The 112,710-nt window shown below is 67.8% G+C and carries 99 protein-coding genes, 1 tRNA gene and 1 pseudogene (2 of these 101 only partly in view); 42 read left to right on the top strand and 59 right to left on the bottom strand.

Annotated features, from left to right (window positions below):
- The 8 genes from ACFOJE_RS07225 to ACFOJE_RS07190 all read right to left on the bottom strand — a co-directional run.
- Positions 1–938: the 5' portion of a glucan biosynthesis protein D gene (locus tag ACFOJE_RS07225; RefSeq protein ID WP_377813634.1), read on the bottom strand. The gene continues 697 nt to the left of window position 1, outside the view; only the first 938 of its 1,635 coding nucleotides appear in the window; it begins with the start codon at positions 936–938; its stop codon lies beyond the left edge, outside the window.
- A gap of 265 nt (positions 939–1,203) precedes the next feature.
- A tRNA-Ile gene (locus ACFOJE_RS07220) sits at positions 1,204–1,280 on the bottom strand.
- Between the two features lie 114 nt (positions 1,281–1,394).
- Entirely contained in the window at positions 1,395–1,688 is a 294-nt protein-coding gene (cowN, locus tag ACFOJE_RS07215) for a N(2)-fixation sustaining protein CowN (RefSeq protein WP_377813633.1), read from the bottom strand.
- 65 nt (positions 1,689–1,753) lie between these two features.
- The gene (locus ACFOJE_RS07210; RefSeq protein ID WP_377813632.1) at positions 1,754–2,428 is read right to left on the bottom strand and encodes a Crp/Fnr family transcriptional regulator; all 675 of its coding nucleotides are present in this window, start codon (positions 2,426–2,428) and stop codon (positions 1,754–1,756) included.
- Positions 2,429–2,534: 106 nt separating this feature from the next.
- Positions 2,535–4,391 (bottom strand): RNA polymerase sigma factor RpoD, encoded by a 1,857-nt coding sequence (gene rpoD / locus ACFOJE_RS07205; RefSeq protein WP_377813631.1) that lies wholly within the window; start codon positions 4,389–4,391, stop codon positions 2,535–2,537.
- Positions 4,392–4,459: 68 nt separating this feature from the next.
- The gene (dnaG, locus tag ACFOJE_RS07200; RefSeq protein WP_377813629.1) at positions 4,460–6,424 is read right to left on the bottom strand and encodes a DNA primase; all 1,965 of its coding nucleotides are present in this window, start codon (positions 6,422–6,424) and stop codon (positions 4,460–4,462) included.
- Positions 6,425–6,530: 106 nt separating this feature from the next.
- Complete coding sequence (gene rpsU / locus ACFOJE_RS07195) at positions 6,531–6,746, bottom strand: 30S ribosomal protein S21 (RefSeq protein WP_003085057.1); 216 nt, start codon at positions 6,744–6,746, stop codon at positions 6,531–6,533.
- Between the two features lie 241 nt (positions 6,747–6,987).
- Positions 6,988–7,431, bottom strand: coding sequence for a GNAT family N-acetyltransferase (locus tag ACFOJE_RS07190; RefSeq protein ID WP_377813628.1), 444 nt, complete (start codon positions 7,429–7,431; stop codon positions 6,988–6,990).
- A gap of 235 nt (positions 7,432–7,666) precedes the next feature.
- Between ACFOJE_RS07190 and tkt the strand changes: the two genes are divergently transcribed.
- The 5 genes from tkt to ACFOJE_RS07165 all read left to right on the top strand — a co-directional run bounded on the left by tkt (position 7,667) and on the right by ACFOJE_RS07165 (position 13,712).
- Complete coding sequence (gene tkt, locus ACFOJE_RS07185) at positions 7,667–9,664, top strand: transketolase (RefSeq protein WP_377813627.1); 1,998 nt, start codon at positions 7,667–7,669, stop codon at positions 9,662–9,664.
- Positions 9,665–9,769: 105 nt separating this feature from the next.
- Positions 9,770–10,819 carry an erythrose-4-phosphate dehydrogenase gene (gene epd, locus ACFOJE_RS07180; RefSeq protein ID WP_377813625.1) on the top strand — a complete coding sequence of 350 codons (1,050 nt, stop codon included), beginning with the start codon at positions 9,770–9,772 and terminating at the stop codon, positions 10,817–10,819.
- A gap of 12 nt (positions 10,820–10,831) precedes the next feature.
- Positions 10,832–11,992, top strand: coding sequence for a phosphoglycerate kinase (locus ACFOJE_RS07175; RefSeq protein ID WP_377813624.1), 1,161 nt, complete (start codon positions 10,832–10,834; stop codon positions 11,990–11,992).
- A 143-nt stretch (positions 11,993–12,135) separates the two neighbouring features.
- Positions 12,136–13,200 (top strand): class II fructose-bisphosphate aldolase, encoded by a 1,065-nt coding sequence (gene fba / locus ACFOJE_RS07170; protein WP_377813623.1) that lies wholly within the window; start codon positions 12,136–12,138, stop codon positions 13,198–13,200.
- A gap of 59 nt (positions 13,201–13,259) precedes the next feature.
- Positions 13,260–13,712: a hypothetical protein gene (locus tag ACFOJE_RS07165; protein WP_377813622.1), complete on the top strand. Its 453-nt coding sequence runs from the start codon at positions 13,260–13,262 to the stop codon at positions 13,710–13,712.
- Between the two features lie 65 nt (positions 13,713–13,777).
- Here ACFOJE_RS07165 and ACFOJE_RS07160 read toward each other — a convergent pair whose 3' ends face one another.
- Complete coding sequence (locus ACFOJE_RS07160; protein ID WP_377813621.1) at positions 13,778–14,041, bottom strand: DUF2790 domain-containing protein; 264 nt, start codon at positions 14,039–14,041, stop codon at positions 13,778–13,780.
- 463 nt (positions 14,042–14,504) lie between these two features.
- On the opposite strand from ACFOJE_RS07160, the gene ACFOJE_RS07155 reads away from it, so the two are divergent.
- Together ACFOJE_RS07155 and ACFOJE_RS07150 are read left to right on the top strand one after the other, a co-directional pair.
- Positions 14,505–14,783: a DUF3509 domain-containing protein gene (locus ACFOJE_RS07155; protein ID WP_377813619.1), complete on the top strand. Its 279-nt coding sequence runs from the start codon at positions 14,505–14,507 to the stop codon at positions 14,781–14,783.
- A gap of 168 nt (positions 14,784–14,951) precedes the next feature.
- Complete coding sequence (locus ACFOJE_RS07150; RefSeq protein WP_377813618.1) at positions 14,952–15,878, top strand: DUF808 domain-containing protein; 927 nt, start codon at positions 14,952–14,954, stop codon at positions 15,876–15,878.
- Positions 15,879–15,890: 12 nt separating this feature from the next.
- On the opposite strand, the gene ACFOJE_RS07145 is transcribed toward ACFOJE_RS07150, so the two are convergent.
- The 4 genes and pseudogenes from ACFOJE_RS07145 to yccS all read right to left on the bottom strand — a co-directional run.
- Positions 15,891–16,373 carry a GreA/GreB family elongation factor gene (locus ACFOJE_RS07145; RefSeq protein WP_377813616.1) on the bottom strand — a complete coding sequence of 161 codons (483 nt, stop codon included), beginning with the start codon at positions 16,371–16,373 and terminating at the stop codon, positions 15,891–15,893.
- A 126-nt stretch (positions 16,374–16,499) separates the two neighbouring features.
- Complete coding sequence (locus ACFOJE_RS07140; protein ID WP_377813614.1) at positions 16,500–17,903, bottom strand: cytochrome B6; 1,404 nt, start codon at positions 17,901–17,903, stop codon at positions 16,500–16,502.
- A gap of 120 nt (positions 17,904–18,023) precedes the next feature.
- Positions 18,024–18,707, bottom strand: coding sequence for a hypothetical protein (locus ACFOJE_RS07135; RefSeq protein ID WP_377813613.1), 684 nt, complete (start codon positions 18,705–18,707; stop codon positions 18,024–18,026).
- Between the two features lie 179 nt (positions 18,708–18,886).
- Positions 18,887–21,058 (bottom strand): annotated as a pseudogene (gene yccS / locus ACFOJE_RS07130) (YccS family putative transporter); the annotation flags it as partial.
- Between the two features lie 241 nt (positions 21,059–21,299).
- On the opposite strand from yccS, the gene ACFOJE_RS07125 reads away from it, so the two are divergent.
- A complete protein-coding gene (locus ACFOJE_RS07125; protein ID WP_377813612.1) occupies positions 21,300–22,706 on the top strand; it encodes an NfeD family protein in 1,407 nt (468 codons plus the stop codon).
- Positions 22,707–22,716: 10 nt separating this feature from the next.
- Positions 22,717–23,475 carry a slipin family protein gene (locus ACFOJE_RS07120; RefSeq protein ID WP_377813611.1) on the top strand — a complete coding sequence of 253 codons (759 nt, stop codon included), beginning with the start codon at positions 22,717–22,719 and terminating at the stop codon, positions 23,473–23,475.
- 4 nt (positions 23,476–23,479) lie between these two features.
- On the opposite strand, the gene ACFOJE_RS07115 is transcribed toward ACFOJE_RS07120, so the two are convergent.
- Positions 23,480–24,220 (bottom strand): OBAP family protein, encoded by a 741-nt coding sequence (locus ACFOJE_RS07115; RefSeq protein WP_377813610.1) that lies wholly within the window; start codon positions 24,218–24,220, stop codon positions 23,480–23,482.
- A 110-nt stretch (positions 24,221–24,330) separates the two neighbouring features.
- Here ACFOJE_RS07115 and ald point away from each other — a divergent pair, with 110 nt between their 5' ends.
- On the top strand, positions 24,331–25,452 hold the full coding sequence (ald, locus tag ACFOJE_RS07110; protein ID WP_377813608.1) for an alanine dehydrogenase: 1,122 nt from the start codon (positions 24,331–24,333) through the stop codon (positions 25,450–25,452).
- Positions 25,453–25,468: 16 nt separating this feature from the next.
- On the opposite strand, the gene ACFOJE_RS07105 is transcribed toward ald, so the two are convergent.
- Positions 25,469–27,370: a diguanylate cyclase domain-containing protein gene (locus ACFOJE_RS07105; RefSeq protein ID WP_377813607.1), complete on the bottom strand. Its 1,902-nt coding sequence runs from the start codon at positions 27,368–27,370 to the stop codon at positions 25,469–25,471.
- A 340-nt stretch (positions 27,371–27,710) separates the two neighbouring features.
- Here ACFOJE_RS07105 and ACFOJE_RS07100 point away from each other — a divergent pair, with 340 nt between their 5' ends.
- Complete coding sequence (locus tag ACFOJE_RS07100) at positions 27,711–28,397, top strand: glutathione S-transferase family protein (RefSeq protein ID WP_377813606.1); 687 nt, start codon at positions 27,711–27,713, stop codon at positions 28,395–28,397.
- Here ACFOJE_RS07100 and dbpA read toward each other — a convergent pair.
- Together dbpA and mdtD are read right to left on the bottom strand one after the other, a co-directional pair.
- Positions 28,394–29,773, bottom strand: coding sequence for an ATP-dependent RNA helicase DbpA (gene dbpA / locus ACFOJE_RS07095; RefSeq protein WP_377813605.1), 1,380 nt, complete (start codon positions 29,771–29,773; stop codon positions 28,394–28,396). The two genes, ACFOJE_RS07100 and dbpA, sit on opposite strands and share 4 nt — an antisense overlap.
- 99 nt (positions 29,774–29,872) lie before the next feature.
- On the bottom strand, positions 29,873–31,306 hold the full coding sequence (mdtD, locus tag ACFOJE_RS07090) for a multidrug transporter subunit MdtD (protein WP_377813604.1): 1,434 nt from the start codon (positions 31,304–31,306) through the stop codon (positions 29,873–29,875).
- Positions 31,307–31,762: 456 nt separating this feature from the next.
- Here mdtD and ACFOJE_RS07085 point away from each other — a divergent pair, with 456 nt between their 5' ends.
- From ACFOJE_RS07085 to ACFOJE_RS07075, 3 genes are all read left to right on the top strand, one after another.
- Entirely contained in the window at positions 31,763–32,062 is a 300-nt protein-coding gene (locus ACFOJE_RS07085; RefSeq protein ID WP_377813602.1) for a hypothetical protein, read from the top strand.
- 83 nt (positions 32,063–32,145) lie between these two features.
- On the top strand, positions 32,146–32,838 hold the full coding sequence (locus ACFOJE_RS07080; protein ID WP_377813882.1) for a TraX family protein: 693 nt from the start codon (positions 32,146–32,148) through the stop codon (positions 32,836–32,838).
- Between the two features lie 220 nt (positions 32,839–33,058).
- A complete protein-coding gene (locus ACFOJE_RS07075) occupies positions 33,059–33,538 on the top strand; it encodes a hypothetical protein (RefSeq protein WP_377813601.1) in 480 nt (159 codons plus the stop codon).
- 10 nt (positions 33,539–33,548) lie between these two features.
- Here the strand turns inward: ACFOJE_RS07075 and ACFOJE_RS07070 are convergent, their stop codons facing one another.
- The 4 genes from ACFOJE_RS07070 to ACFOJE_RS07055 all read right to left on the bottom strand — a co-directional run bounded on the left by ACFOJE_RS07070 (position 33,549) and on the right by ACFOJE_RS07055 (position 39,472).
- On the bottom strand, positions 33,549–34,448 hold the full coding sequence (locus ACFOJE_RS07070) for an acyltransferase (protein WP_377813600.1): 900 nt from the start codon (positions 34,446–34,448) through the stop codon (positions 33,549–33,551).
- A 65-nt stretch (positions 34,449–34,513) separates the two neighbouring features.
- A complete protein-coding gene (locus tag ACFOJE_RS07065) occupies positions 34,514–35,221 on the bottom strand; it encodes a 3'-5' exonuclease (RefSeq protein ID WP_377813598.1) in 708 nt (235 codons plus the stop codon).
- Between the two features lie 2 nt (positions 35,222–35,223).
- Complete coding sequence (locus ACFOJE_RS07060) at positions 35,224–37,155, bottom strand: putative nucleotidyltransferase substrate binding domain-containing protein (RefSeq protein WP_377813596.1); 1,932 nt, start codon at positions 37,153–37,155, stop codon at positions 35,224–35,226.
- Between the two features lie 139 nt (positions 37,156–37,294).
- Positions 37,295–39,472 carry a malate synthase G gene (locus ACFOJE_RS07055; protein WP_377813595.1) on the bottom strand — a complete coding sequence of 726 codons (2,178 nt, stop codon included), beginning with the start codon at positions 39,470–39,472 and terminating at the stop codon, positions 37,295–37,297.
- 300 nt (positions 39,473–39,772) lie between these two features.
- Here ACFOJE_RS07055 and ACFOJE_RS07050 point away from each other — a divergent pair, with 300 nt between their 5' ends.
- The gene (locus ACFOJE_RS07050) at positions 39,773–40,294 is read left to right on the top strand and encodes a glycine cleavage system protein R (RefSeq protein WP_377813593.1); all 522 of its coding nucleotides are present in this window, start codon (positions 39,773–39,775) and stop codon (positions 40,292–40,294) included.
- A 223-nt stretch (positions 40,295–40,517) separates the two neighbouring features.
- On the opposite strand, the gene rarD is transcribed toward ACFOJE_RS07050, so the two are convergent.
- The 8 genes from rarD to ACFOJE_RS07010 form a co-directional block, all read right to left on the bottom strand.
- Positions 40,518–41,405 carry an EamA family transporter RarD gene (gene rarD / locus ACFOJE_RS07045; RefSeq protein ID WP_377813591.1) on the bottom strand — a complete coding sequence of 296 codons (888 nt, stop codon included), beginning with the start codon at positions 41,403–41,405 and terminating at the stop codon, positions 40,518–40,520.
- 77 nt (positions 41,406–41,482) lie between these two features.
- Positions 41,483–41,830, bottom strand: coding sequence for a copper-binding protein (locus ACFOJE_RS07040; protein ID WP_377813589.1), 348 nt, complete (start codon positions 41,828–41,830; stop codon positions 41,483–41,485).
- The gene (locus ACFOJE_RS07035; protein ID WP_377813588.1) at positions 41,748–44,981 is read right to left on the bottom strand and encodes an efflux RND transporter permease subunit; all 3,234 of its coding nucleotides are present in this window, start codon (positions 44,979–44,981) and stop codon (positions 41,748–41,750) included. Before ACFOJE_RS07035 ends, ACFOJE_RS07040 begins: the two co-directional genes overlap by 83 nt.
- The gene (locus ACFOJE_RS07030) at positions 44,978–46,531 is read right to left on the bottom strand and encodes an efflux RND transporter periplasmic adaptor subunit (RefSeq protein WP_377813587.1); all 1,554 of its coding nucleotides are present in this window, start codon (positions 46,529–46,531) and stop codon (positions 44,978–44,980) included. The genes ACFOJE_RS07035 and ACFOJE_RS07030 overlap by 4 nt, the downstream gene beginning before the upstream one ends.
- Entirely contained in the window at positions 46,528–47,781 is a 1,254-nt protein-coding gene (locus tag ACFOJE_RS07025; protein WP_377813586.1) for a TolC family protein, read from the bottom strand. Before ACFOJE_RS07025 ends, ACFOJE_RS07030 begins: the two co-directional genes overlap by 4 nt.
- 98 nt (positions 47,782–47,879) lie before the next feature.
- Entirely contained in the window at positions 47,880–48,236 is a 357-nt protein-coding gene (locus ACFOJE_RS07020) for a hypothetical protein (protein WP_377813584.1), read from the bottom strand.
- 51 nt (positions 48,237–48,287) lie between these two features.
- Entirely contained in the window at positions 48,288–49,262 is a 975-nt protein-coding gene (locus tag ACFOJE_RS07015; protein ID WP_377813582.1) for a serine/threonine protein kinase, read from the bottom strand.
- Between the two features lie 87 nt (positions 49,263–49,349).
- Entirely contained in the window at positions 49,350–50,087 is a 738-nt protein-coding gene (locus ACFOJE_RS07010) for a ComF family protein (RefSeq protein ID WP_377813581.1), read from the bottom strand.
- 113 nt (positions 50,088–50,200) lie between these two features.
- Between ACFOJE_RS07010 and bioB the strand changes: the two genes are divergently transcribed.
- From bioB to bioD, 5 genes are all read left to right on the top strand, one after another.
- On the top strand, positions 50,201–51,256 hold the full coding sequence (bioB, locus tag ACFOJE_RS07005; protein ID WP_377813579.1) for a biotin synthase BioB: 1,056 nt from the start codon (positions 50,201–50,203) through the stop codon (positions 51,254–51,256).
- A gap of 101 nt (positions 51,257–51,357) precedes the next feature.
- Positions 51,358–52,533, top strand: coding sequence for an 8-amino-7-oxononanoate synthase (bioF, locus tag ACFOJE_RS07000; protein ID WP_377813578.1), 1,176 nt, complete (start codon positions 51,358–51,360; stop codon positions 52,531–52,533).
- A complete protein-coding gene (locus tag ACFOJE_RS06995; RefSeq protein ID WP_377813577.1) occupies positions 52,526–53,251 on the top strand; it encodes an alpha/beta fold hydrolase in 726 nt (241 codons plus the stop codon). Before bioF ends, ACFOJE_RS06995 begins: the two co-directional genes overlap by 8 nt.
- Positions 53,244–54,038: a malonyl-ACP O-methyltransferase BioC gene (gene bioC, locus ACFOJE_RS06990; protein WP_377813576.1), complete on the top strand. Its 795-nt coding sequence runs from the start codon at positions 53,244–53,246 to the stop codon at positions 54,036–54,038. The genes ACFOJE_RS06995 and bioC overlap by 8 nt, the downstream gene beginning before the upstream one ends.
- A gap of 181 nt (positions 54,039–54,219) precedes the next feature.
- Positions 54,220–54,909 (top strand): dethiobiotin synthase, encoded by a 690-nt coding sequence (bioD, locus tag ACFOJE_RS06985; protein ID WP_377813575.1) that lies wholly within the window; start codon positions 54,220–54,222, stop codon positions 54,907–54,909.
- On the opposite strand, the gene ACFOJE_RS06980 is transcribed toward bioD, so the two are convergent.
- Positions 54,899–56,068 (bottom strand): zinc-dependent alcohol dehydrogenase, encoded by a 1,170-nt coding sequence (locus tag ACFOJE_RS06980; protein ID WP_377813574.1) that lies wholly within the window; start codon positions 56,066–56,068, stop codon positions 54,899–54,901. The two genes, bioD and ACFOJE_RS06980, sit on opposite strands and share 11 nt — an antisense overlap.
- Entirely contained in the window at positions 56,068–56,868 is an 801-nt protein-coding gene (locus ACFOJE_RS06975) for an SRPBCC family protein (protein WP_377813572.1), read from the bottom strand. Before ACFOJE_RS06975 ends, ACFOJE_RS06980 begins: the two co-directional genes overlap by 1 nt.
- A 281-nt stretch (positions 56,869–57,149) precedes the next feature.
- Between ACFOJE_RS06975 and ACFOJE_RS06970 the strand changes: the two genes are divergently transcribed.
- Positions 57,150–58,955 (top strand): acyl-CoA dehydrogenase C-terminal domain-containing protein, encoded by a 1,806-nt coding sequence (locus ACFOJE_RS06970; protein ID WP_377813571.1) that lies wholly within the window; start codon positions 57,150–57,152, stop codon positions 58,953–58,955.
- 152 nt (positions 58,956–59,107) lie between these two features.
- On the opposite strand, the gene ahpC is transcribed toward ACFOJE_RS06970, so the two are convergent.
- The 6 genes from ahpC to glnA all read right to left on the bottom strand — a co-directional run bounded on the left by ahpC (position 59,108) and on the right by glnA (position 65,350).
- On the bottom strand, positions 59,108–59,671 hold the full coding sequence (ahpC, locus tag ACFOJE_RS06965; RefSeq protein ID WP_377813569.1) for an alkyl hydroperoxide reductase subunit C: 564 nt from the start codon (positions 59,669–59,671) through the stop codon (positions 59,108–59,110).
- A 235-nt stretch (positions 59,672–59,906) separates the two neighbouring features.
- Positions 59,907–61,343: a nitrogen regulation protein NR(I) gene (gene ntrC, locus ACFOJE_RS06960; protein ID WP_377813568.1), complete on the bottom strand. Its 1,437-nt coding sequence runs from the start codon at positions 61,341–61,343 to the stop codon at positions 59,907–59,909.
- Positions 61,340–62,425: a nitrogen regulation protein NR(II) gene (gene glnL / locus ACFOJE_RS06955; protein WP_377813567.1), complete on the bottom strand. Its 1,086-nt coding sequence runs from the start codon at positions 62,423–62,425 to the stop codon at positions 61,340–61,342. Before glnL ends, ntrC begins: the two co-directional genes overlap by 4 nt.
- A gap of 186 nt (positions 62,426–62,611) precedes the next feature.
- On the bottom strand, positions 62,612–63,232 hold the full coding sequence (locus ACFOJE_RS06950; RefSeq protein WP_377813566.1) for a DUF4124 domain-containing protein: 621 nt from the start codon (positions 63,230–63,232) through the stop codon (positions 62,612–62,614).
- 4 nt (positions 63,233–63,236) lie between these two features.
- Complete coding sequence (locus tag ACFOJE_RS06945) at positions 63,237–63,755, bottom strand: DUF4124 domain-containing protein (RefSeq protein ID WP_377813564.1); 519 nt, start codon at positions 63,753–63,755, stop codon at positions 63,237–63,239.
- Positions 63,756–63,946: 191 nt separating this feature from the next.
- Complete coding sequence (glnA, locus tag ACFOJE_RS06940) at positions 63,947–65,350, bottom strand: type I glutamate--ammonia ligase (protein WP_377813563.1); 1,404 nt, start codon at positions 65,348–65,350, stop codon at positions 63,947–63,949.
- A 323-nt stretch (positions 65,351–65,673) separates the two neighbouring features.
- On the opposite strand from glnA, the gene thiI reads away from it, so the two are divergent.
- From thiI to ACFOJE_RS06920, 4 genes are all read left to right on the top strand, one after another.
- The gene (gene thiI / locus ACFOJE_RS06935; protein WP_377813562.1) at positions 65,674–67,128 is read left to right on the top strand and encodes a tRNA uracil 4-sulfurtransferase ThiI; all 1,455 of its coding nucleotides are present in this window, start codon (positions 65,674–65,676) and stop codon (positions 67,126–67,128) included.
- Positions 67,129–67,280: 152 nt separating this feature from the next.
- Entirely contained in the window at positions 67,281–69,101 is a 1,821-nt protein-coding gene (gene typA / locus ACFOJE_RS06930; RefSeq protein ID WP_377813561.1) for a translational GTPase TypA, read from the top strand.
- A gap of 1,157 nt (positions 69,102–70,258) precedes the next feature.
- Positions 70,259–72,433 (top strand): bifunctional diguanylate cyclase/phosphodiesterase, encoded by a 2,175-nt coding sequence (locus ACFOJE_RS06925; RefSeq protein ID WP_377813560.1) that lies wholly within the window; start codon positions 70,259–70,261, stop codon positions 72,431–72,433.
- 210 nt (positions 72,434–72,643) lie between these two features.
- The gene (locus ACFOJE_RS06920; protein WP_377813559.1) at positions 72,644–74,566 is read left to right on the top strand and encodes an autotransporter domain-containing protein; all 1,923 of its coding nucleotides are present in this window, start codon (positions 72,644–72,646) and stop codon (positions 74,564–74,566) included.
- A 43-nt stretch (positions 74,567–74,609) separates the two neighbouring features.
- On the opposite strand, the gene gloA is transcribed toward ACFOJE_RS06920, so the two are convergent.
- Positions 74,610–75,140: a lactoylglutathione lyase gene (gloA, locus tag ACFOJE_RS06915; protein WP_377813558.1), complete on the bottom strand. Its 531-nt coding sequence runs from the start codon at positions 75,138–75,140 to the stop codon at positions 74,610–74,612.
- A gap of 74 nt (positions 75,141–75,214) precedes the next feature.
- The gene (locus tag ACFOJE_RS06910; RefSeq protein ID WP_377813557.1) at positions 75,215–75,625 is read right to left on the bottom strand and encodes a YkgJ family cysteine cluster protein; all 411 of its coding nucleotides are present in this window, start codon (positions 75,623–75,625) and stop codon (positions 75,215–75,217) included.
- 147 nt (positions 75,626–75,772) lie between these two features.
- On the opposite strand from ACFOJE_RS06910, the gene ACFOJE_RS06905 reads away from it, so the two are divergent.
- The 7 genes from ACFOJE_RS06905 (at position 75,773) to ACFOJE_RS06875 (ending at position 83,389) form a co-directional block, all read left to right on the top strand.
- On the top strand, positions 75,773–78,220 hold the full coding sequence (locus ACFOJE_RS06905; RefSeq protein WP_377813556.1) for a glycogen/starch/alpha-glucan phosphorylase: 2,448 nt from the start codon (positions 75,773–75,775) through the stop codon (positions 78,218–78,220).
- Positions 78,221–78,349: 129 nt separating this feature from the next.
- The gene (locus ACFOJE_RS06900; RefSeq protein ID WP_377813555.1) at positions 78,350–79,360 is read left to right on the top strand and encodes a class 1 fructose-bisphosphatase; all 1,011 of its coding nucleotides are present in this window, start codon (positions 78,350–78,352) and stop codon (positions 79,358–79,360) included.
- Positions 79,361–79,366: 6 nt separating this feature from the next.
- Positions 79,367–79,963, top strand: a complete 597-nt coding sequence (locus ACFOJE_RS06895) for a DUF924 family protein (protein ID WP_377813554.1) — start codon at positions 79,367–79,369, stop codon at positions 79,961–79,963.
- 119 nt (positions 79,964–80,082) lie between these two features.
- Positions 80,083–82,110: a methyl-accepting chemotaxis protein gene (locus tag ACFOJE_RS06890; protein WP_377813553.1), complete on the top strand. Its 2,028-nt coding sequence runs from the start codon at positions 80,083–80,085 to the stop codon at positions 82,108–82,110.
- Between the two features lie 93 nt (positions 82,111–82,203).
- Positions 82,204–82,455, top strand: a complete 252-nt coding sequence (bamE, locus tag ACFOJE_RS06885; protein WP_377813551.1) for an outer membrane protein assembly factor BamE domain-containing protein — start codon at positions 82,204–82,206, stop codon at positions 82,453–82,455.
- 26 nt (positions 82,456–82,481) lie between these two features.
- Positions 82,482–83,027 (top strand): lipocalin family protein, encoded by a 546-nt coding sequence (locus ACFOJE_RS06880; RefSeq protein ID WP_377813550.1) that lies wholly within the window; start codon positions 82,482–82,484, stop codon positions 83,025–83,027.
- Positions 83,028–83,047: 20 nt separating this feature from the next.
- Complete coding sequence (locus ACFOJE_RS06875; protein ID WP_377813881.1) at positions 83,048–83,389, top strand: cupin domain-containing protein; 342 nt, start codon at positions 83,048–83,050, stop codon at positions 83,387–83,389.
- A gap of 4 nt (positions 83,390–83,393) precedes the next feature.
- Here the strand turns inward: ACFOJE_RS06875 and ACFOJE_RS06870 are convergent, their stop codons facing one another.
- Together ACFOJE_RS06870 and ACFOJE_RS06865 are read right to left on the bottom strand one after the other, a co-directional pair.
- Positions 83,394–83,837 (bottom strand): acyl-CoA thioesterase, encoded by a 444-nt coding sequence (locus ACFOJE_RS06870; RefSeq protein WP_377813548.1) that lies wholly within the window; start codon positions 83,835–83,837, stop codon positions 83,394–83,396.
- Between the two features lie 35 nt (positions 83,838–83,872).
- Complete coding sequence (locus ACFOJE_RS06865) at positions 83,873–86,575, bottom strand: cation-translocating P-type ATPase (protein ID WP_377813547.1); 2,703 nt, start codon at positions 86,573–86,575, stop codon at positions 83,873–83,875.
- 180 nt (positions 86,576–86,755) lie between these two features.
- Between ACFOJE_RS06865 and pip the strand changes: the two genes are divergently transcribed.
- Positions 86,756–87,721, top strand: a complete 966-nt coding sequence (gene pip / locus ACFOJE_RS06860) for a prolyl aminopeptidase (protein ID WP_377813546.1) — start codon at positions 86,756–86,758, stop codon at positions 87,719–87,721.
- Complete coding sequence (gene dtd / locus ACFOJE_RS06855) at positions 87,721–88,158, top strand: D-aminoacyl-tRNA deacylase (protein WP_377813545.1); 438 nt, start codon at positions 87,721–87,723, stop codon at positions 88,156–88,158. Before pip ends, dtd begins: the two co-directional genes overlap by 1 nt.
- On the opposite strand, the gene ACFOJE_RS06850 is transcribed toward dtd, so the two are convergent.
- Both ACFOJE_RS06850 and ACFOJE_RS06845 read right to left on the bottom strand, forming a co-directional pair.
- Complete coding sequence (locus ACFOJE_RS06850; RefSeq protein ID WP_377813544.1) at positions 88,136–88,579, bottom strand: UPF0158 family protein; 444 nt, start codon at positions 88,577–88,579, stop codon at positions 88,136–88,138. The two genes, dtd and ACFOJE_RS06850, sit on opposite strands and share 23 nt — an antisense overlap.
- Before the next feature lie 65 nt (positions 88,580–88,644).
- Positions 88,645–89,145, bottom strand: a complete 501-nt coding sequence (locus ACFOJE_RS06845) for an LEA type 2 family protein (protein ID WP_377813543.1) — start codon at positions 89,143–89,145, stop codon at positions 88,645–88,647.
- A gap of 143 nt (positions 89,146–89,288) precedes the next feature.
- Between ACFOJE_RS06845 and ACFOJE_RS06840 the strand changes: the two genes are divergently transcribed.
- Positions 89,289–90,278, top strand: coding sequence for a TerC family protein (locus tag ACFOJE_RS06840; RefSeq protein WP_377813542.1), 990 nt, complete (start codon positions 89,289–89,291; stop codon positions 90,276–90,278).
- A gap of 8 nt (positions 90,279–90,286) precedes the next feature.
- Here the strand turns inward: ACFOJE_RS06840 and ACFOJE_RS06835 are convergent, their stop codons facing one another.
- The 15 genes from ACFOJE_RS06835 to ACFOJE_RS06765 all read right to left on the bottom strand — a co-directional run bounded on the left by ACFOJE_RS06835 (position 90,287) and on the right by ACFOJE_RS06765 (position 103,972).
- Complete coding sequence (locus tag ACFOJE_RS06835) at positions 90,287–90,994, bottom strand: 16S rRNA (uracil(1498)-N(3))-methyltransferase (protein ID WP_377813541.1); 708 nt, start codon at positions 90,992–90,994, stop codon at positions 90,287–90,289.
- Positions 90,991–91,800, bottom strand: a complete 810-nt coding sequence (gene tatC, locus ACFOJE_RS06830) for a twin-arginine translocase subunit TatC (protein WP_377813540.1) — start codon at positions 91,798–91,800, stop codon at positions 90,991–90,993. Before tatC ends, ACFOJE_RS06835 begins: the two co-directional genes overlap by 4 nt.
- Entirely contained in the window at positions 91,797–92,228 is a 432-nt protein-coding gene (gene tatB / locus ACFOJE_RS06825) for a Sec-independent protein translocase protein TatB (RefSeq protein WP_377813539.1), read from the bottom strand. Before tatB ends, tatC begins: the two co-directional genes overlap by 4 nt.
- A gap of 9 nt (positions 92,229–92,237) precedes the next feature.
- A complete protein-coding gene (locus ACFOJE_RS06820) occupies positions 92,238–92,483 on the bottom strand; it encodes a twin-arginine translocase TatA/TatE family subunit (RefSeq protein ID WP_377813538.1) in 246 nt (81 codons plus the stop codon).
- A gap of 24 nt (positions 92,484–92,507) precedes the next feature.
- The gene (locus ACFOJE_RS06815; protein WP_377813537.1) at positions 92,508–92,846 is read right to left on the bottom strand and encodes a phosphoribosyl-ATP diphosphatase; all 339 of its coding nucleotides are present in this window, start codon (positions 92,844–92,846) and stop codon (positions 92,508–92,510) included.
- Positions 92,839–93,240 carry a phosphoribosyl-AMP cyclohydrolase gene (gene hisI, locus ACFOJE_RS06810; RefSeq protein ID WP_377813536.1) on the bottom strand — a complete coding sequence of 134 codons (402 nt, stop codon included), beginning with the start codon at positions 93,238–93,240 and terminating at the stop codon, positions 92,839–92,841. Before hisI ends, ACFOJE_RS06815 begins: the two co-directional genes overlap by 8 nt.
- Before the next feature lie 91 nt (positions 93,241–93,331).
- On the bottom strand, positions 93,332–94,942 hold the full coding sequence (ubiB, locus tag ACFOJE_RS06805; RefSeq protein ID WP_377813535.1) for a ubiquinone biosynthesis regulatory protein kinase UbiB: 1,611 nt from the start codon (positions 94,940–94,942) through the stop codon (positions 93,332–93,334).
- Complete coding sequence (locus ACFOJE_RS06800; protein ID WP_377813534.1) at positions 94,939–95,562, bottom strand: ubiquinone biosynthesis accessory factor UbiJ; 624 nt, start codon at positions 95,560–95,562, stop codon at positions 94,939–94,941. The genes ubiB and ACFOJE_RS06800 overlap by 4 nt, the downstream gene beginning before the upstream one ends.
- Positions 95,562–96,332, bottom strand: a complete 771-nt coding sequence (gene ubiE, locus ACFOJE_RS06795; protein ID WP_377813533.1) for a bifunctional demethylmenaquinone methyltransferase/2-methoxy-6-polyprenyl-1,4-benzoquinol methylase UbiE — start codon at positions 96,330–96,332, stop codon at positions 95,562–95,564. The genes ACFOJE_RS06800 and ubiE overlap by 1 nt, the downstream gene beginning before the upstream one ends.
- Positions 96,333–96,463: 131 nt before the next feature.
- The gene (locus ACFOJE_RS06790) at positions 96,464–96,838 is read right to left on the bottom strand and encodes a gamma-butyrobetaine hydroxylase-like domain-containing protein (RefSeq protein WP_377813532.1); all 375 of its coding nucleotides are present in this window, start codon (positions 96,836–96,838) and stop codon (positions 96,464–96,466) included.
- A gap of 80 nt (positions 96,839–96,918) precedes the next feature.
- Positions 96,919–98,256 carry an ATP-dependent protease ATPase subunit HslU gene (gene hslU / locus ACFOJE_RS06785; protein ID WP_377813531.1) on the bottom strand — a complete coding sequence of 446 codons (1,338 nt, stop codon included), beginning with the start codon at positions 98,254–98,256 and terminating at the stop codon, positions 96,919–96,921.
- 107 nt (positions 98,257–98,363) lie between these two features.
- The gene (gene hslV / locus ACFOJE_RS06780) at positions 98,364–98,891 is read right to left on the bottom strand and encodes an ATP-dependent protease subunit HslV (protein ID WP_377813530.1); all 528 of its coding nucleotides are present in this window, start codon (positions 98,889–98,891) and stop codon (positions 98,364–98,366) included.
- A 207-nt stretch (positions 98,892–99,098) separates the two neighbouring features.
- Positions 99,099–99,845 carry an SPOR domain-containing protein gene (locus ACFOJE_RS06775; protein WP_377813529.1) on the bottom strand — a complete coding sequence of 249 codons (747 nt, stop codon included), beginning with the start codon at positions 99,843–99,845 and terminating at the stop codon, positions 99,099–99,101.
- An 18-nt stretch (positions 99,846–99,863) separates the two neighbouring features.
- Positions 99,864–101,603 (bottom strand): arginine--tRNA ligase, encoded by a 1,740-nt coding sequence (gene argS, locus ACFOJE_RS06770; protein ID WP_377813528.1) that lies wholly within the window; start codon positions 101,601–101,603, stop codon positions 99,864–99,866.
- Between the two features lie 149 nt (positions 101,604–101,752).
- Positions 101,753–103,972 (bottom strand): primosomal protein N', encoded by a 2,220-nt coding sequence (locus ACFOJE_RS06765; RefSeq protein WP_377813527.1) that lies wholly within the window; start codon positions 103,970–103,972, stop codon positions 101,753–101,755.
- A 218-nt stretch (positions 103,973–104,190) separates the two neighbouring features.
- Here ACFOJE_RS06765 and rpmE point away from each other — a divergent pair, with 218 nt between their 5' ends.
- The 4 genes from rpmE (at position 104,191) to ACFOJE_RS06745 (ending at position 108,040) form a co-directional block, all read left to right on the top strand.
- Complete coding sequence (gene rpmE / locus ACFOJE_RS06760) at positions 104,191–104,403, top strand: 50S ribosomal protein L31 (protein WP_377813526.1); 213 nt, start codon at positions 104,191–104,193, stop codon at positions 104,401–104,403.
- A 23-nt stretch (positions 104,404–104,426) separates the two neighbouring features.
- Positions 104,427–105,227, top strand: coding sequence for a thermonuclease family protein (locus tag ACFOJE_RS06755; RefSeq protein WP_377813525.1), 801 nt, complete (start codon positions 104,427–104,429; stop codon positions 105,225–105,227).
- Complete coding sequence (locus ACFOJE_RS06750) at positions 105,224–106,654, top strand: M48 family metalloprotease (RefSeq protein ID WP_377813524.1); 1,431 nt, start codon at positions 105,224–105,226, stop codon at positions 106,652–106,654. The genes ACFOJE_RS06755 and ACFOJE_RS06750 overlap by 4 nt, the downstream gene beginning before the upstream one ends.
- A gap of 117 nt (positions 106,655–106,771) precedes the next feature.
- Positions 106,772–108,040, top strand: a complete 1,269-nt coding sequence (locus ACFOJE_RS06745) for a malic enzyme-like NAD(P)-binding protein (RefSeq protein ID WP_377813523.1) — start codon at positions 106,772–106,774, stop codon at positions 108,038–108,040.
- A 55-nt stretch (positions 108,041–108,095) separates the two neighbouring features.
- Here the strand turns inward: ACFOJE_RS06745 and ACFOJE_RS06740 are convergent, their stop codons facing one another.
- Complete coding sequence (locus tag ACFOJE_RS06740) at positions 108,096–110,540, bottom strand: penicillin-binding protein 1A (RefSeq protein ID WP_377813522.1); 2,445 nt, start codon at positions 110,538–110,540, stop codon at positions 108,096–108,098.
- 179 nt (positions 110,541–110,719) lie between these two features.
- On the opposite strand from ACFOJE_RS06740, the gene ACFOJE_RS06735 reads away from it, so the two are divergent.
- The 3 genes in view from ACFOJE_RS06735 to pilO are tightly spaced (each overlapping or abutting the next) and all read left to right on the top strand, a layout consistent with a single transcriptional unit that may run on beyond the window.
- Positions 110,720–111,784 (top strand): pilus assembly protein PilM, encoded by a 1,065-nt coding sequence (locus ACFOJE_RS06735; protein ID WP_377813521.1) that lies wholly within the window; start codon positions 110,720–110,722, stop codon positions 111,782–111,784.
- Positions 111,785–112,429, top strand: a complete 645-nt coding sequence (locus ACFOJE_RS06730; protein ID WP_377813520.1) for a PilN domain-containing protein — start codon at positions 111,785–111,787, stop codon at positions 112,427–112,429.
- Positions 112,426–112,710 carry the beginning of a type 4a pilus biogenesis protein PilO gene (gene pilO / locus ACFOJE_RS06725; protein WP_377813519.1) on the top strand. 339 nt of this gene lie beyond the right edge of the window, so 285 of the gene's 624 nt are visible here — the first part of the coding sequence; its start codon is at positions 112,426–112,428; the stop codon falls past the right edge of the window. The genes ACFOJE_RS06730 and pilO overlap by 4 nt, the downstream gene beginning before the upstream one ends.

The raw sequence follows: 112,710 nt of genomic DNA, 5'->3' as shown, positions 1-112,710 counted from the left end.
TTGTTCAGCGGACGGCAGATCCATTCGCCGTTGCCGCGCCACATGGCCAAGCGGTCGGAGTCGTGCAGGTTCGGGTGGATCGAGTCGCACATGCGCCGCTCGTGGCTGCCGCAGCTGAACATGCTGGTCATGGGGCAGATGCCCAGTTGCTTGATCGCCTTGCGGGCGTTGACATGGGCGTCGATGTCCATGACCACCTGTTCGTCCTGGCAGTCGATGTCGAAGCGATAGGCGCCGGTGGCGCTCGGCGAGTCGAGAAGCGCATAGACGGTGAAACGCCGGCTGTCCGGCGCGGGCCGCTCGAACCAGAACCGGGTGAAGTTGGGAAACTCCTCCGGGTGGTCGGTGAAGGTGTCGATGGCCAGGCCGCGGGCCGACAGGCCGTACTGCCTGTTGCCGTCGATCGCGCGGAAGTAGCTGGCGCCGAGGAAGGACACCAGGTCGTAGCGGTGCGGGTCGGGATGCGGGAACACCCGGAAGCCGGCGAAGCCCAGATCGCCCTTGAGCTGGCTGGTGTCGACGCCGGTGTTCTGGTAGCCGAACAGTTCGGGACGGAAGTGGATTTCCCGGGCCATCCCGGCCTTCGGATCGACGCTGTACATCCGGACGGGCTGCTTGAAGCCCATGCCCACATGGAAGAAGCGTACCTCCAGCCGACCATCCTGGTCGTGCCAGAGCGAATGTGCGGGATCGTAGTGGATCCGGTTGAAATCCAGCGGCGACATGTTCGCCAGCGTCGGCGGCAACACCTGGCTACCGTCCGCATAGGGGCTGCGGGCAAGCTGGCGGGCCTCGGTCTGCAACCGTTCGAAGGAAAAAGGCTTGCCCTCGCCATCGGCAGTAGCGGCAAGAGCGCGTGCGGCGAACAGGCTGGCGGAAGGCAGACCGGTATAGGCGGCCAGGGCGAGGGAGGCTTTGAGGAGGTCTCTACGCTGCATGAAGAACCTTGAGATGGCACTATCGTTCAGGGGGAGGACTGTAGCGTGCAGAGGCTCTCTTGTGGGGGCGGAGAGGAATTTTTCTTGCGGGCGCGAGGATCTCCAACGTCCGCGGGAGCGCCCGGTCGGGCACTTTTCGGCCTGGGGTGCGTTGGCGGTGCGACGGTCTTCATCGCACGAAACCATCTCCTCGATCCGCGACGATCATCCACTGGCAAAAACGAAAAGCCCCCGCCTCTTGCGGGGCGGGGGCTTCAATTGCGTGTGGTGGGCCCGCAGGGACTCGAACCCTGGACCAAAGGATTATGAGTCCTCTGCTCTAACCGACTGAGCTACAGGCCCCCAGAAGGCCGGCGGATTATACCGGCGGGTTTCTGTCTGTGCTAGGCGATGCGAGCGGAAAAGGCGGGATGCCCGCCATGAAGCCCCGGGCTCCAGGTTCCCAGGTGCGTGTTCTCAGCAGCAGTCGTCTTCGACCCGCTCCAGCAGGGCCAGAGCTTCCTGGTCGTGGTGGCGGGCGAAGATTTCGTAGACGACGTTCACCTGGGCATGCAGCAGCAGGCGGGCGTCGCTCTCGGTGCCGTCGCGGGAGCCGATCTTGTCGCGGAAATAGTTGCAGATCGGGCAGTCGCCCGGGTCCTGCTGCAGGTAGTGCTGGATGCGCGCGTAGATGGCGCGGATGCAGCGATCGCAGTCGATGTAGGGCAGGGATGCTTCGCCGCAGATGCTGCGATAGGTCGTCGTGGTCATGGATGCTCCTCCTGCGAGCGGATATCGGAAGCGTCCATGCTAGGAGGAGGTACAAGGAGCGTCTGTCAGCCGTCCGACACCTTGGCGGGCCCTTGGCTGCGGGCGTGCAGGCGTTCGGCGTCGTGGATGTCGAAGGCGCCGTTACCGGCACGGCTGAGAATGCCTTCGCGGGCCATCCGGTTGATCAGCGAAGAGACGGTCTGGCGGGTCGTGCCGAGCAGGCGGGCGATGTCCTCGGTGCGCAGATCCAGTTCCAGGCGCAGGCCTCCCTGGTGGGGGCGGCCCTTGCGCATCAGCATGCCGTCCAGGAATCGCGCCAGGCGGCCTTCGACGTCGCGGAAGGCCAGGTCCTCGATGACGCGCATGCTGTTGGCCAGGGTGCCGCCGAGTACGCGGATGATCGCCGGGAAGGCCCCCGGCAGCGATCTCAGGGTGGCCATCATGCGCGAGGTATCGCCCATCAGCACTTCGCTCGGGCGCACAGTCTGGACGTAGGCCAGGCTGTGGGTGCTGTAGATGTCGCCGGCCTCGAGGAAGGTGAGGGTGTACTCCTTGTCCTCAAAGGCGAGGAACACCCGGATGCGTCCACTGCATACGATGAACACGCTGTCGCGTTCGCCGTTCGGGCTGCCGAGCAGCTCGTTCTCGACCAACTGGCGCTGGTGGAAGCCCTGCAGCAGGGCGGCCTGTGTAAGTGCGTCGAGGCGTTCGAGCAGGTTGCCGGGATCGAGTCCTTTCATGGGGAGTGCATCGCGAAGGGAGCTGTACGAGAGCGCAGTATAGGGGCGTCTTTCGTCCGGCCGACAGTGGAAAGCAAAACCCCCGGCGGGGCCGGGGGGTTTGTCGTCACTCGTCGAGGAAGGAGCGCAGGTGCTCGCTTCGCGAGGGGTGGCGCAGTTTGCGCAGGGCCTTGGCCTCGATCTGGCGGATACGCTCGCGGGTGACGTCGAACTGCTTGCCGACCTCCTCGAGGGTGTGGTCGGTATTCATGTCGATGCCGAAGCGCATGCGCAGGACCTTGGCTTCCCGTGCGGTGAGGCCGGCGAGGACGTCGCGGGTGGCTTCCTTGAGGCTTTCCACGGTCGCCACGTCGATCGGCGACTGCATGGTGGAGTCCTCGATGAAGTCGCCCAGATGCGAGTCTTCGTCGTCGCCGATCGGGGTTTCCATGGAGATCGGCTCCTTGGCGATCTTCAGGACCTTGCGGATCTTGTCCTCGGGCATTTCCATGCGCTCGCCCAGTTCTTCCGGGGTCGGCTCGCGGCCCATCTCCTGCAGCATCTGGCGGGAGATGCGGTTGAGCTTGTTGATCGTCTCGATCATGTGCACCGGAATGCGGATGGTGCGCGCCTGGTCGGCGATTGAGCGGGTGATCGCCTGGCGGATCCACCAGGTGGCGTAGGTCGAGAACTTGTAGCCGCGGCGGTATTCGAACTTGTCCACCGCCTTCATCAGGCCGATGTTGCCTTCCTGGATCAGGTCGAGGAACTGCAGGCCTCGGTTGGTGTACTTCTTGGCGATGGAGATGACCAGGCGCAGGTTGGCCTCGACCATTTCCTTCTTGGCGCGGCGGGCTTTGGCCTCGCCGATGGACATGCGGCGGTTGATGTCCTTGATCTCGGCGATGCTGAGGTCGACCTCCTTCTCGAGGTCGATCAGCACCTGTTGGTTCTGCTTGATCTCGTCCGCCAGCTTGCCCAGGGCTTCGGCGTATTTGGCCTTGCCCTTGGAGATGAAGTCCACCCAGTCCAGGTCGACTTCGTTGCCGGGGAACTGGCGCAGGAAGTCGGCACGCGGCATGCGGGCGTCGCGCACGCACAGCTGCATGATGGCGCGTTCCTGCTGGCGCACGCGGTTGAGGGTGCCGCGAACGCGCTCGACCAGGGCGTCGTACTGCTTGGGCACCAGCTTGATCGGCATGAACAGGATGGCCAGGACTGCCAGTTCCTCGATGGCTTCGGCGCTGCCGCGGCCATACTGCTGGAGGGCCTGCTTGGTTTTCTCCAGCTGCTCGGCGACGGCGCCGAAGCGCTGACGGGCGACCTCCGGATCGGGACCGCCATCGCCTTCTTCCTCTTCCGCCTCTTCGCTGCTGGCCTCTTCTTCCTCGTCCTCGGGCTCTTCGACGGCAGCGGCGGTCTTGCTCTTGATCTCGACCGGCACCTCTTCCTCGGCGGGCGCGGAGCCGTCATCCGGGTCGATGTAGCCGCTGAGGATGTCGGACAGGCGGCCGCCTTCGCTGGTGACGCGCTGATACTCGTCGAGGATGTTGTCCACGGTGCCGGGGAAGTGGGCGATGGCACCCATCACCTCGCGGATGCCTTCCTCGATGCGTTTGGCGATCTCGATCTCGCCCTCGCGGGTGAGCAGCTCCACGGTGCCCATTTCGCGCATGTACATGCGCACTGGGTCGGTGGTCCGGCCGATATCGGTTTCCACGGCGGCCAACGCGGCGGCGGCTTCTTCGGCGGCTGCTTCGTCGGTGTCGGCTTCGGCCAACAACAGGGCATCCGCATCCGGAGCGCTCTCGAATACGTTGATCCCCATGTCGTTGATCATGCGGATGATGTCTTCCACCTGTTCCGGATCGGAAATATCCTCCGGCAGGTGGTCGTTGACCTCTGCATACGTCAGGTAGCCCTGTTCACGGCCACGAGCGATCAACTCTTTGATGCGAGACTGCTGTTGAGCTTTTACGGACATAACACCCTATCCACTGAAGGTTCTGGCGGGCTGAAAATCAAGCTGAGCATTATAGCTGAAACCTGACCTCACGCGCCAGTTGAGGTCGGGGGGACGGGGGCGGCTCTCCGGCTGAGCAGGTCGCGCAGCTGATCTTTCTCCTCCGTGCTCAGTTCGCCCTGTCGGGCCTTGCTGAGCAGGCGCTCGAGGCTGCGCTCGCGCTGACGTGCCGCTAACGTAGTTATAGTGTCGAAAAACTGTTGTTCAAGGTTGTCGGTCGAAATCAGCCATTCCTTTTCCGCCAGAGCGCGCAGCAGCCGACCCTGCTCGGTGCCGTGCCAACGGGCGATCAGTTGCAGCGGGCTGAGATTCGGATTCTTCTGCAGGGCTTCCAGCAGGGCGACCAGCAGCTGGGCATAAGTGTCGTCTTCGCTGGCGAAATGGCTGGCGTCCTCGACCTTCTGAGCCAGTTGCGGATGATGCAGCAGCGTGCGCAGTGCGCTCAGGTTCGGCGGCTCGACGCTGACCGCCGTGCGCGGGGTGCGCGGCTGGAAGTCGCCGCGCCCCTTGCTCTTCCATTTCCTGCCATCTTTCTTCCATTGGCCCTTGTTCTGGGGCTGGCGTTCGAAGGGCGCGGTCGGCTCGTGGTCGGCGAATCCGGAGTAGTCTGCATAGCCATGGTCCGGCGCGGCATCGTAATAGGCCTCTTCCGGGTAGGGCGGAGGGGCGTCCTGGGTGATGGCGGCGCCCGGTGCGTGGGGGCGACTCAGTGCCTCGCCGCTGAGACCGGTGATTTCGCCGAGGCGCTGGCGCATCAGGGCGCGCAGGTTGGCGCCGGGGATCTTCTCGATCAGTGGGGCAGCCAGGGTCGCCAGGTGCGCCTTGCCTTCCAGCGAGCGCGGATCGGCTTCCCGGCCAAGCTGCTCGAAGAAGTAGTCGGCCAGCGGCTGGGCCTGCTGTTCGAGGCGGGCCCTGAAGGCGTCGCTGCCTTCGGCGCGCACCAAACTGTCCGGGTCCTCGCCTTCGGGCAGAAACAGGAAGCGCGCCCGGCGGCCGTCCTGCAGGTTCGGCAGGGTGGCTTCGAGGGCGCGCCAGGCGGCCTTGCGTCCGGCGGCGTCGCCGTCGAAGCAGAACAGCACGCTCGGCACCAGGCGGAACAGGCGTTTCAGGTGTTCCTCGCTGGTGGCGGTGCCGAGGGTGGCGACGGCGTTGCGCAGCCCCTGCTGGGTCAGGGCGATGACGTCCATGTAGCCCTCGACCACGATGATCTCGTCGAGGTCGCGGTTGCTCTTGCGCGCCTCGTAAAGGCCGTAGAGTTCCTGGCCCTTGTGGAACACCGGGGTTTCCGGGGAGTTGAGGTACTTGGGCTTGTCGTCGCCGAGCACCCGGCCGCCGAAGGCGATGACCCGGCCGCGGCTGTCGCGGATGGGGAAGACCACTCGGTCGCGGAAGCGGTCGTAGCGCTTGCCGGTCTCGGCGTTCTCGATCAGCAGGCCTGCCTCGATCATCGCCTTCTGCTGCAGGGCGTCGCCGCTCAGGTGCTTGAGCAGGTTGTCCCAGCCGGGCGGGGCGAAGCCGAGGGCGAAGTCGCGGGCGATGGTGCCGGACAGTCCGCGACCCTTGAGGTAGTCGACGGCCGCCTTGCGCGCCGGATGGCTCTTCAGGGCCTGGCGATAGAATTCGGCGGCCGCCTCCAGCAGCGGATAGAGCGGCGAGTCGACGCTCTGGCGCGGTCTGGTGCTGCGGCTGCCTTCTTCGTGGGGGACTTCCAGGCCGGCGCGTTTGGCCAGTTCCTCGACCGCTTGGGGGAAGTCCAGGTGGTCGTGATCCATGATGAAGCCCAGGGCGTTGCCGCCGGCACCGCAGCCGAAACAGTAATAGAACTGCTTGTCCGGGCTGACGGTGAAGGAGGGGGTCTTTTCCTTGTGGAACGGGCAGCAGGCGCTGTAGTTCTTGCCGCTCTTCTTCAGCTGGACGCGCGAGCCGACCACGTCGACGATGTCGGTGCGGTTCAGCAGGTCGTCGATGAAGCCTTGGGGGATCAGTCCGGCCATTGGGGGTCCGCTGGGGTCGGTGCGTTGGCGTCGATCAAGTGGTCAGAAACGCCAAAAGCCCGGTTTTTAGCCGGGCTTCGGTGAAGCGTGCGAGGGGTGCTGTAACTTAGTACAGGCGCTCGCGGCGACGCTGCTCGCGCTGCACTTTCTTGGCGTGGCGCTTCACGGCGGCGGCGGCTTTGCGCTTGCGCTCGGCAGTGGGCTTCTCGTAGAACTCGCGGCTGCGAACTTCGGCCAGAACGCCGGCTTTTTCGCAGGAGCGCTTGAAGCGACGCAGGGCTACGTCGAAGGGTTCGTTCTCTTTAACTTTGACGGCGGGCATCCAGGGCTACCTTAAACAATTGACCGGTGTTTGAGCGCGCGCTCCTGGCATTCGGCACCGGAGAACGTCTCTTTTCAAGGGTGCGGATATTACCGATTTGTCGCACGAATGCAAAGCCCCGAAGCGCTCCCCATGCGGCGCTCCCGCGTTGCGGATGGGGCGCCCCGGGTTTCGCGAGTGCTCGCCGGGCCAATGTAGCAGCGGGTTCGGCGCATGCCGGGCGCCCGCTCTCGGCATGCGCTCAGAGCGGTAGGCGCAGGGGAATCATCGACGAACGGGCGAAGCCCTGGCGGGCATAGAAGCGCTGGGCATCGGCATTGTCGGCATCGGTCAACAGAGTGATGCGTCGGCAGCCCCGGGACTTGGCAGTGGCGATCGCGGCTTCCAGCAACTGAGTGCCGAGACCGCGGTCGCGGGCAGCGGTATCCACCACCATGTCTTCCAGCAGGGCCACCGGCGCCCCTAGCGCAGTGGAAACCGTATACAGCAGGTTGACCATGCCGATGATTCGGCCGAACTCGCAGGCGACCAGGATCTCGCCCGTGGTGGCGTTCCGGATGATCTCGCTCAGCCCCCTCTCCTGGGCGGCACGGTCGGGGCTGAACTCGGCCTCCTGGGCGAACAGCTGATCGAGCAGGCTGCATAGCGCCGGGATGTCGGCGAGGACTGCGGTGCGGATGTCCATGGGCGATTCCGATGGTTGGGGGAGGCAGTATGCGCCATGTTCTTAGCGTATTGGTGGCGATCTGCCCGGTGCCGACAAGCCGCTGCCGACGAAATGACCGGGGCTTTGTCCATTGGAAAGGCGGCGGCCGGTGAATGGCCGCCTGCTCGCGTCTTTTTCTGTCGTTGCCGCGCGCCCCTCGCGTGGGCGAAAATAGGCGTCTTTGTTCGATTCAGCCCCCGCAGGAGATTCAGCGATGCCCAGCCGTCGTGAGCGAGCCAATGCCATCCGTGCCCTCAGCATGGATGCCGTGCAGAAAGCCAACAGCGGCCACCCTGGCGCCCCCATGGGGATGGCGGACATCGCCGAAGTGCTGTGGCGCGACTACCTCCGGCACAACCCGGCCAACCCGCAATGGGCGGATCGCGACCGCTTCGTGCTGTCCAACGGTCACGGCTCGATGCTCATCTATTCGCTGCTGCACCTGACCGGCTACGACCTGTCCATCGACGACCTGAAGAGCTTCCGCCAGCTCGGCAGCCGCACCCCGGGGCACCCGGAATACGGCTACACCCCTGGCGTCGAGACCACCACCGGTCCGCTCGGTCAGGGCATTGCCAACGCGGTCGGCTTCGCCGTGGCGGAGAAGGTGCTGGCGGCGCAGTTCAACCGTCCCGGCCACACCATCGTCGATCACAACACCTACGTGTTCCTCGGCGACGGCTGCATGATGGAAGGCATTTCCCATGAAGTCTGCTCCCTGGCCGGCACCCTGGGGCTGTCCAAGCTGATCGCCTTCTACGACGACAACGGCATCTCCATCGACGGTGAGGTCGAGGGCTGGTTCACCGACGACACGCCGAAGCGCTTCGAGGCCTACGGCTGGCAGGTGATCCGCAACGTCGACGGCCACGATGCCGACGAGATCAAGACTGCCATCGAGACGGCACGCAAGAGCGACCAGCCGACCCTGATCTGCTGCAAGACCATCATCGGCTTCGGCTCGCCGAACAAGCAGGGCAAGGAAGAGTGCCACGGCGCCGCGCTGGGTGCCGACGAGATCGCGCTGACCCGCGCCGCCCTGGGCTGGAATCACGCGCCGTTCGAAATCCCCGCCGAGATCTATGCCGAGTGGGACGCCAAGGCCGCCGGTAGCGCCCGCGAGGCCGATTGGAACCAGCGTTTCGCCGCCTACCAGGCCGCTTATCCGGAACTGGCCGCCGAGTTCCAGCGGCGCATGAAGGGCGATCTGCCGGCCGATTTCGGCACGAAGGCCGCCGCCTACATCGCCGAGATCGCCGAGAAGGGCGAGACCATCGCCAGCCGCAAGGCCAGCCAGAACGCCCTCAACGCCTTCGGGCCGCTGCTGCCCGAGTTCCTCGGCGGCTCGGCCGACCTCGCCGGCTCCAACCTGACCCTGTGGAAGGGCTGCAAGGCGGTCAAGGCCGGGGATGCCTCCGGCAACTACCTGCACTACGGCGTGCGCGAGTTCGGCATGAGCGCGATCATGAACGGCATCGCCCTGCATGGCGGCTTCATCCCCTACGGCGCCACCTTCCTGGTGTTCATGGAGTACGCCTGCAACGCCGTGCGCATGGCGGCCCTGATGAAGCAGCGGGTGGTCTTCGTCTACACCCACGACTCCATCGGCCTCGGCGAGGACGGCCCGACCCACCAGCCGGTCGAGCAGCTGGCCAGCCTGCGCTGCACGCCGAACCTGGATGCCTGGCGCCCGTGCGACGCGGTGGAGTCGGCGATCGCCTGGAAGTGCGCCGTCGAGCGTACCGACGGTCCGAGCGCGCTGGTCTTCAGCCGGCAGAACCTGCCGCACCAGGTGCGCGATGCCCGCCAACTGGCCGATGTCGCCCGCGGCGGTTATGTGCTCAAGGACTGCGCCGGCGAGCCGGAACTGATCCTCATCGCCACCGGCTCCGAGGTCGGGCTGGCCGTCCAGGCCTGCGACAAGCTGAGCGGGCAAGGGCGCAAGGTGCGCGTAGTCTCCATGCCCTCCAGCGACGTGTTCGACCGCCAGGATGCCGCCTACAAGCAGTCGGTGCTGCCGGTCGAGGTCGGCGCGCGGATCGCCATCGAGGCCGCCCATGCCGACTTCTGGTACAAGTACGTGGGGCTCGACGGCCGAGTGATCGGCATGACCAGCTACGGCGAGTCCGGTCCGGCCGCGGCGCTGTTCGAGCACTTCGGTTTCACCCTGGACAACGTGCTGGCCACGGCCGAGGAACTGCTGGAAGACTGACCTGTCGCAGCGACGGATGGCGCCGGCGCCATCCGCCCACAGGCTTCCGTCGGGTGGCAGCGCCGGCCCAGGCGCCACCCGTCCGCAGAACGAACAAGAGCGCCCATGCCCAACAGTCCCTTCCGCGTCGCCCTGAACGGCTACGGCCGCATCGGTCGCTGCGTCCTGCGCGCCTTCCACGAGCGAGGCGCGCGGGACGGCTTAGAGATCGTCGCCCTGAACGATCTGGCCGACCAGGCCAGCGTCGAATACCTGACCCGCTTCGACTCCACCCATGGCCGCTTCCCCGGCGAGGTGCGGGTGGAAGGAGACTGCCTCTATCTCAACGGCAGCAGCGTCAGGGTGCTGCGCCAGCGCGTGCCGGAAGGCGTCGACTGGGCCGCGCTCGGCATCGACCTGGTGCTGGAGTGCTCCGGCGCTTACCACACCCGCGCCGACGGCGAGCGTTTCCTGGCCGCCGGCGCGCCGCGGGTGCTGTTCTCCCAGCCGATGGCCAGCGAGGCCGATGTCGACGCCACCATCGTCTATGGCGTCAATCAGGCGCGCCTCTCCGGTTGCGAGAGGCTGGTGTCGAACGCCTCCTGCACCACCAACTGCAGCGTGCCGCTGTTGAAACTTTTGAACGAGGCAGTGGGTCTGGAGTACGTCTCCATCACCACCATCCATTCCGCGATGAACGACCAGCCGGTTATCGACGCCTATCACCACGAGGATCTGCGCCGCACGCGCTCGGCCTTCCAGTCGGTGATCCCGGTGTCCACCGGGCTGGCGCGGGGGATCGAGCGTCTGCTGCCGGAGTTCGCCGGGCGCATCCAGGCCAAGGCCGTCCGCGTGCCCACTGTGAACGTTTCCTGCCTGGACATCACCTTGCAGACGTCGCGCGACACCTCCGCCGCGGAAATCAACCAGGTGCTGCGCCGGGCTGCCGAACATGGCCCGCTCAAGGGGCTGCTGGACTACACCGAGCTGCCCCATGCCAGCTGCGATTTCAACCATGACCCCCATTCGGCCATCGTCGATGGCAGCCAGACCCGCGTTTCCGGCCCCCGGCTGGTCAACCTGCTGGCCTGGTTCGACAACGAATGGGGTTTTGCCAACCGCATGCTCGACGTCGCCAGCCATTTTCTGCGCGCCGCCGAAGCCGACCTCCAGTAAGGACTGTTCTCCATGACCGTGTTGAAGATGACCGACCTCGACCTCCAGGGTAAGCGCGTGCTGATCCGCGAAGACCTCAACGTGCCGGTGAAGGACGGCGTGGTGACGAGCGATGCGCGTATCCAGGCCTCCCTGCCGACGATCCGGCTAGCCCTGGAGAAGGGCGCCGCGGTGATGGTCTGCTCGCACCTGGGCCGTCCGACCGAAGGCGAATACACCGAGGAGAACAGTCTCAAGCCGGTCGCCGAGTACCTGTCCAAAGCCCTCGGCCGCCAAGTGCCGCTGGTCAAGGACTACCTGGGCGGCGTCGATGTGCAGCCGGGCCAAATCGTGCTGTTCGAGAACGTGCGCTTCAACAAGGGCGAGAAGAAGAACGCCGACGAGCTGGCGCAGAAGTACGCCGCGCTGTGCGACGTGTTCGTCATGGACGCCTTCGGCACCGCCCACCGCGCCGAGGGCTCGACCCACGGCGTCGCTAAGTTCGCCAAGGTCGCCTGCGCCGGCCCGCTGCTGGCCGCCGAGCTGGAAGCCCTGGGCAAGGCCCTCGACAAGCCGGCCCGTCCGATGGTCGCCATCGTCGCCGGCTCCAAGGTGTCCACCAAGCTCGACGTGCTCAACTCGCTGGCCGAGATCTGCGACCAGCTGATCGTCGGCGGCGGCATCGCCAACACCTTCCTGGCCGCGGCCGGCTACAAGGTCGGCAAGTCGCTGTACGAGGCCGATCTGGTCGACACCGCCAAGGCCATCGCCGCCAAGGTCGCCGTGCCGCTGCCGGTCGACGTGGTGGTCGCCAAGGAATTCGCCGAAACCGCCGAGGCCACCGTCAAGGCCGTCAGCGAGGTGGCCGACGACGACATGATCCTTGACATCGGCCCGCAGACCGCGACGATGTTCGGCGAGATGCTCAAGGCCTCGCAGACCATCCTGTGGAACGGTCCGGTCGGCGTGTTCGAGTTCGACCAGTTCGGCAACGGCACCAAGGTGCTGGCCCAGGCCATCGCCGCCAGCCCGGCGTTCTCCATCGCCGGCGGCGGCGATACCCTGGCGGCCATCGACAAGTACGGTGTGGCCGAGCAGATCTCCTACATTTCCACTGGCGGCGGCGCCTTCCTCGAGTTCGTCGAGGGCAAGGTCCTGCCGGCCGTGGCGGTGCTGGAAGAGTGCGCCAAGTGATGCCGTAGGGTGGTCAACGGCGTAGCCTTGCCCACCCTACGCCAGAGCGGGTATCCGCCAGCAATCCCCGAACACTTGAATCCGGCCTGTCGTCGCGGCAGGCTGGACCCCGATCATAAGATCCTTACTGGGAGCTACTGTAGATGGCACTTATCAGCATGCGTCAGCTGCTGGATCACGCCGCCGAATTCGGCTACGGCGTGCCGGCCTTCAACGTCAACAACCTCGAGCAGATGCGCGCCATCATGGAAGCGGCCGACAAGACCGACTCCCCGGTGATCGTCCAGGCTTCCGCCGGTGCCCGCAAGTACGCCGGCGCCCCCTTCCTGCGCCATCTGATCCTCGCCGCCATCGAAGAATTCCCGCACATTCCAGTGTGCATGCACCAGGATCACGGCACCAGCCCTGACGTCTGCCAGCGCTCCATCCAGCTGGGCTTCAGCTCTGTGATGATGGACGGCTCGCTGCGCGAAGACGGCAAGACCCCGGCCGACTACGACTACAACGTGCGCGTCACCCAGCAGACCGTGGCCATGGCCCACGCCTGCGGCGTGTCGGTGGAAGGCGAGCTGGGCTGCCTGGGCAGCCTGGAAACCGGCACCGCAGGCGAGGAAGACGGCATCGGCGCCGAGGGCACCCTCGACCACAGCCAGATGCTCACCGATCCGGAAGAAGCCGCGGCCTTCGTCAAGGCCACCCAGGTCGACGCCCTGGCCATCGCCATCGGCACCAGCCACGGCGCCTACAAGTTCACCAAGCCGCCGACCGGCGACGTGCTGGCCATCGAGCGCATCAAGGAAATCCACAAGCGCATCCCCAACACCCACCTGGTGATGCACGGTTCCTCCTCGGTGCCGCAAGAGTGGCTGGCGATCATCAACCAGTACGGTGGCGACATCAAAGAAACCTACGGCGTGCCGGTCGAGGAGATCGTCGAAGGCATCAAGCACGGCGTGCGCAAGGTCAACATCGACACCGACCTGCGCCTGGCCTCCACCGGCGCCATGCGCCGCATGATGGCCGAGCAGCCGAGCGAGTTCGATCCACGCAAGTTCTTCGCCAAGACCATCGAAGCCATGCGCGACATCTGCATCGCCCGTTACGAAGCCTTCGGCACCGCCGGCAACGCCTCCAAGATCAAGCCGATCTCCCTGGAAGGTATGTGCCAGCGCTACGCCAAGGGCGAGCTGACCGCCAAGGTCAACTGATCCGGCGCGTCCCCTCGAAAGCCCCGCCTAGGCGGGGCTTTCGTCTTTCGGAGAGTACCGTGAGCTCGCGACTTCCCGTGGTCTTCCTCGCCATCGGCCTGCTGGCCGGCTGCGTCAGTCGTCCCTCCGGCGAGCCGCCGACCGCCGTCGCGCCCGCTGTCCGCTCCGGCGCGGCGGAGGACCCGCAGACCTGCCAGAACAGCATCGACTGCTCGCTCAAGTCCGCCCGCACCTTGCTGTTCGTCTACGACTACGCCTACCTGAGCAGGCTCCGGCCCGAGCGCCAGGGCAGCCTGATCTTCACCCCCGGCGATGCGGCCCGCGGGGAATGGCCGGCCATCCGCATCCGCCTGCCGGAAGCCGACAGCCGTTTCCGCTTCGACAGCGTCTGCCTGCGCCGGCAATGCCGCTACACCCATGCCGAGCTGCGGGCCATCTATCGCCGCTACCTGGCCGGCGAACCCTGCGTCCTGCCCGGCGATCCGCGGCGCGACTGCAGGCTCAAGCCCTGATCCGTCGCCGCTGGAAAAGAAAAAGCCCCTGCGGACAGGGGCTTGGGCGGTTTACTGCCGGGGCGTCACGGCGTGCAGCCGTTCCCCATCACCAGGTATTCGACGGTATGCCGATGGCCCTGGTGGTCTTCGTAGGTCATTTGCCGGGGGACGACCGCGCAGACGGCGGGAATGGGGGTCTGGTCGATCACCCGGGCGATGTCCAGCTTGCTCGAATAGCTGTAGTGCTCGAGGGCGGGTTGGGACTGGGCGTCCGCGGCTTCGGCGGTTTCGGTGGCGAGAGCGAAGCCCGAGGTGGCGGCCATCATCAGAGCCAGTAACACTTTCATTCTGTCGGTACCGAGATTTGCAAACTTTGCGAGCCCCAGTTGTTTCGTACTTCTACTGAAGCGACCGCGAAACATCCGGAGGTCGTTTGCTTAAGCCTCGTAAGATGGTGTTTCGCTTTCCCTTTTCAGGTGCGAGCAAGTTTACGAGCGCTTTTATTGAGGAAAAACCGGCTTTGAGATCAAGATCTTTGAACTGTCAGTAAACAGTCTGTAATAAACATATGCTAAGCGGCTATTCCGGCCTTCCTGGCGGTCGCTCGCCCAGGCAGGTTCCCATGACGGAAAAGGAGCCGACGGATGGCGCCGACAGGGCAATTTGCACGTTCCGTTCGGCGGGCATCTTGCATTTTGCATGGCCTCTGCCGGGAGATTCCGACGCAACCCGTTGATCCGCCGGCCATCTTCGGTTGGCATGAAGGCTGCTGAACAGCAGGCCCACGGGTCAACCAGCGGAGTCGTTGCCATGAAGCAGGTAGAGGACATCCTCAGCACTGCGTTTCCCGAGTTCGACGTCGTCACCCAGCACCGTCCGGATGGCAGCCTGCTGCTCAGCCTGCAGCAGGGCGGACGCCCGGTGCTCCGCCGGGCGCTGTCCTACGGGCAGGTGCAGAGCCGGCTGCAGCTCGACTGGGTGATCGGTTCGGTGCGCCGCGATCTGGCCATAGAGGCCGGCCAGGCTCCGGCGATCGCGGCGCTGCAAAGCCAGAGCCGCATCCGGCTGCCCCGCTACGAATACCGCTGAACCTCCGGGCGGGAGGCCCGCAGGCCGTTCCGCCCGCGCTCTTGTCGACTGGATCACAATCGGCCCGGAAGCCGGCGGCATGGCTTTGCTCCGGCTCGGCGACCTGTTTTACTGGCCTGCCCGGCCGGGCACGGCGACTGTCTGGCTATCCACTACAAGGAGTTTCCCATGGCCGGCAGCAGCCTGCTCACCCTGATCGACGATATCGCCACCCTGCTCGACGACGTGTCCGTGATGACCAAGCTCGCGGCGAAGAAGACCGCCGGGGTGCTCGGCGACGACCTCGCCCTCAACGCCCAGCAGGTCACCGGCGTGCAGGCCGAGCGCGAGCTGCCGGTGGTCTGGGCGGTGGCCAAGGGTTCGCTGCTGAACAAGCTGATCCTGGTGCCGGCGGCGCTGCTCATCAGCGCCTTCGTGCCCTGGCTGGTCACTCCGCTGCTGATGCTCGGCGGCGCCTTCCTCTGCTACGAGGGCTTCGAGAAGCTGGTGCACAAACTGATCCACAGCCGGGCCGAGAACCAGGCCGAGCACGGCCAGCTGACCGCGGCGCTGACCGACCCGAACATCAATCTGGCCGCTTTCGAGCGGGACAAGATCAAGGGTGCGGTGCGCACCGACTTCATTCTCTCGGCGGAGATCATCGCCATCACCCTCGGCACCGTGACCGGTGCGGCTCTGGCTACCCAGCTCATCGTGCTGGCGGGCGTCTCGCTGGTCGTCACCCTCGGTGTCTACGGGCTGGTCGCCGGCATCGTCAAGCTCGACGACCTCGGGCTGTACCTGGAGCGCCAGCCGAGCGTGCTGCAGAACCGGCTCGGCCAGTGGGTCCTGGCCGCCGCGCCCTGGCTGATGAAGGCCTTGTCGGTGATCGGCACCGCGGCCATGTTCCTGGTCGGCGGCGGCATCCTGGTGCACGGCCTGCCGGTCCTCGGCCACCTGCTGCACGGTCTGGAGGTCGATGCCGGCAACCTGCCGACCCTGGGCACCGTCCTCAACGCCCTGACCCCGACGCTGATCAACGCCGGCGTCGGCATCATCGCTGGCGGTCTGGTGCTGGTCGGCGTGAGCCTGGTGAAGAAGATCCTCGGCCGCTGATTCCTTCCCTCCTCAAGCGACGTCCAGCACCTGGTAGCGCTGGCACGCCGCACCCAGCTGCAGCTCGATCTCGTCGCCCGCGTCCCGGCCCAGCAGGCGCTGGCCGAGCGGCGAGTGCGGGGTGATGACCATGAACGATCCGCCCTCGTCGGCGATGCGCAGGCCCGCGGCATCCGGGCCGAGGAACAGGGTCTGCTCGCCGCCCCGGTCGTCGCCCAGGCGCACCAGCGCGCTCAGCTCGATGCCCCGCGCGGCGTCGAACGGGCGCAGCCGGAGCGCCCGGTAGCGCTGCAGGGCCAGGCGGAACTCCTCGACCCGCCGCGCCTGTCCCGCGGCCAGGTAGGAGGCCTCCAGGCCGCGGGTGTCGTACTTGTTCTCGGCGACGCTTTCCTCGTGGGTCGCTGCTTCGTGGGCGGCCTGCGCGGCGCGCGAGGCCAGGTCGAGGTCTTGCTCCAGGCGGGCGAGGATCAGCGTGAGGGCTCGGTCTTTGGTCATGGGCGGATATCGGTGCGACGGTGGGCGGGAGATTATTCCCGTGCCGGCCGGCGGACGACAGCCCGCCGTGCCGGAAAGCGCTGGCGCCGCGGGCGGCACGGTCCGCCCGCAGTCCTGCCGGAGGCGCTACAGGGTGCGCAGGAAGGCCAGCAGATCGGCCTTCTCCTCCTGGCTCAGGCCGCGCTGCAGGACCAGGTTGAAGAACTCCACGGTGTCGTCCAGGGTCAGCAGACGACCGTCGTGCAGGTAGGGCGGGGAGTCCTTGATGCCGCGCAGGGGGAAGGTCTTGATCGGGCCGTCGGCCTTGGCCAGGCGACCGTTGATCGTCTGCGGCTCGAAGAAGCGCTCCGTGCGCAGGTTGTGCATCAGGTTGTCGGTGTAGTAGGGCGGCGCGTGGCAGCCGGCGCAGCCGCCCTTGCCGTGGAAGACCTGCTCGCCGCGCAGCTCCTGCTCGCTGGCCTTGGCCGGGTCGAGCCGGCCCTCGACGTCCAGCTTGGGCGCCGGCGGGAAGTCCAGGATGTTCTGGAACTCGCCCATGAAGTGCACCTGGCTGCCGCGCTCCAGGACGTTCACCCCCTTCTTGGTGGCGATCACCGGATCGCCGTCGAAGTAGGCGGCGCGCTGCTCGAACTCGGTGAAGTCCTCCACCGACTTCAGCGCCCGCTGCGAACCGAACAGGCGCTGGATGTTCACTCCGCGCAGCGGCGGGGTGTCCAGGCGGTGGCGCAGCTCCTGCGGGCGGATGTCGCCGACCAGGTGGGTGGCGCCGTTGCTGTGGCCGTTGGCGTGGCAGTCGAAGCAGGCCACGCCGCGGTGCGGATGCTCGCTGCGGCGGTCCTCGGTGGCGTTGAACTGCTGCTGCGGGAAGGGCGTGAGCAACAGGCGCAGGCCTTCCAGCTGCTTCGGATTGAGGATGCCGTTGAACAGCTCGTTGAAGTTCATCAGCGTCACCAGCTTGCCCTGGGACACGTCGCCCAGGTCGGGCCGGGTGGTGAGGTAGATCGGCGCGGGGAATTCCGGCAGGAAGCGGTCGGGCAGGTCGAAGTCCAGGTCGAAGCGGGTCAGGTCGCGCTGTTCCTGGCGGTTGATCTCGTCGATGGCGAACTTCGGGAAGAGCATGCCGCCTTCGCCGTGCTTGGGATGGGGCAGCGGCAGGAAGCCGGCCGGGAACAGCTTGCGCTGGCGGATCTGGTCGGGGCCGAGGCCGGCCAGTTCGTGCCAGCTGGTGCCCATGGGCAGCTTGACCCGCACGCCGCCCTGCACCGGCTTGCCGCGGCTCATGGTGACGCCTTCGACGGGGCGGTCGGCGAGGTCGTAGCGCTGCTCCAGCAACGCCTTCTGGGTCTGCATGACCTTGTCCTTCTCGCCTGCCAGACGCTGCATGACGCTGTGGAAATCCTCGGTGATCGCCACCGGAAGGTAGCTGGTCGGTTTCTCCTCCTGGGCGGCGCCGGCGGCGCCGCCCAGGGCCAGGGTCAGGACGAGCGGCAGCGCCCGGCCCAGTTGCCCCGCTGGGGCTGATCGACTCATGGATACCTCCACGGGATGCGTTCGTGGGAAAGGAACTGCATGTGGCGAGGTTAGGTATAGACGAGGCGGGCGCCGAGGGAGGACCCGCTCGGGTGCCCGGCTGCACGCCGGGCGCCCGAGTCAGCCGGCGGCCAGGAGCGGCTGCCTAGTCTGCTCCGCCCCGGCGGCGGTGGCGGGGGCGCTCGATCGCCGGCTGGCGGTGTCCTCGATCAGCAGCCGATGGGCGGTCTGCGCGTGGTAGCTGCACCAGGCGGCGATGCCCAGCCACTTGCAGCCTTCCTCAACCAGGAGCGCCGCCCCGTGCGAGGCGAAGTGGCCGAGGTCCGCGGCCAGCGACAGGGCGAACAAGCCCAGCGCCAGGACGAGGAAGAGGCAGCCGGTGCGCAGGATCAGCCGGCGGAAGGCGACGAGGAAGGCCAGCTGGGACAGCGCCAGTGTCGCGAGCACGAGTTTTTCCGGCACGCTAAGATAGTCGGGGGCCAGGCGTTCGTGGATCTGGAACAGGTCGTCGAACATCAGGTACAGCGACAGCAGGGCGGCCGCCAGCAGGAAGCGGGCGCTTTCGCCGTTCCTGCGCTCGAGGGAGAACAGCGCGAACAGGCTGATCGCGGCGCTGGCGCACCAGAGCAGGATGCCCAGATCGGACAGCATGCCCGACAGCGGATGGAGGCCGGCGATGGACGACACGTCCATGACGAACTGTTCGACGCCGGCCAGGCCGAGGGCGTCGGCGATGCCGACCCCCGCGAGCAGGACGATGGGGAGGGCGAAGGTGATGACCAGCGGTCTCGTGGTGCTCTTCATGCTTTTCAATCCTTTGAACGGGCATGTCGTTGTCCCGGCCGCCGTCCGGCAGCCGGAGTGCTTCCAGGCGGGAAGAGCATGAGCCAGTCGTCACCGGTTTGTCATCAGCCCGACCGGCTGTTCGTAACCTTTTTCTGTTCGTCCGTTTCCGTCGTCCGCGCCGGGGGAACGGCCTCGTCGCGGCTCTCGCCCAGCAATTGCGCGACCAGCCGGCGCAGCGGGCCGAGCTGGCGGCCGATCAGCGCCAGCTGGGTCTGCACCACGCGCAGCGGGTCGTCCTCCTGCTCGTCGGGCAGTTGCTCCAGGGACCGGGTCAGGCTTTCCTCGGCCTCGCTGCGGACCGCCAGCGGACGCTTCTCGTCCAGGCTGCGGGCGATTTCCTCGAGGCTGTCGGCCAGTTGCGCGGCGGCGCCGTCGATCAGTTGCCGGCGGGTCTCCTCGGGCAGCGCCTGGCGGTGCGCGCCGAGGGCGGAAAGATAGCCGAGCAGGGTGTGCGAGAGCACCAGAAAGCGGAAGCCGGTGTCCGCCTCGCGGCGGAAATGGCCGGGCTCCATCAGCATGTTGGACAGGGTCGAGGACAGCGCCGCATCGGCGTTGTGGGCGTTGCGCCGGGCCAGCCGGTAGGCCAGGTCGTCGCGCTTGCCGCTGCTGTACTGCTGCATCAGCTGGCGCAGGTAGCGGGCGTTGCAAGTCAGGTTGGCGGCCAGCACCCGGTTCAGCTGGCGGCCCTGCCAGTCGGGCAGGATCAGCAGCACCGCGAGGCCGGCGATCAGGCTGCCGATCAGGGTGTCCACCAGCCGCGGCCAGATCAGCCCGTAGCCGTCGCCGACCTGGTTGAAGCAGGACAGCACCAGCAGGGTGATGGCGATGGTCGCCAGGGTGTAGTGGCGGGCCCGGGAGGCGAAGAAGACGACCCCGGCGGCCACCGCGAAGAGCGACTGCACCAGCGGGTTGGGGAACAGGTCGAACAGCGCCCAGCCGGCCACCAGGCCGAGCACGGTGCCGACGATGCGTTGGCTCAGGCGGCGGCGGGTGGCGCCGAAGTTGGGCTGGCAGACGAACACTGTGGTCAGCAGGACCCAGTAGCCCTGGCTCGGGTGGATGGCGTGCAGCACGCCGTAGCCGGCGGTCAGGGCGACGGCCAGGCGCAGGGCGTGGCGGAACGGCCGGGAGGTCGGCGTCAGCTGCTGGCGGATGCGCATCCAGGCGTCCTTCAGCGACTGCGGCTCGCGGTCGAGCAGGCTGCTGTCCTGGGCATCGGCCAGGGCGTCGGGGTTGCTGGCGTCGCGCAGCAGGCGGTCGAGGGTGGCGAGGTTGCCGGCCAGCGCCCGCAGCGAGCGCAGCAGGCCGCGCCAGGCCGGGTTGCTCTGCAGGTGCAGGTGCGCCAGCGAGGCCTGCAGGTCGTCCAGGGCCTGGGCCTGGTTGCTGTAGTCGAACGGCTGGCGCAGCTCGATGGCCCGGGCCAGGGCCTGGCAGGCCTTGCCCTGCTGGCGCAGCAGGAGGCGGCAGCGGAACAGCACGTCGCTGTGGAAGAAGGCCTCCACCAGCTCGTTGTAGGGGTAGTGCGAGGAGCTGGCGCGCTCGTGGATGTCCTGGGCGAGGAAGTACAGCTTCAGGTAGCGGCTCACCTTCGGCCCCGGGCGGCCGTTGCCGACCCTATGCAGGATGATCTCCTTGGTCGCGTTGAGCGCCGCCACCACCCGGCCGTTCTGCTGCGCCAAGGCCAGCCGGCGGCCTTCCACGTCGAGTTGGCGCAGCGGCTCGAACAGCCCGGCCTTGATCTTCAGATACTGGCCCAGCTCGCGGAACAGGCGGGCCAGGCTCTGCTGGACCGGCTGGTGGGTGAACAGCGCCTGCCAGAGCACCGAGAGCAGGCCGTACCAGGCGGCGCCGGAGAGCAGCAGCAGCGGTTCGCGCCAGATGTCCGGGTTTGACTCGCCGCGCTGGTCCACGGTGATCATGGTGTAGATCGACAGGATCAGGGTGCCCGAGGCGATGGTGGCGTAGCGCTCGCCCAGCGCTCCGAGCATGGTTAGGCTGAAGCTGGACAGGGGCAGGGCGACGGCGAACAGCCAGGGATAGGGGAATATCAGCTCGACGGCGAAGGACGCCGCGGCGAAGCACGCCAGGATCACCAGCAGGGCCAGCAGGCGGCCCTGCCAGCTGTCGTCGGTCTCCGCCAGGGCGCTGGCGATGATGCCGAGGAACAGCGGGATCAGCAGGTCCATGCGGCCCTGCAGCCAGCACAGCGTCATGCTGCCGGCGAGGGCGATGAACACCCGCAGGCTGTAGCCGAACGTGTCGTGGGCCCAGAGCTGGCGCAGGGACTGGCGCAGGGAGGTCGAATGCATGGGGTCGGCCTGGTGGTGAGGGCTGGCTATTGTAGACATCGGGGGGAAGGCGGGGGAGGCCCCGAGCCGTACGGTTTCTCGTCGGTCTTGGCAGCTGTCTCCGGCGCTGCTGGCAAGCACTTTCCCCAGGACGCGCCCGGCCCTCACCGCGTGATGACGCACCGGCACCCGTCCAGAGGCTTCGAGCCGAGCCCCTCGTCTATCCTTTTCCTATCGACCCTCCTCGCCAACCGGAAACCCCATGCCCGTTTCCGTCCGCCTCCTCCGCCGGGCTCTGGCGCTGGCCTTGCTGCTGGCCGCGCTGCCGGCCGTCGCCGCTGTGCCGCCGGTGTCGGTCCTGTCGGTGGACGGTCCGATCGGCCCGGCCAGCGCCGACTACCTGATCCGCGGCTTGGCCCGGGCGCAGAAGGAGGGCGCCCAGCTGGTGGTGATCGAGATCGACACCCCGGGCGGCCTGGACACCTCGATGCGCTCGATCATCAAGGCGATCCTCGCCAGCCCCCTGCCGGTGGCCAGCTACGTCTCGCCCAGCGGCGCGCGGGCGGCCAGCGCCGGCACCTACATCCTCTACGCCAGCCATATCGCCGCCATGGCGCCGGGCACCAATCTGGGTGCCGCCACCCCGGTGCAGATCGGCGGGCTGCCCGGTGCGCCGCCGGAGCAGCCGCGCGAACCCCCGGAAAGGGAAAAAGGCAGACATCCGGGCGCGCCGGAGCCGGAGCGCCCGGCCGCCCCCGAGTCAGCCGATGCCCTGGGCCGCAAGCAGGTCAACGACGCCGCCGCCTACATCCGCGGCCTGGCCCAGCTGCGCGGGCGCAACGCCGAGTGGGCCGAGCGGGCGGTGCGCGAGGCGGTCAGCCTGCCGGCCCAGGAGGCCCTGAGGCTGAAGGTGATCGACCACCTGGCCGTCGACCTGCCCGACCTGCTGCACCAGCTCGACGGCAAGCGCTTCGCCGTGGCCGAGGGCATGGCCAGGCTGGAGACCACCGGCGCGACCCTGGTCCGCCACGAGCCGGACTGGCGCACCCGCTTCCTCGCGGTGATCACCGACCCCAGCGTGGCGCTGATGCTGATGATGCTCGGCGTCTACGGGCTGATCTTCGAGTTCACCACCCCCGGCTTCGGCGTCGGCGGCGTGCTCGGCGGCATCTGTCTGATCCTCGCCCTCTACGCCCTGCAGCTGCTGCCGGTGAACTACGCCGGGGTTGGCCTGATCCTGCTCGGCATTGCCTTCATGGTGGCCGAGGCCTTCGTACCCAGCTTCGGCGTGCTCGGCATCGGCGGGGTGGCGGCCTTCGTCATCGGCGCGGTGATCCTGATCGACACCGAGGTGCCCGGCTTCGGCATCCCGCTGCCGCTGATCCTGACCCTGGGCGTGGCCAGCGCCGCGCTGATCGTCTTCATCGTCGGCATGGCCCTGAAGACGCGCCGGCGCGCCCTGCAGTGCGGCGACGCCGGGCTGGTCGGCAGCGAGACGCCGGTGCTCGCGGTGGAGCGCGACGACCCGCACGCCGGCTGGGTGCAGCTGCAGGGCGAGCGCTGGCAGGTGCGCTGCGCGCTGCCCCTCGAGCCCGGCCGGATGGTGCGGGTGGTGGCGCGCCGGGGGCTGCTGCTGGAGGTCGCGGCGGCCGGGCAACTCACCCCATAAGGAGATCGAAATGGGCTTCGAACTGAGCTTCGGTTTCATCCTCGCGCTGCTGATCGCGCTGTTCATGTCGGCCTTCCGCATCCTGCGCGAATACGAGCGTGCCGTGGTGTTCCAGCTCGGCCGCTTCTGGAAGGTCAAGGGGCCGGGGCTGATCATCCTGATTCCGGGCATCCAGCAGATGGTGCGGGTCGACCTGCGGACCATCGTGCTCGACGTGCCGACCCAGGACGTGATCTCCCGCGACAACGTCTCGGTGAAGGTCAACGCGGTGATCTACTACCGGGTGCTGGACGCGCAGAAGGCGATCATCCAGGTCGAGGACTACCACATGGCGACCAGCCAGCTGGCGCAGACCACCCTGCGCGCGGTGCTCGGCAAGCACGAGCTGGACGACATGCTGGCCGAGCGCGAGCGGCTCAACGCCGACATCCAGCAGGTGCTCGACGCGCAGACCGACGCCTGGGGGATCAAGGTGGCCAATGTGGAGATCAAGCACGTCGACCTGGACGAGTCTATGGTCCGCGCCATCGCCCGGCAGGCCGAGGCCGAGCGCGAGCGGCGGGCCAAGGTGATCCACGCCGAGGGCGAGCTGCAGGCCTCGGAGAAGCTGATGCAGGCCGCCCAGATGCTGGCCCGCGAGTCCGGCGCCATGCAGCTGCGCTACCTGCAGACCCTGGGCACCATCGCCGGCGACAAGAGCTCGACCATCGTCTTCCCGCTGCCGATCGAGCTGCTGCATGCCCTCAAGGAGCCGGGCGAGCGCGGCTGAAGGCTCAGTGGCCGCCCGCCTCGGGACCGTGCTCGCCCGGCCCCGAGCCCCGCTCGAGCTGGATCACTTCGCCCTTCTCCCAGGCGTCGGCCTGCGGATCGACCGCCGGTGCCGGGATGTCCCGGCGCTGGCGGCGGATCGCGGCGCTGTCGAGGTCCAGACGCCGGTCGCGGGCTTCGAGCAGGCGCGGGTCGAGCTGGCCGTCGGCGGTGAAGCCCATCATCAGCGCCGGGATGCCGAGGGGCAGGGAGCGGTCCCGGTCGGTATGCCAGGTGTGCCAGGTCTTGCCGTAGGTGCCGACGATCTGCGCCATCAGCGCCTTCTCCGCCGGCCCGGGCAGGCCGGGCGCCACCAGGGCGGCGGACTTCACCTCGTAGACGTGGCTGTGCCAGAGATTCTTCTCCTCGGCCGGCAGGCCCTCGAACAGCCGCGCGCTGATGATGTACTCGATGCCCATCAGCCTGGCGTCCTCGCCGTCGCCGTCGTAGATCAGCGCCTGCATCAGGTCCTCGCTGAGTCGGGTGACGTAATGGTGCGCCTCCACCTGGCGGCCCGGAGCGCCGTTGTAGAAGTGGAAACCGTCCAGGTAGGCGCCGACGGCCGAGAGCGGGGTGCGCCGCTGCAGCAGCTTCGCACCGGCCTCCAGAACCTCGCTGGTGGCGCTCTTCGGCGCGCCGGGCGCCTCAGCGGCGTCGGCCTCGGCCAGCAGGATGGCGGTCAGCAGCCCTGCGCTCAGTCTTCTCATCGATTCGCCCTCGTCGGCCCGTTTCGCTAGAGAGTGCCGGCCGCCGGACGAGTTCGGGGCGGAGCGACGGGCTAGACTTCCCCTATCGACTGCTTCGGGCGGAGACAGCCATGCGCATCGGCGTACCCAGGGAGCTGAAGAACCGCGAGTACCGGGTCGGCCTGACCCCGCAATCGGTGGCCGAGCTGACCGGCCTCGGCCATCAGGTCTGGGTCGAGACCCTGGCCGGGGCCGCCATCGGCTTCGCCGACGAGGACTACCAGGCCGCCGGCGCGCGGATCGCCGAGGACGGCGCGGCGGTGTACGCGGCGGCCGAGCTGATCGTCAAGGTCAAGGAGCCGCTGGCCGACGAGCGCGCCTGCCTGGACGCCGGGCACTGTCTGTTCGCCTACCTGCACCTGGCCCCGGATCGGGCGCAGACCGAGGAGCTGATGGCCTCCGGCGCCACCTGCATCGCCTACGAGACGGTCACCGACGGGCTCGGCCGCCTGCCGCTGCTGGCGCCCATGTCCGAGGTGGCCGGGCGCATGGCGATCCAGGCCGGCGCCCATTGCCTGGAGAGGAGCCAGGGCGGGCGTGGCGTGCTGCTCGGCGGGGTGCCGGGGGTGCCGGCGGGACGGGTGACCATCCTCGGCGCCGGGGTGGTCGGCAGCCAGGCGCTGGCCATGGCCGTGGGCCTCGGCGCCGAGGTCACGGTGCTGGACAAGAGCGTCGATGCCCTGCGCCGGCTGGACGAGCGCTACGGCAACCGCATCGCCACCCGCTACGCCTGCGGCGCGACGCTGCGCGAGCAGGTGCTGGCGGCGGACCTGGTGATCGGCGCGGTGCTCGTCCCCGGCGCGGCGGCGCCGCGGCTGATCAGCGCGGAGATGGTCAGCCGGATGAAGCCCGGCGCGGTGCTGGTGGACGTCGCCATCGACCAGGGCGGCTGCGCCGAGACCTCGCGGCCGACCACCCACAGCCTGCCGACCTACCTGGTCGACGAGGTGGTGCACTACTGCGTGACCAACATGCCCGGTGCCGTGCCGCGCACCTCGACCCTAGCGCTGAACAACGCCACCCTGCCGTTCGTCGTCGCCCTGGCGGAGAAGGGCGTGCGCCGCGCCCTGGAGGAAGACCCGCACCTGCGCGACGGTCTCAGCGTCGCCCGCGGCCAGCTCACCTGCGCCCGCGTCGCCGCCGCCCACGGCCTGCCGCACCGGCCGGCGGAGGAGGTGTTGCAGGCGTTGTGAGGGCCGAGCGGGCCGCTCAGGCCAGTCCGGCCTGGGGCACGCCGGGCGTGCCGGACTGGCGCAGGTGGATGCGGCTGCGGCCGTCGGCCTTGGCCAGGTACATGGCCTGGTCGGCCTCGTGCAGCAGACTCTCGTAGCTTTGGCCGTTGCAGATGCTGATGCCGATGCTGGCGCTCAGGCTGAGGCGCAGCTCCCCCAGCTGCATGGGCTGGCCGAGCGAGTGCAGGATGCGCTCGGCCAGGGCCAGGGCCTGCTCGGCGTTGTCGATGGCCTCGCAGATCAGCACGAACTCGTCGCCGCCCAGGCGCGCTACCAGGTCGGTGGCCCGCGCGCTGGCCTGCAGGCGGGCAGCCACCTGGGTCAGCAGCAGATCGCCGATGGCATGGCCGTGGCGGTCGTTGACCGCCTTGAAGCCGTCCAGGTCGAGCAGGATCAGCGCCAGCAGCTCCTGGCGCTGGTGCGCCTGCTGCCAGGCCTGGGCCAGGCGCAGGTTGAGGCCGGCGCGGTTGGCCACGCCGGTCAGCGGGTCCTGCAGGGCCAGCTGGCTGAGCCGGGCGTTGGCCTCGGCCAGGGCGGCGGTGCGCTCGGCGACCCGCTGCTCGAGCAGGCGCTCCTGTTCCTGTTGCAGCTCGCGCGGCTCCGCGACGCCGCCTGCGACGGCCCCCCGCCGCTCCCGCGGGATGCGCCGGCGCCTGAGGCGGGCGGCCATGCCGCAGGACAGCAGGAGCATCTCCAGCGCCGCGCCGAGCTGGATGCCGTGGACGGTGAGCAGGCTGGGCGGCAGCAGGGCGAAGCTGTGCAGCACCAGAAGCAGGGCGCCGAGCATCAGCGGCAGCTCGGCGACTACGAAGATCCGCGCCGCCGGCGAGCCGGGTAGGCCGCGCAGGCCGCAGGCCAGCAGCAGGAGGATGCCGGCACCGGCGCTGACGGCGAGAACCGGCAGCGCCTCGCCGAGGGGCAGCAGCAGCGTCCCCAGGGCCACGCCCAGCTGCGCCGCCGCCGCCAGGCGCAGGGCGCGGTGCCAGCGCGGCAGGGCGGCGCGGGTGCCGAGGAAGTCGCGGGCGAACAGGGTCGCCGCGGCCATCGCCAGGGCCAGGGACAGCGGCAAGGCGCGGTTGCCGAACTCGCCGCCGGCGCTCCACAGGTATTCGGCGCCCAGCCCGCCGTAGGCGAGCATGGCGCAGCCGAGGCTGGCGACGAACAGCGCGTAGAGCAGCAGGCTGCGCTCGCGCACGGCGAGGAACAGCATCAGGTTGTAGCCGGCCAGGGCCATCCAGAGGCCGCAGTAGGCGCTCTGCAGCATCAGGCCGAGGCGACTGTGGCGGGCGAAGGCCTCCACCTGCCAGATCCGCGCGTCCAGGCTCAGGTTGCCGGAGGATTGCGCGCGGAAGTACAGCACCCGCTGCTCGCCGGGCTCCAGGCGCACGCGGAAGGCCGGCGAGAGGTGCTCGCTGCTGCGTTGCCCGGCGGGGACGCTGTCGCCGCCGATCTGCCGCTGCAGGCTGCCGTTGCGCTCGCTGAACAGCTCGATGCGGTCCAGCGGCGCGTAGCCGAACTCGATCTGCCAGGCTCGCGCCCGCTCGGCCCGCGACTGCAGCTCCAGGCGCAGCCAGACCGCATCGCGGCTGAAGCCCAGGTTGAGGTCGGGAGCCGGCGCGAACGGCTGCTCGGCGGCCATCGCCTGTTCGGGCGTCAGCCGCCCGCCGGGGTCGCGCAGCAGTTGCAGGTGGGGGCGCAGGTCGAGCCCCTGCTCGCTGCCGTCCAGGGCCAGTGGTGGGGCGTCGGCCTGGGCGCCGAAGGCCAGCCCCAGGCCCAGCAGCAGGGCGCAGAGCGCTTTGCGCCGTCTGCCGGATAGCCATCGTGGTAAGGATCTTGCCGCGCTGCTCCGGGGCTGGCCCCGCAGATGTGCCTGAGACATGAATTGGCGTGCTTCCCTGTAGGCAGCGGGTCCGCGCCCCCGGGCCGGGGCTGCCGCCGCTCGATGAGCAAACTGCCAGGATTTCTTGCCCTGTTCGTTCTTCGGGACCGTCGTCGCTGCCCATGTGCTGGCGACGTGTCCCGAGCGAATGAATAGTGAAGATCGCCGCCGCGGATTTCGCCAAGCGCAGCGGCGCGTTTTCCCGCCGTCCGGTCGGGCGGCCGGTCGCCTGCTTGGGCGGATCGCCAGTACGGCGGCTTTTCCGGCGTGCACTGGTCATGGCCGGCGAAACCTGTTCTGCTTGATTTCCCGAAACGGACCGTTCAGAGGATGGAACGAGATGCGCGAACTCTTCGAGCTGCGGGGCCGCGAGCCCGAACTGCTGTTTTCCCCCTACTGCTGGCGGGTGCGCCTGGCGCTGGCGCACAAGGGGCTGGATTTCGTCGGCCGGCCGCTGCGCTTCACCGACAAGGCCGAGCTGGCCTTTTCCGGCCAGCAATTGGTGCCGGTGCTGCGCGACGGCGAGACGGTGGTGCACGACAGCCTGGCGATCCTGCGCTACCTGGACGAGCGCTATCCGGAGCGGCCGCTGATCGGCGACGAGCTCGCCGCCAGCCGGCTGCTGCTGATCGAGCGCTTCGCCCAGTTCAGCCTGCCCCTGGCGCTGCTGCGCCTGCTGGTCCTGCGCATCCACGCGTCGCTGGACCCGGTCGACCAGGCCTATTTCCGCCAGAGCCGCGAGCAGCGCTTCGGCATGTCGCTGGAGGAATTCGCCGACGCCGGTGCCGGGCGGGAGCAGTTCGAGCAGGCCCTGAAGCCGCTGGAGGCGCTGCTGGCCAGGCAGCCCTGGCTGGACGGCGCGGCACCGGGCGGGGCCGACTTCCTGATCGGCGGCTTCTTCTTCTGGGCCTGGTGCCTGGGTGAGCAGCCCTGGGCCGAGGACTCGGCCGTCGGCGTCTGGTTCCGCCGCCTGCTCGCCGGCTACGAGGCGCACAAGGGGCCGGTGTACCGGGCCGTCAGGCCCTAAAGGGCGCGCACCTTCAGCGAACGGCCCTTGATCTTGCCGTCGTTCAGGCGCTTCAGCGCCTGTTTGGCGATGCCGCGCTCGACCGCGACGAAGGCCTGGAAGTCGAAGATGGCGATCTTGCCGACCTGGGCGCCGGGGATGCCGGCCTCGCCGGTCAGCGCGCCGAGGATGTCGCCGGGGCGCAGCTTGTCCTTGCGCCCGGCGGCGATGCACAGGGTGGTCATCGGCGGCAGCAGCGGCTCGCTGCTCCCGGCCTTCAGGCCATCCAGCTCGCACCAGTTCAGCGGCGCGCCCTGCAGCTCCTCGACGGCCCGGGCGCGGACGGCCTCGGCCGGCGCCACCAGCGACAGCGCCAGGCCCTTCTCGCCGGCCCGGCCGCTGCGGCCGATGCGGTGCACGTGCACCTGCGGATCGCGGGCCAGTTCCACGTTGATCACCGCCTCCAGCCCGGCGATGTCCAGGCCGCGTGCCGCCACGTCGGTGGCCACCAGCACGGACAGGCTGCGGTTGGCGAACGTCGTCAGCACCTGATCGCGGTCGCGCTGCTCCAGCTCGCCGTGCAGCGCCGCGGCGGAAATGCCGCGGGCAGTCAGCTCGGCGACCAGCTCCTGGCACTGCTGGCGGGTGTGGCAGAAGGCGACGCAGGACTGCGGGCGGAAATGCAGCAGCAGGCGCGCCACGCTCTCGAAGCGCTGGCGCGGGTCGATCTCGTAGAAGCGCTGCTCGATCTGGCTGTCGTCGTGCAGCGACTCCACCTCCACCCGCTGCGGGTTCTTCAGGAAGGTCGCCGCCAGTTGCTCGATGCCGGCCGGGTAGGTGGCGGAGAACAGCAGGGTCTGCCGCCTGGCCGGGGTCTGGCCGATGATCTCGGCAATGCTGTCGTAGAAGCCCATGTCGAGCATGCGGTCGGCCTCGTCGAGGACCAGGGTGTTCAGCCCGGAGAGCGTGAGGGTGCCCTTCTTCAGGTGCTCCTGCACCCGTCCCGGAGTGCCGACGACGACGTGGGCGCCGTGCTCCAGCGAGCCGATCTGCGGGCCGAAGGGCACACCGCCGCAGAGGGAGAGGATCTTGACGTTGCCTTCGGCACGGGCCAGCCGGCGCAGCTCCTTGGCCACCTGGTCGGCCAGCTCGCGGGTCGGGCACAGCACCAGCGCCTGGCAGCCGAAGAAGCGCGGATTCAGGGGCGCCAGCAGGCCGATGCCGAAGGCCGCGGTCTTGCCGCTGCCGGTCTTGGCCTGGGCGATCAGGTCGCTGCCGGCGAGGATCGGCGGCAGGCTCCGCGCCTGGATCGGCGTCATCGCCGCATAGCCGAGGGCCTCCAGATTGGCCAGCATGGCGGCGGAGAGGGGCAGGGTGGAGAACGCGGTGGTGGTCACGGGAGCGGCCTGACGGAAACGGGACGGGCGCGCAGTGTAGCAGGGCGCCGGGGCGCGGATGGATTCCGCCGGACCGGCCGATCCTGCTCCCGGCGGCCGCTACTTGCCGTTCGCCGGGGGGAGTTCCGTGCCGCCCTCCCGGGCGTTGCGTCCGGCTTGCGGGGAGAGCTGCATGAACAGCAGCGCGCCGATCATCGACAGCAGGCCGACGCACAGGTAGGTGGCCTGGAAGGCGGCGAGCACGGAGAGGCCGCCGTGCAGGGTGCTGCCGGCGCTGAAGCCGCCGAGCAGGGCGGCGGCGCTGGCCACGCCGAAGCTCATGGACAGCTGCACCACCACCGAGAGCAGGCTGTTGCCGCCGCTGGCGTTGTTTTCGTCGAGATCGATCAGGGCGACGGTGTTCATCGCGGTGAACTGCAGGGAGTTCACCGCGCCGAGCAGGGCCAGCAGGCCCAGCAGCAGCGCGTAGGGGGTATCGCCGTCGACCAGCCCCATGCCGGCCAGCAGCAGGCCGAGCACCAGGGTGTTGCCGACCAGGATGCGGCGGTAGCCCAGGCGCTGGATCAGCGGGGTGACCACCGGCTTCACCGCCATCGCGCCGAGCGCCTGGGGAATCATGCTCATCCCCGCCTGGGCCGGCGAATAGCCCAGCGCCACCTGCAGCAGCAGGGGCGTGAGGAAGGGCAGGGCGCCGCTGCCGATGCGGGTGAACAGGTTGCCGAGGATGCCGATGGCGAAGGTGCGGGTATGGAACAGGCTGGTGGGGAACAGCGGCTGGGCGATGATCCCGGCGCGCAGCCAGTAGGCCGACAGGCAGCCCATGCCGGCGAACAGCAGCAGCATCACCCGATCGTGGGGCAGCTTCAGTTCGCCCAGCCCTTCCAGGGCGATGCTGAGCAGCAGCATGGCGGCGCCGAACAGGAGGAAGCCGGGGACGTCGAAGGGCGTGCGCGGGCCGCGCAGATCGGGCATCAGGCTCAGCGCGGCGAGGCAGCCGAGCAGGCCGACCGGCAGGTTGATCAGGAAGATCCAGTGCCAACTGGCGTACTCCACCAACCAGCCGCCGAGGGTCGGGCCGATCAGCGGGCCGATCAGCGCCGGCATGGTGATGAAGCTGAGCACCCGCACCAGATCCTTGCGCGGATAGGCGCGCAGCACCACCAGGCGGCCGACCGGCATCATCAGGGCGCCGCCGCAGCCCTGCAGCACGCGCGCCGCCACCAGCTCGACCAGGGTTTCGGAGAGCGCGCAGACCAGCGAGCCGAAGGTGAACAGCAGCACCGCGCCGAGGAACACCCGGCGGGTGCCGAAGCGGTCGGCGATCCAGCCGGAGGCCGGCATCAGCACCGCCACGCTGAGCATGTAGGCGATCACCACCGACTGCATGCGCAGCGGGTCTTCGGCCAGATCGTGGGCCATGGCCGGCAGCGCGGTGTTGAGGATGGTGCCGTCGAGCATCTGCATGAACAGCGCGGAGGCGACGATCCAGGGCAGCAGACGGGCGGTGCGAGGGTCGAGCGTGGGGCTGGGCATGGCGCGTCCTGGCAAAAGGCCCAGTGTAGAGGCTGGCGCTCCGCCGGTGGAGCCCGGGTCGGGGAAATGCTGCTTTCGGAGGGTTGTGGATATCCAGCCCGGATCTGATCAAAATTTGCACGATCGTCCCGGGGCGGCGTGCCGCCTGGGCCCGCAGCCGGGGCCGCACAGGTTATGCACAGGAGTCTGCACAGTAGATGTGCACAAGGCTCTTTATCCACCGTGAACGCTGGTCAAAAAATGCTCTATAGGCTGCGGGCGGCGCGCTTTCTGGGCTTTGGGCGGGTGTGGACAGTTTGTCCACAGGGGTGTCCACGTTCGCTGTGAGTAATGGGAGGCAGACGCCGATGCGGGTTGTCCGGTCGTTCCTTGTACAAGCGGTGGTGCTCTTCTACCTTCACTGAGGGATGCCGACGGCCTGCCTGCCAGGCCATTCATTCGCACAGGAGTTCACCGATGCGTTACCTGCCCCTCTCCGTTCTCCTCCTGCCGTTGCTCGCCGCCGCGCCGGCGCATTCCGCCGACTGGCCGGCCGGAGCCAAGGCCGATTTCGTCCGGGAGTGCCTGAACGGCGCCAAGGCCCGCTATAAGGAGGCGGCGGCGCAGGACTACTGCGCGTGCGCGGCGGATAAGGTCAGCGCCGGACTCAGCGAGTCCGAGATGACGCAGCTGCACAAGCAGAAGCAGATTTCCCCGGAGCTCCAGCAGCGGGTGGCCAGACTTTCCGGCGCCTGCCTGTCTCAGCTCAATCAGTGAGGCCGGAGGCCTGGCGTGTCGTTCCCGCTACCGGCGCCGGCCGCTCCGTCGCGTGGGAAGGGCAGCGCGACGCGGCGCTCGACCTGCTCAAGTGGCTGGCGCTGCTCGGCATGCTGCTCGACCACCTTCGGCATGTCTGGCAGCAGGCGATCTGGGTGTTCGTGCCCGGGAGGACGGCGTTTCCCTTCTTCTGCCTGATCGTCGCCGCCAACCTGGCCAGGCGACGGCGCCAGCCGCAGCGGCGGTCTGCGCAAATGCGCTATCTCGGCTGGCTGCTGCTGTTCGCCCTGCTCTCGGAATGGCCGTACCGGCTGCTGGTGGAGTACCCGGCCAGCGTCAACGTGCTGCCGACCCTGGCCCTGGGCCTGCTGCTGGCCAATGCCGGGCTGCAGCCGTACCTGCCGGAGCGCCTGCTCGGGCTGGCCGCCCTGGCGCTGGCCCTGTGGTTCGACGAGGAACTGATGTTCGGCGCCTTCGGCGTGCTGTTGCCGGCCGCCTTCGTCTTCGCCCTCGACCGCCGTCCTCGGGCCTGGCTGGTACCGGCGGGCGTGGCGGTGGCGGCCAACGCCGATGGCTTCTCGGCGGTGCGGATGTTCGGGCCGCTGTTCGTCGCCCTGGTGTACGGCGCCTGTTTCGCTGCGCCGCTGTTCGGCCTCTGGCTGCTGCGCCGCTCCCCGGCCTTTCCCGTGGCGCCGCTGCGGCGCTGGGCCTACGCCTTCTATCCGGGGCATTTCCTGATGCTGTACGGCCTGCGCGAGTGGCTGTTCGGTTCCTGATGTGACTCGGTGGTCGGCATTTACCGGTTCCTCCGGTCGGGGCTTCGCTGCCGCACCCGTACGGGTCTGGCGTGGCGAAGCAAGAACTTCGCGAAGCAGGGTGGGAGGCCCTTCGCACTTGTTCAGGAAACCGTCAAAGCCGACGCTACTTCGCGCTTCCCTCGAGTTCGCGGGCCGTAGGATACTGGTCGCCCATCCGATGACTGGCAGAGAGCAATTGTTGTCCGATCATTGCCGTGCTGACGCCGCCGGGAGCGTTTCCACACCGTTCATTCTGGCCGAAGGCGAGGACGATCCGTTCGGCGCGGAGCTGGCCGTGGTCCGCCAGGTCCCCCTGCAGTCGGCCTGGTTCGCCGAGGCCAACGAGGGCCTTCGCCAGCTGGAGGAGTTGGCCCAGCGCAGCGGCGCCAACTGCCTGACCGAGCTGAGGCGACTCAGCCGGGTCTTCCGTGCCTCCCGGCGCGAGGCCACCTTCCACTCCTGGGCCGGCTACGCCGGGATCTACGCGCCGAAGGACGCAGCGGCCGATCCCGCCGTCGTCGCCCGTGCCAAGCAGGTCTGCGCGGCCCTGCAGCTGGACAGCGCCGATCTAGACGAGTACCGGCAGAAGCAGGAAAAGGGCCGCGGCTTCCTGGTCTACCTGAGCGCCGCCTTCCTGCTCGGCGGGCTGGCCCTGCTGGGCTGGTTGCTCGCCGCCTAGTCGGGCAAGCCTAGCCGCGCTCTGCCAGTTCGGCGCGCAGACGGGCGATGCGCGCGTCCTTCTCCGCCCACAGGCGCGACACCCAGTCCTGCAGGTGCTGGCGGAATTCCGGGTCGTTCTGGTAATCGCCCTGCCACAAACTCGGGTCCAGGGCGTGGCTGCGGATGTCGACGATCACCCGCGGCAGCTGTCCGCTGAGCAGTTGCCAGAAGCCGGGGATGCGTCGGCCCGGATAGACCACGGTCACGTCCAGCAGCGCGTCCAGCTGCCCGCCGAGGGCGGCGAGGACGAAGGCCACGCCGCCTGTCTTGGGCCGCAGCAGGTAGCGGTAGGGCGAGGACTGCTGGGCCTGCTTGGCCGGGGTGAAGCGGGTGCCTTCCAGGTAGTTGACGATGGTCACCGGGATGTCGCGGAAGCGCTCGCAGGCGCGCCGGGTGCTCCTGAGATCGTCGCCGCGCTTTTCCGGATGCTTCTCCAGATAGGCCCGGGTATGGCGCCGCATCAGCGGGTAGTCCAGGGCCCAGAAGGCCAGGCCGAGCAGGGGCAGCCAGACCAGCTCGCGCTTGACGAAGAAGCGGAAGAAGGGCGTCTTGCGGTTGAGCGCCACCAGCAGCGCGGGGATATCCACCCAGCTCTGGTGGTTGCACACCAGCAGGTAGGAAGTGTCGCGGCGCAGCGCCTCGCCGCCGCGGACATCCCAGACGGTGGGCAGCAGCGCGGCGTAGACGCGCCGGGTCAGTTCGCCCCAGGTCTCGGCGCAGCCCATCAGCCCGTGCGAGCAGAGCCGGCGCAGACGCCGGCCGGGCAGCAGCAGCTTGAGCAGGGCCAGCGGCAGCATCGGGACCAGCATCGCCAGGGTGACCAGAGTCAGCAGCGCGAGCGCACTGAGGGCGGTGAGCAACGGGCGCATGGGGAATCCTCGGTGGACTGGGCCGGATGATAAGCGATTCCCGATGACCGGCGGACGGGCGTGGGCTAGAACGAAAGCCCCTGCTGGTTCCGGCGCCAGGCCGCCAGCCTCCGCTCGAGGCCGGTCAGGCTGTCGATGCCCTGGCGGCGCGCCTGGCTGAACATGATCAGCGCCAGCTCCGCGGTGACCAGGGCGTCAGCGCTGGCATGGTGGCGCTGCAGGACCTGCAGGCCGAAGTGCTGCACCCAGTCGTCCAGCCCGCCGTGAAGGATGCCCGCCTCGGGATTGAGCAGCGGCGCCATCTCGGCCACGTCGAGGAAGGGATTCGCCAGCCGGTAGCCGAGGGTCTGGCGCAGGGCGCGGGTCAGCATCTGCCGGTCGAAGCCGGCGTGGAAGGCCAGCAGCGGACTATTGCCGAGCCACTCGAGGAACTCCAGCTGGGCCTCGACCGGCTCGCGGCCGGCGGCGAGCGTGCCGGGGGAGAGGCCGTGGATCAGCACGCTGGCGCCAAGCCCGGGATCGCAGTGCTGCAGGGTGCACTCGAACTGGTCGGCCAGATCGATGCCGCCGTCGCTGATGGCCACCGCGCCGATCGACAGCAACTGGTCGTTCTGCAGGTCGAAGCCGCTGGTCTCCAGGTCGATCACCACGCAGCGGTCCCGGCCCGGCGGCCGTTCGGACAGCGCGACCGGGGCCGGCAGGCGCTCCAGCCGCGCCTGCTGCTCGGACGACAGTTGCGGGCCGCGGCGCCGCAGCCAGGCCAACGCGCGCATCATCAAAGCCGGTAGCGCAGCGCCAGGCTGCTCTGCAGGCGCAGGGCCTGGCGCAGGGACTCGCGCAGGATGCGCCGGTCCAGGTGGTTGAGGTCGTCCGGGTCCAGGCGGTTGCTGTAGGGCCGGCCCTGGCGCTCCTGCTGCTGGTGCAGCTGCAGGCGGATCAGCTGGATGAACTGGTAGGCCTCCTCGTAGGCGGCGCCGTCGCGGGGCTCGATCACCTCCCGGACCACCAGCTGGCGCAGGCGTTCGAGGGTGTTGCAGTCCTCGACGCCGTGGGCCAGGGCGAGCAGGCGGGCGCCGTCGACGAAGGGCGTCAGGCCCTGCTCCTTGAGGTCTAGGGTGTCCTTCTCGGCACCGCTCCTGGCCACCACGAAATCGCGGATGCGCCCCAGCGGCGGCTTGCGGCGCAGGGCGTTGTCCGCCATCAGACGCTGGAACATCGGCGTGTCGGCGATTCGTTCGAGCAATTCCTGGCGCAGCTGGCGGCAGCCTTCCTTCGGTCCCCAGACCACGCGCATGTCGAAATAGATGGTGGAGGCCAGCAGGTTCTCCGCGGTGGCCGACTGGATGAAGCCGGCGAAGCGCCGCGACCACTCGCTGCGGGACAGGCACAGGGCGGGGTTGCCGGCCATCACCTGGCCCGGGCAGAGGACGAAGCCGCAGTGCGCCAGGTCCTGGTTGATGCGCTGGGCCAGGGGCAGCAGGCGGTTGCGGATCTGCTCCGCCTCGGCGGCGTTCGCGGCCTCGAAGAGGATGCCGTTGTCCTGGTCGCTGTGCAGGGCCTGCTCGCGCCGCCCCTCGCTGCCGAAGCACAGCCAGCTGAAGGTCACGCCGGGATCGCCCAGCTCGGCGATCGCCAGCTCGATGACGCGGATCACCGTGTGGTCGTTGAGCAGGCTGATCAACCGGGTGATCTGCGTCGAGCTGGCGCCGTGGGCGAGCATCCGCTCGACCAGCTGGCGGATGTCGCGGCGCAGGGCGACCAGCGTGTCCAGCCGCTCGGCGTGGCGGATGCTGTGGGCGAGATGGACCAGATCGACCCGCTGCAGGGAGAACAGGTCGCGCTCGGAGAGCACGCCGGTGAGGCGCCCGTCCTCGACCAGGCAGATGTGCGCGATGTGCCGTTCGGTCATCGCCAGCACGGCGTCGAAGGCGCTGGCGGTCGGCGGCAGGTGGAAGGGCCGCGGGGTCATCCGCGTGGCGATCGGCTCGGCCAGGGCCTCGCCGCCGCCGGCGGAAATGGTCCGGGCCAGATCGCGCAGGGTGAAGATGCCCAGCGGCCGGTGGCCTTCGTCGACGATCACCACGCTGCCGACCCGCTGCTCGTGCAGCAGCCGCACGGCCAGCTGCAGCGGCAGCTCGGGATTGCAGACCACCGGCTGGCGCGCCGCCAGCTCGCGCAGCGGGGTGTCCAGCGAGTACTGAGCGCCGAGGGTCTCCGCGGCGCGCAGGCGGACCTGCTGGTTGACTTGGTCGAGCAGGCTGCTGACCCCGCGCAGGGCGAAGTCGCGGAAGGCGTCGGAGAGGGCGAACAGACGGGCGAAGGCGGCCTTCTCCAGCAGCAGGCAGAAGGTGTCTTCGGCGGCCAGGTGCTCGGTGCGGGTGGCCCGTTCGCCGATCAGCGCGGCCAGCGGGAAGCATTCGCCGCTGGCGATCTCGAAGGCGGTCACGCGCCCGCTGCCCAGGGGCCGTTCGCCGTGCACCCGGCCCTGCTTGACGATGTAGAAGTGCTCCACCGGGCCGTCGGCGGGTTTGAGGATGGATTCGCCGGCGGCGTAGAAGCGCAGCCGGCAGTGCTCGACCAGATACGCCAGGTGCGGCGGCTCCATCTGGTTGAACGGGGGGAATTTCTGCAGGAACTCCATGAGCCCGTGAACGTTCTGCAGTACTGCCGACTTGCCCGCCTGAGCGAATTCATCCGCCTTGTTCATGGCTATTGGTCCGGTCTTGTTATCGCTTATGAGGGTCAATGATTGGCCGTGACCGCGGGGCGTCCCATTGGACCTAAGTCTAGGCGGGATATGGAAATAAAAACGCCCCGACTGGCGGGGCGTCTGCTACCGGCTGAGCTTACAGGCCGTTCTTGGCCTTGAACTCGCGACGGCGACGGTGCAGCACCGGCTCGGTGTAGCCGTTGGGCTGCTTGGTGCCTTCGAGGCACAGCTCGAGGGCCGCCTGGAAGGCGATGTTGTCGTCGAAGTTCGGTGCCATCGGACGGTACAGCGGGTCCTTGGCATTCTGGCGGTCCACCACCAGGGCCATGCGCTTGAAGGTCTCGAGCACCTGCTCCTTGCTGCACACACCGTGGCGCAGCCAGTTGGCGATGTGCTGGCTGGAGATGCGCAGGGTGGCGCGGTCTTCCATCAGGCCGATGTCGTTGATGTCCGGCACCTTGGAGCAGCCGACGCCCTGGTCGATCCAGCGCACCACGTAACCGAGGATGCCCTGGGCGTTGTTGTCCAGCTCCTGCTGGATCTCCTCGGCCGACCAGTTGGCGTTCGGCGCCAGCGGGATGGTCAGGATGTCGTCCAGCGAAGCGCGCTCGCGCTTGGCCAGCTCCTGCTGGCGGGCGAACACGTCGACCTTGTGGTAGTGCAGGGCGTGCAGGACGGCGGCGGTCGGCGACGGCACCCAGGCGGTGTTGGCGCCGGCCAGCGGGTGGACGATCTTCTGCTCGAGCATGCCGGCCATCAGGTCCGGCATGGCCCACATGCCCTTGCCGATCTGCGCGCGACCGGACAGGCCGCAGGCCAGGCCGACGTCGACGTTCCAGTTCTCGTAGGCCTTGATCCAGGCGGCGTTCTTCATCTCGCCCTTGCGGATCATCGGGCCGGCTTCCATGGAGGTGTGCAGCTCGTCGCCGGTGCGGTCGAGGAAGCCGGTGTTGATGAACACCACGCGCTCGCGGGCGGCCTTGATGCACGCCTTGAGGTTGACGGTGGTACGGCGCTCCTCGTCCATGATGCCGACCTTCAGGGTGTTGCGCGGCAGGCTCAGGACTTCTTCGATGCGGCCGAACAGCTCGTTGGTGAAGGCGGCTTCTTCCGGACCGTGCATCTTCGGCTTGACGATGTACACGGAGCCGGTGCGGCTGTTCTTGCGGCTGGTGTTGCCCTTGAGGTTGTGGATGGCGATCAGGCTGGTGACCAGACCGTCCATGATGCCTTCCGGCACTTCGTAGCCGTCCTGGTCGAGGATGGCGTCGTTGGTCATCAGGTGGCCGACGTTGCGCACGAACAGCAGGGAACGGCCGTGCAGCGACAGGGTGCCGCCGCCCACCGCGGTGTACTCGCGGTCCGGGTTCATGGTGCGGGTGAAGGTGCTGCCGCCCTTGGCGACCTGCTCGGCCAGATCGCCCTTCATCAGGCCCAGCCAGTTCTTGTAGGCGACGACCTTGTCGTCGGCGTCGACCGCGGCGACCGAGTCCTCGCAGTCCATGATGGTGGTCAGGGCGGCTTCCATCAGCACGTCCTTCACCCCGGCGGCGTCGGTCTTGCCGATCAGGCTGTCGCGGTCGATCTGGATCTCGAAGTGGTTGCCGTTGTGCTTGAGCAGCACGGCCTTCGGCGCGGCTGCCTCGCCCTGGAAGCCGATCAGCTGGGCCGGGTTCTGCAGGCCGGTGGTGCCGCCGCTCTTCAGGCTGACGACCAGCTTGCCGCCGTCGATGGCGTAGCCGGTGGCGTCGACGTGGCTGGCGCCGGCCAGCGGTGCGGCCTCGTCAAGGAAGGCGCGGGCGAAGGCGATGACCTTGGCGCCGCGCACCGGGTTGTAGCCGGTGCCTTTCTCGGCGCCGCCTTCTTCCGGCAGGGCGTCGGTGCCGTACAGGGCGTCGTACAGCGAGCCCCAGCGGGCGTTGGCGGCGTTCAGGGCGAAGCGCGCGTTCATGATCGGCACCACCAGCTGCGGGCCGGCCATGCGGGCGATCTCGTCGTCCACGTTCTCGGTGGTGGCGTGGAAGTCCTCGACCTCCGGCAGCAGGTAGCCGATTTCCTGCAGGAAGGCCTTGTAGGCGGCGGCGTCGTGCGGCTTGGCGGCATGGGACTGGTGCCAGTTGTCGATTCGTGCCTGCAGATCGTCGCGCTTGGCCAGCAGGGCGCGGTTCTTCGGCCCCAGCTCATGGATGATGGCGGAGGCGCCAGCCCAGAAGGCCAGGGCGTCGACACCGGTGCCGGGGATGGCTTCGTCGTTGACGAAGTCGTACAGGACTTTGGCGACCTGCAGGCCACCGACTTGAACGCGCTCGGTCATTATTTGCCTCTTTTTCTGTGTGCTCTGGATAGCGCTTCGGACGGGGGGAACGGTCCTTTGTAGTCCGATGCGCGACATACTACATAAATTCTGCAACAAGGTCCCAGCCTAAGACAAAAGTTGCTGGCCGGGATGCGGATCGGCGCCCGCCAGGGCCGCCGAACTGTCGCACAAAAGTGTCCGATTCTGAACGGCGAGTCAGGAGTTCGTCGCGCCCCCGGCGTTCGCCCGGCGAGCGCCTATACTCCACCTCCTGAACGCAAGCCCCTCGGGACGGCCCCGCATTGGAGGGAGTCGAGCATGGATCATCTGGTATTGACCGTCATTGCTCCGGATCAGCCGGGGCTGGTGGAGAAACTCGCGCAGTGCGTCGCCGAGCACGGCGGCAACTGGCTGGAGAGCCGCATGTCGCGCATGGCCGGACAGTTCGCCGGGATCGTCCGGGTCGACGTGCCCGCCGAGGCCCATGGCGAACTCGGCAGCGCCCTCGAGGCGCTGGAGAGCCAGGGCATCCGCCTGCTGCTGGCGCCGAGCGGCGCCGAGCCGGAGCCCGAATGGCGGCCGATCCTGCTCGATGTGGTCGGCAACGACCGCCCCGGCATCGTTCGCGACATCACCCGCCTGCTGGCCGAGCATGGCGTCAACCTGGAGAGCCTGGACACCGAGGTGGTGCCGGCGCCGATGAGCAGCGAGCCGCTGTTCCACGCCCAGGCGGAACTCGCCGTGCCCCTCGACCTGGATCTGGACGTGCTGCAGGAGCGCCTGGAAAACCTCGCCGACGAGCTGATGGTGGAGCTCAACCTGCGCAGCGAGGAAACCTGAAGCGAGTATCCACGGATCGCGTGCACAGCGCTGTGGATAACCTGGGGAGCCCGACGGGCGCCGCAGAGCGGCCGCGGCTTGGCGAAAATTGCTCGAAAAATGAACAGCTTGGCGGCTTTGTGCACACAGGGGGTGAATGCCTCTGTGGATAAGCTTGGGAGCATCCGCTGCAGCCCGTATGGTACGGGCGCTCCAGAAGATTGATCAGAAAACGTACAGCCTTTCAGCGGCTTCTGCGCAGATTCAGCCAGATATCCACACTGTAGATCGCCAGGCCGATCCAGATGCACAGGAAGGCCAGCAGCCGGTCCGCCTCCAGGGGCTCGCCGTAGACGAACATCGCCAGCAGCAGCACCAGGGTCGGCGCGATGTACTGCAGGAAGCCAAGGGTGGCGTAGGGCAGGTGGCGGGCGGCGGCGTTGAAGCAGAGCAGCGGGGTCAGGGTGACGGGGCCGGTGCCGATCAGCCAGAGCAGCATACTGCCGCTCCACCCGGCGCTTCCGGCGTCCGTCGCCTGCGGGCCGAACAGCAGCCAGGCGAGGGCCAGCGGCGCCAGCAGCCAGGTTTCCACCACCAGGCCGGGCAGGGCGGCGACCGGCGCCTTCTTGCGGATCAGCCCGTAGAAGCCGAAGGTCAGCGGCAGCACCAGCGAGACCCACGGCAGGCTACCTGCCTGCCAGACCTGCTGCAGCACGCCCAGGGCGGCGCAGCCCACCGCCAGCCACTGCAGCGGACGCAGGCGTTCGCCGAGCAGCAGCAGGCCGAGCAGCACGTTGAGCAGCGGGTTGATGTAGTAGCCCAGGCTGGCCTCGAGCATGCGCCCGTTGTTCACCGCCCAGACGTAGAGCAGCCAGTTGCTGGCGATCAGCAGCCCGCTGCCGGCGAGCACGGCGAGGCGCCGGGGATGCTCGCGCAGCTCCCGCCACCAGCCCGGATGCCGCCAGAACTGCAGCAGCAAAAGGCCGCACAGCGCCGACCAGAGAACCCGGTGAACCAGGATCTGCGGCGCGGGAACGGCGGCGAGCAGCTTGAAGTAGAGGGGGAACAGGCCCCAGATGACGTAGGCGCTGAGGCCCAGCAGATACCCGCGGCGCGGATCGGCGGCGTGCATGAGGCTTCCTTGGTCGTCGAGCAGGGCGGCGCATTCTAGACGGCCGCCCCGCGCTTGTCCCGCCGCCGGCCAGCCGCTCAGGGCGCCGGGCGGATGGAGAGGATGCGGGCGTTCATGCCCTCGGCGTGGAACTCGAACTCGACCCGGTCGCCGACCTTCAGGCCCTGGAGCTGTTCCGGCGTCGCCGCGAAGTCCATGGTCATCGCCGGCCAGTGCAGGCTCGGCACCGCGCCGTGGGCGAGGGTGACGCGGCCCTTGACGGTGTCGATGGCCCTGACCGTGCCGCTGGCCCTGGCGCTCGGCGCCGCCTCGGCGGCCGGCCCGGCGTGCGTCCCGGGCCGCTCAGGGGACATGGACATCGGTTCGGCGGCCAGTGCGGTCTGGCCGAGGATCAGCGTCAGGCTGGCGATCAGCATGGGTTTCATCGGGGTTCTCCTTCGGTGGGGATATCGTTGCGGGGCGCGGGCGGCGCATCAGCCGGTAGGCGGCGGGCAGCACGAACAGCGACAGCAGGGGCGCGCTGAGCATGCCGCCGACCATGGGCGCGGCGATCCGGCGCATGATCTCGCTGCCGGTGCCGCTGCCCCAGAGGATCGGCAGCAGGCCGGCGACGATCACCGTCACCGTCATCGCCTTGGGCCGCACCCGCTGCACCGCGCCCTCGTGGATGGCCGCCAGCAGATCGCCGTCGCCGTTGCGCCCGGCCACCTGGTGCGCGTGCCAGGCCTGGCGCAGGTAGAGCAGCATGATCACGCCGAACTCGGCCGCCACCCCGGCCAGGGCGATGAAGCCGACGCCCGCGGCCACCGAGAAGTCGAAGCCCAGCAGGTAGAGGAACCAGACCCCGCCGGTGAGGGCGAAGGGTAGGGTGAGCATGATCAGCAGGGCCTCGTCGGCGCGCTGGAAGGTCAGGTAGAGCAGGACGAAGATGATCAGCAGGGTCGCCGGCACCACCACCTTGAGGCGCGCGTTGGCGCGTTCGAGGTATTCGAACTGGCCGGAGTAGCTGAGGCTCATGCCGGCCGGCAGGCGCACCCGCTCATCGACCGCGTGGCGCAGGTCGGCCACCACCGAGGCGATGTCGCGGCCGCGCACGTCGATGTAGACCCAGCCGTTGAGCCGGGCGTTCTCGCTCTTGAGCATCGGCGGGCCGTCCTCGACGCGGATTCGCGCGACGCTGCCCAGGGTGATCTGGCTGCCCAGCGGGGTGAGGATCGGCAACTGCGCCAGGGCTTCGGGCGAGTCGCGCCACTCGCGCGGATAGCGCACGTTGATCGGATAGCGCGCCAGCCCTTCCACCGTCTCGCCGATCTTCTCCCCGCCGATGGCGCCGGCGACGATGGCCTGCACGTCGGCGATGTTCAGGCCGAAGCGCGCCGCGGCCCGGCGGTCGATGTCGACGTCCAGGTAGCGGCCGCCGGTCAGGCGCTCGGCCAGTGCCGAGCCGACCCCGGGCACGCTCCGCGCCAGCGCCTCCACCTCGCGGGCGACCAGCTCGATCTCGGCCAGGTCGCTGCCGGCCACCTTGACCCCGAGCGGGCTCTTGATGCCGGTGGCGAGCATGTCCAGGCGGTTGCGGATCGGCGGGATCCAGATGTTGGTCAGGCCCGGCACCCGCACCACCCGGTCCAGCTCATCCACCAGCTTCTCCGCGGTCATGCCGGGGCGCCACTGCTCGCGCGGCTTGAACTGGATGGTGGTCTCGAACATCTCCAGCGGCGCCGGGTCGGTGGCGCTGTCGGCGCGCCCGGCCTTGCCGAAGACGTGCGCCACCTCGGGCACGCTCCTGATCAGTCGGTCGCTCTGCTGCAGCAGCTGCGCGGCCTTCTGCGCCGAGAGCCCGGGCAGGGCGGAGGGCATGTAGAGCAGGTCGCCCTCGTCCATCGCCGGCAGGAACTCGCCGCCCAGGCGCCCGATCGGCCAGAGCGTGCTGGCCAGGACCAGCAGGGAGGCCGCCAGGGTCAGCCTGGGGTGGCGCAGCACCGCCTCCAGGGCCGGCTCGTAGAGGCGGATCAGCCAGCGGTTCAGCGGGTTGCGCCGCTCGTCCGGCAGGCGTCCGCGGATCCAGTAGCCCATCAGCACCGGCACCAGGGTCACCGACAGCCCGGCGGCGGCGGCCATGGCGTAGCTCTTGGTGAAGGCCAGCGGGGCGAACAGCCGACCCTCCTGGGCCTGCAGGGTGAACACCGGGACGAACGACAGGGTGACGATCAGCAGGCAGAAGAACAGCGCCGGGCCGACTTCCTGGGCCGCCTCGGCCATCACCCGCCAGTGCTCCTCGCCCGCCAGCTCGCGGCCCGGATGCCGGTGGCGCCAGGCCTCGGCCTTCTTGTGGGCGTTCTCGATCATCACCACCGCGGCGTCGACCATGGCGCCGATGGCGATGGCGATGCCGCTGAGGGACATGATGTTGGCGTTGATGCCCTGCGCTCGCATGGCGGCGAAGGCGATCAGCACGCCGATAGGCAGCGAGACGATGGCCACCAGGGAGGAGCGCAGGTGCCAGAGGAACAGGGCGCAGACCAGGGCGACGACGAGGAATTCCTCGATCAGCTTGTGTTCGAGGTTGTCCACGGCCCGGTCGATGAGCTGGCTGCGGTCGTAGGTGGTGACGATCTCCACCCCGGCCGGCAGGCTCTTCTTCAGCGTTTCCAGCCGGGCGTGCAGGGCCGCCAGGGTTTCCCGGGCGTTCTTGCCGCTGCGCAGGATCACCACGCCGCCGACCGCCTCGCCCTCGCCGTCCAGCTCGGCGATACCGCGGCGCATCTCCGGGCCGAGCTGGATGTCCGCCACCTCGCCGAGGGTCACCGGCACGCCGCCCTCGCCCAGGCGCAGCGGGATGGCGCGGAAGTCGTCGAGGCTGGCGAGGTAGCCGGAGGCGCGCACCATGAACTCGGTCTCGGCCATCTCCACCACGGCGCCGCCGACTTCCTGGTTGGCCTTGCCGATGGCGTCCGTCACCTGCGCCTGGGTGATCCCCAGGCTGGCCATGCGGATCGGGTCGAGCTGGACCTGGTACTGGCGGACCATGCCGCCGATGCTCGCCACCTCGGCGACGTTGGGCAGGGTCTTCAGTTCGTACTTGAGGAACCAGTCCTGCAGCGAGCGCAGCTGCGCCAGGTCGTGGCGGCCGCTGCGGTCGACCAGGGCATACTGGTAGATCCAGCCGAGGCCGGTGGCGTCCGGCCCCAGGGAGGAGCGGGCGGCGGCCGGCAGGCGGCTCTGCACCTGGCTCAGGTACTCCAGCACCCGCGAGCGCGCCCAGTAGAGGTCGGTGCCGTCCTCGAACAGCACGTAGACGTAGCTGTCGCCGAAGAAGGAGTAGCCGCGCACCGTCTGCGCCCCGGGCACCGAGAGCATGGTGGTGGTCAGCGGATAGGTGACCTGGTTCTCGACGATCTGCGGCGCCTGCCCCGGGTAGCTGGTGCGCACGATCACCTGCACGTCGGAGAGGTCCGGCAGCGCGTCGATCGGCGTGCTGCGCAGCGCCCAGATGCCGGCGGCGGTGACGAACAGGCTGGCCAGCAGCACCAGGAAGCGGTTGCCCAGCGACCAGCGGATCAGGGCGGCGATCATGGCCGGTCCTCCCGCTCGATACGGCGGATCTGCAGGCCGCCGTCGGTCTCGGCGACGGCGAAGCGCACGGCGTCGTTCTTCTTCAGCCCCTGCAGCAGCGCCGGGTCGGCGGCCTCGAAGGTCATGGTCATGCCGGGCATGCCGAGGGTCGGGAAGGGACCGTGGGCGATGGTCGCGGCGTTGCCCTCCAGAGCCAGGATGCGGCCCCGGGATTCGTGCAGGGCGGCGTGGTCCTGGCCGCCGTGGTCGTGCGCCGGATGCTCGCGTTCGTCCGCGGGGACGGCGGGCGCGGGCGTGTGTCCGCGCTCATGCCCCGCGGGGGCGGGTTCGGCCGGGAGGACTATGCCTTTCAGGCTGGCCTCGGAGTCGAGCAGGAACTGGCCGGAGGCGACCACCTGCTGGCCTTCCTCCAGCCCCTGCAGGACGGCGATGCGGCCGTCGCCCTCCCGGCCCAGGCGGACTTCCACCGGACGGTAGCGGCCGCCGGGCTCGGCGAGCATCACCAGGGCGCGCTTGCCGGTGCGGATCACCGCCTCGCTCGGCACCTGCAGCACCGGCTCGCCGCCAGAGGCGAACTGCGCGTAGGCGGTCAGGCCCGGGTGCAGACGGCCGTCGCGGTTGGGCAGCTCGATGCGCACGCGCAGGGTGCGGGTGGCCGCGTCGGCGGCCGGCAGCACCGCGGCCACGCTGCCTTCCAGGCTCTCTCCCGGCAGCGCCGGCAGGCGCGCGGCGACCTTCTGGCCGGCGCGGATCTCCCCGCCCTGGGCCTCCGGCACCGCCACTTCCAGCCAGACCGTGTCCAGGCCGTTGATCCGCGCGAGCGGGGCGCCGGCGGCCAGGGTCATGCCCTCGCGCACGTTCAGCTCGTCCAGGGCGCCGCCGATCGGACTGACGACGGTCTGCACCGGCCGTACCTCGCCGCCGCGCTCGACCTGGCGGATCAGCTCGGCCGGCATTCCGGCCACCCGCAGGCGTCGGCGCGCGGCCTCCAGCAGCTCGGCGTTGCCGCTGCGGCGCAGGGCGAGGAATTCCTCCTGCAGCGCGGTCCATTCGGGAACCAGCAGGTCCGCCAGAGGCGCGCCCTTCGGCAGCACGTCGCCGGGGGCGCGCCGGTAGACGCGCTCGACGAAGCCGCCGGCGCGGGTCTGCACCAGCGCCACGTCGCGGCCGTTGAACTGCAGCACGCCGGCCGCCTCCAGGCTGCTCGCCAGCGTGCCGCGGGTCACGCTCGCCAGGCGCAGGCCGAGGTTCTGCGCCACTCCGGCGTCGATGCTGACCGCCGCGGGGCCGTCGCCGGCCTCGTCGGCGTAGCGCGGCACCAGTTCCATGTCCATGTAGGGCGACTTGCCCGGCTTGTCGAAGTGTTGCTGTGGCATCATCGGGTCGTACCAGTACAGTACCCGGCGCTGCGCCGGACGGGACTCGGCAGCCGTTCCGGCGGCCGGCTGCGGGGCGGCCTGGCGCGACTGCGCCAGCCAGTAGCCGCCGGTCGTGCCAACGGCGGCGGCGAAGGCGGCGATCAGCGCGCCGGTCACGAGAGTGCGTTTCATAGGCTGTCCCCATAGGCGAAATGCAGGCGGGCGCCGGCGATCGCCTCGAGGCCCTCCAGATCGATCTGTTTCAGGCGGGCTTCGAGGAGTTCACGGCGCGCCGCCAGCACGTCGTTCAGGCCGCCCTTGCCGCTGCGGTAGCCGGCCATGCTCAGCTCCACCTTCTCCCGCGCCAGCGGCAGCAGGCTGTCCTGGTAGCGCTGGCGGGCGCGGCTCAGGCGCTGCTGCTCGGCCAGGTCGAAGGCCAGCAGCTCGGCGTGCTCGCGCTCCATGGCTTCGCGCTCGGCCTGCAGCTGGTCGTATTCGGCGTGGCGGGCGGCGATGGTCGGGTTCTGGCGCGAGCCGGGGAACACCGGCAGGTCGACGGTCAGCTTGAGGTTGACCATGTCGCCGAACTGCTGGCCGCGGCGCAGGTAGTCGACTTCCCAGCTCCAGTCGGGCCGCTTCTGCGCGACCGCTTCGTCGATGCGGGCCTTGGCTTCGTCGAGCTTGGGGCCGTAGGCCAGCAGCTCGGGATGGCTCTGCAGATGGCCGCTGTAGGTGTGTGGGTCCGCCCGCCAGGCCGGCAGATGGCCGTCCAGGGGCTCGTCCGCCGCCGCGCCGATCCAGCGCCGCAGCGAGGCGCGGGCCTGGGCGCGCTGCTGCTCCAGCTCGTCGCGCCGCTCGGCCAGCAGCGCGGCTTCCTGGCGCGGCGCCACGGCGTCCGCCGCCTGGCCCTGACCGCCGGCGATCTGTGCCTTGACGGTCCGGTCCAGCAGGCGGTTCTCCGCCAGCAGTTCGTCGAACAGGGCCAGCTTGCGCTCGACGGTATGGGCGGCGATCCAGGCCTGGGCGGTCTGCGCGCGCACCTTGAGCAGCTCGACGTGGCGCTCCGCCGCGGCCCGGTCAATGCCGGCGCTGGCGGCCTCGGCGCGGGCGCGGCGCTTGGCGCGGTTGGGCACTTCCTGCATCAGGCCGTACATCTGCATGGTCATGGAGTCGTCGGTCAGACTCCAGCGGTTCTGCTTCTCGATGGGCAGGCTCTGCACGCCGAGCACCAGCTTGGGATCGGGCAGGGCGTCCGCCGGGATGGCGGCGTTGCGGGCGGCCTCGACCCTGGCTGACTGGGCCTGTAGCGACGGCGCCTCGCTCGCGGCCAGGCGCAGGGCGTCGTCGAGGGTCAGGGCGAGGGCGGCGCTCGGGCCGGCCAGCACGCACGCCGCGAGGAGGGCCGCCAGCGGCCGACCTGCGGGAATTCGCGGGGAAATCATGGTCACGCTTCCTGTGAGTCCGGCGCGCCCGCGCACGGGCACGCGCATGCCGTTCCGCGCCGCGGGGGGCGGGGAACGCGTTCAGCTCGGGACAGGAATCAGCCGCGCGGCGGGCGCCAGACGTCGGCGTTGGCGGCGGAGGGCAGGAAGGCCGGGACGAAGCCCGGTTGCGGCGGCAGGGGGGCGACCACCGGCGGCTTGAGCACGGCGACCTGCAGGAGGCTGCCGACCTTGCAGACGTGGCCGTCGTCGCAGAGCCCGCCCTTGTGCGGGGCGGGGTGATCGTTCTCGGCAACGTGCTCGTGGCAATCCATGTCCATGGCGGCCATCGCGCTCGCCCCGTGCGCCTGCATCAGCGGACAGGCTTGCGCCGGCAGCCCGCCGCCCGCCATCCCGTACAGGGGCAGCGCGAGGCTGAGCAGGAACAGCAGGCAAATGCGCAGACGACGTTTCATGGGAGTCAGTCTAACCCTGCCGCGGCGGGCGGACAATCGGCTCGCGAGACCTCAGAACAGCCGCAGCGGCTCCTCGTCCAGCGCCGCCAGCTGCTCGCGCAGGGTGAGGATCTGTTCGCCCCAGTAACGCTCGCTGCCGAACCAGGGGAAGCTCTGGGGGAACGCCGGGTCGTCCCAGCGCCGTGCCAGCCAGGCGCTGTAGTGGATCAGGCGCAGGGCGCGCAGGCCCTCGATCAGCGCTAGCTGGCGCGGGTCGAAGTCGTGGAACTCGCGGTAGCCGTCCATCAGTTCGGCGAGCTGGGCCAGGCGTTCCTGGCGGTCGCCGGCGAGCATCATCCACAGGTCCTGCACCGCCGGGCCCATGCGGCAGTCGTCCAGGTCGACGATGTGGAAGACCTCGTCGCGGCACAGCAGGTTGCCCGGATGGCAGTCGCCGTGGATGCGGATCGCCCGGTACGGCGTGGCGGCGAACAGGGCGTCGAGCCGGCGCAGTAGGTCGCGTGCCACCGATTCGTAGGCCGGCAGCAGGCTTTTCGGCACGAAGCCGCCGTCGAGCAGGGTGGCCAGGGAGTCGTGGCCGAAGCCGGCCACCGTCAGTGCCTCGCGGTGCAGGAACGGCCGGCTGGCGCCCACCGCGTGCAGTCGGCCGAGCAGGCCGCCGAGGCGGTACAGCTGGTCCAGGTCGCCCGGCTCCGGCGCCCGGCCGCCGCGGCGGGGGAAGAGGGCGAAGCGGAAGCCGGCGTGCTCGAACAGGGTCTCGCCAGCCTGCGACAGCGGCGCCACCACCGGCACCTCGTGCTCGGACAGCTCCAGGGTGAAGGCGTGTTCCTCGCGGATCGCCGCATCGCTCCAGCGCTGTGGCCGGTAGAACTTGGCGATCAGGGGCTCGCCGCCCTCGATGCCGACCTGGTAGACGCGGTTCTCGTAGCTGTTCAGCGCCAGCACGCGGGCGTCGCTGAGGTGGCCGAGGCTCTCGACGGCATCCAGCACCAGATCGGGGGTAAGGGTATCGAAGGGGTGAGACATGGGCGACTCCATTGAGCGGGTCGGACAGTCTAGCGGAGAGCTGGGTCTGATTAGACCGCGCAGTGGCGGGATTTCGCCTGACGAGGCTCAGCCTTCGCCCGGCTTCGGCGTGCGTGCCAGGCAGTAGACGTCCACCCGCGCCGCGCCGGCCCGGCGCAGCAGGCGGGCGAGGGCCTCGGCGGTGGCGCCGGTGGTCAGCACGTCGTCCACCAGGGCCAGGTGCCGGCCCGCTACCCGCGGCGGCTCGGCGAGGGCGAAAGCCCGGCGCAGGTTGCGCCGGCGCGCGTCCGCGTCCAACTGCTGCTGGGCCGGGGTGTCCAGCGGGCGTCGCAGCAGCTCTTCGTCCACCGGTAGGCGCAGCGGGCTGGCCAGCCAGCGGGCGAGCATGGCCGCCTGGTTGAAGCCGCGCCGGCGCAGGCGTCCGTCGGCCAGGGGCACCGGCAGCAGGCAGTCCGGGCGCGGCAGGCCCTCGGCGAAGGCGTGCTGCAGATGGCCGGCGAGCAGCTCGCCGAGCAGGTGTCCCAGCGGCCACTTGGCCTGATGCTTGAAGCGGGTGATCAGCGTGTCGACGGGAAAGGCGTAGCGCCAGGGCGCCTCCACCCGGGCGAAGGCCGGCGGGTGCTTCTGGCAGGAGCCGCAGATCAGCCCGGCGGCGGGCAGCGGCAGGGCGCAGATCGCGCAGTGCGGGCCGAGCCAGGGCAGTTCGGTCTCGCAGGAAGGGCACAGGGGCAGGCGGGACTCGGCTCGCTCATCGCAGAGCAGGCAGAATTGCTCGCTTTTTAACCAGTTGTAAACCTGCCGAATGAGTCCGGGTTGACAGCGCATCGGGCTTCCCTAACATATGGCTAACATCCGTTGTCGCGCCACTCTAGCAGGCTGCGACCCACTCCAGCAGCCGAGCCGCCCGGCATTTCCGGGCCATCCGCAAGGAAGACTCCATGAGCGCCACCACCGCCACCGCCCTGCGCCACGACTGGACCCTCGCCGAGGTCCGGGCCCTGTTCGAACTGCCGTTCAACGACCTGCTGTTCCAGGCGCAGACGGTGCACCGCCAGCACTTCGACCCCAACCGCGTGCAGGTCTCGACCCTGCTGTCGATCAAGACCGGCGCCTGTCCGGAGGACTGCAAGTACTGCCCGCAGTCCGGCCACTACAACACCGGCCTGGACAAGGAAAAGCTGATGGAGGTGGAGAAGGTCCTCAAGGCCGCCGCCGAGGCCAAGGCCATCGGCTCCACCCGCTTCTGCATGGGCGCGGCCTGGAAGCACCCGACCGCCAAGGACATGCCCTACGTGCTGCAGATGGTCCAGGGGGTCAAGGCCCTGGGCCTGGAAACCTGCATGACCCTCGGCACCCTGAGCCGCGAGCAGACCCAGGCGCTGGCCGAGGCCGGCCTCGACTACTACAACCACAACCTGGACACCTCGCCGGAGTTCTACGGCAACATCATCACCACCCGCACCTACGCCGAGCGCCTGGAAACCCTGGCCCACGTGCGCGAGGCGGGGATGAAGATCTGCTCCGGCGGCATCCTCGGCATGGGCGAGTCCCTCGACGACCGCGCCGGCCTGCTGATCCAGCTGGCCAACCTGCCGGAGCACCCGGAGAGCGTGCCGATCAACATGCTGGTCAAGGTCGAGGGCACCCCGCTGGAGAACGCCGAGGAGGTCGACCCCTTCGACTTCATCCGCACCCTGGCGGTGGCGCGCATCCTGATGCCGAAATCCCACGTGCGCCTGTCCGCCGGCCGCCAGCAGATGAACGACCAGATGCAGGCCCTGGCCTTCTTCGCCGGCGCCAACTCGATCTTCTACGGCGAGAAGCTGCTGACCACCGGCAACCCGGAGGCGGAGCGCGACATGCGCCTGTTCCAGCGCCTGGGCATCAAGCCCGAGGAGCGCGAGGAGCACGCCGACGAGGTGCACCAGGCGGCCATCGAGCAGGCCCTGGCCGAACAGCGCGACGCCAAGCTGTTCTACAACGCCGCCGTCTGACCCTCCGCCTGTGGGAGCGGATTCATCCGCGATCGTCGGCACATGCCGGATCGCCGATGGGGCCGCTCCTGGCCCCCTCCCTTGCCTGGTGACGAGCCACGATGTCCTTCGATCTCGCTTCCCGCCTCGCGGCACGCCGCGCCGAGCACCTCTACCGCCACCGTCCGCTGCTGGAGAGCCCGCAGGGGCCGGAGGTGGTGGTCGACGGCACGCCGCTGCTGGCCTTCTGTTCCAACGACTACCTCGGCCTGGCCAGCCACCCCGAGGTGATCCGCGCCCTGCAACAGGGGGCGGAGAAGTGGGGCGTCGGTGGCGGCGCCTCGCACCTGGTCATCGGTCACAGCACGCCGCACCACGAGCTCGAAGAGGCGCTGGCCGAATTCACCGGCCGGCCGCGGGCGCTGCTGTTCTCCACCGGCTACATGGCCAACCTGGCGGCGGTGACGGCGCTGGTGGGGCAGGGCGACGCGGTGCTGGAAGACCGCCTCAACCATGCCTCCCTGCTCGACGCCGGGCTGCTCTCCGGGGCGCGCTTCTCGCGCTACCTGCACAACGACCCGGCGAGCCTGGCCGGCCGGCTGGACAAGGCCGAGGGCAACACCCTGGTGGTCACCGACGGGGTGTTCAGCATGGACGGCGACCTGGCCGACCTGCCGGCGCTCTGCGCACAGGCGAAGCGGAAGGGCGCCTGGGTGATGGTCGACGACGCCCACGGCTTCGGCCCGCTGGGCGCGCACGGCGGCGGCATCGTCGAGCACTACGGCCTGGGGCTGGACGAGGTGCCGGTGCTGGTTGGCACCCTGGGCAAGGCCTTCGGCACCGCCGGGGCCTTCGTCGCCGGCAGCGAGGAGCTGATCGAGACTTTGATCCAGTTCGCCCGTCCCTACATCTACACCACCAGCCAGCCGCCGGCGGTGGCCTGCGCGACGCTCAGGAGCCTGCAGCTGCTGCGCACCGAGGACTGGCGCCGCGAGCATCTGAACAATCTGATCGCCCGCTTCCGCCGGGGCGCCGCCGAGATCGGCCTGACCCTGATGGACAGTCCGACGCCGATCCAGCCTATTCTGATCGGTGACAGCGAACGCGCCCTGCGCCTCTCCGCTCTGCTCAAGGCGCGCGGTATCCTGGTCGGCGCCATCCGCCCGCCGACCGTGCCCGCCGGCAGCGCGCGGCTGCGGGTGACCTTCTCCGCCGCCCACAGCGAGGCGCAGCTCGAGCGCCTGCTGCAAGCCCTGGCCGAATGCTGGCCGACAGTCATGGAGGATAGCCATGCGTGAGTCCCTGATTCTCCTGCCCGGCTGGGGCATGGGCCCGGCCGCTCTGCAGCCGCTGGCCCTGGCCCTCGGCGAGCACGACCTGAGCGTCGAGCTGGCCGAGCTGCCGGCGTTGACCCTGAACGATCCCGAAGCCTGGCTGGACGAGCTGGACGCGCGTCTGCCGCACGACTGCTGGTTCGGCGGCTGGTCGCTCGGCGGCATGCTCGCCGTCGCCCTGGCGGCGCGGCGCGGCGCGCGCTGCCGCGGCGTCGTGACCCTGGCCAGCAACGCCTGCTGCGTCGCCCGCGAGGACTGGCCGCAGGCCATGCCGGTGGAGACCTTCGCTGCCTTCCGCGACGGCTTCGCCAGAAGCGACATCGCCACCCTGAAACGCTTCACCCTGCTCTGCGCCCAGGGCTGCGGCGACGCCCGCGGGCAGGCGCGCCAGCTCGGCCAGGGCGTGCCGGCGCTGGACCCGGCGCAGCTGATGGCCGGCCTCGACGTGCTCGCCGCGCTGGACAACCGCGCCGCCCTGGCCGGCTTCGCCGGTCCGCAGCTGCACCTGCTGGCCGAGCTGGACGCCGTGGTGCCGGCCGAAGCCGCCGAGCGGCTGCTGGCGCTGCTGCCGGCCGGCGAGGTCGACGTGATCGAGCAGACCGGCCACGCCTTCGTCCTCGAACAGCCCGAGGCGCTGGCGGCGATGATCGCCGAGTTCATCCGCGAGGCCGGCGATGTCTGAACTGCCGGACAAGCGCCAGGTCGCCGCCTCCTTCTCCCGCGCCGCGGCCAGCTACGACGGCGTGGCTGAGTTGCAGCGGGCGGTCGGCGGCGAGCTGCTGGCGCGTCTGCCGGCCGATCTGGCGCCGCGGCGCTGGCTCGATCTGGGCTGCGGCACCGGACATTTCAGCCGGGCGCTGGCCGGGCGCTTCCCGGCCGCCTGCGGGCTGGCCGTGGACATCGCCGAGGGCATGCTCCGCCACGCGCGGCCGCTGGGCGGCGCCCGCCAGTTCGTCGCCGGCGACGCGGAATGCCTGCCGCTGCGCGACGGCTGCTGCGAGCTGGTCTTCTCCAGCCTGGCCCTGCAGTGGTGCGCCGACTTCGCTGCGGTGCTGGCCGAGGCCCGGCGCGTGCTGGCGCCGGGCGGCGTGCTGGCCTTCAGCAGCCTGTGCGTCGGCACCCTGCAGGAGCTGCGCGACAGCTGGCAGGCGGTGGATGGATTCACCCACGTCAACCGCTTCCGCCGTTTCGAGGACTACCAGGCGCTGTGCGCCGCCAGCGGCCTGGAGCCGCTGGAACTGAGCCGGCAGATGCGGGTGCTGCACTACCCCGACCTGCGCCTGCTGACCCGCGAACTCAAGGCCCTCGGCGCGCACAATCTCAACCCGGGGCGCCCCGGCGGCCTGACCGGCCGCGCGCGCATCCAGGCGCTGATCGGGGCCTACGAACGCTTCCGCGAGCCCGCAGGACTGCCGGCCACCTACCAGGTGATCTACGGCGTGCTGCGCCGTCCCGTTTCCGGCGGATGACGGCGCCGCTCCGTCCATCATGAGCCTGTAGGAGCGAATTCATTCGCGATGCTCTTGTACTGCCGGGATCGCAGATGAATCTGCTCCCACGCAAGGGGGCGTGTATGAGCGGATTCATCCCCGATAACCCTGGTGCCGCCTGGCGCGCAGGGCTACCCATTCGACCCGAGAGGAGCCTGTCGTGACTGCCGCCTTCTTCATCGCCGGGACCGACACCGATGTCGGCAAGACCACCGTCGCCTGCGGCCTGCTGCACGCGGCGCGCGGGCACGGGCTGTCCACCGCCGCGATCAAGCCGGTGGCCTCCGGCTGCCAGCGGACCGCCGCGGGGCTGCGCAACGGCGATGCCCTGGCCCTGCTCGGCGAGTGTTCGCCGGCGCTGGCCTATGCCGAGGTCAACCCGTTCGCCTTCGAGCCGGCCATCGCCCCGCACCTGGCGGCGCGGGAGGCGGGCGTGAGCCTCGCGGTGGCGGATCTGTTGCCGCCGGCGCGCAAGGTGCTGGCGCGGCGGGCCGACTTCACTCTGGTAGAGGGTGCCGGCGGCTGGCGCGTGCCGCTGTCCGGCGGGGAGAGCCTGTCCGACCTGGCCGTGGCCCTCGGCCTGCCGGTGATCCTGGTGGTCGGCGTGCGTCTCGGCTGCATCAACCACGCCCTGCTGACGGCCGAGGCCATCGCCCGCGACGGCCTGCCGCTGGCCGGCTGGGTGGCCAACCTGATCGACCCGCACACCTCGCGGCTCGCCGACAACCTCGCCACCCTCGCCGAGCGCCTGCCGGCACCCTGCCTGGGGCAGGTTCCGCGCCTGAGCGAAGCCGCACCAGCGGCGGTGGCGGCGCATCTGGATCTCGCGCCCCTGGGCCTCAGGGCATGAACACCACGCGCAGGCATTCCTGCTCCTTGTTCTTGAACAGGCGGTAGCCTTCCGGGCCCTGTTCCAGGCTCATCGGGTGGGTCAGCAGGTAGCCCGGGTCCAGCTCCCCGGCTTGGATGTGCTGGAACAGCCGCTCGACGTAGCGCTGGCCGGGCTGCATCCCCGAGCGCAGGGTCAGCGACTTGTTGAAGATCGCGCCCATGGGGAACTTGTCCAGCAGGCCGCCGAACTGTCCGAGCACCGATACCGTGCCGTTCTTCCGGCAGCAGTAGATGGCCTGGCGCAGGGCCTCGCCGCGCTCGCTGTGCAGGCGCAGCTGCTGCTTGGCCTTGTCGTAGGCGTACTCGATGCCGGTGCCGTGGGCCTCCAGGCCGACGCACTCGATGCAGCGGTCCGGGCCGCGCCCGCCGGTCAGTTCGAGCAGGGCCGCGTGCACGTCGGTGGTCTCGTAGTTGATCGGGATGGCGCCGGCCTTGTGCTCGGCCGCGGCCAGGCGGTCGGCGAAGCGGTCGATGGCGAACACCTGCTCGGCGCCGAGCAGGTAGGCGCTCTTGATCGCCATCTGGCCGACGGCGCCACAACCCCACACCGCCACGCTGTCGCCGAGGCGGATGTCGGCCTGGTCGGCGCCGAAGAAGCCGGTCGGCACGGCGTCGGAGACGAACACCGCCTGCTCGTCGCCGACCCCTTCCGGCACCTTGAACAGGTTGGTCTCGGCGTAGGGCACGCGCACGTAGGTGGCATGGCTGCCGGCGTAGCCGCCGAAGGCGTGGCCGGCGCCGAACAGGCCGTTGCAGGTGTAGCCGTAGGCCAGTTCGGTCTGCGGGCTGTCCGGGTTGGAGTTGTCGCAGCAGTTGAAACTGCCGGCCTTGCAGTAGCTGCACTGGCCGCAGCCGAGGCTGGGGATGGCCACCACCCGGTCGCCCCGGGCCAGGCCCCTGACTGCCGGGCCGGTCTCCACCACCTCGCCAAGGAATTCGTGGCCGATGATGTCGCCGGCGTGCATGGTCGGCACGTAGCCGTCGAGCAGGTGCAGGTCCGAGCCGCACACCGAGGACATGATCACCTTGAGGATCGCATCCCGCGGATTGACGATGGACGGATCGGGGACCGTTTCCACCCGCAGGACGTGGGGCGCTTGCCAGGTCAGGGCACGCATCACTGGCGTCCTCCCAGGTCGGGACGGCCCGGCTCGGCCGGCGCCGGCATGACCGGCGGGCGCTGCGCACCGCCGCTGCGGCCGCTGGCGATCTCCCCGGTTTCCATCAGTTGCTTGAGGCGGCGCAGGTCCTGCAGGGTCTTGAACGCCGGCAGGCGGTCGAGCAGCCCGCCGAGGGCGTGGCCGAGGCCGCCGGCCGGCGGCTCGTAGGCGATCAGCGCCTGGATCTCGGTGCTCCGGCCGTCCGGCGCGTTCCGGAAGGTCACCCAGCCGCGGTTGCGCAGCGGCGCGTCCGCTTCCGACTCCCAGGCCAGGCGCTCGCCGGGGACGTCCTCGGTGAGCCGGCTGGTCCACTCCAGCGTCCGGCCCAGCGGCAGCCGGGCCAGCCAGCGCGAGCGGTCGCCGCTCAGCACCTCGACCCGTTCGATGCAGGTCATGAAGGTCGGCAGGTTGCTGAAGTCGCGCCAGTAGCGGTACAGCTCTTCCCGCGGGCGGTCGATGGTGATGCTCCGCGCCACGGCCCGCGCGCTGCGCCAGTGGCTGTCCTCGATCAGCTGCTCCTCCAGGGGGCTGGGCCGCATGGCCGCCTTCAGCCGGCTGCGGCCGCTCAGTCCGCGCGCGAGGGCCAGTCCGCCGAGCAGCACCTGCAGCCAGCCGCCTAGGCCGCCGCGGTGCAGGCCGTTGCCGAGCAGCAGCCCGCCGCCGGCCAGGGAGGCGGCCCGCTCCAGTCCCTGGATGTCGGGCTGGTTCAGGCGCTCCGCGGGAATGCGTTGGGATGCGAGTGGGGGATTGCAGTTCATGGAGCCTCCCGGGCAGTCGAGTCCTTTTAAGCTGACTGCCTGCCGGGACGGTCGTTCCACTGGCGGGGATAAAGCGCCGTGCCTGCGGGAAACAGCTTCCTGTGGCCGCCTGGGCGCTCGCCGGCGGGCGGGGAGGTCCGCCGTCCTTGCGTGCCGGTCCGCCGCGTTCGGCGAAGGTGGGCGCCTTGCGTCCCGCGTCGCTGCGGTCGATGCTGTAAGAAAGGCCCGCTTCGATGGCCAGGGTCGCTGGAGTTCCCGGATCAACCCGCCGAGGTACCGCTATGCCCGACTACAAGGCCCCCCTGCGCGATCTGCGCTTCGTGCGCGAAGAACTGCTCGGCTACGCCGCCCACTACCAAAGCCTGCCGGCCTGCCGGGATGCCACGCCGGACGTGGTCGAGGCCATCCTGGAGGAGGGTGCGCGCTTCTGCGAGGAGGTGCTCGCCCCGCTCAACCGGGTGGGCGACCGCGAGGGCTGCCGCTGGAGCGAGGCCGGGGTGACGACCCCGAGCGGTTTCCGCGAGGCCTACCGGCGCTACGTCGAGGGCGGCTGGTCGAGTCTGGCCCATGCCCCGGAATACGGCGGCCAGGGCCTGCCGGAATCCCTGGGGATGGCCGTGACCGAGATGGTCGGCAGCGCCAACTGGGCCTGGGGCATGTACCCGGGGCTGTCCCAGGGGGCGATGAACACCCTGTCTGCCCACGGCACGGCCGAGCAGAAGGCCACCTATCTGACCCGCCTGATCAGCGGCGAATGGACCGGCACCATGTGTCTCACCGAACCGCACTGCGGCACCGACCTGGGCCTCCTGCGCACCCGCGCCGAGCCGCGGGACGACGGCAGCTACCGGATCAGCGGCAGCAAGATGTTCATCTCCGCCGGCGAGCACGATCTGGCGGAGAACATCGTGCACATCGTCCTCGCCCGCCTGCCCGACGCGCCGCCCGGCACCCGGGGCATCTCGCTGTTCATCGTGCCCAAGTTCCTGCCCGGCGAGGGCGGCGGGCTCGGCCGGCGCAACGGGGTGCGCTGCGGCTCCATCGAGGAGAAGATGGGCATCCACGGCAACGCCACCTGCGTGCTGAACTTCGACGACGCTACCGGCTTCCTGATCGGCCCGCCGCACAAGGGGCTCGCCTGCATGTTCACCTTCATGAACACCGCGCGCCTGGGCACCGCGCTGCAGGGCCTGGCCCATGCCGAGGCGGCCTTCCAGGGCGCCGTCCGCTACGCCCGCGAGCGCCTGCAGATGCGCGCCCTGAGCGGACCCAAGGCGCCCGAGCTGCCGGCCGACCCGATCATCGTCCATCCCGACGTGAGGCGCCTGCTGCTGACCATCAAGGCCTTCGCCGAAGGCAACCGGGCGCTGCTGTATTTTGCCGCCCAGCAGGTGGACATCGCCCGCTACGGCGAGGACGAGCAGCAGAGGCAGACGGCGGAGGCGCTGCTGGCCTTCCTCACGCCGATCGCCAAGGCGTTCATGACCGAGACCGGCTTCGAAGCGGCCAGCCACGGCCTGCAGGTCTTCGGCGGACACGGCTACATTCGCGAGTGGGGCATGGAGCAGAACCTGCGCGACAGTCGCATCGCCATGCTCTACGAGGGCACCACCGGGGTGCAGGCGCTCGACCTGCTCGGGCGCAAGGTGCTGATGACCCAGGGCGAGGCGCTCAAGGGCTTCACCCGGATCGTGCACCGCTTCTGCCAGGCTCACCGGGCGAACGCGGCGCTCAGGGAGTTCGTCGAGCCGTTGGCGCAGCTGAACCGGGAGTGGGGCGAACTGACCCTGCAGATCGGCATGAAGGCTCTGCAGGACCGCGAGGAGGTCGGCGCCGCGGCGGTGGATTACCTGATGTACTCGGGCTATGCCTGCCTGGCCTACTTCTGGGCCGACATGGCGCGGCTGGCCGCCGAGAAGCTGGCCGCCGGCAGCGGGGAGGCGGCCTTCTACCGGGCCAAGCTGCAGACCGCGCGCTTCTATTACGCCCGCGTCCTGCCGCGCACCCGCGGCCATGTGGCGGCCATGCTCTCCGGCGCCGGCAACCTGATGGAGATGGCGGCGGAGGAGTTCGACCTTGGGGCTTGAGGGGCGACAATCCCGGTACAGAGCCGGGGGCCCGGTTTCGGGCGAGCGGATCGGTGAAATGCGGGCAAAAAAACGCCCGGGCGGATGAGGCCCGGGCGCTCTGGCGCTAGACAGGGCTGGGGTTCAGCTGCCCAGCGCCGGGGACGGCATGATCAGATCTTGCCGACCAGGTCCAGGGACGGGGTCAGAGTGGCTTCGCCTTCCTTCCACTTGGCCGGGCAGACTTCGCCCGGGTGGGCGGCGACGTACTGGGCAGCCTTGACCTTGCGCAGCAGCTCGTTGGCGTCGCGGCCGATGTTGCCGGCGTTCAGCTCGACGACCTGGATCTTGCCGTTCGGGTCGATGACGAAGGTGCCGCGCTCGGCCAGACCGGCTTCCTCGATCAGCACTTCGAAGTTGCGGGAGATCTGCAGGGTCGGGTCGCCAACCATCACGTACTGGATTTTCTTGACGGTTTCGGAGCTGTCGTGCCAGGCCTTGTGAGTGAAGTGAGTGTCGGTGGAGACGGCGTAGATCTCGACGCCCAGCTTCTGGAATTCGGCGTAGTTGTCGGCCAGGTCGCCCAGTTCGGTCGGGCAGATGAAGGTGAAGTCGGCCGGATAGAAGAAGAACACGGACCACTTGCCCTTCAGGTCGGCATCGCTGACCTCGACGAACTTGCCGTTGTGGAAGGCGGTGGCTTTGAACGGCTTGACTTCGGTATTGATCAGAGACATCTGCTAACTCCTTTTGGGGGTTGGGATAAGACTGGAGCGATGCTACTCGCTCTCCATTCCAATCTATAATTGATTGAGGGCATGGATTCGATAGTCCGTCTCAATCATCGGGTTTCGATGGGCCCGACCGCCTTATATGCGGTCCGATCCTCACGATACAACCCTTGGATGTCGGAAAGTTTTTTTCAGGCGGGAGGGGCCGGCCGAGAGTCCCGGCCCCTGGGCGGGTGCGGATTCAGCCTTCCTCGCTCTCGTCCTCGTCGTTGCCGCCGACGTTCATGCCCAGCTCCTTGATCTTGCGCGTCAGGGTGTTGCGTCCCCAGCCGAGCAGGATGGCGGCATCGCGGCGACGCCCGGCGGTGTGCTTGAGCACGCTCTCGATCATGACCCGTTCGAAGGCTGGGACCGCGGTGTCCAGCAGGTTCGACTGGCCGCGGGCCAGCGCCTGGTCGGCCCACAGGCGCAGGGCCTGTTCCCAATTGCTGACCGGTGCGTTGTCCTGGGCCTGGCTGAGCAGCTCCGGCGGCAGGTCGTCGACCAACACCTCACGGCCGGAAGCCATCACGGTGATCCAGCGGCAGGTGTTCTCCAGCTGGCGCACGTTGCCCGGCCAGGGCAGATTGCGCAGGTATTCCTCGGTTTCCGGCTTGAGCGTCTTGGGCTCCACCGCCAGCTCCTGGGCCGCGCGGTTGAGGAAGTGGCGGGCGAGGGCGGGGATGTCCTCGCGCCGATCGGACAGGCGCGGAATGTGGATGCGGATGACGTTGAGGCGGTGGAACAGGTCCTCGCGGAACTTGCCGGCCTGCACCAGGTTTTCCAGGTTCTGGTGGGTGGCGGCGATGATCCGCACGTCCACCTTGACCGGCGTGTGCCCGCCGACCCGGTAGAACTCGCCGTCGGCTAGTACGCGCAGCAGACGGGTCTGGGTGTCCGCCGGCATGTCGCCGATCTCGTCGAGGAACAGGGTGCCGCCGTCGGCCTGCTCGAAGCGCCCGCGCCGCTGCGCGGCGGCGCCGGTGAAGGCACCCTTCTCGTGGCCGAACAGTTCGGACTCCATCAGATCCTTGGGAATCGCCGCCATGTTCAGCGCGATGAACGGCGCCGCCGCCCGCGGGCTGTGGCGATGCAGCGCGTGGGCGACCAGCTCCTTGCCGGTGCCCGATTCGCCGTTGATCAGCACGGTGATGTTGGAGTGCGAGAGGCGGCCGATGGCGCGGAACACCTCCTGCATCGCCGGCGCCTCGCCGATGATTTCCGGCGTCCTCGACTCGGCGGCCGGGACCTCGAGGTTCTGCTGCTCGCGGGCGTGCAGGTTGGCGCGCTTGATCAGCGACACTGCTTCGTCGACGTCGAAAGGCTTGGGCAGGTATTCGAAGGCACCGCCCTGATAGGACGCCACCGCGCTGTCCAGATCGGAATGCGCGGTCATGATGATCACCGGCAGGCGCGGGCAGCGCTCGCGGATCTGCGCCAGCAGATCGAGGCCGCTGGTGCCGGGCATGCGGATATCGGAAATGATCACGTCCGGCTGCTGGCGGGACAGACGGCTGAGCACGCCGTCGGCGCTGTCGAAACTCTGGGTGGTCATGCCTTCCTGCTGCAGGGCCTTTTCCAGCACCCAGCGGATGGAACGGTCGTCGTCGACGATCCAGACGTTTTCGCTTCGATTCATGAAGAAGCAGCTCCTGACTCCAGCGGCAGGAAGATCGAGAAGGCGGTGTGGCCGGGATGGCTCTCGCACTCGATCAGGCCCTGGTGCTGGCTGATGATGGTTTGGGTAATGGCCAGCCCCAGGCCGGTACCGTCCGGGCGACCGCTGACCATGGGATAGAACATGGTTTCCTGCAGGTCGGCGGGAATGCCGGGGCCGTTGTCGATGATTTCCAGCTTGCACACCAGACGATGCCGGGTGTGCCCGATGGTGAACTGGCGGATGGTCCGGGTACGCAGGGTGATGCGGCCGAGTCGCTGGTCGTTCTGGCCGTTCAGCGCCTGCATGGCGTTACGCACGATGTTGAGCACCGCCTGGATCATCTGTTCGCGGTCGATGAGCAATTCGGGAATGCTGGGGTCGTAGTCTCGCACCAAAATGATGCGTCCCTCGCTTTCCGCATCGACCAGATTGCAGACCCGCTCCACCACCTCGTGGATGTTGGTCATGGACAGGGAGGGCAGCTTGTTGGAGCCGAGCATGCGATCCACCAGATTGCGCAGGCGATCCGCCTCTTCGATGATCACATTGGTGTAATCCTTCAGCGACTCGTCCGGCAGCTCGCGGGACAGCAGCTGCGCCGCGCCGCGGATGCCGCCGAGGGGATTCTTGATTTCGTGGGCCAGTCCGCGCACCAGCAGCTTGGTGGTCTCCTGCTTGGACAGCTGGGCCTCTTCCTTGGTGATCCGCATCAGGCGGTCGCGCGGGTGAACCTCCAGCAGCAGCAGGGTTTCGCCGCGGTTGATGATCGGCGTCACCGCATAGTCGACCGTCAGGGACTGGCCGGCCAGGGAGGTCAGCTGGGCCTCGCGTTTGGTGAAGGGATGTGCATGCGCCACCGCGTGGCGCAGGGAGGTGAGGGCCTCGGGCGACTCGGTGAAGAGTTCGCTGATGAATTGCCCGTGACTGCGTTGGCCGCTGACCGCCAGCAACATTTCCGCTGCCGGGTTCATGTACTCGAGGCGCAGCTCGCCGTCGAGCAGGATGGTCGCGGTGGTGAGATTGTCCAGCAGCAGTCGGTGCAGGGCGTCGTTGCTAGTCATGATTGGCGTTCTACCCAGGGCTCCGGCGTTGGGCAGTAAAATGCAAGAAATAAACCACGTTTCCAAAGCGGCGCATTTTTCTGCTCCGCTCTAACAGGGTAGCCCGATGATATGGCGGTGTGTGTCCCATTATGGAACCGATAATGGGAATGGGAATTGGCGTATGCGCCAATATGGTGCGCGGTATCAGATGAAGGGGACGTAGGGAATGTCGCTTTTCTCCGCCGGCTTGTCGCTAAGCGGACATTCCGGGCGGACGCCGTAATCGTTCTGTTGGCAGGGGCGGACCAGCCGCTTCTGCGCCAGTGACGGTCGTTTGACATGCACCTCCTGCTCGGGCGAGCGCTCCAGGGGGTGGCCGTTGGCGTCGAGGATCTCCACGGCCAGCCGATGGGTGCCCCGATCCAGGTTGGTCAGCGAGAACAACGGGGCGGAGCCGGCCTGGTCGGCTGGCTGGCCGTCGAGCAGCAGGCGGTAACGGTGCCCGGGCTGCAGGGCGGGCTCGCTCTCGGCCGTTACCGTCAGGTTGCCTTCCCCGTTGCGCAGGGTGAAGTCCGGTTCCGGGCTGGCGATTCGCAGCCAGCGATAGCCGGCCGTCGTCTCCTTGGGCGGCTGGACCTGCTTGGGGACCGGTGGCGGCGGGGCCTGCATGCCGTTGGTGGGATGCAGTTCGAGACTCTTCGCCTGGGGCTGGTTCTGTGGCGGCCGGTCGGTGAAGACCCGGTTGCCCTGCCCGTCGACGTAGCTGTAGATCTCCGCGGCGGCCGGAAGGGCGAGCAGGCAAAGGCTGAGCAGCAGGTGGCGCATGGGGCTAGCGGTGCGGGCTGCGCAGATGGGCGCGCTGCACGGTGAAGGTGATCGGGGCGCTCCGCTGGATGGACTGTCCCTTTTCCATCACCTCGACCGCCAGGCTGTGCTCACCGCGGTCCACGTTGTTCACTTGCAGCAGCGGTGCCTTGCTGGCATCGCCGTAGGGCTGGCCGTCCAGCAGCAGGCGCAGGCTATGTCCGGGGTGCAGGCGCGGCTCGATCAGGACCCCGACGCTGAAGGTGCCATTATTGGCGCGCACGGCTTCGTCCCCGGAAATTCCAGTCAGCTCCAGGCGCGAATAGCGCTCCCGCTCCGGCTCTTCCTGCTTGAGCGGTTGCGTCTGGGTGGGCGGTTGCGGCGCAACGGTATTGGTCGGCGACACTTCGACCTTCTGCACCGGCACGCCTTCCGGCGGCTGGTTGCTGAAGACCGGGTTGCCTTTGGCGTCGAGGTACTTGTAGATCTCCGCGCTGGCCGGCAGAGCCAGGGACAGCAGCAGGCTGAGAATCACGAGGCGCATGCTTGGGCTCCTGCGGTGGGGGTGTTCATAGCGTTGCACCGGCTGTCCTGCCTGGCAAGGGCGAGGCCGCCGGGCTGTGCGCTCGTGCATGGAAGCCGTTTCGCCATGGGGCGAGCGATATCCCTTCGGGTTTTCTCCGCCGGAAAAAAGAGAGGCCTCCCGAAGGAGGCCTCTCTGTATCGCCGGCTGGCTTAGACGCTGTAGTACAGGTCGTATTCCAGCGGGTGCACGAAGGTGCGCACCTTGATTTCCTCGGCGGCCTTCAGTTCGATGAAGGAATCCAGGAATTCATCGGTGAACACGCCACCTTTGACCAGGAACTCGCGGTCGGCATTCAGGGACTCCAGAGCTTCCTTCAGGCTGCCGCAGACTTGCGGGATCTGCTTGGCCTCTTCCGGCGGCAGGTCGTACAGGTTCTTGTCGGCGGCATCGCCGGGGTGAATCTTGTTCTGGATGCCGTCCAGACCGGCCATCAGCAGAGCGGCGAAGGCCAGGTACGGGTTGGCCGACGGGTCCGGGAAGCGCGCCTCGATGCGGCGGCCTTTCGGGCTGGCCACGTACGGGATGCGGATGGAAGCGGAACGGTTGCGGGCGGAGTAGGCCAGCATTACCGGAGCTTCGAAGCCCGGAACCAGACGCTTGTAGGAGTTGGTCGACGGGTTGGTCAGGGCGTTCAGCGCCTTGCCGTGCTTGATGATGCCGCCGATGAAGTACAGGGCGGTATCGGACAGGCCGGCATAGCCTTCGCCGGCGAAGGTGTTCTTGCCGTCTTTGGCGATGGACATGTGCACGTGCATGCCCGAGCCGTTGTCGCCGTACAGCGGCTTCGGCATGAAGGTCACGGTCTTGCCGTAGGCGTCGGCGACGTTCTTCACCACGTACTTCAGGGTCTGGACTTCGTCAGCCTTGGCGACCAGGGTGTTGAACTTCACGCCGATCTCGTTCTGGCCGGCGGTAGCCACTTCGTGGTGGTGCACTTCGACGACCTGGCCCATTTCTTCCAGGGCGTTGCACATGGCGGTGCGGATTTCGTGGTCGTAATCGGACGGCGGGGTCGGCAGGTAGCCGCCCTTGACCGCGATGCGGTGGCCCTTGTTGCCGCCTTCGAAGTCGGCGTCGCTGTTCCAGGCAGCCTGTTCGGAGAAGATCTTGAACATGGAGCCGGACATGTCCGACTTGAACTTGACCTGATCGAAGATGAAGAACTCGGGCTCCGGGCCGACGAACACGGTGTCGCCGATGCCGGTGGACTTCAGGTATTCCTCGGCGCGCTTGGCGATGGCGCGCGGGTCGCGCTCGTAGCCCTGCATGGTGGAGGGTTCGATCACGTCGCAGACCAGGATCAGGGTCGGCTCTTCGGTGAACGGGTCCAGTACGGCGGTGCTGTCGTCCGGCAGCAGGATCATGTCGGAGGCTTCGATGCCTTTCCAGCCGTCGATGGAGGAGCCGTCGAACATCTTGCCGACTTCGAAGAAATCGTCATCGGCATCGCGAGCCGGCATGGTGATATGGTGCTGACGGCCTTTCGGGTCGGTGAAACGCAGGTCAATCCACTTTACGTCGTGTTCTTTGATCAGTTGAAGCGACTTCGACATGTTGTCCTCCAGAGGGAGAGGGCCGACAGAGGGCTCTCGACAATAAGGGGTAAGGCTGGGCGGCGCATGATCCGCCATGGCAAACTGCTGCACAAGAGAGCAAACAGCATGCCAATGCACTGAGATGGGAAGGGGCCCGTCCTAGCCGGCTTGCCCGGCAGACGAGAGCTATTTTGGCTCATGTGCTTGCACCAAAATAGATCTTTGCTGTGTTTCTGTGTTCATTTTTGGTGCGCTTCGGGGCTGTGGATATTTTGGTCAAACCTTGAGCAGTTTCCGCTATAATTCGCGCCCTTCTTTTCGGCTGCCCTGCCTTCCCGCCCATGAAAGTCATCGTCAAACCCTTCGCCGAGATCACCATCAAGAGCCGCCCGGTGCGCAAGCAGTTCATTCGGCAACTGGCGAAGAACATCCGTACGGTGCTGCGGGACCTCGATCCCGAGCTGGACGTGCAGGGCGAATGGGACAATCTGGAGTTCCAGACCCGCCAGGAGGATCCGAAACTGCTGGCGGAAATGCTCGAGCGGCTGCGCTGCACTCCCGGGATCGCCCACTGCCTCGAGGTCCACGACTATCCGCTGGGCGATTTCGACGACATCGTCGAGAAGTGCAAGCTGCATTTCGGTGCGCTGCTGGCCGGCAAGGTGTTCGCCGTGCGCTGCAAGCGCTCGGGCAAGCATTCGTTCAGCTCGGTGGAAGCGGCGACCTACGTCGGCAGCCGGCTGCGCCGCGAATGCGGGGCGGCGGGCATCGATCTCAAGCATCCCGAGATCGAAGTTCGCTTCGAGGTGCGCTACGACCGCCTGCTGATCATCCATGCCCAGCACGACGGCATCGGCGGCTATCCGCTGGGCTCCATCGAGCAGACCCTGGTGCTGATGTCCGGCGGTTTCGACTCCACCGTGGCGGCCTACCAGATGATGCGCCGCGGCCTGCTGACCCACTTCTGCTTCTTCAATCTCGGCGGACGTGCCCACGAGCTGGGGGTGATGGAAGTCGCCCATTATCTATGGGAGAAATTCGGCCGCTCGCACCGGGTGCTGTTCATCAGCGTGCCTTTCGAGGAAGTGGTCGGCGAGATCCTCAGCAAGGTCGACAACAGCCAGATGGGCGTGGTTCTCAAGCGCATGATGCTGCGCGCCGCCAGCCGCCTGGCCGGGGAACTGCACATCGACGCCCTGGTGACCGGCGAGGCGATCTCCCAGGTTTCCAGCCAGACCCTGCCGAACCTGTCGGTGATCGACTCGGTGACCGATACCCTGGTGCTGCGTCCGCTGATCGCCAGTCACAAGCAGGACATCATCGACACCGCCGAACGCATCGGCACCGCCGCGTTCGCCAAGAACATGCCGGAGTACTGCGGGGTGATCTCGGTGAACCCGACCACCCGTGCCAAGCGCGCGCGCATCGAGTACGAGGAGGCGCAGTTCGACATGGCGATCCTCGAGCGCGCGCTGGAACGTGCCCGCAAGGTGACCATCGATCAGGTGATCGACGAGCTGGGCGAGGATCTGCAGGTCGAGGAAGTCCGCGAGGCGCTGCCGGGACAGATCGTCCTCGATATCCGCCATCCCGATGCGGCCGAAGAGGCGCCGCTGGAGTTGTCGGGCATCGAGGTGCAGACGCTGCCTTTCTACGCGATCAACAACCGGTTCAAGGAGCTCGATGCCAATCGCCAGTACCTGCTGTACTGCGATAAAGGTGTCATGAGCCGTCTGCATGCTCATCATCTCTTGAGCGAGGGGCATGCCAATGTGCGCGTTTATCGTCCGGCCTAAGCAGCCGGGACTGCTGGGGGGGAGCATCCGCCACCGCCCTCCCGATCGGCTCCGCCCTTGAGATGCCACCGCCGGTGCTTCTGACGAGCACAGGCCGATTTCCGGCTTCCAGCCCCTGGCTCGAAGCCTTCATATTTTTCAGAGATAGAACCGTGATCGAAAAACTACGCAATATCGCCATCATCGCCCACGTCGACCATGGCAAGACCACCCTGGTGGACAAGCTCCTGAAGCTCTCCGGCACCCTCGACCGCAAAGAGGCGGAGAACGAGCGCGTGATGGACTCCAACGACCAGGAAAAAGAGCGCGGCATCACCATCCTGGCCAAGAACACCGCCATCAAGTGGAACGGCTACAACATCAACATCGTCGACACCCCCGGCCACGCCGACTTCGGCGGCGAGGTGGAGCGCGTGATGAGCATGGTCGACTCCGTGCTGCTGGTGGTCGACGCCCAGGACGGCCCCATGCCGCAGACCCGCTTCGTGACCCAGAAGGCGTTCAAGGCCGGTCTGCGTCCGATCGTGGTGGTCAACAAGATCGACCGTCCGGGCGCGCGTCCCGACTGGGTCATCGACCAGATCTTCGACCTGTTCGACAACCTCGGCGCCACCGACGAGCAGCTGGACTTCCCGATCGTCTACGCCAGCGCCCTGAACGGCATCGCCGGCATGGACCACGAAGCCATGGACGACAACATGGACGCCCTGTTCCAGGCGATCATCGACCATGTGCCGGCCCCGGTGGTGGACACCGAAGGTCCGTTCCAGATGCAGATCTCCCAGCTGGACTACAACAGCTTCCTCGGCGTGATCGGCATCGGCCGCATCGCCCGCGGCACCATCAAGTCCAACACTCCGGTGACCGCCATCGGTGCCGACGGCAAGAAGCGCAATGGCCGCGTCCTCAAGATCATGGGCCACCACGGCCTGCAGCGCGTCGAGGTCGAGGAGGCCACTGCCGGCGACATCGTCTGTGTCAGCGGCATGGAGGAGCTGTACATCTCCGATACCCTGTGCGACCAGCAGAACGTCGAGGCCCTGCCGCCGCTGACCGTCGACCAGCCGACCGTGAGCATGACCTTCCAGGTCAACGACTCGCCGTTCGCCGGCAAGGAAGGCAAGTTCGTCACCAGCCGCAACATCAAGGACCGTCTGGAAAAGGAACTGCTGCACAACGTGGCGCTGCGCGTCGAGCCGGGCGAGAGCCCGGAGAAGTTCAAGGTTTCCGGCCGTGGCGAGCTGCACCTGTCGGTGTTGATCGAGACCATGCGTCGTGAAGGCTTCGAGCTGGCCGTGGGCCGTCCGGAAGTGGTGATCATCGAGAACGAGGCCGGCGAGAAGCAGGAGCCGTACGAGAACGTCACCATCGACATCGAGGAGCAGCACCAGGGACCGGTGATGGAGCAGATGGGCCTGCGCAAGGGCGATCTGACCAACATGATCCCCGACGGCAAGGGGCGTGTCCGCCTGGAGTACACCATTCCGGCGCGCGGCCTGATCGGCTTCCGTAACAACTTCCTGACCCTGACCTCGGGTACTGGCATCCTGACCTCGACCTTCAGCCACTATGGCCCGATCAAGGCCGGTGAAGTCACCAACCGTCAGAACGGCGTACTGGTGTCCATGGCCACCGGCACCGCGCTGACCTATTCGCTGGAAACCCTGCAGGCCCGCGGCAAGCTGTTCCTCGGCCCAGGCGACGAGATCTACGAAGGCCAGCTGGCCGGCATCAATAGCCGCGACAACGACCTGGTGATCAACCCGACCAAGGGCAAGAAGCTCGACAACATGCGCGCTTCCGGCAAGGACGAGGTCATTGCCCTGGTTCCGCCGATCCGCTTCACCCTGGAGCAGGCGCTGGAATTCATCGCCGACGACGAGTTGGTGGAAGTGACGCCGAAGTCGATCCGCCTGCGCAAGAAGGTGCTGAACGAGAACGACCGCAAGCGGTATGAGCGCAGCAAGGTCTGACCTGCACCAAGTGAGCTGAACCAGAAAAGCCCCGCCTGATTCTCGTCAGGCGGGGCTTTTGATTTTGGCGCGCTGGTGCCGGGCGTAACTGAGCATAAGTCCTGCTCTTGGTGCATCAGTTGAGTCGCACCTCTCTTGGAATCGGGACTCTACAGAAGCCATCCTTTATTGGCCTGATCGTTCTGGCCGAGATCGCTCCAAGCGGTTCGTAAATTGGTATTCGCTCCAGCGTCTGCCCGATGGGGGCTGGGCAAGATTGCGGTTGGCTTCACTTTTTCGCCGGAGTGCTATTTAACTATCATTCCTTTCGAGGACTTCGGCTGAATTTTTCAAAACGCTGCGGCGATAGTTTTATATGCGCCGAACAGTGAAACAGAAGTGTTGCGAATAAAATCGCTTCTACCAACAAGGGAATGTCAGGCCTCCTTTGAAAGGATCGAATCAATCTTCTCGTCGATACGTGGGGCTTGGCATTTCCCTTGATTCCTATCCCTGCCCAGTCGCTTTCCTAACAGATGACTCTATCGAATCGGGCAGCGTGACCGAGCTGAAAGGTTTTGAGATTGGGCTTCCACCGCGTTCTGTAGCCGCTCTTGTGTCAGCCAATATCGCTCATGAACTTTGTTCGTAGTTTTCTTGGACGCTGCCTCTTATTGTTTCTTTAATCAGGCCTTGATTGCTCTTTTGAATGGTTGCTGGGTTTATTGGCGATAACTTTATGGTCTTTATATTGCTCGCCAGGATAGCTGAGGCGGTCGGTGAATTTTTATTGATTAATAAGTCTATCTATTTGTTTGGTCCGATTATCTTGGGCGATTTTAAGACGATTTGACTCGGGGCATTAAAAGACATCACTTATCTATCGGAGGCCGAACTCAAGTCGAGCGGTAATTTGCCGATAGTCTCTTGGCGCGACAAATCGCCCCATGTGCGTTTTGCCGCGCCTGACGATGGTCCGTCAAGCCAGCCGGGGCTGCCAGGCCTGGGAGAGAGCGAGTCGGCATGGCGAAGAGATGGCCACCGCGCCCGCGCCTTGACCTGTGTCAGGCCGTCCTGAGGACAGCAAAGTTGTAATGGCTCTATGTCATTGCACTGTATGGATTCAATCGACAGGTTGCGGACAACGCAGCCTGCGCCAAGAAACTCTAAGGATTTGCATGTCTTCTACTCCGATCGCCCACACGTCGCCATCGCTGAGGCCGTCCATCGGTCGCTGGCTGCTTGCGGGGTGTTCCTTGCTGCTGCTGGTGGTCTGGCTGGCGCCGCAGAGCGTCCACGCGCAGGTCTGGTTCCCCAGCTCCCTGCATCTGGTCTCCGAGATGCTGGTCACCGCCATTGCCGCCCTGGTCTTCGCCGTCACCTGGCACGGTTACCAGCGCGAACAGCCGCTCTGCCTGACCGTGCTGGGCTGCATGTTTCTGGCGGTCGGCCTGCTGGGCGTACTGCATGCGCTTTCCTACAAGGGGATGCCCGACATCCTGACCCCGGCATCGCCGGAGAAAGCGATCAATTTCTGGCTGGTGACACGGCTGCTGCTGACCGGCGGGTTGCTGGGCCTGGCCTATTATCCCGGCCGCCAGGTCTGCGGCAGGACGCAGCGGGCTCTGATTCTCGGCGCGACCCTGACCTTCGTCGCGGTGATCGCTTACCTGGGGCTGGCGTTTCCGGAGCGCTGGCCGCGCACCTTCCTCGATAATGGAGAGCTCACCCCGTTCAAGATGGGAGTCGAGTGGGTGTTCACCGGTCTGCTGTTGCTGGCTGCCCTGGGCTTCTGGCGCGCCCGCCGGGAGGACCGGCCCTACGACGCGCAAGGCCTGATGGCCGTCTGCCTGTTATCGGCGCTGGCCGATGTCTGCTTCGCTCGCTATACCCAGGTCAACGGCCTTTACAACCTGATCGGGCACTTCTTCAACCTGCTCGCCTACGGCTTCGTCTACCAGATGGTGGTCGTCAGTTGCGTGCGTGCGCCCTACGAGCGGCTCGAGGTGGAGATGGCCGAGCGGCTCGCCGCCGAGCAGCGTGCCGAGAAACTGGCCTTCTACGACGGTCTGACCGGACTGCCCAATCTGGCCTTGCTGCGCGATCGTGCCGCCCAGGCCCTGGTCAATGCGCGGCGCGAGAGCAACCGCGTGGCCTTGCTGCTGCTCGATCTGGATCAGTTCAAGCTGGTCAACGACGCCCTGGGGCATTCCCATGGCGATCAATTGCTGGGCGCGGTATCCCAGCTGTTGCAGAAGGTGGTGCCCAGCAGTGCGACGGTCTGCCGGGCCGGTGGCGACGAGTTCGTCATCCTGCTGCCGAGCCTGGGGGATGGCGAGTTCGCCGCCGGGGTGATCGAGCGGATCTTCGACCAGTTGGCGATGCCGCTGGCCATCGGCGGGCAGCCGATCCTTTCCTCCGCCTCCATCGGCGTGGCCATCGCCCCTACCGACGGCGAAGACGTGGAAACCCTGCTGCGCAATGCCGAAGCGGCCATGTACAAGGCCAAGGATGCCGGGCGCAAGGCCTGCCGCTACTACGACCCGGCGATGAACGTGGCGACCAGCGAGCGCCTGCAGCTGAGCAACGGGCTGCGCAATGCCCTGTCCCGGGGCGAACTGGAGCTGCACTATCAGGTGCAGCTGAGCCTCGACAGCGACGAGGTGATCGGCGCCGAGGCGCTGTTGCGCTGGAACCATCCGCAATGGGGCACGGTGTCCCCGGCCCGCTTCATTCCGGTGGCCGAGGAGAGCGGGCTGATCGTCTCCATCGGCGCCTGGATCCTGCGCGAGGCCTGTCGCCAGGCGGCCGAATGGCGGGCTCGGGGCGTCGTCATCCCGGTGGTCGCGGTGAACATCTCCGCGCTGCAGCTCCAGGATCCGGCGCTGGTATCCACCGTGGCCGAGGCCCTGGCCGCCGCCGGCCTGCCGCCCGAAGCCCTGGAGCTGGAGCTGACCGAGTCCGGCCTGATCCAGGACAACGCGCAGGTGCAGGCGACCGTCGAAGGGCTCAAGGAACTGGGGGTCAGCCTGGCCATCGACGACTTCGGCACCGGCTATTCCTGCCTGGCCTACTTGAGCCGTCTGCATGTCGACCTGCTGAAGATCGACCAGTCCTTCGTCCGCGACCTCAAGCGGACTGCGGATGGCAGCGCCATCGTCGCCGCGATCATCCAGATCGCCCGCTCCCTGGGGCTCAGGACCCTGGCCGAGGGGGTCGAGGACCGGGAAACGGCAGAAGCACTGCGCCAGCTCGGCTGCAATCATGCCCAGGGTTATCTGTTCGGCCGGCCGATGCCCGCCCGCAGCCTGACGGCGCAGATGGCGGAGCGGCGCGTGTCCGGGGCGGCCTAGCCGCGGGCCGCTTCCCGGCCGCCGGCGAACGCTTCACCGTTCTGCCGAGCGGCCGATCCGGCTTGGGCTTCGTGTCCTGCCGATGTTCCTCCGCATTCTCCCTCTGGCGCCCATGACAGGCGCCTGCCATCCGCCCAGGCGAGCGCCCGGCTGAGCGTGCTCTATGCTGGTTTCCAGGCAGTCCCCACCGGCAACCCGCAGGAGCCCTCCATGGCAGGCTTCGTCCGACCGCTGGCGGCGGTTTTGCTGCTGGCCGTTCCCGGGCTGGCGACGGCCAGCGCCTATTCGCAACTGGTGGTGTTCGGCGACTCGCTGAACGACAGCGGCCAGTTTCCCGATCCCGGCGGGCCGCTCCTGGGCGTTCTGCCGACCGGCGGCTACCGCTTCACCAACCGTACCGGTCCCCACTACCGGGCCGACAACAGCGAGTACTTCGCCGAGGTGGCGAGCCAGCGTCTGGCGCGCCGGCTCGGGCTCCAGGCCTTGCCCTCGACGCCGCTGCTGCCGCAGGTCCTGACCGGTAATCCGGACGGCACCAACTATGCGGTCGGCGGTTACCTGACCGACGAGGTGCGCGCCTCGATCACGGACGAAAACGGCTCCCGGGTGGATGCCGGTGGCATCCTCTCGCGCAGTCGCGACGGCTACCTGGTGGACCGGCCGCGGGTGGACCCGAATGCGCTGTTCTACGTCAACGGCGGCGGCAACGACATCGTCCAGGGCCAGGTGGTCGATACCGCCAGCGCGGGGCGCACGGCGGCCGAGCTGGTCGCCGGGGTGGCGGCGCTGCAACGGGCCGGAGCGCGCTACATCATCGTCGCCGATCTGCCGGACGTCGGCGCCACGCCCTTCGCTCTCGCCCAGGGACGGCGCGCCGACTGGAGCCAGGCCTCGGCCCTGTTCAACGCGGCCCTGGACAGCCAGCTGGCGGCCCTCGGCGGCAACCTCATCCGTCTGAACCTGAACGGCATGTTCGCCGAGGTGCGCGCCAATCCGGCCGCCTTCGGCTTCGATCCCGGGGTGGCTCTGAGCGACGTGTGCTTCGACGGCGCGGACGACGAATGCCGCGAGGACCCTACCTGGGGCCTGAGCGGCGCCACGCCCGATCCGCAGCGCCTGCTGTTCAACGACGGCCTGCATCCCACCTCGGCCCTGCAGCAGATCAGCGCCGATTACACCTACGCCCTGCTTGCGGCGCCCGGCGAGATCTCCCTGCTGCCGGAGATGGGCCGCGCCGCGCTGCGCGCCCACCTGCGCCTGCTGGACCGCGAGCTGCAGGCCGGGCTCGGCCGCTGGCAGGCGCCGGGGAACTGGCGGATCTCGGTGCAGGGCGGCTACCGCTGGCCGGAGTACGACGGGCACGACGGTTCCGCCGCCGGCGACGGGCGCGGCCAGAACCTGGCGATCACCACCAGCCGCCGGCTGACCCGCGACTGGCTCGCCGGCGTGAGCCTGGGGCTGGCCGACGACCGCCTGGAGCTGGACGAGCAGGGCTCGGACTACGAGATGCAGGCCGCGCTGCTCACCGCCTTCACCCGTTATCAGCTCCCCTTGCTGTTCCTCGACCTGCGCGCCTCCCTCGGCTACCTGGACTACCACGACCTCGAACGCAGCTTCGCCCTGGGCAGCGCCCGGCGCACCGAGCAGGGCGACAGCGAGGGCTGGCTCTGGGGCGGCGGCGGGCGTCTGGGGATGAACCTGTTCGGCAGCGAGCCGCTGCGCGCCGGCCCCTTCCTCGGCGCCGACTACCAGCGGGTGGAGGTCGAGGCCTGGCGCGAGCGCGACAGCAGCGCCACGGCCCTGGCCTACGACCGGCAGATCCGGGAGTCGCTGCTGCTGTCCGCCGGACTCTACTTCGATCTCGACCTCGGCCGGAGCACGCGGGTGTTCGGCGAGGTCGCCCGCGAGCGCGAGCGCAAGGACGAGGCGCAGGAGGTGCGCATGGCCCTGATCAGCCGGCCGGACAACCGCTTCGTGCTGCCGGGCTATGCGCCGCCGGGCGGCCAGACCCGCCTGTCCCTCGGCCTCAGCCAGGCGTTCGGCGGGGGGCTGTCGCTGAGCGCCAGCTATTACTACCTGGGCAACGAGGATTCGGTCCAGGGCGTCAACCTGGGGCTGGCCTGGACTCTCTGATTTCGCCTGGCCGGCGTTAGCGTGAGCCGGCGCTGGGCGCCGCTCAGCCGCGGCCCAGTTCGCCGAGCAGGTCGGCCTGGACGATCTCGATCCAGTAGCCGTCCGGATCGCTGACGAAGGCCACGTTCTTCATGCCCTTGTCCAGCCGCTTGACGAAGGGTACGCCGAGGGCCTCGAAGCGCGCGCAGGCGGCGAGCAGATCCGGCACGCTGAAGCAGAGGTGGCCGAAGCCGCGCGGGTCGGAGTTGCCGTTGTGGTAGCGGCTGTCGTCGTTCTCGCTGCCCCAGTTGTGGGTGAGCTCCAGCACCGACTGGCGACCGAAGGCGTAGCGTTGCCGCTCGCCGACGTCCTCGGGCACCTGCTCGCCCTTGGTCATGGCGAGGAAATAGAGGGAGAAGCGGCCTTCCTCGAAATCCAGGCGGCGCAGCAGGCGCATGCCCAGCACGCGGGTGTAGAAGTCCAGCGCGCGCTGCGGGTCCTTCACCCGCAGCATGCAGTGGTTGAACACGTAGTCCTGGGTCGCGGCGTCCGGTTCGAGGCAGACGCCGGGCTGGAACTCGCTGGTGAAGCTCATGGCGGCTCTCCGCTGGCAACTAAGGGGGCGCCATTGTAGGGACGGCGCCGGGCCGGGCGGGTAGCAGCGGACTACTACCGGGCGGCAGGCGGCTTCGGCTGCCAGGCGCAGTAGCCCGGGCGCGGGCCGATCTGCGGGTGGTTGCGGCAGGTGTCCGGACGCTGCTGGTAGATCGTGCACAGGCGCGTGCGCTGGTCCAGGTAGATGCAGTCGCCGTTGGTCCGGCGGGCGAGGGTGAAGACTTCGTGCTTGTGGTTGAAGTGTTCGACGACGCCCTCCTTCAGCAGGCGCCGGGCGATCTGCTTGGCCGGCTCCTCCCGCTCGAATTCGTCGGCCAGGCCCATGCGGATCAGGTCGCCGATGCGTACCTCCGCCGGCAAGCTGCAGCAGGTGCCGCGGCAGTCGCGGCACAGACTCGGCTTGTACTTGACCCAGGTTTCCAGGCGTTCGGGATCGGCAGCGGCGATCAGCAGGGGCTTCTTCATCGGGCGGCAGTCGTTGCGGGAAAGGGGCGCGATGATAGCGGCAAATCGCCCGGCCGGCAGCGCCGTCCGGCCGCTTCCGTGCTGGCAGCTTCGTCCGGGCTGTGCATGCTTGTTGGGTGGCCGTCGCCCATTCACGAGGTTGTCGTCATGTCCGAGGAAGCGCTCGTTCCCGAAGAAGTCGCCGCGTTCCGCGATCTGATCATCAGCAAGCTGAAGTATTCGGTCGGCACCGAGCCCGATCACGCCGTCGAACACGACTGGTTCGAGGCGGTCGCCATGGCCACCCGCGACCATCTGGTGAAGACCTGGCTGGACCATCCCGAGCGGGCCCGCCGCCACGAATCCAAGCGCATCTACTACCTGTCGCTGGAATACCTCATCGGCCGCCTCCTGTTCGCCAGCCTGAGCAATCTCGGCATGCTCGATCTCGCCCGCGCCGCCCTGGCCGAGCTGGACGTGGACCTGGAGCGCATCCGTACCCTCGAGCCCGATGCCGCCCTCGGCAACGGCGGCCTTGGCCGGCTGGCCGCCTGTTTCATGGAGAGCATGTCGAGTCTCGGTCTGGTCGCCATCGGCTACGGCATCCGCTACGACTACGGCCTGTTCCGCCAGACCGTCGTCGACGGCTGGCAGCAGGAGCAGACCGAGACCTGGCTGGAGTTCGGCAATCCCTGGGAGTTCGAGCGGCCGGAGGTCAGCTACCAGATCAGCTTCGGCGGCAGCGTGAGCTGCGCGACCGGCGAGCAGGGGGCGCAATGCCACGTCTGGCATCCGGCCGAGACCATGCGCTCGATCGCCTACGATACGCCGGTCGTCGGTTGGCGCCGGGCCAGCGTGAACGCCCTGCGCCTGTGGCGCGGGCGGGCCGAGACCGACCTGCACCTGGACCGTTTCAATGCCGGAGACTATCTGGGGGCGGTGGCCGAGGAGGTGCGCGCGGAGAGCATTTCCCGGGTGCTCTATCCGGCCGCCGACACCCCGGCGGGCCAGGAGCTGCGCCTGCGCCAGGAGTACTTCTTCGTCTCCGCCTCGCTGCAGGACCTGCTGCGCCGCCATCTGCAGCAGTACGGCACGCTGCTCGACCTGCCCGGGCACGTGGCGATCCAGCTCAACGACACCCATCCGGCGATCGCCGTGGCCGAGCTGATGCGGCTGCTGGTCGACATCTACGGGGTGCCCTGGGACAAGTCCTGGGCGCTGACCGTGGCGACCCTCGCCTACACCAACCACACGCTCCTGCCCGAGGCCCTGGAGACCTGGCCGGTGGCCTTGATGGAGCGCCTGCTGCCGCGGCACATGCAGATCATCTACCTGATCAACGCGCAGCACATCGACCACCTGCGTGCCCAGGGCATGCACGATTTCGATCTGCTGCGGGCGGTCTCGCTGATCGAGGAGGACAACGGCCGGCGGGTGCGCATGGGCAACCTGGCCTTCCTCGGTTCGCACAGCGTCAACGGCGTGTCGGCGCTGCACACCGAGCTGATGCGCAAGACCGTCTTCGCCCAGATGCACCGGCTCTACCCGGAGCGGATCAGCAACAAGACCAACGGCATCACCTTCCGCCGCTGGCTCTACCAGTGCAACCGCGGGCTCACCGGGCTCCTGGTCGAGACCCTCGGCGAGGGCCTGCTGGACGATCCGGAGAACCGCCTGCGCGATCTGGAGCCGTTCGCCGACCAGCTGCTGTTCCAGAAGCGCTTCGCCGAGGTGCGCCAGCGCAACAAGCAGGCCCTCGCCGCCCAGGTGCAGGAGAGCCTGGGCGTGGCCATCGCCCCCGACGCGCTGTTCGACGTGCAGGTCAAGCGCATCCACGAGTACAAGCGGCAGCTGCTCAACCTGCTGCACTGCGTGGCGCTGTACCAGGCGATCCGCGACGAGCCGGAGGTGGACTGGGTGCCGCGGGTGAAGATCCTCGGCGGCAAGGCGGCCTCCAACTACCAGCAGGCCAAGCTGATCATCAAGCTGGCCAACGACATCGCCCGCACGGTGAACGCCGACCCGACAGTGCGCGGCCTGCTCAAGGTGGTGTTCCTGCCCAACTACAACGTCAGCCTGGCGGAGGCGATCATCCCGGCGGCGGACATTTCCGAGCAGATCTCCACCGCCGGGCTGGAGGCGTCCGGCACCAGCAACATGAAGTTCGCCCTGAACGGCGCCCTGACCATCGGCACCCTGGACGGCGCCAACGTGGAGATGAGCGAGCGGATCGGCCGGGAGCACATGTTCATCTTCGGCCTCACCGCGTCGCAGGTGGAGGCGCGCAAGCGCAACGGCGACTACGGCGGGGCGGGCGCCATCGCCGCCTCGTCGCGGCTGTCCGAGGTGCTCACGGCGATCCGCAGCGGAATCTTCTCGCCGGACGACCCCGGGCGTTACGGCGGTCTCGTGGACGGCCTGATCCACCACGACCACTTCATGGTCTGCGCCGATTTCGAGGCCTACTGGCAGGCCCAGTTCGAGGTCGAGGCGCGCTGGCGCGAGCCGGAGCAGTGGTGGCGTTCGGCAGTGCTGAACAGCGCGCGGATGGGCTGGTTCTCCGCCGACCGCACCATCCGCGAGTACGCCCGGGAGATCTGGGGGGCGCTGCCGTGATCCGGGGCGGCCGACGGATCGCCAGCGAAGCGCTGAACTCCGCCGGGGCACGCCCGTCTTAAGGAGCATTGCCGGCGCAGTCGCGCTAAACTGCGCGGGTTTTTTCCATCCTTCCGGAGCCTTCTGCACATGTCCCGCGTAACCCTGAGTCGCTACCTGATCGAGCAGACCCGCAGTCACAACACCCCGGCCGACCTGCGCTTCCTCATCGAGGTGGTGGCGCGTGCCTGCAAGGAAATCAGCCATGCGGTTTCCAAGGGCGCGCTCGGCGGCGTGCTCGGCAGCATGGGCACCGAGAACGTGCAGGGCGAGGTGCAGAAGAAGCTCGACGTGATGTCCAACGACATCCTGCTGGAAGCCAACGAGTGGGGCGGACACCTGGCGGCCATGGCCTCCGAGGAGATGGAGCAGGCCTACCAGATTCCCGGCCAGTATCCGAAGGGCGCCTACCTGCTGGTGTTCGACCCGCTGGACGGCTCCTCCAACATCGACGTCAACGTCTCGGTCGGCACCATCTTCTCCGTGCTGCGCTGCCCGAACGGCTGCGACAGCAGCTGCGACCTGGGCGAGGAAGCCTTCCTCCAGCCGGGTACCCAGCAGGTGGCCGCCGGCTACGCCATCTACGGCCCGCAGACCATGCTGATGCTGACCCTCGGCAACGGCGTCAAGGGCTTCACCCTCGACCGCGAGCTGGGCAGCTTCGTGCTGACTCACGACAACATCCGCGTGCCGGAGAGCACCGCCGAGTTCGCCATCAACATGTCCAACCAGCGCCACTGGGAAGCCCCGGTCAAGCGCTACGTGGACGAACTGCTGGCCGGCAAGGAAGGCCCGCTGGGCAAGAACTACAACATGCGCTGGATCGCCTCGATGGTGGCCGACGTGCACCGCATCCTCACCCGCGGCGGCATCTTCATGTACCCGCGCGACGCCCGCGAGCCCGGCAAGCCCGGCAAGCTGCGCCTGATGTACGAGGCCAATCCGATGTCGATGATCATCGAGCAGGCCGGCGGCGCCTCCACCAACGGCCTGCAGCGCATCCTGGACATCCAGCCCGAGTCCCTGCACCAGCGCGTGGCGGTGTTCCTCGGCTCCAAGGAGGAGGTCGAGCGCGTCACCGGCTACCACCAGCAGGCCTGACCACCAATGCCCTGGCGGCCGCTGTTCGACTGGTGGTTCGGCCCGGGACGGACCGCCGCCGAAGTCGCGCAGCAGCGGCACCGCCTGTGGTTCGGCTACCGGGAGAGCCAGGACCGCGAGGCCGCCGAGCGTTTCGGCGGAGAGGTCGAGCAGGCCCTCGCCGGCGGCCTGGACCCGTGGGGCGAGCATCCCGAAGGCTGGTTGGCGCTGACCCTGCTGCTCGACCAGCTGCCGCGGATGATCCACCGCGGCACGCCGCTGGCCTTCGCCGGCGACCCCCGCGCCCTCGCGCTCGCCCGCGAGGGCCTGGTCCGGGGCTGGGAGCGGGATCTCAGGCCGATCCGGCAGGTGTTCGCCTACCTGCCCCTGGAACATGCCGAGGACCTGGCCAGTCAGGAACTGGCGGTCGAGCGCTTCGACCGGTTGTACCGGCAGGCACCGGCGGGCGAGCGAGAGCTGTTCGCCGGTTTTCTCGACTACGCCGAACGCCACCGCCGGGTCATCGCCCGCTTCGGCCGCTTCCCGCACCGCAACGCCATTCTCGGACGCGAGTCTACTGCCCAGGAGACGGCCTTTCTCGCCGAGCCCGGCTCGTCCTTTTGAGGCCGTCTTGGCCGTGCGAGCGGCACTGGCATATCGTTTCGCTGAAGTTAATCAAAATCAATTTTCCGTCTCATGACCCGCAATAGAGTCGCCCGATATCCCTTGTGCGGTCTTCCTTCATGCGTATCCAGCGGCTCGTCAGCCATCTGAAACTGTCCCACAAATTCCTGCTCATCGGCTTACTGGCCAGCGTCATGCTGGCGATCCCGACCTTTCTGATCGTCAAGCGTGTCATGGTAGACCTCCAGCACAGCCGCTCCGCTGCGGCCGGCATCGTTCCCGCCGGCGAGCTGCTCATGCTCATCCAGCTCATCCAGCAGCATCGCGGCCTGACCGCCAGCCGCTCCAGCGGCGACCCGGCCACGGAGGGCGCGTGGCGCGACAAGCAGGCGGCGGTCGAGCAGGCCCAGGCACGGGGGCGCCGCGCGCTGGCCGCGTTCGGACAGCCGGCCCTGCAAAGCCGCTTCGATGCGCTGTATGGGGAGTGGACGACGCTGGCCGGCGGGATCGACCGCGGGACCATCGACGGCCAGCAGGGCTTTTTCCTGCATACGGAATTGATAGAAGCCCAGATGGGGCTTCTGGAGGACATCACCCATCTCTCCGGGCTCAGCCTGTACACCGAGCCGGCCAGCTACTTCCTGCAGGCGGCCGTGCTGAGCGAGCTGCCGAAGCTGACCGAAGCCCTCGGCCAGTTGCGCGGCCAGGGCGCGCTGGCGCTTTCCCGGGGCGAGATGAGCGGCGAGCAGCGCGGGCGGATCGATGCGCTGCGCAAGCGGGTGCATCTGCATCTGCGGGCCGAGCGCCAGTCTCTAGACCGGGCCATCGCGCTCTCGCCGGCGTTGCAGCAGCAGATCGCCACCTCTGCCGCGGCGGCGACCGGCGCTGCCGAGGAGGGAATGCGGCTGGTGGACACGACCATCCTGAGCGCGGCGCGCCTGGATTACCCCTCTGCCGAGTATTTCGCGGCGATGACCGCGGCGATCGATGCCCAATTCGCGCTGATTCACCAGTCCTTCCAGGTGCTCGAGCGGGAGTTGCACGAGCAGGAAGCCGGCACGCGTCGGCAGTTGCTGATGATCGGCCTTTCGATCGGTCTGCTGGCGGCTCTCTCGTGGTGGATCATGATCCTCATCACCCGGCTGACCAACGCCTCCATGCTGCAGGCGGTACGGGTGGCGCAGGGGGTCGCCGCCGGCGATCTGGGGATGCGCGTCGAACGCTCCGGCTCGGATGAGGCCAGCCAGCTGCTGGGCGCGCTCCAGACCATGAGCGAAAGGCTCAGCGAGGTGGTGGCGCGGGTGCGCGACAACGCCGACAGCGTGGCCATCGCCTGCGAGCAGATCGCCCGTGGCAGCGAAGATCTCTCCCAGCGCACCGTGGAGCAGGCCAGCGCCCTGGAGGAGACCGCCGCCACCATGACCCAGCTGGGCGCCACCGTGCGCCAGAATGCCGAGCATGCGCAGCAATCCGACCTGGTGGCGGGCAAGGCCTCCGCGGTGGCGGAGCGAGGCCGTGCCGTGGTCGGCCAGATGGTGGCGACCATGGAGCGGATAAGCGAGAGCGCCCGGCAGATCGTCAACATCATCGGTCTGATCGATGGCATCGCCTTCCAGACCAATATCCTGGCGCTGAATGCCTCGGTCGAGGCGGCGCGCGCCGGCGAGCAGGGGCGCGGCTTCTCCGTGGTCGCCGGGGAAGTGCGCAGTCTCGCCCAGCGCTGCGCCGAGGCGGCGCGGGACATAAAAACGCTGATCGAGGTCTGCGTGGCGAGCATCAAGCAGGGCTGCGCCCTGGCCGACGAGGCCGGGAGCACCATGCGGGAGATCGTCGCGGCCAGCCGCCAGGTCGGCGACCTCGTGGCGGAGATCAGCGCCGCCAGCAAGGAGCAGAGCCAGGCGGTCGGCCAGGTCGGCGAGGCCGTTCAACTGATGGACCAGGCCACCCAGCAGAACGCCGTGCTGGTCGAGCAGAGCGCCGTGGCGGCCGAAAGCCTGCGGGATCAGGCGCGGCAGCTGGTTCAGGCCGTCGCCGTGTTCAGGCTGGGGAGCGATGGGGTCGGTGCCGATGGGACGGTGCTCCCCGCCTCGTGCAGGGCAGCGGCGGAAGTCGCCTCCCGGCGGCTCCTGACGGCGCACGCGGGATAGCGGCGGGGCGCCGGCGACAACGTCAAGCAGTTCCACGACAAGCCGGTTTCGATATGCGAAGCTTGTGGCTTCTCTCGTCCGAGGAGCCTTTCGATGTCGCGTTGTCTAGCCCTGCTGTCCCTGTGCGTCCTGTTGGCCGCCTGTACCAATATCAACCAGGAGAACTATTCCAAGCTCAAGGCCGGGATGACCAAGGCCGAAGTCGAGCAACTGCTCGGCAAGCCGGGCGAATGCTCCGGCGCCCTGGGCTTCTCCAGCTGCACCTGGGGCGACGAGAAGGCCTTCATCAGCGTGCAGTACGCCGGCGACAAGGTGCTGATGTTCTCCGGCCAGGGTCTCAAGTAAGCGCGGGAATCGAGGAGCCAAGAAGGATGCGTCGAATCGGCATGTTGATGATGGGCCTGCTGCTCGGCGGCTGCGCGAACTGGGGTACGCAGCCGCCGCAGAGCGCCGGGCGGCTGGATCTGGAGCGCTACGAGGGCACCTGGTACGAGCTGGCGCGTCTGCCGATGTATTTCCAGCGCCGCTGCCTGGAGTCCGAGGCGCACTATCGCCTGCAGGAGTCCGGCGAACTGGCCGTGCTCAACCGCTGCCGCACCGCCGAGGGCGAGTGGATCGAAGCCCGCGGCAAGGCCTGGCCGCAGGAGAAGGGCCGCAACGATCGGCTCTGGGTGCGTTTCGACAATACCTTCAGCCGCCTCTTCCCCTTCCTGACCAAGGGCGACTACTGGGTGCTCTACGTCGACCCGACCTACCGCCTGGCCCTGGTCGGCAGCCCCGACCGCGACTATCTCTGGTTGCTCGCCCGCGATCCACAGGTTTCCCCCGAGCAGCGCGAGCGTCTGCTCGCGGTGGCGCGCCAGCGGGGCTACGATCTCGCGCCGCTGATCTGGCGGCAGCCGGCGAAGACCGAATGACCCGCTGCCCGGAAGCGCCCATGCCCGCCGGCGGCAACCTCTTCCGGCCGCTGCCGGACGCCTGCGCCGGGGAGCGTTTCGACGATCTGCTGACGCGGCCCGGCTGCCGGATCGAGCGCATCGTTTCCCGGGGGCAGGCCAGTCCGCCCGGTTTCTGGTACGACCAGGACTGGGACGAGTGGGTGCTGCTGCTGGCCGGCAGCGCCGAACTGCGTCTGGAGGAGCGGGCCGAGCCGTTCCGCCTGAGCGTCGGCGACTACCTGCTGATCCCGGCGGGGCAGCGCCATCGCGTCGAGGCCACCGACCCGGCGGTCGCGACGGTCTGGCTGGCCGTGCACATGCCCCGCGCGGAGCGGGGCTGAGCCGCTAGCGAGCCGGCTGCGCCTGGGGGAAGCGCGCGGCGAAGGTTTCGGGCATGGGGATCACCTTGCCGCTCGGATAATCGAAGAAGACGAAGCCGCTCTTGGCCAGGGCCACCAGCGTGCCGTCGGCCGGGCGGCCGACGCGGAAGACGAGGTCGCCGCCGTAGCGGTTGAAGTCCGTCATCCCCACCTCGAAGCGCAGGCGGTCGTGGGCATAGGCCTCGGCCTTGTAGACCGTGGCCAGGTCGGTGACGATCAGCCCCGGATTCTCGTTCTTCACATCGTCGACGCCGTGGGTCAGGAGAAAGCGCGAGCGGGCTTCGGAAATCATCGAGATCAGCGCGTCGTTGGCCAGGTGGCGGGCGGCGTTGATGTCCGAGTTGCGCACGCTCATGTGGGTGGCGTAGCAGAACAGCTCGTCGGGGAATTCCAGATGCAGGCGGGCCATGGGGGACGTCCTCGTTGTCGGAAAGGGAAGCGGGGCTATCGGGAGCGTGCCGCCAGGTTCGCGCCCTGCCGGCGCACTGCCCGCTTGCGCAGTTCCTCGACGACGATCAGGGCCGCGGCGAACGGCAGCATGACCAGCCAGGCGTGGGCGGGGAGGGCGGCGGTGCCGAACAGGATCTGTCCCGGTGGCGTATAGATGATCGCCAGGGCCAGCGCGAGTTCCACGACGATGCCCCAGAGCAGCAGGCGGTTGCCGCGTAGCCCGGTCGCCAGCAGCGATTCGCTGGGGCTGCGGCAGACCAGGACGTTGGCCACCTGCATCACCACGATGGCGGCGAAGCAGGCCCCGGTGGCCTGCCGATAGAGCGGGTCGCCGAGCGCCAGCGGCATGCCGTACTCCCAGCCGCCCCAGTGCAGCACCAGGAAGAACAGGCTCATGCCGGCCACCGCTTCGCACAGGCCGAGCACCAGATAGGCGCGCCCGAGCAGGGGCCAGGACAGCAGCCGCTCGCTGCGTGGCCTGGGCGGGCGGCGCATGCCCTGCGGGTGCGGGCGTTCGGCGCCGAGGCCGAGCGCCGGCAGCATGTCGGTGCCGAGGTCGATGGCGAGGATCTGCACGATGGTCAGCGGCAGCGGGATGCGCAGCAGGGCGAAGGCCAGGTAGGGCACCAGCTCGGGGACGTTGGAGCTCAGGATGTAGGTGAGGAACTTGCGGATGTTGGCATAGACCGCGCGGCCTTCCTCCACCGCCCGGACGATGCTGGCGAAGTTGTCGTCGAGCAGCACCATGTCCGCCGCCTGGCGGGCCACGTCGGTGCCGCCGATGCCCATGGCGATGCCGATGTCGGCGCGCTTGAGCGCCGGCGCGTCGTTCACCCCGTCGCCGGTGGCCGCCACCACCTGGCCCTTGCGCTGCAACGCCTCGACCACCAGCAGCTTCTGGTCGGCGCTGACCCGGGCGAAGAGGATCTCCGGGGCCTCCAGGGCGAACTGCAACTGGCTCTCGGAGAAGCGCTGCAGCTCGCCGCCGGTGATCACCCGCGGCTCTGCGCCGGTCACCAGACCGACTTCGCGGGCGATGGCCGTGGCGGTGACCGGATGGTCGCCGGTGAGCATGATCACCTTGATCCCGGCCTCCCGGCAGCGGCGCATGGCCTCGGCCACCTCGGCGCGGGGCGGGTCCTCGATGCCGACCAGACCGGCGAGGATCAGCTCGCGTTCCAGTTCGTCGCCTGACGCTGAATCCGGCAGCGGCCGCCAGGCCAGCGCCAGGACCCGCAGGCCGCGCCCGGCCATGTCCTCCTGGGCCTGGCGCAGGCGCTCGCGGCGCGCCTCGCCGAGCGGCTCGACGCCATCGGTGGCGAGCATCCGCCCGCACAGCGGAACGACCGCCTCCGGCGCCCCCTTGCAGTAGAGGATGCGGCCCTCCGGGCCCTGATGCAGGGTGGACATGCGCCGGCGCGAGGTATCGAACGGCAGCTCGTCGAGGCGCCGGTACGGCGCGGCATCGCCTCCTTCCCGGCGGGCCATCTCCACCAGGGCCACCTCCATCGGATCGCCCAGCACGGCGTGCCGGCCGGCGTCGGTCACCTCGCGCAGGCCGTGGCAATGGCGCGCCACGTCGAACAGGGGGCGCAGCCGCTCGCCGTCGGCGGTGCGCGCTTCGCCGGTCCGCGGCAGGTCGACCAGGCGGCCGGCCACGTACAACCGGCGCACGCTCATGTGGTTGAGGGTCAGGGTGCCGGTCTTGTCGGTGCAGATCACCGTGGCCGCGCCCAGCGTCTCCACCGCCGGCAGATGGCGGATCAGGGCGTTCTGCCGGGCCATGCGCTGGGTCGCCATGGCCAGCGCCAGGGTCACGCTGGGCAGCAGGCCTTCCGGCACGTTGGCGACGATGATGCCGATGGCGAAGATCAGGTTCTGCCAGAACGGCAGGCCGAGGGCGTGGCCGATCAGGAAGAACAGCGTGCCGATGCCGAGGGCGAGCAGTGCCAGCAGGCGCGACAGGCGGGCGATTTCCCGCTGCAGTGGCGAGGGACCTTCGCCGCCGGTCTGGGTCAGCCGGGCGATCTTGCCGAATTCGGTGCGCATGCCGGTGGCGAAGACCAGTGCGCGGCCGTGGCCGGCGACCACCGAGCTGCCGGCCAGCAGCAGGTTGGTCGCGGCGAAGGGCGGCAGGTCCTCGCCGGCCTCGCCGTTGCGCGCCTGGGGCAGGGACTCGCCGGTCAGCGTGGCCAGGCTGACCCGCAGGCCGGTGGCCTCGATCAGCCGGCAATCGGCCGGCACGCTGTCGCCTTCCTGGACCAGCACCAGATCGCCGGGCACCAGGCGGTCGGCCGCCAGGCGGCAGGCGCGGCCGTCGCGCAGCGTGGTGACCTGGTTCGGCAGCAGCCTGTTGAGCGCGGCCATGGCCTGGGACGCCTGGTAGCCCTGCCAGAAGGAGAAGGCGCCGTTGAGCAGGATGACGCCGACGATGGCCCAGCCGAGGGTGGCCATGCCCTGGCCGGGATCGCGGTATTCGGCGAAGAAGGCCAGGGCCGCGGCCAGCCACAGCAGGAGGGCGAAGAAGTGGGTGAACTGTCGGGCGAGCCGGAGCCACAGGGGCTCGCCGCGGATCCGCTCGATGCGGTTCGGTCCGTACTCGCCGCGCCGGCGCTCCGCTTCCGCCGTGCCGAGTCCGCCGTCGCTGCTGTGGAGGCCGGCGAGGGCCTCGGGGACACTGAGATGGGTGATGTGCACGATGCTCCCTCCTGCCCCGGAAAGTGCTCGCTGCTCTCGCCCTCTCCGGATATCGCACGCGGATGATGGCTATCCCCGTTCGCGGCCTGGAGTGACCTGCGGCATCCCCGCGGGGCGTTTCCCCGCTATGATGCGCGTTAATCCCCAGGACGGCGGTCCTGTTCAGCCCCGGAGCCGAGCATGCAAACCCTCTATCCAGAGATCAAACCCTACGCCCGCCATCTCCTGGCGGTGGACCATCCCCATAAACTCTACATCGACGAGAGCGGCACGCAGGACGGCTTGCCGGTGCTGTTCGTCCACGGCGGCCCGGGGGCCGGCTGCGATGCCCTGAGTCGGCGCTTCTTCGATCCCAGCCTGTACCGCATCGTCACCTTCGACCAGCGCGGCTGCGGTCGCTCGACGCCGCACGCCAGCCTGGAGAAGAACACCACCTGGGATCTGGTCGCCGACATGGAGCGCATCCGCGAATTCCTCGGCATCGACAAGTGGGTGCTGTTCGGCGGCTCCTGGGGCTCGACCCTAGCGCTGGCCTATGCCCAGACCCATCCGGAGCGGGTGCACGGGCTGATTCTGCGGGGCATCTTCCTGTGCCGGCCGCAGGACTTCCACTGGTTCTACCAGGAGGGCGCCAGCCGCCTGTTCCCCGACTACTGGCAGGACTATCTGGCGCCGATTCCGCCGGAGGAGCGCGGCGACCTGATGCGGGCCTACTACAAGCGCCTGACCGGCACCGACGAGATCGCCCAGATGCAGGCGGCCAAGGCCTGGTCGATCTGGGAGGGCCGCACCGCCACCCTGCGGCCGAACCCGGACGTGGTCGAGCGCTTCCACGAACATGCCCTGTCCATCTCCCGTATCGAGTGCCATTACTTCGTCAACAACGCCTTCCTGGAGCCCGATCAGCTGCTGCGCGACATGCCGAAGATCGCCCACCTGCCCGGGGTGATCGTGCATGGCCGCTACGACGTGATCTGTCCGCTGGACAACGCCTGGGCGCTGCACCAGGTCTGGCCGAACAGCGAGCTGTCGATCATCCGCGACGCCGGCCACTCGGCGGGCGAGCCGGGCATCGTCGACGCCCTGGTCCGCGCCACCAACGACATGGCCCAGCGCCTGCTCGGCCTGCCGCCGGAGGATGCCTGATGAAGGCGCTGATCCAGCGGGTGACGGCGGCGCAGGTGACGGTGGACGGGGAAGTCGTCGGCGCCATCGACCGGGGCCTGCTGGCGCTGGTCGGCATCGAGCCGCAGGACGACGAGGCCAGGGTCGCCAAGCTTTTGCACAAGCTGCTCAACTACCGGGTCTTCGGCGATGCCGAGGGCCGGATGAACCTGTCCCTGCGCGATGTGGACGGGGGGCTCCTGCTGGTCTCGCAGTTCACCCTGGCCGCCGACACCCGCAGCGGCATGCGCCCGAGCTTCTCCTCGGCGGCCCCTCCGGCGCAGGGCGAGGCGCTGTTCGATGCCCTGGTGGCTCTGGCGCGGGAGCAGCACCCGCAGGTGGCGACCGGGCGTTTCGGCGCACACATGCAGGTGCAGCTGGTCAACGACGGCCCGGTCACCTTCCTGCTGGAGGTCTGAGCCCGCCGCCGGCCGGCTCCAGGCCGTTCTCCTGCAGCCATTCCATGGCGTACTCGCGCAGCTGCTCCTCCTGGAACGCGCGCCAGGCCTCGTATACCGCGGGAAACTTCTCCAGCTCGTAGTCGAAGGTGCGCAGCGGCCGGCGCCCGGCCAGTGCATGGCTGAGCACCTTGTGCGCGTGGGGATCGTCCTGGCCGAACAGGAAGTCCTCGCGCATGGCCAGGCTGCGGGCGTTGGTCAGCGGCGCGATGTGCAGATAGCGCTCCGGCTGCACGTCGTACTTGTCGGCCGTGCCCGGGGTCGGCGCATCCGGCGTGACGGCGAGGATGGCTCCGGTTTCCAGATCCAGGTAGCAATCCGCGGCTTCGTCGCCGTCCAGGGCGTTTTCGAGGCTCTGCAGGTCGATGGTCAGTGGGCGCATGGCAATCTCCGGAGTGCGGGGCTCGAATCCATACAAGAGCATGGCGTCTGGCAGGGAGCAATCCCCTAGCGGCTCTGCTGGTCGGAAGCCGTCAGGTCGAGGGTGCCCCGGTCGACGAAACGGAAGCTGCCGAGGCGGCCCCGGCTCAGCTTGCCGTGCAGCACGTAGGGCAGCCTGTCCAGCCGGTCGTTCGTGGTCAGGCCGAGGGCCTGGCGCAGCGCGGCGAGGGCCGAGACCGACATCGGCACCACCAGCACCCGTTCGCCGAAGCGGGGCACGCTGCCCTCCTTGTCGCTCACGCCGGTGGCCAGCACCCGCTCGTTGACTTCGAGCCGGACGGCCACGCCGTCGTAATCGACCGGGTCGCTGTTGGGGTTCTGCACCCGCAGCTTGAGGGCGAAGCGCATCTCCAGCCCTTCGCCGGGCAGCGGATCGATCCCGGCCAGGCTGACGTTCAGCGGGTCGCGGCCGGACAGCGAGACGCAGGCGCCGAGGACGAGCACCGGCAGAAGGGCGGCCAGCAGGCGGATGGGGCGGACGAGGGACGAGACTGGACTGGACGGCATGACGGGCTCCCGCTGAGGTCGGCGCGAGGACGGCAAGCCTGCCGCGCCCGTTCGTTTTTCTATAGTTCTACCATGAGACCGGGCCCGTCGACGAAGAGTCCGCCGCGCCGGAATCTTCGGCGCCTTGCAGCGGAGAGAGGAATATGGGCGTTCTCCAGGCTTTTCTCCACGCCGACGTGCTCGGTACCGATACCTGGCTGTGGCTGCTGTTCCTCGGCATCGTCCTCGCCTTGCTGGCCTTCGATCTCGGCGTCCTGCACCGCCGCAAGCACGAGGTCGGCGTGCGCGAGAGCCTCTGGCTGTCGACCGGTTACATCTGCGCCGGCCTGCTGTTCGGTGCCTGGGTCTGGCGGCAGAAGGGGCCGATCGATGGCATGGATTACTTCACCGGCTATCTGGTGGAGAAGTCCCTGTCGATGGACAACATCTTCGTCATGGCGATGATCTTCCGCTACCTGGCAGTCCCGCGTCTGTACCAGCACGAAGTGCTGTTCTGGGGGATTCTCGGGGTGATCCTCCTGCGCGGCCTGATGATCGGCCTGGGGGCGGCGCTGGTGAAGGAGTTCAGCTGGATTCTCTACGCCTTCGGCGCCTTCCTCCTCGTCACCGGCGCCAAGCTGTTGTTCACCCGGGCCGGGGACGAGCCGGACATGGCCGACAACCGTTTGCTCGGCTTCCTGCGCCGGCACCTGCGGCTCACCGACGGCCTGCACGAAGGACGCTTCTTCGTGCGTCTGGCCGACTCCCGGGGGAGGCGTCAGCTGTGGGGGACGCCGCTGTTCCTGGCCCTGTTGATGATCGAGTTCACCGACCTGATCTTCGCGGTGGACAGCGTCCCGGCGATCTTCGCCATCACCCAGGACACCTTCATCGTCTACACCTCGAACATCTTCGCCGTGCTCGGCCTGCGCGCCCTGTACTTCGCCCTGGCGGCGATGATCCACCGCTTCGTCTATCTCAAGTACGCGCTGGCGCTGGTGCTGATCTTCATCGGCGGCAAGATCTTTCTGGTCGGCATCGTCGGCAAGCTGCCGGCCTGGATCTCGCTCTCGGTGACGCTGGGGCTACTATTGGGCGGGGTACTGCTGTCGCTGGCGAAGACGTCCGGGAAGCGCGGCGGGCGGGAACCCTAGGACAGCCCCTAGAACAGCCGCGCCAGCAGCGCCGTCACCGCCGTTTCCACGCGCAGGATGCGCTCGCCCAGCTGCACCGGGGCCAGGCCCGCGGCCTGCAGTTTCTCCACCTCGTAGGGAATCCAGCCGCCTTCCGGGCCGATGGCGAGGGTGACCGGTCCCTCGACCGCACGCGGGCAGGCCGGGTAGGCGCCGGGATGGCCGAGCAGGCCCAGGGTGTCGGCGGCGAGGGCCGGCAGGCGGTCCTCGACGAAGGGCTTAAAACGCTTCTCGACGAGCACGTCCGGCAGCGCGGTGTCGCGGGCCTGCTCCAGGCCGAGGATCAGCTGTTCGCGGATGGCTTGCGGCTCGAGGAAGGGGGTCTGCCAGAAGCTCTTCTCCACCCGGTAGCTGTTCAGCAGCACCAGCCGCGGCACACCCATGGCGGCCACGGTCTGCAGCACGCGCTTGAGCATCTTCGGCCGTGGCAGGGCGAGCAGCAGGGTCAACGGCAACTTGGCCGGCGGCGGCTGGTCGAGGCGTATCTCGAGTTCGGCCTCGTGCGCCTCCAGGCGCAGCAGGCGGCCTTCGCCCATCGGGCCGCCGAGGCGGCCGACGCGCAGGCTGTCGCCGGATTCGGCGCGATGCACCTCGTGCAGGTGGCGGAGCCTGCGGTCGCGCACCACGGCACGACCCTCGGCGACGAAGTCGCCGTCCTCCAGCAGCAGCAGGTTCACGCCTGGGGTGCCGGGGGCTGGTCGTCGCTCTCGCGGGGAACGATGGCGGTACTGTCGCTGGTCTCTTCCTTGCTGGCGTCACGCCGGACCATGGCGCCGAACAGGAGGCCGATCTCGAACAGGAGCCACATGGGCACCGCCAGCAGGGTCTGCGAGAAGATGTCCGGCGGGGTGAGGACCATGCCGACCACGAAGCAGCCGACGACCACGTAGGGCCGGGCCTTCTTCAGGGTCTCCACGTCGACCAGACCGATCCAGATGATCAGGAAGGTCGCCACCGGAATCTCGAAGGCCACGCCGAAGGCGAAGAACAGGGTCAGGATGAAGTCCAGGTACTCGTTGATGTCGGTCATCATCGCCACGCCCTCGGGGGTGACGCTGGCGAAGAAGTGGAACATCAGCGGGAACACGAGGAAGTAGACGAAAGCCATGCCGGCGTAGAACAGGAAGATGCTGGAGGCCAGCAGCGGCAGGGCAATGCGTTTCTCGTGCTTGTACAGCCCCGGCGCGATGAAGCCCCAGACCTGGTACAGGATCACCGGTACGCTGAGGAACAGCGCCACCCAGGCGGTGAGCTTGAACGGGGTGAGGAAGGGCGAGGCCACCCCGGTGGCGATCATGGTCGCGCCTTCCGGCAGGTAGGCGCGCAGGGGCGCCGAGACCAGGGTGTAGATGTCCTGGGCGAAGTAGAACAGGCCGGCGAAGATCAGCAGCACCGCCACCACGCAGCGCAGCAGGCGCGTACGCAGTTCGGTCAGGTGTGCGACCAGAGGCATTTCCTGGTCACTGTCCGGTCGGGCATTCATGGCGAGGGCGTCTTGTCGGAGGAGGCGTTGGGGGCAGCGGTGCCGGTCGGCGCCTGGCCGTCAGCGGAGACTGCGGGAGCCGGCGTGGCTGCGGCGGGCGGCGAGGCGGGCTTGCCGTCGGTGGCGGCCGGGGCCGGGGAAGCCTCGGCAGGTTTGGGCTCGGTCGCCGCCGGGCTGGTGGGCGTGGGCAGGATGCTCTGCTTCATTTCCCGCTCCAGCTCGAGAATCCGCTCGTTGTGCAGCTGGCGGCGGATCTCGTCGGCGCCGATCTCGCGCTCCACTTCGCTCTTGAGCGCATTGAAGCTACGCCGCAGGCGGCCGATCCACAGGCCGGCGGTGCGGGCGGCGCCCGGCAGGCGTTCGGGGCCGAAGACCAGCAGGGCCACCAGACCGACCAGGAGCAGCTCGGTAAAGCCGATGTCGAACATGCGTCAGGCTCAGTCCTTGCGCACAGGCGTTTCGACTTTCTGGGCCTGGGCGTCGATCGTCTGCGGCTTGTGGAGGGTTTCGCCGGCCGGAGATTCGGCGGGCTTGGTTTCGCCTTCCTCGGTGTTCATCGCCTTGCGGAAGCCCTTGATGGTTTCGCCGAGGTCGGAGCCGAGCGTCTTCAGGCGCTTGGTGCCGAACAGCAGGATGACGACGATGAGGATGACCAGCCAGTGTTTCCAGTCGAAGATACCCATGGGATTTCCCTTGCAGCTAAATGGTTAGGTGGACGATTGGCGCGCGGCTTTTTCCGCATGCCCGGAGAGGCCGAAACGCCGCTGCAGTTCGTCCAGCACGGCCTGGGGATGCTGGCCGAGGGCCGAGAGCATGACCAGGCTGTGGAACCAGAGGTCGGCGGTCTCGTAGATCAGGTCGCTGCAGTCGCCGCTGACAGCGGCATCCTTGGCGGCGATGATGGTTTCCACCGACTCCTCGCCGACTTTCTCCAGAATCTTGTTCAGGCCCTTGTGGTACAGGCTTGCCACGTAGGAACTCTCCGGCGCTGCGCTCTTGCGCGCCTCGAGCACTTCGGCCAACTGGTGGAGGGTGTCGTCACTCATGTGTGTGTCCTGCATGGTAGATGGCGTGCGGATCCTTCAGGACGGGATCGACGACTCGCCAGACGCCATTCTCGAGAACCCGGTAGAAGCAGCTTTCCCGGCCCGTGTGGCAGGCGATGCCGCCGAGCTGCTCGACCTGCAGGATGACCACATCGGCGTCGCAGTCCAGGCGCAGTTCGTGCAATTTCTGCACATGGCCCGATTCTTCACCCTTACGCCAAAGTTTACCACGCGAGCGCGACCAGTAGATGGCGCGCTGCTCGGCGGCGGTCAGGGCCAGGGCCTCGCGGTTCATCCAGGCCATCATCAGTACGCGTCCGGTCCGGTAATCCTGGGCGATGGCGGGCACCAGGCCCTCGGCGTTCCAGTTGACTTCGTCCAGCCAGTCTTTCATATGCACTCCCGCAGCATGCGACGCTGCGACCAATCGGCTCTGCCGGTTTGCCGGCGATTCTGGGTAGTTCTCTGCCGCGGCGGCCTTGATGTCAATCAAGCTGGCGACGCATCAGCAGGTAGATGCCGCTGGTCAGCATCAGCCAGCCCGGCCAGGCCGCTTCGATCCCCGGTGCGGCCTCGCCCGCCAGGACTGCGCCACCGCCGAGCAGGGCTGCGCCGAGTAGGCGCAGGGCCCAGTGCTCGTTGCGGTCCCGGCGGTCTCCCCGCTTGCCGTGGTGCGGCCGGGCCATGCCTTCGAGCACCTCGCGGGTCATGTGCGCCAGATGCGGCACCTGTTCGAGCTGGCCCTGCAGGTTGCCGAGCAGAACGCGCGGGCTCATGCGCTGGCGCATCCAGCGCTCGAGATAGGGTTTGGCCGTGGTCCACAGGTCCAGTTCCGGATAGAGCTGGCGGCCGAGGCCTTCGATGTTGAGCAGGGTCTTCTGCAGCAGCACCAGCTGCGGCTGGATTTCCATGTTGAAGCGCCGTGCGGTCTGGAACAGGCGCAACAGCAGCTGGCCGAAGGAGATGTCCTTCAGCGGCTTCTCGAAGATCGGCTCGCAGACGGTACGGATCGCCGCTTCCAGCTCGTTGACCTTGGTGTGCGCCGGCACCCAGCCGGAGTCGATGTGCAGCTGCGCCACCTTGCGGTAGTCGCGCTTGAAGAAGGCCATCAGGTTGCGCGCCAGATAGTCCTGGTCCTCGGGGGTCAGGCTGCCGACGATGCCGCAGTCCACCGCGATGTACTGAGGCTCCCAGGGCTGGCGTGTGCTGACGAAGATGTTGCCGGGGTGCATGTCGGCGTGGAAGAAGCTGTCGCGGAAGACCTGGGTGAAGAAGATCTCCACGCCGCGCTCGGCCAGTTTCTTGAAGTCGGTGCCCTGGTCGGCGAGGGCGGCCAGATCGGTGACCGGAACGCCGTAGATGCGCTCCATCACCAGCACCTTGGGCCGGCACCATTCCCAGTGGATCTGCGGCACATAGAGCAGCGGCGATTGCTCGAAGTTGCGCCGCAGCTGGCTGGCGTTGGCCGCCTCGCGCAGCAGGTCGAGTTCGTCGTAGATGGTCTTCTCGTAGTCGCTGACCACGTCGATCAGATGCAGGCGGCGCGCCTCGGTGGACGCGCGCTCGGCCAGCCGGGCGAACAGGTAGAGCCATGCCAGATCCTGGCGGATGATCGGCCTGAGGCCGGGGCGGATCACCTTGACCACCACTTCCTCGCCGCTCTTCAGCTGCGCCGCGTGCACCTGGGCGACCGAGGCCGAGGCCAGCGGCTGGCTGTCGAAGCGGGCGAACACCTCGCTGACCGGGGCGCCCAGCTGCTGCTCGATCAGCGCCACCGATTGCGCTGGGTCGAAGGGCGGTACCCGGTCCTGCAGCCAGATCAGCTCGTCGGCGATGTCCGGCGGCATCAGGTCGCGACGGGTGGAGAGAATCTGGCCGAACTTGATGAAGATGGGGCCGAGCTCCTGCAGGGCCAGGCGAACCCGTGCCCCGCGCGGCAGCTCGGTGTTCTGGCGCGGGAACCAGCGCCAGGGCAGGCAGTAGCTCAGTGCGCGCAGCCACCAGGGGAGCGCTAGATCGAACAGCAGGTCGTCAAGGCGATAGCGGATGACGACGCTCTGGATGCGCAACAATCGACGAACGGCAAGGAGCTTCATGCGTTATCGCTGGATTCCGAGAGGTGGGCGAGGCGGGCGATACGGGCGTCGAGGCGGTCGAGATCGAGCCGTAGGGCATCGATCTCGGCGAAGCGGGCTTCCGCTTCGTGGCGCCCGACCAGGTTGCGCGATTCCTCGGCAAGGTAGTCGGCCAAGTCCTGGCGCAGGCTGCCGAGGCTCTCCCCGGTCCAGCGGCGGCTGCTGCGCAGGCCGCTGCCGAGCAGGTGGCTGGCGACCGGCCCGAGCCAGCGCGACACTTCGTATTCCCAGTCCAGTTCGAGGTCTTGGAGGATGCCGGCGAGCGCCAGCAGGGCGGCGCTGTCGCCTTCCAAGGTGACCTCGGGTCCGTGCAGGATGGCGGTCTTCTGCCGGCTCAGGGCGAGGCGCAGCAGGCTGGCGGCCGGCGCGTGCAGCCGGCAGTCGACTTCTCCGTGCCACTGACCGGCCAGGCGCAGGCCCTCTCCGTGGGGCAGGATGTAGATTTCCACGGCCGGGGCCGCGCACTGCACCGCTATCGCCTTGCCGGCCAGCCTGGCCAGGCGCGGCAGGGCGGTGCTGTCCAGGCGTAGGATACGGTTTAGCCCGTGTTCCACGCCGGCGAGCAGGGCCGTGACGATCATCAGGGCTTGATACCGCGGTGCAGGGCGACGATGCCGCCGGTCATGTTGTGATAGGTGACGCGGTCGAAGCCGGCCTCTTCCATCATGCGCTTGAGGGTTTCCTGATCCGGGTGCATGCGGATCGACTCGGCCAGATAGCGGTAGCTTTCGGCGTCGTTGGTGATCAGCTTGCCGGCCAGCGGCATGAAGGCGAAGGAGTAGGTGTCGTAGGCCTTGCCCAGCAGGCGGTTGCTCGGCTTGGAGAATTCCAGCACCAGCAGGCGGCCACCTGGCTTCAGCACCCGCAGCATGGAGCGCAGGGCGTCTTCCTTGTGGGTGACGTTGCGCAGGCCGAAGGCGATGGTCACCACGTCGAAGTGGTTGTCGGGGAACGGCAGCTTCTCGGCGTCGGCCTGGACGAAGCTGACGTTGCCGGCCACGCCGCGGTCGAGCAGCTTGTCGCGGCCGACCTTGAGCATCGATTCGTTGATATCGGCCAGCACCACTTCGCCGGTCGGGCCGACCAGGCGCGAGAACTGCTGCGTCAGGTCGCCGGTGCCGCCGGCGATGTCGAGCACGCGGTTGCCCGGGCGCACGCCGGACAACTCGATGGTGAAGCGCTTCCACAGGCGGTGCAAGCCGCCGGAGAGCACATCGTTCATCAGGTCGTACTTGGCCGCCACCGAGTGGAACACCTCGGCCACCTTCTTCGCCTTCTGGCTTTCCGGCACGTTCTGGTAACCGAAGTGAGTGACGGGCTCTGCCTCGTGGTTCTTGCGCGGATCGTTCATATCGCTGGTACCGGAAAAATGTGCTGGACATTCTAATGCTGGCAGCGGGCTTTGTCTTGGCCGAGTCCGGATTAGACGGCCTGGCGGGGGACGCTCCGGGCGTTCGAGCCGAAAGAGCGGGGCGGTGCCGGCTAGAGCATCAACTTGACCACGGACTCGCTGGGATCGCGGGATTTCCCGGCGCGATCCAGTTCGTCCAGATAGTCGGCCCACAATTGTTGCTGCCGCTGCGCCAGCTGGTCGAGGTAGTCCCAGGTGTAGAGGCCGCTGTCGTGGCCGTCGTCGAAGATCAGCTTCAGCGCGTACTGGCCGGCCGGCTCGGCGCCGACGAGGCCGACGTTCTGCTTGCCGTACTGCAGGATCGGGTTGCCGTGTCCCTGCACTTCCGCGGAAGGGGAGTGCACGCGGAGGAACTCGGCGCTGAGGCTGTAGCGCTCGTCGGGGCCGTATTGCAGCTCGAGGGTCTTCGAGGCCTTGTGCAGCTTGATCGCGGAGGGAATGCGCATGGGGGAAGTCTTCCGTCGGGCGGGCACGGGAGCGGATCCATGGCTCCGTGCGGGGCCGATGAATCCGCTCCCTGCAGGTCTTAAAGGATGTAGCGCGACAGATCCTCGTCCTGTGCCAGCTCGCCCAGGTGCTGGTTGACGTAGGCGGCGTCGATCACGATCGGCCTGCCGCTGTGGTCGGCGGCCAGGTCGCCGGCGCTGAAGGAGGCCTCCTCCAGCAGACGCTCTAGCAGGGTGTGCAGGCGACGGGCGCCGATGTTCTCGGTCTTCTCGTTGACCTGCCAGGCGATCTCGGCGATGCGCTTGATGCCGTCGGCGGTGAATTCGATGTCCAGCCCCTCGGTCTTCAGCAGCGCGCAGTACTGCTCGGTCAGCGAGGCATGCGGCTCGGTGAGGATGCGCTCGAAATCCTGCGGGCTCAGCGCCTTCAGCTCGACGCGAATCGGCAGGCGGCCCTGCAGTTCGGGCACCAGGTCGCTGGGCTTGGAAAGGTGGAAGGCGCCGGAGGCGATGAACAGGATATGGTCGGTCTTGACCATGCCCAGCTTGGTGTTCACCGTGCAGCCCTCGATCAGCGGCAGCAGGTCGCGCTGCACGCCTTCGCGGGACACGTCCGCGCCGCCGACGTTGCCGCGCTTGGCGACCTTGTCGATCTCGTCGATGAAGACGATGCCGTTCTGCTCCACGGCCTCCAGGGCGCGGGCCTTCAGCTCCTCCTCGTTGACCAGGCGCGCCGCTTCCTCGTCGCGCACCAGCTTGAGGGCCTCCTTGACCTTCAGCTTGCGGGCCTTCTTCTTGCCCTTGCCCATGCTGGAGAACAGGTTCTGCAGCTGGTTGGTCATCTCCTCCATGCCGGGCGGCGCCATGATCTCCACGCCGGCCGGGCTCTCGGTGAGCTCGATGTCGATCTCCTTGTCGTCCAGCTGGCCTTCGCGCAGGCGCTTGCGGAACAGCTGGCGGGTGTTGGAGTCCTCGCGCGGCGCCTCCTCGTCGAAGCCCTGGCGCGCCGGCGGCAACAGGGCGTCGAGGATACGCTCCTCGGCGGCGTCCTCGGCGCGGAAGCTCACCCGCTGGATCTCCTGCTCGCGCAGCATCTTCACCGCCGCATCGGCGAGATCCCGGATAATCGATTCTACGTCGCGTCCCACATAACCGACCTCGGTGAACTTGGTCGCTTCCACCTTGATGAAGGGGGCGTTCGCCAGGCGCGCCAGGCGGCGGGCGATCTCGGTCTTGCCGACGCCGGTCGGGCCGATCATCAGGATGTTCTTCGGCGTGACCTCGGCGCGCAAGTCGGCCGGCAGCTGCATGCGCCGCCAGCGGTTGCGCAGGGCGATGGCGACGGCGCGCTTGGCGTCGTCCTGGCCGACGATGTGGCGGTTGAGTTCGTGGACGATTTCGCGGGGCGTCATGGACATGGGTAAGGCTCGCTTCATGCGTGGGGCGGATCGGCGTCAAGCCACCCGCCGCGGCGGTCTGTTTGACGGCTGCATGCAGTATGGCAGCCGGATACCGGAGCGGGTGCTCAGTCGAGATCCTGCTCTTCGATGGTCAGGTTCTGGTTGGTGAAGACGCAGATGCTGCCGGCGATGTTCAGGGCCGTCTCGGCGATTTCCCGGGCGGACAGGTCGGTGTGCTGCAGCAGCGCTTTGGCGGCGGCCTGGGCATAGGGGCCGCCGGAGCCCATGGCGATCAGGCCTTCTTCCGGTTCGACCACGTCGCCGTTGCCGGTGATGATCAGCGAGGCGTCCTTGTTGGCCACCGCCAGCATGGCTTCCAGGCGGCTCAGGGAGCGATCGGTGCGCCAGTCCTTGGCCAGCTCGACGGCGGCGCGGACCAGGTGGCCCTGGTGCTTCTCCAGCTGACCCTCGAAGCGCTCGAAGAGGGTGAAGGCGTCCGCGGTGGCCCCGGCAAAGCCGGCCAATACCTGGCCGTGGTAGAGGCGGCGAACCTTCTTCGCATTGCCTTTCATCACGGTATTGCCGAGGGAAACCTGGCCGTCGCCACCCATGACGACTTTGCCTTGGCGGCGCACAGAAACGATGGTGGTCAAGGGGAAAAGCCTCCACGCAGCGGGGCGGAAATGCCCGAACGGAGCTTATATGGGGGAGGTTCCGGGTTATTTCAAGCGCCGAGGACGGGAGGTCGTGACCGGCGGACGGACAGGCAGCGGCCGAGTCGGGAGGAGGCGGAGAGGCACGCATGGCCCGTCGTCCCGCATCGCCTCGGACCGGCGCCGACGGCCGGTCCGAGGCGTATTTCAGCGGCTACGCCGTTCCTGTTGCAGCAGATTGCGGAAGCCGTTGCCGGCCAGCTGTTTCTGCGCCTTCTCGAGCTGTTGGCGGCTGGTGTAGGGGCCGGCCATGACCCGGTGATAGGTCTCGCCGCGGACGTTGCCGACCTCGATGCGCGCATTCTCGCCCAGCAGGGTGAGGCGGGCACGGGCGCTCTCCGCTTCTTCCTTGCTGCGGAAGGAGCCGGCCTGGAGGAAGAACTGGCTGGCTGGTGCCGCCGCCTTGGGAGCGCTGGGCGCGGTCGCGGGGGCCGGCGCAGGGGCCGGTGCTGGCGCCGCGGCGGGAGTCGGAGCGGGAGCGGTCGCCGTCACCGGCTTGGGCGGGGCTACGGGAGCGCTGGGCGGCGGAGGCGGCGTGCGGCCTTCGAGCAGGGCCTGGGCGCGGGCGGCGTCCTGTTCCGGCGTCAGCTTGGGCGGCGTGGTCGGCGGCGTCTCCGATGTCAGGGTGCTCGGCGGCGACATGACCTTGGTTTCCGGCAGCAGGGTATAGAAGTCGTATTTCGGCTTAGCCGGCTGCTGGGGCTTGGTCGCGGGGCGTTCCTCGGCGGTTTCCCGCTTCACCTCGTCGCCGCCCGGCTCCAGTTTCGCCAGAAACATCCCGAATCCGCCGACGGCCAGACCGCAGACCAGCCAGAACCAGCTGGGGACGGACCTTTTCGCCGGCGGCGAATTGCGGCTGGCGCCGCGTTTGGGAGGAGATTTCTTCTTTGCCATGCTGGTGGGTAAGTCCTTTTACATCCGTTCCAGGGTTTCCAGGCCGAGCAGCTCCAGCCCCTGCTTGAGGGTGCGTCCGGTCAGGGCGGCCAGGCGCAGGCGGCTCTGCTTGCGGGCCTCGCTGTCGGCGGCGAGGATCGGGCAGTGCTCGTAGAAGCTCGAGAACAGGCCGGCCAGATCGTACAGGTAGGCGCAGAGCAGGTGCGGCTGGCCCTTCTCGGCGACGTTGCCGAGCACTTCGCCGAACTGCGCCAGCTTGGCGGCCAGCGCCTGTTCCTGTTCGGCCTCGATTGCGATGCTGCCTTCGATCTGGTCGAAGCCCAGGCCCAGCTTGCGGAACACGCTGGCCACCCGGGTGTAGGCATAGAGCAGGTAGGGTGCGGTGTTGCCTTCGAAGCTGAGCATCAGGTCGAAGTTGAAGCTGTAGTCGCTGGCCCGGTGCTTGGACAGGTCGGCGTACTTGACCGCGCCGATGCCGACGGCGCGGGCGATGCTGCGCAGTTCGTCCTCGGCCAGTTCGGGGTTCTTGTCCTTGACCAGGGCGTAGGCGCGCTGCTCGGCCTCGTTGAGCAGATCGATCAGCTTGACCGTGCCGCCGTCGCGGGTCTTGAACGGACGGCCGTCGGCGCCGTTCATGGTGCCGAAGCCCATGTGTTCGAGTTCGGTGGCAGCATCGACGAAGCCGGCGCGACGGGCCACTTCGAAGGTCATCTGGAAGTGCAGCGCCTGGCGCTGGTCGACGAAGTACAGCACGCGGTCGGCCTTGAGCTGCTGGCTGCGGTAGCGCATCGCGGCGAGGTCGGTGGTGGCGTACAGATAGCCGCCGCCGGCCTTCTGCACGATCACCGGCAGTGGATTGCCCTCGGCGTTCTTGAATTCCTCGAGGAACACGCACTGGGCGCCGTCGCTCTCGGTGAGCAGCCCCTTGGCCCGCAGGGCCTCGATGATGCCGGGCAGGTCCTCGTTGTAGGAGCTTTCGCCCCTGACGTCGGCCGGGCTCAGCCTGACGCCGAGGCGGTCGTAGACTTCCTGGCAGTGGCTCAGGGAAACCTCGTTGAAGTGCTTCCACAGGCGCAGGCATTCCGGCTCGCCGGTCTGCAGGCGGACCACCAGCTGGCGGGCGCGGTCGGCGAATTCGTCGGACTCGTCGAAGCGCTTCTTCGACGCCCGGTAGAAGTGCTCGAGGTCGGACAGCTCGCCCTCGGCCGCGGCCGGGTTCTCTTCCATGTGGGCCAGCAGCATGCCGAACTGGGTGCCCCAGTCGCCGACGTGGTTCTGGCGGATCACGGTGTCGCCGAGGAACTCCAGCACGCGGGCCACGGCGTCGCCGATGATGGTCGAGCGCAGGTGGCCGACGTGCATTTCCTTGGCCAGGTTGGGCGAGGAGAGGTCGACCACCACCCGCCCGGTGCGGCCATTCTTGGTCACGCCGAGACGCTCGTCGGCCAGTGCCGCTTCCAGGCGCCGGGCCAGGGCGTCGCTGTTCTGGAAGAAGTTGAGAAAGCCCGGACCGGCAATTTCCACCTTGCTGATGGCGGCGTCGGCCGGCAGGGCGGCGACCAGCTTCTCGGCGAGGTCGCGCGGCTTCATCGCCGCCGGCTTGGCCAGCATCAGGGCTATGTTGCTGGCGAAGTCGCCATGGCTCTTGTCCTTGGTGTTCTCCACCTGGATCGCCGGGGTCAGGCCAGCCGGCAGGACACCGTCTTCGGTCATGCGGGTCAGGGCTTGCTGGATCAACTGGCGAATCGTGTCTTTCATGCTCTGCTCTTCGGGCGGTACAGCCGGAAACGGGGTTGAAAACCGAGCATTATCCGCGGCTGCCGCGGGCTTGCCAACCGCTGTCGGGCGGATGGGAAGTCCGTGCCGGCGCTGATTTCCATGCCCGTTCCGGCGGGGGCGGGGCGTTTTCAGTACAGGTCGATCGGGTCCACATCCAGCGACCAGCGCACGGCCCGGGCGCCGGGGAGCTGCTCGAGAACCGTCAGCCAGGGGCCCAGCAGGCGGTGCAGCGGCGCGCGGTTGTTGGCCTGTACCAGCAACTGGGCGCGATAGCGGCCGGCGCGGCGCTCCATCGGTGCCGGTACCGGGCCGAGCAGCTCGGTGCCGGACAGGTTCAGGGTGCCGAGCAGCTGCTCCGCCTCGCTGCAGGCCTGATCGAGAAAGCCCTCGGCCTGTCCCGGCTTGTGCGCTTCGGCGCGCAGCAGGGCGAGATGGGAGAACGGCGGCAGGCCGGCGGCGCGGCGCTCGCTCAGCGCCTGCTCGGCGAAGGCGAAGTAGCCCTGCTCGGTGAGCTGGACCAGCAGCGGGTGGTCGGCCAGATGGGTCTGGATGATCACGCGGCCCGCCTCCTCGGCGCGGCCGGCGCGGCCGGCGACCTGCATGATCAGCTGGGCCATGCGCTCGCTGGCGCGGAAGTCGGCGGAGAACAGCCCGCTGTCGGCGTCGAGGATGGCCACCAAGGTGACCCGCGGAAAGTGATGGCCCTTGGCGAGCATCTGCGTGCCGACCAGCAGGCAGGGCTCGCCGTGCTGGATGGTGGCGAACATCCGCTGCATGGCGTCCTTGCGTGCCGTGCTGTCGCGGTCGATGCGCAGTACCGGGTAGTCCGGGAAGAGGATGGCCAGGCGCTCCTCGGCGCGTTCGGTGCCGGCCCCCACCGGGCGCAGGTCCACCTGGCCGCACTGCGGGCAGTTGCTCGGCTGGCGCTCGACATGTCCGCAATGATGGCAGCGCACTTCGCGATGGCGCTGGTGCAGGGTCATCCGCGCATCGCAGCGCGGGCACTGGCTGATCCAGCCGCAGTCGTGGCACAGCAGGGTCGGGGCGAAGCCGCGACGATTGAGGAACACCAGGACCTGCTGGCCGGCGGCGAGGGTTTCGGCGATGGCCTGTTGCAGCGGCCGGGATATGCCGGCGTCCAGTGGCAGGCTCTTAACGTCCAGGCGCAGGAAACGCGGTGGTTTGGCGTTGCCGGCGCGACGGCTGAGGCGCAGCAGGGCGTAGCGGCCGGCATGGGCGTTGTGCAGGCTCTCCAGCGAGGGAGTGGCCGAGCCGAGCAGGATCGGGACCTCTTCTTGGCGGGCGCGGACCACGGCCAGATCGCGGGCGTGGTAGCGCAGGCCTTCCTGCTGTTTATAGGAGGCGTCGTGCTCTTCGTCGACGATGATCAGGCCGGGGTTCTTCAGCGGCGTGAACAGCGCCGAGCGGGTGCCGATGACGATGTCCGCCTCGCCGTCGCGCGCCGCCAGCCAGGCGTCCAGGCGTTCGCGATCGTTGACGCTGGAGTGGAGCAGGGCGATCCGGGCGTTGAAGCGGCGGGTGAAACGCTCCAGGGTCTGCGGCCCCAGGTTGATCTCGGGGATCAGCACCAGGGCCTGCTTGCCGGCCATGAGCACCTGATGGATCAGTTGCAGGTAGACCTCGGTTTTGCCGCTGCCGGTGACTCCGGCGAGCAGATAGGCATTGAAGCCGCCGAAGCCGGCCCGCACCGCTTCGACCGCATTGCGCTGCTCGTCGTTGAGCGGCAGCTCGGCCTGCGCCAGCCAGTCGCCGTGCCGCTCGGCCGGCCGGTGGCGGCGCACTTCGAGGCGCAGCAGGCCCTTTTCCAGCAGCAGATCGAGGCTGTTCTTGTTCAGTTGCAGCTTGCCGAGCAGCGCGTGGGGAACTCCGTGGGGATGCTGGGCGAGGGTCCTTAGCACTTCGCGTTGGCGCGGCGCGCGGGCCAGGCGCGGATCGTCCGGACGCACGCCTTCGGCGACGTGCCAGAAGCGCTCCTGGCGCACCTCCGCCGGTTCGCCCTGGCGCAGCAGGGTCGGCAGGGCCCAGGTGAAGGTGTCGCCGAGGCTGTGCTGGTAATACTGGGCCGTCCACTGGCAGAGCCGGAACAGGCTCTCCGGCAGCGGCGGCTGGGCATCCAGGAGCTCCACGGCGCTTTTCAGCTTGTCTTCCGGCACCTCGCTGTGCTCGACCCGCTGCACCAGGACGCCGATCACCTCGCGTCGACCGAACGGCACGCGCAAGCGCACGCCAGGCTGCAGGGCGGTGTACGGCACGCCGAGCGGCGCGCGGTAGTCGAACAGCCGGCGCAGCGGCGAGGGCAGGGCGAGGCGGACGATCGGGGCGGGCACGCGGGCGGTCCTTGGTGATGAGCGGCGATATTAACAGGCTGAAGGCCGCTTCAGGCTGGCATGGGGCAGGTCGGACACGAGGCCTGCGAGCCCGTCTCGTCTGCGCTGTCGGTTGGGCGGCTTGCATCGGTCCGGCGCTCTGGTATCATCCGCCGCCTGTTTCCGTGCGGTACTCGACATAGGGTCGTGTGGCGGCACGCCAGACTCGAGGACTTTTTATGAAAGCCGATATCCATCCGAATTACGTCGAGATCGAAGCGACCTGCAGCTGCGGTAACGTGATCAAGACTCGCTCCACCATTGGCAAGAGCATCAGCATCGATGTGTGCTCCGAGTGCCACCCGTTCTACACCGGCAAGCAGAAAATGCTCGACACCGGTGGCCGTATCGACCGCTTCAAGCAGCGTTTCGGCGTGTTCGGCTCCAAGTAAGCACGCGCAACCGAGAAGTCCTGATGGACTTTTTCGGGCGAGTGAAAAAGGCGTCCCTAGTGGGCGCCTTTTTTGTTTTCGGGGGTTGGGTTTTTCCTGCTCTCGCCCTCTGTCCGCTGTCGGACGGGGCATCCACTGCACTCGTGCAGCAGGTGATCGATGGCGACACCCTGCGCCTGGCCGATGGTCGCAGGGTTCGCTTGATCGGTATCAACGCCCCGGAGCTCGGGCATCGCGGGCGGCCCGCCGAGCCTTTCGCCGAGGCGGCACGCGAACGCCTGCAGCAATCGGTGAAGGGTAATGCCGATCGGGTGATGCTGCTGCCGGGCAGCCAAGCGCGGGACCGCTATGGCCGCACCCTGGCCCATGCCTACGATGCGCGCGGGCGCAACTGGGAGGCTCAGTTGCTGGCGGAGGGGCTAGGCTATCTGGTGGCGGTGGCGCCGAATGTCTCCCTGGTCGACTGCCAGTTGCAGGCCGAGCATGAGGCGAGAGCGGATGGTCGCGGGCTGTGGCGACGTCCGGCCTGGAAGAGCCCTGAGCAGTTGCGGGGCGGCGGTTTCGCCCTGGTGCGGGCGGCGGTGCGCAGGGTAGAGCGCAACCGCGGCGGTCTATGGATCGAGCTGGACGGGCCGCTGGTGCTGCATGTCGAGCCGCATCTGCTGGGACAGTTCGATTTGGCTGCCCTGCAGCGCCTGCCCGGTCGGCGCATCGAGGCCCGCGGCTGGGTGGTCGATCGCGCCCGCCGCGGCGGTACAGCCTCGGGGCAGGTGCGCTGGATGCTGCCGCTGACCCATCCGGTGATGCTCGAGGTGTTGCCATGAGCCTGCGCTTTGTCCTGTTGTTGCTCGCCAGCCTTCTGGCGGGCTGTGCGACGAACCCGGTCAGCGGGCGCAGCGATTTCGTCATGATGAGCGAGCGCCAGGAGCTCGAGCTCGGGCGCAAGTACCATCAGCAGGTCCTGGCGGAATATCCGCGCTACGCCGATGAAGCCTTGCAGGCCTACGTGCAGCAGGTCGGCGAGCGGGTCGCGCGTCACAGCCATCGCAGCGGCCTGCAGTACCGCTTCACCGTGATCGACTCGCCCGAGCTGAACGCGTTCGCCTTGCCCGGCGGTTATGTCTACATCCACCGGGGGCTGCTCGCCTACCTCAACTCCGAGGCCGAGCTGGCGGCGGTGCTCGGGCACGAGGTCGGCCATGTCACGGCGCGCCACAGCGTGCGCCAACAGAGCCAGGCGAGCGCCTGGAGCATCGTCAGCCAGGTGATCGCGATCGGTACCGGTGTCGGTGCGGCCGGCGATCTGACTTCTGTCCTGGGCAGCGCCGTCGTGCGCGGCTACGGACGGGACATGGAGCTGGAGGCTGACGGTCTCGGCGCTCAGTACCTGGCTCGGGCGGGCTACGATCCGCAGGCGATGATCGAGGTGGTGCGCATTCTGAAGAATCAGGAGGACTTCGCCCGGGCCGAGGCCGCCAGGCACGGCGAAGCCCCGCCGGCCGGCAGCTACCACGGTCTGTTCGATAGCCATCCGGATAACGATCGGCGTTTGCATGAGGTGCTGGGGCCGGCGCGCGCGCTGGTCTCGGCGCAGCAGGAGGTGAATCGCGACGGCTTCCTTCGGCATCTGGAAGGCCTGACCTTCGGCGACTCGGAGGCTTCCGGCGTGCGCCGGGGGCAAGCTTTCTACCACGGTCCGCTGAACTTCACCCTGCGCCTTCCGGCTGGTTGGCAACTGCTCAACCGACCGGACATGCTGGTGGGGCTGACGCCCGATCGCAAGGGGCTGATCGCGTTGACCCTGGAGCCTGCCGATGCACGGCTCACCCCGGTCGACTTCCTCCGGCAGCGGATCGGCGATCAGCGCCTGCTAGCCGGTGAGGCGCTGCAGGCGCAGGGCCTGCAGGGCTATACCGGGGTGGTGCCCGGGGCAACGGCCCGCCGGGTCGCCGTTCTCTACAAGGGGGATCAGGCCTTCCTGTTCGTGGCGGCGCTCAAGGGGCGGTCCGACCTTTCCGACGCGGATGCCGGTTTTCTTCAGGTGATCAGGAGTTTTCGGCCGCTTCGGGATGACGAACGGAAGCTTGCCAAGCCCCTTCGGCTGGAGCTGGTTCGGGTCGGGGCGGGGCAGCGGCTGGCCGACTTCGATCATGGCCTGGCGGAGGCTTCGGTGCAGCGGCTGCGTCTGTTGAACAATCTTTATCCGGATCGTGAACCGCGTCCGGGAGATTGGATTAAAGTCTTATACTAGAGGACTTGACAGAGTGCGATGTCTAGTCTTGTCGTGGGGCGCCGTCTTGCCGTATGCTCGGGCGCCAGCCGTATAACCACTAAAATCAAAACATCAAAATAATGCGGAACTAAAAATATGTCCGATCTTAAAACCGCCGCCCTTGAATATCATGCCTCCCCTCGTCCCGGTAAGCTGAGCGTCGAACTGACCAAGCCGACCGCTACCGCCCGTGATCTGTCGCTGGCCTACAGCCCGGGCGTCGCCGAGCCCGTTCGCGAAATCGCCAGAGATCCCGAACTGGCCCACAAGTACACCGGCAAATCCAATCTGGTCGCCGTCATTTCCGACGGCACTGCGATCCTCGGCCTGGGCAACCTCGGTCCGCTGGCCTCCAAGCCTGTAATGGAAGGCAAAGGCGTTCTGTTCAAGCGTTTCGCCGGTGTCGACGTGTTCGACATCGAAGTCGACGCTGAAAGCCCCCAGGCCTTCATCGATACCGTCAAGCGCATCTCCATCACCTTCGGCGGCATCAACCTGGAAGACATCAAGGCGCCCGAGTGCTTCGAGATCGAGCGCGCCCTGATCGAGCAGTGCGATATCCCGGTGTTCCACGACGACCAGCACGGCACGGCCATCGTCACGGCCGCCGGAATGATGAATGCCCTGGAAATCGCCGGCAAGACCCTGCCGGAAGCCAAGATCGTCTGTCTCGGCGCTGGCGCCGCGGCCATTTCCTGCATGAAGCTGCTGATCAGCGTGGGTGCCAAGGTCGAGAACATCTTCATGATCGACCGCCAGGGTGTGATCCACTCGGGGCGTGACGACCTCAACCAGTACAAGGCGGTGTTCGCCCACGAAACCGACAAGCGCACCCTGGCAGATGCGCTCGAGGGTGCCGATGCCTTCGTCGGTCTCTCCGGGGCGAACCTGCTCGGTGCGGAAAACCTGCGGCTCATGGCGCCGAACCCAGTGGTGTTCGCCTGCTCCAACCCCGACCCGGAAATCGCTCCAGAGCTGGCCCATGCGACTCGCGACGACGTGATCATGGCGACCGGTCGTTCCGACTATCCCAACCAGGTCAACAACGTCCTGGGTTTCCCCTTCATCTTCCGCGGTGCCCTCGACGTGCGCGCCTCCCGCATCAACGAGGAGATGAAGATCGCCGCGGCCTATGCCCTGCGCGATCTGGCCAAGCAGCCGGTACCGAAGGAGGTCTGCGATGCCTATGGCGTCTCCGGGCTTGAGTTCGGCCGCGAATACATCATTCCGAAACCGATGGATCCTCGCCTGCTCACCGTGGTGTCCGATGCGGTGGCCAAGGCGGCCATCGAAAGCGGCGTGGCGGCACTGCCGTATCCGAAGCACTATCCGTTGAAGTCCGTCGACGACGTGTTCAAGGGCTAAGCGACGACCCCGCAGCAAAAAGAAACCCCGCCTTGGCGGGGTTTCTTTTTTGAGGTCAGAAAAGATCGATTGGCGGCGGGCTGTCGTTACCCGGGGAGCCGCCCAGGCTGGAGCTCCCTTCCTGGGCCATGGATGGCGGATTCTCGCTCTTGAAGAGTTCGAAGAAGGCGCCGGGCGTGCCTGGCGAGGCGATGTTCCCGGTGATCGGATCGATACGCAGGGTCAGCAGCCCCTCGGGCTCCGGCTGCATGTGGGCCGGCTTGTCCTTGAGGGCCTGGCTCATGTAGCCGATCCAGATCGGCAGGGCCACGGTGCCGCCATACTCGTGGCGGCCCAGGCTTTCCGGCTGGTCGAAGCCAGTCCAGACGGTCGTCACGTAGTCGGCGTTGTAGCCGGAGAACCAGCTGTCCTTGGACTCGTTAGTGGTCCCAGTCTTGCCGGCCAGATCGCTGCGCTTCATGGTCAGCGCCTTGCGGGCGGTGCCGAGCTTGATCACATCCTGCAGCATGCTGGTCATTATGTAGGTGGTGCGGGGGTCGACGATGCGCTCGGCATAGATCGGCTGAGTCGCGTTGGTCGTCGCTTCCATCTGCGGAGTCTGGCTGGTGATGGCCGTGAAGCCTGTCTGGGGCCTGCCGTCGATTGCCGGATTCGCCACGGGGGGCGGTGCTTGCGGTGGGACGCGCGGGGGATTGGCCTGGAACAGGACATTGCCGACGCGGTCCTCGATGCGCTCGATCAGATAGGGGCTGATGCGATAGCCGCCGTTGGCGAAGGAGCTCCAGCCGCCGGCGATCTCCAGCGGCGTCAGGTTGGCGGTGCCGAGCGCCAGGGAGAGGTTCCCCGGCAGGTCCTGCTTGTCGAAGCCGAAGCGGGTGAGGTAGTCGAGGGTGTAGGGGATGCCGATCTGCTGCAGGATGCGGATCGACACCAGGTTGCGCGACTTGTACAGGGCTTCGCGCATGCGGATCGGGCCGAGGAAGGTGTTGGTGTCGTTTTTCGGGCGCCAGACGGTGTCCAGGTATTCGTCGACGAACACGATCGGGGCGTCATTGATGATGGTGGACGCGGTGAGGCCGCGATCCAGGGCGGCGCTATAGATGAAGGGCTTGAAGCTCGATCCGGGTTGGCGCTTGGCTTGGGTTGCCCGGTTGTAATGGCTCTGGTCGAAAGAGAAGCCGCCTACCAGAGCGCGGATGGCGCCATCCTGAGGGTCGAGGGAAACCAGTGCGGCCTGTGCCGCGGGGATCTGGGAGAAGCTTAGGCTGCCATTTTCCTGGCGCTCGACGCGAACGACGTCACCCGCCTTGACCACGTCGGCCGGTTGCCGGGGGGCGGGCCCGAGGCTGTCGGTGCCCAGGAAGGGGCGAGCCCAGCGCATGCTCTCCCAGCCGACCATCTCTTTCGCGCCGTTGCGCGTCAGGACGAGTATGCCGTCGCTCTGTACCTGGCTGACGATGGCCGGCTCGAGTCCGTTGATGGTGTGATATTTGCCCAGTTCATCGCCCCATGTATTCTGGGGGTTGCCGGATAGGCGGGCCTCAGGGCCGCGGTAGCCATGCCGCCGATCGTAGTCTAGCAGCCCCCGGCGTACGGCCTGGTTGGCTTCCTCCTGCAGATTGCTGGGTACGGTGGTGGTCACCTTGAAGCCGTCCGTATAGGCCGCGCTGCCAAATCGACCGACCAAGTCGGCGCGTGCCATTTCGGCCACATAGGGGGCGTTCAGCTCCGGCGGCGGAACGTGGTAGCTGGCATCGACGGGTTCGGCCAGGGCTGCCTGGTAGCGTGCTGCGTCGATTCGCCCGAGCTTGTACATGCGCCCGAGGATCCAGTCGCGACGCTGCTTACTCCGCTCCGGATTGGCCAGCGGGTTGAAGCGCGACGGTGCCTTGGGCAGGCCCGCGATCATCGCCATCTGCGCCAGGCTGAGTTCCTGAATGGTCTTGCCGTAATAGATCTGGGCCGCGGCCTGAATGCCGTATGCTCGGTTGCCCAAGTAAATCTTGTTGACGTAGAGCTCGAAGATTTCCTCCTTGCTGAGCTCACGCTCGATCTGCAGGGCCAGCAGGATCTCGTTGGCCTTTCGCGAAAAGCTTCTCTCGCTGGTGAGGAAGTAGTTTTTGGCTACCTGCATGGTGATGGTGCTGCCGCCGCTCTGGATATGTCCGCTCTTCAATAATTGCGTGGCAGCGCGCATCAGGCTCGTTAGGTCGACGCCATAATGGTTCGCGAAGTTATCGTCCTCGGCGGCCAGCAGGGCATAGATGAAGTCCTGCGGAATATCGGCGTAGCGGATCGGCGTGCGCCTCATTTCGCCGAACTCGGCGATCAGCTTGTCGTCGCTGCTGTAGACCCGCAGGGGCATTTGCAGCTGGATGCTGCGCAGGGACTCGACAGACGGAAGGTTGGGGCTGAGATAAAGATAGGTGCCGCTTAAGGCGAGTAGCAATCCACAGAAGATGGCGACGCAGGTCCAGCTGAGGAATTTAAGCAAGCGCATCGAGGCCTTGGGTTTCCAGATAGAAGAGACGAAATATCAGGCGAGGCTGAAAGCGAAAAACCGGTCACATTATATGCGTTTTTTCGACAGATAGCCGTTTACGCTTCTGTCAAGACTGTTATCTAATGCCAAATAGCAGAAGTTTTCTGTAACTTGCGGATGTAACAAGGAAATTGGTCGTGCTAGGGCTCTTCCACAAGAAAGCGAATTCGTTGTTGGGGATCGATATTAGTTCGACCGCCGTCAAACTTATCGAGTTGAGTCGTTCGGGAGGCCGCTATCGGGTCGAGGCCTATGCTGTCGAGCCTCTTCCGGCCAATGCCGTCGTCGAGAAGAACATCGTCGATCTGGATGGGGTGGGACAGGCCCTGAATCGTGTCGTCGCCAAAGCCAGGACCGGCACCAGGGCGGCAGCTGTAGCCGTGGCGGGCTCCGCTGTAATCACCAAGACCATCGAGATGGATGCCGGGCTCTCCGAGGACGAACTGGAAACCCAGCTGAAGATAGAAGCCGATCAGTACATTCCTTACCCACTCGAGGAAGTGGCGATCGATTTCGAGGTGCAGGGTCCTGTCGCCCGTAATCCCGAGCGAGCCGAAGTGTTGCTCGCCGCCTGTCGGAAAGAAAACGTCGAAACACGCGAAGCTGTTCTAGGGTTGGCGGGGCTGACCGCCAAGGTAGTGGATGTCGAGGCCTATGCCATGGAGCGTGCTTGCGGCCTGCTGGCGGACCAGTTGGGAGAGGACCGCCCCGGAGCTACTCTGGCCATCGCCGATATCGGGGCGACCATGATGACGCTCAGTGTGCTCCACGAAGGCCGCACCCTCTATACCCGAGAGCAGCTGTTCGGCGGCAAGCAACTGACCGACGAGATCCAGCGCCGTTACGGGCTCTCGGCGACAGAAGCCGATATTGCAAAGAAAAAGGGCGGACTCCCAGAAGACTACGACAGCCAAGTTTTGCAGCCGTTCAAAGATGCTGTCGTACAACAGGTTTCACGCTCGCTGCAGTTTTTCTTCGCGGCCGGCCAATACAACCATGTCGATTACATCCTATTGGCGGGTGGTACCGCCTCTCTCCCGGGGCTCGATCACCTGGTGCAGCAGAAGATCGGTACTCGAACGCTGGTGGCGAACCCGTTTGCCAATATGACCTTGGGCGGCAAAGTGAATGCAAATGCCCTGGCCAGCGATGCTCCAGCCCTGATGATTGCCTGTGGTTTGGCGATGAGGAGTTTCGACTAAATGGCGCGGATCAACCTTCTTCCCTGGCGCGAGCAGCTCCGAGAGGAGCGCAAGCAGCGCTTTCTGGTAATGCTCGCGGCAGTGCTGATCGCTTCGGGGGGGCTGGTATTCCTCGGGGATCGCTATCTGAACGCAAGCATAGAGCGTCAGGCAGCGCGCAACGATTACATTCGCAAGGAAATCGCCATCCTCGACTCACGGATCAAGGAGATCAATGAGCTCAAGACTCGCCGCCAGCAACTGTTGGAACGGATGAAGATCATTCAGGACCTTCAAGGAAACCGCCAGGTCATCGGCCGGGTATTCGACCAGTTGGTGCGTACGCTTCCCGATGGCGTCTATTTCTCCTCCCTGAAAATGACGGGAAAAAACATCGCCATCGAAGGGGCCGCCGAGTCGAACAATCGGGTTTCGAACCTGATGCGTAATCTGGAGGCGTCGGAATGGCTCGAGGCTCCCAATCTCACGGCGGTCAAGGCCGTCACGGCCGGTGCGCTGGATCAGGCCAACGTATTCCAGCTGACCGTGCAGCAGGCCCAGCCGGGCGGGGACAGTGAGCAGGCGGCCGGTGCCAAGGAGTCTTCCGCCGGTCGCATGGCTGCTACTCGGGGTGGCGAGCAGAAACAAACGGGAGTGCGGAAATGAATCTGGCCGAATCGCTGGAAAGCCTGCGAAAGGTCGATCTGGCCGATCTTGATCTCAATAACCTGGGCTCTTGGCCAACGCCGGTGAAGGTCATCACCAGTATCCTGCTGCTGATAGCCGTTCTGGCGCTGGGCTACAACTTCCATCTCAAGGACCTCCAAGCGCAACTGGAGCAAAAGCGTCTCGAGGAAGAGACCTTGAAGCAGCAGTTCTCCGCCAAGGCATTTCAGGCCGCGAATCTGGAAGCCTACAGGGCGCAGATGAAGGAGATGGAGGAGACC

The organism is Azotobacter bryophylli, assembly GCF_042643485.1.
In the GTDB taxonomy this organism is placed as follows: Bacteria; Pseudomonadota; Gammaproteobacteria; order Pseudomonadales; family Pseudomonadaceae; genus Azotobacter; species Azotobacter bryophylli.
This window is presented reverse-complemented; position numbering and strand designations above follow the sequence as displayed.

Bases quoted from the DNA above. Each gene is read 5' to 3' on its own strand.
- cowN (WP_377813633.1), bottom strand. From the start codon at position 1,688: ATGACCACGACGACCTATCGCAGCATCTGCGGCGAAGCATCCCTGCCC.
- ACFOJE_RS07210 (WP_377813632.1), bottom strand. From the start codon at position 2,428: ATGAAAGGACTCGATCCCGGCAACCTGCTCGAACGCCTCGACGCACTT.
- rpoD (WP_377813631.1), bottom strand. From the start codon at position 4,391: ATGTCCGTAAAAGCTCAACAGCAGTCTCGCATCAAAGAGTTGATCGCT.
- dnaG (WP_377813629.1), bottom strand. From the start codon at position 6,424: ATGGCCGGACTGATCCCCCAAGGCTTCATCGACGACCTGCTGAACCGC.
- rpsU (WP_003085057.1), bottom strand. From the start codon at position 6,746: ATGCCCGCCGTCAAAGTTAAAGAGAACGAACCCTTCGACGTAGCCCTG.
- ACFOJE_RS07190 (WP_377813628.1), bottom strand. From the start codon at position 7,431: ATGGACATCCGCACCGCAGTCCTCGCCGACATCCCGGCGCTATGCAGC.
- tkt (WP_377813627.1), top strand. From the start codon at position 7,667: ATGCCCAGCCGTCGTGAGCGAGCCAATGCCATCCGTGCCCTCAGCATG.
- epd (WP_377813625.1), top strand. From the start codon at position 9,770: ATGCCCAACAGTCCCTTCCGCGTCGCCCTGAACGGCTACGGCCGCATC.
- ACFOJE_RS07175 (WP_377813624.1), top strand. From the start codon at position 10,832: ATGACCGTGTTGAAGATGACCGACCTCGACCTCCAGGGTAAGCGCGTG.
- fba (WP_377813623.1), top strand. From the start codon at position 12,136: ATGGCACTTATCAGCATGCGTCAGCTGCTGGATCACGCCGCCGAATTC.
- ACFOJE_RS07160 (WP_377813621.1), bottom strand. From the start codon at position 14,041: ATGAAAGTGTTACTGGCTCTGATGATGGCCGCCACCTCGGGCTTCGCT.
- ACFOJE_RS07155 (WP_377813619.1), top strand. From the start codon at position 14,505: ATGAAGCAGGTAGAGGACATCCTCAGCACTGCGTTTCCCGAGTTCGAC.
- ACFOJE_RS07150 (WP_377813618.1), top strand. From the start codon at position 14,952: ATGGCCGGCAGCAGCCTGCTCACCCTGATCGACGATATCGCCACCCTG.
- ACFOJE_RS07145 (WP_377813616.1), bottom strand. From the start codon at position 16,373: ATGACCAAAGACCGAGCCCTCACGCTGATCCTCGCCCGCCTGGAGCAA.
- ACFOJE_RS07140 (WP_377813614.1), bottom strand. From the start codon at position 17,903: ATGAGTCGATCAGCCCCAGCGGGGCAACTGGGCCGGGCGCTGCCGCTC.
- ACFOJE_RS07135 (WP_377813613.1), bottom strand. From the start codon at position 18,707: ATGAAGAGCACCACGAGACCGCTGGTCATCACCTTCGCCCTCCCCATC.
- ACFOJE_RS07125 (WP_377813612.1), top strand. From the start codon at position 21,300: ATGCCCGTTTCCGTCCGCCTCCTCCGCCGGGCTCTGGCGCTGGCCTTG.
- ACFOJE_RS07120 (WP_377813611.1), top strand. From the start codon at position 22,717: ATGGGCTTCGAACTGAGCTTCGGTTTCATCCTCGCGCTGCTGATCGCG.
- ACFOJE_RS07115 (WP_377813610.1), bottom strand. From the start codon at position 24,220: ATGAGAAGACTGAGCGCAGGGCTGCTGACCGCCATCCTGCTGGCCGAG.
- ald (WP_377813608.1), top strand. From the start codon at position 24,331: ATGCGCATCGGCGTACCCAGGGAGCTGAAGAACCGCGAGTACCGGGTC.
- ACFOJE_RS07105 (WP_377813607.1), bottom strand. From the start codon at position 27,370: ATGTCTCAGGCACATCTGCGGGGCCAGCCCCGGAGCAGCGCGGCAAGA.
- ACFOJE_RS07100 (WP_377813606.1), top strand. From the start codon at position 27,711: ATGCGCGAACTCTTCGAGCTGCGGGGCCGCGAGCCCGAACTGCTGTTT.
- mdtD (WP_377813604.1), bottom strand. From the start codon at position 31,306: ATGCCCAGCCCCACGCTCGACCCTCGCACCGCCCGTCTGCTGCCCTGG.
- ACFOJE_RS07085 (WP_377813602.1), top strand. From the start codon at position 31,763: ATGCGTTACCTGCCCCTCTCCGTTCTCCTCCTGCCGTTGCTCGCCGCC.
- ACFOJE_RS07070 (WP_377813600.1), bottom strand. From the start codon at position 34,448: ATGCGCCCGTTGCTCACCGCCCTCAGTGCGCTCGCGCTGCTGACTCTG.
- ACFOJE_RS07065 (WP_377813598.1), bottom strand. From the start codon at position 35,221: ATGCGCGCGTTGGCCTGGCTGCGGCGCCGCGGCCCGCAACTGTCGTCC.
- ACFOJE_RS07060 (WP_377813596.1), bottom strand. From the start codon at position 37,155: ATGAACAAGGCGGATGAATTCGCTCAGGCGGGCAAGTCGGCAGTACTG.
- ACFOJE_RS07055 (WP_377813595.1), bottom strand. From the start codon at position 39,472: ATGACCGAGCGCGTTCAAGTCGGTGGCCTGCAGGTCGCCAAAGTCCTG.
- ACFOJE_RS07050 (WP_377813593.1), top strand. From the start codon at position 39,773: ATGGATCATCTGGTATTGACCGTCATTGCTCCGGATCAGCCGGGGCTG.
- rarD (WP_377813591.1), bottom strand. From the start codon at position 41,405: ATGCACGCCGCCGATCCGCGCCGCGGGTATCTGCTGGGCCTCAGCGCC.
- ACFOJE_RS07040 (WP_377813589.1), bottom strand. From the start codon at position 41,830: ATGAAACCCATGCTGATCGCCAGCCTGACGCTGATCCTCGGCCAGACC.
- ACFOJE_RS07035 (WP_377813588.1), bottom strand. From the start codon at position 44,981: ATGATCGCCGCCCTGATCCGCTGGTCGCTGGGCAACCGCTTCCTGGTG.
- ACFOJE_RS07030 (WP_377813587.1), bottom strand. From the start codon at position 46,531: ATGAAACGCACTCTCGTGACCGGCGCGCTGATCGCCGCCTTCGCCGCC.
- ACFOJE_RS07025 (WP_377813586.1), bottom strand. From the start codon at position 47,781: ATGATTTCCCCGCGAATTCCCGCAGGTCGGCCGCTGGCGGCCCTCCTC.
- ACFOJE_RS07020 (WP_377813584.1), bottom strand. From the start codon at position 48,236: ATGAAACGTCGTCTGCGCATTTGCCTGCTGTTCCTGCTCAGCCTCGCG.
- ACFOJE_RS07015 (WP_377813582.1), bottom strand. From the start codon at position 49,262: ATGTCTCACCCCTTCGATACCCTTACCCCCGATCTGGTGCTGGATGCC.
- ACFOJE_RS07010 (WP_377813581.1), bottom strand. From the start codon at position 50,087: ATGCGCTGTCAACCCGGACTCATTCGGCAGGTTTACAACTGGTTAAAA.
- bioB (WP_377813579.1), top strand. From the start codon at position 50,201: ATGAGCGCCACCACCGCCACCGCCCTGCGCCACGACTGGACCCTCGCC.
- bioF (WP_377813578.1), top strand. From the start codon at position 51,358: ATGTCCTTCGATCTCGCTTCCCGCCTCGCGGCACGCCGCGCCGAGCAC.
- ACFOJE_RS06995 (WP_377813577.1), top strand. From the start codon at position 52,526: ATGCGTGAGTCCCTGATTCTCCTGCCCGGCTGGGGCATGGGCCCGGCC.
- bioC (WP_377813576.1), top strand. From the start codon at position 53,244: ATGTCTGAACTGCCGGACAAGCGCCAGGTCGCCGCCTCCTTCTCCCGC.
- ACFOJE_RS06980 (WP_377813574.1), bottom strand. From the start codon at position 56,068: ATGCGTGCCCTGACCTGGCAAGCGCCCCACGTCCTGCGGGTGGAAACG.
- ACFOJE_RS06975 (WP_377813572.1), bottom strand. From the start codon at position 56,868: ATGAACTGCAATCCCCCACTCGCATCCCAACGCATTCCCGCGGAGCGC.
- ACFOJE_RS06970 (WP_377813571.1), top strand. From the start codon at position 57,150: ATGCCCGACTACAAGGCCCCCCTGCGCGATCTGCGCTTCGTGCGCGAA.
- ahpC (WP_377813569.1), bottom strand. From the start codon at position 59,671: ATGTCTCTGATCAATACCGAAGTCAAGCCGTTCAAAGCCACCGCCTTC.
- ntrC (WP_377813568.1), bottom strand. From the start codon at position 61,343: ATGAATCGAAGCGAAAACGTCTGGATCGTCGACGACGACCGTTCCATC.
- glnL (WP_377813567.1), bottom strand. From the start codon at position 62,425: ATGACTAGCAACGACGCCCTGCACCGACTGCTGCTGGACAATCTCACC.
- ACFOJE_RS06950 (WP_377813566.1), bottom strand. From the start codon at position 63,232: ATGCGCCACCTGCTGCTCAGCCTTTGCCTGCTCGCCCTTCCGGCCGCC.
- ACFOJE_RS06945 (WP_377813564.1), bottom strand. From the start codon at position 63,755: ATGCGCCTCGTGATTCTCAGCCTGCTGCTGTCCCTGGCTCTGCCGGCC.
- glnA (WP_377813563.1), bottom strand. From the start codon at position 65,350: ATGTCGAAGTCGCTTCAACTGATCAAAGAACACGACGTAAAGTGGATT.
- thiI (WP_377813562.1), top strand. From the start codon at position 65,674: ATGAAAGTCATCGTCAAACCCTTCGCCGAGATCACCATCAAGAGCCGC.
- ACFOJE_RS06925 (WP_377813560.1), top strand. From the start codon at position 70,259: ATGTCTTCTACTCCGATCGCCCACACGTCGCCATCGCTGAGGCCGTCC.
- ACFOJE_RS06920 (WP_377813559.1), top strand. From the start codon at position 72,644: ATGGCAGGCTTCGTCCGACCGCTGGCGGCGGTTTTGCTGCTGGCCGTT.
- gloA (WP_377813558.1), bottom strand. From the start codon at position 75,140: ATGAGCTTCACCAGCGAGTTCCAGCCCGGCGTCTGCCTCGAACCGGAC.
- ACFOJE_RS06910 (WP_377813557.1), bottom strand. From the start codon at position 75,625: ATGAAGAAGCCCCTGCTGATCGCCGCTGCCGATCCCGAACGCCTGGAA.
- ACFOJE_RS06905 (WP_377813556.1), top strand. From the start codon at position 75,773: ATGTCCGAGGAAGCGCTCGTTCCCGAAGAAGTCGCCGCGTTCCGCGAT.
- ACFOJE_RS06900 (WP_377813555.1), top strand. From the start codon at position 78,350: ATGTCCCGCGTAACCCTGAGTCGCTACCTGATCGAGCAGACCCGCAGT.
- ACFOJE_RS06895 (WP_377813554.1), top strand. From the start codon at position 79,367: ATGCCCTGGCGGCCGCTGTTCGACTGGTGGTTCGGCCCGGGACGGACC.
- ACFOJE_RS06890 (WP_377813553.1), top strand. From the start codon at position 80,083: ATGCGTATCCAGCGGCTCGTCAGCCATCTGAAACTGTCCCACAAATTC.
- bamE (WP_377813551.1), top strand. From the start codon at position 82,204: ATGTCGCGTTGTCTAGCCCTGCTGTCCCTGTGCGTCCTGTTGGCCGCC.
- ACFOJE_RS06880 (WP_377813550.1), top strand. From the start codon at position 82,482: ATGCGTCGAATCGGCATGTTGATGATGGGCCTGCTGCTCGGCGGCTGC.
- ACFOJE_RS06875 (WP_377813881.1), top strand. From the start codon at position 83,048: ATGCCCGCCGGCGGCAACCTCTTCCGGCCGCTGCCGGACGCCTGCGCC.
- ACFOJE_RS06870 (WP_377813548.1), bottom strand. From the start codon at position 83,837: ATGGCCCGCCTGCATCTGGAATTCCCCGACGAGCTGTTCTGCTACGCC.
- pip (WP_377813546.1), top strand. From the start codon at position 86,756: ATGCAAACCCTCTATCCAGAGATCAAACCCTACGCCCGCCATCTCCTG.
- dtd (WP_377813545.1), top strand. From the start codon at position 87,721: ATGAAGGCGCTGATCCAGCGGGTGACGGCGGCGCAGGTGACGGTGGAC.
- ACFOJE_RS06850 (WP_377813544.1), bottom strand. From the start codon at position 88,579: ATGCGCCCACTGACCATCGACCTGCAGAGCCTCGAAAACGCCCTGGAC.
- ACFOJE_RS06845 (WP_377813543.1), bottom strand. From the start codon at position 89,145: ATGCCGTCCAGTCCAGTCTCGTCCCTCGTCCGCCCCATCCGCCTGCTG.
- ACFOJE_RS06840 (WP_377813542.1), top strand. From the start codon at position 89,289: ATGGGCGTTCTCCAGGCTTTTCTCCACGCCGACGTGCTCGGTACCGAT.
- tatC (WP_377813540.1), bottom strand. From the start codon at position 91,800: ATGAATGCCCGACCGGACAGTGACCAGGAAATGCCTCTGGTCGCACAC.
- tatB (WP_377813539.1), bottom strand. From the start codon at position 92,228: ATGTTCGACATCGGCTTTACCGAGCTGCTCCTGGTCGGTCTGGTGGCC.
- ACFOJE_RS06820 (WP_377813538.1), bottom strand. From the start codon at position 92,483: ATGGGTATCTTCGACTGGAAACACTGGCTGGTCATCCTCATCGTCGTC.
- ACFOJE_RS06815 (WP_377813537.1), bottom strand. From the start codon at position 92,846: ATGAGTGACGACACCCTCCACCAGTTGGCCGAAGTGCTCGAGGCGCGC.
- hisI (WP_377813536.1), bottom strand. From the start codon at position 93,240: ATGAAAGACTGGCTGGACGAAGTCAACTGGAACGCCGAGGGCCTGGTG.
- ubiB (WP_377813535.1), bottom strand. From the start codon at position 94,942: ATGAAGCTCCTTGCCGTTCGTCGATTGTTGCGCATCCAGAGCGTCGTC.
- ACFOJE_RS06800 (WP_377813534.1), bottom strand. From the start codon at position 95,562: ATGATCGTCACGGCCCTGCTCGCCGGCGTGGAACACGGGCTAAACCGT.
- ubiE (WP_377813533.1), bottom strand. From the start codon at position 96,332: ATGAACGATCCGCGCAAGAACCACGAGGCAGAGCCCGTCACTCACTTC.
- ACFOJE_RS06790 (WP_377813532.1), bottom strand. From the start codon at position 96,838: ATGCGCATTCCCTCCGCGATCAAGCTGCACAAGGCCTCGAAGACCCTC.
- hslU (WP_377813531.1), bottom strand. From the start codon at position 98,256: ATGTCCATGACGCCCCGCGAAATCGTCCACGAACTCAACCGCCACATC.
- ACFOJE_RS06775 (WP_377813529.1), bottom strand. From the start codon at position 99,845: ATGGCAAAGAAGAAATCTCCTCCCAAACGCGGCGCCAGCCGCAATTCG.
- argS (WP_377813528.1), bottom strand. From the start codon at position 101,603: ATGAAAGACACGATTCGCCAGTTGATCCAGCAAGCCCTGACCCGCATG.
- rpmE (WP_377813526.1), top strand. From the start codon at position 104,191: ATGAAAGCCGATATCCATCCGAATTACGTCGAGATCGAAGCGACCTGC.
- ACFOJE_RS06755 (WP_377813525.1), top strand. From the start codon at position 104,427: ATGGACTTTTTCGGGCGAGTGAAAAAGGCGTCCCTAGTGGGCGCCTTT.
- ACFOJE_RS06750 (WP_377813524.1), top strand. From the start codon at position 105,224: ATGAGCCTGCGCTTTGTCCTGTTGTTGCTCGCCAGCCTTCTGGCGGGC.
- ACFOJE_RS06745 (WP_377813523.1), top strand. From the start codon at position 106,772: ATGTCCGATCTTAAAACCGCCGCCCTTGAATATCATGCCTCCCCTCGT.
- ACFOJE_RS06740 (WP_377813522.1), bottom strand. From the start codon at position 110,540: ATGCGCTTGCTTAAATTCCTCAGCTGGACCTGCGTCGCCATCTTCTGT.
- ACFOJE_RS06730 (WP_377813520.1), top strand. From the start codon at position 111,785: ATGGCGCGGATCAACCTTCTTCCCTGGCGCGAGCAGCTCCGAGAGGAG.